We start from the raw sequence: 115,343 nt of genomic DNA on the forward strand, positions 1-115,343 counted from the left end.
CTAGCACCTCATGATGCAGTTCCTAAGATAGAAGGATATACGTATTCTTTAGAAGACGATCTGACTTTATCAGTGGAAGTTGAACGAAATCAAGGAGTAAATGATATTTTTAATCAACTCAGTGATCAAGGGATGAAAGTTTTATCGATGCGGAATAAATCTAATCGTTTAGAAGAGTTATTTTTGAAAATCACCGAAGAAAAAAGATTTTTGGAGGAAACCAATGCGTGATATTTATCTTACTGCTTTAAAAAGTCTTGCTATTAAGGAAACTAACCGTTATCTACGTATTTGGGTACAAACTCTGGTGCCACCAGTTATAACGACATCGTTGTATTTTATCATTTTTGGGAAAATGATTGGTGGCCGAATTGGAGATATGGGTGGGTTCACTTATATGGAATTTATCGTACCCGGATTAATTATGATGTCAGCAATCACAAGCTCATACGCTAATGTATCTTCATCTTTTTTCTCTCAAAAGTTCCAAAAAAATATTGAAGAGCTATTAGTTGCTCCAGTACCAACACATATCATCATTTGGGGATTTGTTATTGGTGGGTTAGGACGAAGTATTCTCGTAGGATCACTTGTAACGATTATTTCCTTATTTTTTGTGCCACTTAATGTTCATTCATGGATTATTGTTATTCTCACGTTATTAATGACTGCAATATTATTTTCATTAGCTGGTTTGATAAACGGTGTTTTTGCTCAATCTTATGACGACGTATCGATCGTACCCACCTTCGTTTTACAGCCGTTAACTTATCTAGGAGGAGTATTTTATGCGATATCGATGTTGCCCCCATTCTGGCAAGGTGTTTCAAAAATAAATCCAATTGTTTATATGATCTCAGCGTTTAGATATGGATTTTTAGGAACAACCGATGTACCAATAGCTATGTCGATTACAATACTTATTTTATTTATTGTTGTTCTTTATTCTATTTGTTACTATTTAGTCGATACAGGTAGAGGGTTAAGAAGTTAATGCTTTTACAATGATATCCCATTTAAAAGCTACAAATTAACATCGAATAGTTGTTTTTTTGAAGATCAGTCACAACTGATAAAAGCAATATCAACATTTAGAGCTTTAATTGTAGCTCTTACGTAGAATTTACTCTTTTTCCTAAAAAATCTACCAGTTAAAAGAAATTGGATTATCGAAGCTCACTAAAACTTAGTTTATTTGAATTGAATTTGTGAAATACTTTTAGGGCTTTTTGTATTTGAATAGTAAAACTAATGTGATGATGAAATATAGTTTTCTCCGCCATTATTTGTTTTTCTCCGCCAAATAAGATAAAATGGCGGAGAAAAGAGGTGAATGGCGGTGAAAGAATTTGATTATCATGAGTTGAAAAAGCTCTCTCTTAGTCATGATTTGCTAAATATGCTGACCAAGATTCATGATTATAAGGGGAAACAAGAACTGTATATTGCCACAAAACCAGAGATTTTAGGCAAACTGACAGACTTGGCTTTGATTCAAAGTACAGAGGCTTCCAACAAAATTGAAGGAATTGCAACAACAGATGGCCGCTTGAAGCAAATCGTAGCGGAAAAAGTAAAACCTCGTAATCGGGATGAAGAAGAAATTGCCGGTTATCGAGATGTGTTGAAACTGATTCATGATAGTTACGAGTATATTCGCGTCGTGCCCAACGATATTTTAACGTTACACAAAAATCTATATAATTACTCGGCTAAAAGTTACAAAGGTAAGTTTAAAAGTGGCGATAATGTTATTACGGAAAAAGATTTAGATGGTAACGAGCGAGTTCGGTTTGTACCAGCGCCTGCATATTTGACACCTGATTTAATTGATGAGCTGTGCTACCAATACAATCAAGCCATTCAGAAGGCTGAGATTGATCCCTTACTGCTGATTCCTTGCTTTGTTTTAGACTTTCTCTCAATTCATCCATTTAGTGATGGAAATGGGCGGATGTCTCGTTTATTGACATTGCTGTTGCTGTACAAGTCGGGCTATTTAGTCGGCAAGTACATCAGTATTGAGATGCTGATTGAAGAATCGAAGCAAACTTACTATGAAGCGTTACAGGCGAGTTCTGTGGGATGGTTGGAAAATGAACAAGACTATACGCCGTTTGTTCGCTATCTTGTGGGAATCATTTTGCGAGCCTATGAAAACTTCTCAGAGCGTTTCGAGATTATTATCAATCAGGAGCTAACACCAGCAGAGCGGGTAGTAGAAGAACTAGAGAAGTCTTTTGAACCTCTAAGCAGAGCTGACATGGAGAACTTGTTGCCGGATATTAGCCAGCGAACGATAGAACGGGCCTTGGCTGGGCTACAAACAGAGAATAAGATTCAAAAAGTCGGGCAAGGCCGTTCGACTAAGTATCAGCTAATAAATGAATTCAAATCGTAATACGATTCACGGGCCATTAATAGAAGCACAAAATCGGTAGTTTAAAATTCAATGAGGCTAATTGAAACTTGCATAACTAAAAATATTAGCTCAATACACTATTTGAAACTCGCTAAAACCAGTGAAAACAAAGTGTGAACTTTTTTAAATTAGTTTACACTTGTCAATAAGTGCTTATTTCCTTGGTATAACAGTGTTTGTACGTAGTTTTTCGATTGTTTTTCGTGTTTTTGTACCCCCCTGTTAGATAGGGGGGGTGAAACAACACTCGCGGGCTAGCGCCCACTCGTGTTCAAGGCGAACTCTTTACGAAGGGGAATTCGCTTGAGGCGAACCCCTCCGCAAAGAGCGCCTAACATTTGGAGGATTTGTTCTTTTATCTTTGACTTTGCAACGTTAAAAAGACCACATGGGTTTACCATGCAGTTTCTTCAATGGAAAGATAAAAAAGAAGTGTAGTAGATACTGATATGCTCTGAATTTGTCGTAACCAAATTGTCTTACGTTCAAAATTGGTTACGAATCGTGGTTACGAGTGCCTAAAATCGACTGAAATCCAGTACAAATCTTGAGGCGAAAAATACTGATAAATCAGCATTTTTGATATTCATTGATTTAAAATAACACAGTTGAACTGCCAACCAGGTCTTAAGAAAGCACGTAAAGCTAGTCAGTTTTCAAAACGTTAATCAACCTTATATATCAGCGTTTCTGGCACTTTCCATTTTTTGGAAGGTGTCTTTTTTACTGTTCTGAGTAGTGTAGTTGAAGATGAATTGATTATCAGTTGGAAAATATCAAATGGTTATAATTCCTTAAATTGCAGTTTTTTCCAGTATCTTTTCTATCAGTTGCGGTGAATCGGCTACACTGGACTAGGCAGAAAAAATAAGGTATCTACAAATAAAAAAACGCTCTGGAGAAATTTTTATATCAGGACGTTAATGAAGGACCAATTCAAAGAAATTTAAGTAAACAGGTGGTCGATTTCTATTTATCCGAAAAACCACAAGCAAAAATCATGTGAGAATATGAATTGATTGCCTCGGCTTTTGATAAATGGGTTAAATAAACAAAAATTACTGGTGAAAAATAGTAAAGCGGACACACCTCTACTATAAAGAAAAAATAACGAACTTGTCTAAAGAAAACATTGATTCAATTATCATTTGAGTTTTGAGAGTCGTATTAGGAGGAAATTGGTGGGGCTTAACTAATTTAATCACGACTTTCGGGGTGTTTTTCAAATTTTGGAGAGCCTTTTTTTATAAAAATTTAGTATGGTTTTTTTGAGGCAGATTTTTGACGAATTCTTAGTTCTTTGTCTTTCAAATAACTAATTCAATAAAATTTACAAGATAAATCGATAATTCTGGATTATAATAAGGTTGTTAATAAAAACAGCTAACTTGTTGAGGTGTAACATGAAAATACCAGAACCAGTTATTTATGAAATAAACTATTCAAAAAAAGAGCTTGATATTTTAGAAACACGAATGAAGAACGAAGACAAACAAAATCAAAAAATTATTTTTAGGTATCCGACGGTATATATTGTCAATGATCAAAAAAGTACATCAGGATATTCAGTTTATGTGGGCGAGACGACGGATATCAAACGACGAACTGCAGAGCATTTGAAAACAGATCCGATATTTCGTGAGGATTGGAAAGAATTAGCAGATTCTGAAAAAGCTAAAATGTTTGTAATTGGACACAATCATTTTAACAAATCACTAACCTTAGATATTGAAAATCGACTAATGCAATACTTATCGAGTGTTGAATCTGTTGTGAGTGTGAACAATCGGCGAACGAATCAACAAAATGAGTATTATACTTCAGAAGAGTTTGAAAGTGTTTTTTCTAAAATCTGGCGTAAACTACAAAAAATGAATAAAGAGTTATTTCCACTTGAGCGCATTATTAAAGATTCTGCCCTTTTCAAGGCCTCTCCTTTTCACAAGCTAACCAGAGAACAGATGAATGCTCGTGAAAAAATAATTCTTAAAATAACAGAAGCGTTAAACAGAAATCAAGAGGAACAGTTGATTATTGTAGAGGGGGAGGCTGGTTCAGGGAAAACAGTGCTGATGAGTAGTCTGTTTTATGAACTACACCAATTATCCTTAGAAAATTCAGAGAATGTCGTACTTCAGAACACGACACAGTATTTGCTTGTGAACCATGGTCAACAATTGAAAGTCTATGAACAAATTGCTTCGAAATTGGGTATTTTATCGAAGCGTCATCCGGATGTAATTTCAAAACCGACAAAATTTATTAATAATCATTCGGAAGACAGGAAGGTAGACGTTGTCATCGTTGACGAAGCACACTTATTATGGACTCAAGGAAAACAATCCTATCGTGGAGAAAATCAGCTAGAAGATTTATTGAAACGAGCAAAAGTTGTAGTTGCCGTACTTGATCGGAATCAAATCCTTTCGCGCGAGCAATATTGGGAAGAACAGGAGATGCTGAAAACTATCCATGATGTCAATTTGAAGGGTAACTATATACACTTAGACAATCAACTACGAATTAACGCTGACAAAAAAACAGTTGATTGGATTAGAAACTTCATTGATAGGGGACTAATTGAAACGATTCCCACTGATTCAAAAAAATACAGTATCCAGATTTTTAGTGATCCTGATGAAATGTATCGCAAAATTCAACAGAAGGCACAAGATGAGACTTCTGGAATTTCACGTCTATTAGCTACGTTTGACTGGGAATATGTCGATAAGCGTCAGTCAGAAGAAGAGTACTGGTATGTAAAAATTGGTAAGTGGAAGTTACCATGGAACTTGCAAATTCATCAATCTAAAGAAGAAAAACGTAAAAATAAGAAACGTGCGTGGGCGGAGCAACCTCAAACAATTCATGAAGTCGGATCAACATTTACGATACAAGGATTTGATCTTAATTATGCGGGTGTCATTATTGGTCCATCAGTAAAATATCGAAATGGTCAGTTATTTTTTGATAAAACAGCAAGTAAGAACAAAAAAGCAACTCAAATGCGTGGATTAAAAAATGGAGATAAACTGGATGTTTCTGAATTCCTACTTAGAAATGAGTTAAATGTGTTATTAACACGTGGCGTCAATGGGCTGTATATCTATGCGGTGGATAAAGAACTACGCGAGGCTCTCCTAAAAGCAAAAAATCAGGAGCAAGGAAAATAAAATTAAAACGGTAAAACCTGCCACATTTAGAGGATGTATCAGTAAAAAGACTTATTTATATTCTCAAGTTGCCCAAAGCATCTGATCGTTTAACTTTTAAATTTGGAAATAACAAAATAGCTGGATCCTTTTTTATCAAGGTTCTCAGCTGTTTTTTATTAACTCAAGTTTCGCACACTAAATTCGGCAAATAAGCCTTGATATATCTAGGCAAGGCTTCTACCCATTTAGTCAGTTGACTTTTGATTAATTGTTCGATTCTAGTTGAAGCTTTGTCAGCTATGTCCGATACGAGTTGCGCCAATTCTGTTAAAGCGACTGCCTAATCTAATTCTTGAAGTTCATCACAAAGTTCCATAAATAAACCGCCAAACGTGCGGATATCCGAGTCGCAACGATTCTGCCAGCTCAGTAGGATAAAGCGGGTAAACGCAATCGTTGTATGACAAATAAGCACATGATAATTGCGACTTTGGCGTTCTTTCGACAGGTTCAATAGTGATTTGGTGGCTTTAAAGAAAACCTCAATATCCCAGCGAGCACCGTATGTCTTAACGATTTTTTGAGCAGACAAAGTCATGTCAGAGGAAATGATGGCGAACCACTTTGAACAAACACGATTTTAACGGCATGACCTGAAGGTAACTCAACACTTATTGATGAAATGACTGCGCCATTTGTATAGTCTTTAGAGGCCTTTTCAAATAAATCAGAGAGCCGATAAAGTCTGTCATTGTATAGAGACTTGGTCTTCTCATTCTTGACCATCCCGATGACATCAATGCCCAACGTTTGTACACAATCAATCATCTTAGGACTGGTAAACCATTTATCCATCAGAACATGTGTGGCATAGATACCGCAATTTAAGGCTCTTTCAATCATTTGAACAGAGACATCTATCATTTTATAGTCAGATTCAGCGAGGCGTTTCCCACCAGAAGGTCGCTTGTCATAATCGAGTTCTTCGTTGGAGACTTTCTTTTTTCCAGAAAGCAAGGCAAAGTCTATCGGAAAGAAGGAGTGTCCGTCAGTAAATCCTATCATATCAACAACTTCAAGAAGACACTTTACACATTTTGATGAAAGAAATTTTTCATCTGCTATAATAAGAAAAAAGAAAAGAGTGAGATCTTTGGACGAACAAGCTGCAAAAAAACTAGTCGGTAAATTCAATCAAGAAGAATTGATTCAACTCATCTGTACTCTAGTCGTACAAAATGAAGAAGCAGAAGAGCAATTGTTATCTTTTTGTCAAAAAGAAAAGCCCAATCAAAACAAGCTACTTATTCTTGAGCAACAACTAAATAATGCCTGGATAAATGCCTATAATATTATCGATGAATTTAATGAATACGGAGGTGGTTCAGAAAACGATGAATATGATGCGTATTTGGAATTAGATCGACTTGCGGAGTTATTACAAGAAACGAATTTTTCTTGGAAGCTAAGGAAAAAAATCTTAGATGAAATCATGGAACAGGTTCATATAGACAACAGCGGTTTCACGGATAATTTGGTGGATGTAGCGGTTGAACTTTGTCAAACAAAAGAAGAAAACTTATATTTAGCGAATTGTCTTGTACAGTACGGAAATTCTTATTATAAAAAAGCAGCTGCGCAACTGTATAAAGAAAATGGGGAAAAAACTAAGTATTTAATTGTTCTCCAAGAAAATTTGGAGTACAGTTCTGATTATGTAGAGCTAGCAACCTTTTATCAACAAGAAGGAAAAGAAAACGAAGCTATCCAACTTGCTTGGAAAGGATTAGATGAATCTTTATATAATTGGACGGATCTATACAAATTCTTATTTTCCTACTATCAAGAAAAAAATGATGAGGCTTCGTTATTAAAATTATATCAGTTTTCCTTGATGAAAAAGAGGAATATAGATGTGATGACCGAACAGATGTATAACTATTACAAGAAAAAAAGAGAGACAGTAAAACAAAAAGAAATGTTAATCAAGCTGATGTTCTGTACAAATGATGTTAAAAAATGGTATGAACGTTGTCAAGAAGAGCTAACGACAGATGAATTAGCACAATATGAACCACAATTTATTGAAGTGATTAAAAAGAAAAACCCTTCTTATTATCTAGATATTTGTATCGAAAGAGGGCAGTTAGCTACGGTTCTTTTAAAATTACAAAATCCAAACAGTTCTTACTACAGTTACAGTACTATTGATGAGGATCATCGGTATAGTAAGCAACTGATAAAGGAATATCCTCAAGAAATTCTTGCACTTTACTGGCAAGAAGTTGATTACTATGCTAAAAAAGGAAAGAGAAAAAACTATTCCTATGTGGTAAATCTTTTAGAAGAAATTCACGAGACAATGAAAAAACTTCATCTAGAAAAACAATGGGAAGTGCAATACCAAAAGTTTGTGGTGGTTCATAAGCGTAAGAGGTTACTGATGGAAATGTTGTAGAAATTTCAGTTGCATAGATACGACATCACTAGAGAATCAGTAGAATCATAAGTTATGAAGCTATTTGAAACGTTCAAAATAGAGATTAAAAAGAAATAGTAGAATGGTTAATCCAGTGATAATTATCTCTGTCCAATCTTTCAGTATTATTAGGATGTGATTGGTTGTTTCAAGAAAGTCGTGTTGGATAAGAAATACTAGAATTCGATTAAATATTATCATTTTTTACACTGAAATTTAGCCGACAGATTATTTACGATTATTTTAATTTTTATCATTGCTGGTCAAATAGATAAACAGGTTCAGCTCTAATATGAATCTTTCGCTTTGCTTCTTCTTTCAAAGCTTAGTATAATAGCGTTGTTTCGGTAAAAAGTGCTGAACTAGGAGGAAGTATACATAATGGCAAGTAATTTTTGGGCGGAATTGCCGAAGCCCTTTTTTATATTGGCACCGATGGAAGATGTGACAGATGTCGTGTTTCGTCATGTTGTGAAAGAAGCGGGAGCACCGGATGTTTTCTTTACGGAGTTTACGAATTCAGATAGTTTTTGTCATCCGGAAGGGATCGAAAGTGTCCGTGGACGGTTAGTTTTCACGGAAGATGAACAGCCGATGGTCGCTCATATTTGGGGCGACAAGCCAGAATTTTTTCGTCAAATGAGTATTGCTTTGGCGGATATGGGATTTAAGGGAATCGATCTGAATATGGGTTGTCCGGTTCCAAATGTTGCCGAACGAGGCAAAGGCAGCGGATTGATTTTGCGTCCTGAAGTGGCGGCGGAATTGATCGCAGCGGCGAAAGCGGGGGGCTTGCCAGTCAGTGTGAAAACACGGGTCGGCTTTACGGAGCTAGCTGAAATGGAGCAGTGGATTGGTCACTTATTGAAACAAGACATCGCCAATCTTTCGATCCATTTGCGAACACGAAAAGAAATGAGTAAAGCAGCGGCTCATTGGGAATTGATTCCTCAAATCATAAAAATGCGCGATGAACTCGCACCACAGACGCTGATCACGATCAACGGCGATATTTTGGATCGCCAGATGGGGCTGGAACTGGCTGAAAAATATGGGGTCGATGGTGTGATGATTGGCCGCGGGATTTTCAAAAATCCGTATGCTTTTGAAAAAAATCCGCAACCGCATACGCCAAAAGATTTGATCGATTTATTACGGTTACAGCTTGATCTGCAAGATAAATATGCGGAGCAAGTTTCGCGTTCTATTGTCGGCTTGCATCGCTTTTTCAAAATCTATGTCAAAGGATTTTCTGGAGCGAATGATTTGCGTGTTCGTCTGATGAATACGAAAACTACCGCAGAAGTCCGCGCAATTTTAGCAGAGTTTGAAAAAAATAATTAAACAACCATTCGTCCTCAAAAGTCAGTCTTTGAGGGCGAATGGTTGTTTTGAAGACAACGATTTGACTGACAAGTATCAATAGGTTTGTCAGTTTATCGATCTCAGTCGTGTTACGGGATAAATCATAATCATTTTTGGTTCATCACTGCGCTAATCCATCAGCTTAGCTTGTTTCAAAATTTTCAAAGGATGAGAGGCTGCTGGACGAGCAAGTTTCGTTGCTTCAGTCAGAACTGTCACGCCCTCTTTACTAATTATTCGTGTAATTCTAAGGGCAGTCCGTCTGGATCGAAGAAAAAGGTCATCTTCTCACCAGTAAAGGCATCCGTTCGCAACGGCTCGCATGCAACGCCGCAACTAGCTAAGTAAGCAACGGTCGCTGCGATATTAGTTGTTTTGAATGCTAGATGACGCAGTCCGGCTGCTTCAGGAAAACTTGGGCGCTGTGGCGGATTTGGTATCGCAAAAATTTCTAGTTCAGCATCATTTAATTGCAAATCCAATTTATAATCGTTTCGTTCAGGGCGATAATTTTCGCGAATGATCGGTAAGCCGAGGATATCCACATAAAAATGTCGCGCTTTTTGATAATCTGACACAATGATAGCGACGTGATGAATCGCGGAAAAATCTGGTTTCGACATAAAAACATCCTTTCGGTTTTATGATAAGTCGGTTAAATGCTGGATCAAATTAGAGGAGGTGACAAGATTTCTGCCACCTCCTTTTTAGTTTGCCTTCAAATAAACGTCTTGTCCTTCTTCTTGCAAATGAGCGACGTGCTGTTCACCCCAACTGCATAAACTGTCTAAAATATCTGAAAGGCTACGCCCATATTCGCTTAATGAATATTCAACTTTCGGCGGTACTTGCTGGTACACTTTCCGGTCGATGATTTTGTCATCTTCTAATTCGCGGAGTTGTTGCGTTAACATTTTTTGGCTGATGCCGGTGATGCCGCGTTTCAAATCACTAGGACGCATGGGTCCATGGCGTAGGTTACAAAGAATGATTGGTTTCCATTTTCCACCGATAACATCCATTGTTGCTTCTACGCCGATCATATATGCACGATTTTCCAAAAAAATTCCTCCTTAAATCCTTGATACGAGTCAAAAGTCACTAAAAGGTACCTATGATACAAAAAAGTGGGTACTTATCAAAAGTTCATCAACAGTATATAGTATCTTCTTGTAGCTTACAAATAATTTTTTTGGAGGAAAAAAATGGAAAAGAAAATCTCACCAAACTTAACTTTACTGGCTCTCGCAATCAATGCCTTTGCGATCGGGTCGACTGAATTTATCAGCGTCGGATTGTTGCCGATGATCGTCAAAAGTTTCGATGTCACACTCGCACAAGCGGGTTTGACCGTCTCTTTATACGCGTTAGGCGTAACAATTGGCGCCCCGTTATTAACTATTTTGACCGGCAAGTGGAACCGGCGCAATTTGATGATCGGGATCATGCTTTTATTTATTGGCGGGAATGTATTAGCTGCGTTTGCCCCAACCTTTATGATTTTATTACTGGGTCGTATTTTAGCAGCATTGGCACATGGAATCTTTATGTCAGTTTCAACAGTTGTCGCTGCTGATGTCGTTGCGCCGTCGCGTCGTGCAAGTGCGATCGCCATCATGTTTACCGGTTTGACTGTCGCAACTGTAACAGGAGTACCATTGGGAACATTTATTGGTCAACAAACAACATGGAATATGTCCTTTATTTTTATCGCAGCAGTTGGTTTACTTGGTTTGATCGCCAGCAGTTTCTTAGTTCCGCGTCAATTACCGATTCCTGGCAAAGTCGATTTGAAAGGTTTTGTTCGAATCTTTACGAATAAACCGTTAGTGATGTCTTTCTTGATCACCTCATTCGGTTACGGCGGGACGTTTGCTGCCTACACATATCTTTCACCGATCTTAGAAAATTTTGGTTTTTCCGCAAATGCAGTCGTGATCATTTTGATTGTTTATGGTGTGATGGTCGCGATTGGCAATACTGTCGGTGGACATTTGGCAAATGAAAAACCACTTGCTTCATTGATCAAGATGTTTGGTCTTTTACTAGCATCCTTGCTGTTCTTGTTTATCACGATCATGCTTGGAAATACACTTCTCGGTTTGCTGGCAGTAATCCTTTTAGGGCTGTTTGCTTTCATGAACGTGCCGGGATTGCAGTTATATGTTGTGCAGTTGGCTGAAAAATATGTACCGCAAGACATTACGTTGGCTTCCGCATTTAATATCGCCGCTTTCAATGTCGGGATTACGTTAGGCTCGACTGTCGGTGCACAAGTCACAGGGAAAATGGGCATTGCTTACACACCGATTTTTGGTGCAGCGATTGTTTTACTAGCGATTCTTTTGATCGTGCAAGTGAAAAGAAGCGAAGCGCCGAGTTCTTTGAATGAAACAGCCGGCTGTGAAGAGTAACAGTCATAAAAAATCGAACCGCAAAAGCTATTAAACTGACTTTTGCGGTTCGGCTTATTTTATTTTAAAATCAGCCGCGAACGGGGGCTTTGCGAAAATGGATCAGACAAGTAATACTGCTAACAATAAAATTAGTAGTACGATCAGCGAGAGCTGCGAGCCGGCAACAGTCGCAGCTCTGTCGAGATTCAGAACCAACTTAAAAAGTTTATGCAGGTACGCACATTGCGGTATTTCTTTCCTCATACGACTATCAAGTAGTAAGGTGAACAGGAAAAGCGGTATTTGATTCGTTTTTTGAGCCATGCGTTTTTGGTTTTTTTTTGCAGGAATGAATTAACAGCGGGTAAAAGGAAACACCAGAAGAATTGGTGCAAATTTTAGATAGCATCCTGCCATTTGATTTTATTTGAGGTCTTCATGAAAATGAGCTTTAATATGAACAGAAGCTCCGATATCTTCCGATTTATCGAGAAATTTCCAGTTTAAATCGGAAGTTTTCCGATTTCGGTTGACGCTTCCTCAATTGTTTGATACATTAATTCCTGCCGGTAAATCGGAATTTTTCCGATTTAATCTATCAAAACGAAAAGAGGACAGAAAATGAAAAAATATTTAGTGGGTTTAGGACTTTTATTGAGCGGGTTTGCATTGACTGCCTGCGGAACTGCTGAAAATGGACAAACAGCCGAAAAGGGACAACTACAGGCGATTGCAACTTTTTATCCAATGTATGAATTTACAAAAGAAGTAATTGGGGATGAGGGCACGGTGGAATTGCTGATTCCTGCTGGAACGGAACCTCACGATTATGAACCAAGCGCAAAAGATGTCGCAAAAATTTCCCAAGCGGATGCCTTCGTGTATAATAGTGAAGAAATGGAAACTTGGGTCGAAAGTATCGAAGATAGTCTGGATGAAGAAAAAACACTGGTCATTGAAGCGGCAGATCAAATCGATTTGTTGGAAATGACAGACGACGGTCATGACCACGACCATGAAGAGGAAGACCATGATCACGATCATGACAAAGATCCCCACGTTTGGACAGACCCGATAATGGCGATCAAAGAAGTGGAGACCATCCGGGATGAACTAAGTGAGAAATTCCCTGATAAAAAAGCGGCCTTTGAAAAAAATGCTGCAGCGTATATTGAGAAATTACAGAAACTAGATCAAGACTTCACGGATGCTTTTGCGAATGCAACGAACAAGACCTTCGTCACTCAGCATGCGGCATTTGGCTATTTAGCCAATCAATACGGCTTGACCCAAGAATCGATTGCAGGAATTTCACCAGATCAGGAACCTTCACCAAGTCGTTTGGCGGAATTAAAACATTTTGTTGAGGATCATGGCGTGAAAGTGATTTATTTTGAAGAAAATGCCAGCAGCAAAGTGGCAGAGACTCTTTCAAAAGAAACTGGTGTGAAATTGGCGGTGCTGAATCCAGTAGAAAGCTTGACGAAACAACAAATGGAAGATGGTAAGACCTATCTTTCCATCATGCAGGAAAACTTAGAGGCATTAAAAGAAAGTATCAACTAAAGGAGGCGCAACATTGCGCTACATCGATGTAAAGGATTTAACATTTTATTATGATGACGAACCGGTGTTAGAAGACATCACTTATTCTGTTGACGATGGTGAGTTTGTCATTTTGACGGGAGAAAACGGGGCAGCTAAATCAACGCTGATCAAGGCGACACTTGGCTTGCTGAAGCCTACTAAAGGGGAGGTCACGTTGGCAAAAACCAATGCGGCGGGGGAAAAAATCAGTATCGGATATATTCCCCAACAAATTGCGTCTTTCAATGTCGGCTTTCCCAGCACCGTGTTGGAATTGGTTCGATCAGGACGCTACCCAAGAGGTCACTGGTTCAAACGTTTGACTGAAAAAGATCATCTTCATGTCAAACGAGCATTGGACGCAGTGGGAATGTGGGAGATGCGTCATAAACGAATCGGCGAATTGTCCGGCGGGCAAAAACAGCGAATCAGTTTGGCACGAATCTTCGCAACCGACCCGGATTTATTTATTCTGGATGAGCCGACAACAGGAATGGACGAACAATCACGGATGGATTTTTATCGGTTGTTGCGCCACAGCGCTCACGTTCATGGCAAATCAATTTTAATGATTACCCATGACCATGAAGACATCAAATCCTATTGTGATCGGCAGATCCGCTTGGTACGAAAGGAGGATTCTCAATGGCGTTGCTTTCATTTGAATTCATGAGAAAAGCCTTCTTGGCAGTCATTTTTATTGCTGGAATTGCACCGATGCTGGGAGTATTTCTGGTGATTCGCCGACAATCCTTGATGGCAGACACCTTGTCCCATGTTTCGTTGGCCGGGGTGGCACTAGGTTTCTTCTTTAACTTGAACCCTAATTTGACCACGCTGATTGTAGTGGTTATTGCGGCGATACTATTAGAATATTTGCAGTCGATGTATCGCAGTTACGCAGAAATCTCCATTGCAATTTTGATGGCGGGGGGCTTAGCACTGGCTTTGGTGCTGATGAATCTCAGCGGTGGCAATTCTGCTACCAGCATCCAGTCCTACTTGTTTGGCTCTATCGTGACTATCACGACACAACAGGTGGTTCTGTTGGGCATTTTGTTTGTAGTCACTGAAATTTTATTCTTCTTGTTTAAACGCCCCATGTACGTGTTGACCTTTGATGAAGACACGGCTCACGTGGACGGTTTACCTATCCACGGGATGTCGATGCTCTTTAATGTGTTGACTGGGGTTGCCATTGCGGTAATGATTCCGATTGCCGGTGCGTTGCTGATTTCAGCAATCATCGTTTTACCTGCAGCAATCAGCATGCGGATCGGAAAAAGTTTCAATGCGGTGATTTTGATCAGTATTGTGATCGGATTGATCGGAATGTTGGGGGGCTTGACCAGCTCTTTTTATCTGGATACACCACCAGGGGCGACCATCACTCTTGTGTTTATCGCATTGTTCTTACTAGTCAATTTATTCAAGCAACTCATCATTGTGGTGCAGCGCAAGCAGCGAATCAATCAATAAAAGTGACAAGAGGCGAAGGTTTTCGCCTCTTTTTTGCGCTTTCACAGATAATTTACGAACTATTTTTTAAAATAAGTGGAAAACACTCGAATTTTTCCTTCTAAAGCCTTATAATAAAGCGACTAAAAATTAAACAAGGAGTGAAGTTTGTGAAAGTACGTCGTAGTGAACGATTGATCGACATGACACATTATTTATTGGATCATCCTCATGAGTTGATTCCATTGACCTTTTTTGCCAAACGCTATGAATCTGCGAAATCTTCCATCAGTGAGGATCTTGCCATTGCAAAAAAAACCTTTAAGAAGCGGGGAACGGGAATTTTAGAAACGATTCCCGGTGCGGCTGGCGGGGTGGTATTTATTCCTGAGATTCCGAAAGAAGAAGCCAAGCGCTATATTGAGGCGTTGGCTGCTCGTTTATCGGAACAAGATCGATTGTTGCCAGGCGGCTATGTTTATTTATCTGATTTATTGGGAGAGCCTGATTTGTTGCGGCAAGTGGGACGAATCATTGCCTCAAAATATCTAGGGCAAAAAATCGATGCGGTGATGACGGTAGCCACAAAGGGCGTACCGATTGCTCAAGCAGTTTCCTATTACTTGAACGTACCTTTTGTGATTGTACGGCGGGACTCCAAAATTACTGAAGGGTCAACAGTTAGTGTTAATTATGTTTCCGGTTCTTCTGAACGAATCGAAAAAATGGAATTGTCCAAACGTAGTCTAAAACGAGGCTCTCGGGTCTTAGTCGTGGATGATTTTATGAAGGGCGGCGGCACAATCAACGGTATGCAAAGCCTGATTGAAGAATTTGAATGTGATTTGGTGGGCGTGACGGTTTTTGCAGAAGCCAAATTCAAAGGAACCCGGGCAATTACGGAATATACCTCTTTGCTTTACGTACAGGATGTAGATACTCAGACAAAAACAATCTCGGTAGTACCGGGAAATTATTTCACCGAATAAAGAAAGCAAAACGAAACGTCCATTACTTAATTGGACGTTTTTTTCTAAATTGGTATGGCTGTTTAATGGCTGATGCAGTTGCAATCAGTTGCGAATTGGGCTACACTTAGACAGTAAAAAAGTGAAGAGATGCCAGTTCCTCTAAGTACAAGTTGAGTAGTGGAATGGTATGCGGCACGACAATTAAATTAAATTTTCTGAAAAGAAAATTTAATTCATAAAAAGGAGTAAGGATGCCAGTTCCTCTAAATACAAGTTGAGTAGTGGAATGGTATACGGCACGACAATCAAATTAAATTTTCTGAAAAGAAGATTTAATTCATAAAAAGGAGTAAGGATGCCAGTTCCTCTAAATACAAGTTGAGTAGTGGAATGGTATGCGGTACGACAATCAAATTAAATTTTCTGAAAAGAAAATTTAATTCATAAAAAGGAGTAAGGAGTGAACAGTGTGACAGCACGTTTTGCAATTATTTTGGCAGCGGGAAAAGGGACCCGTATGAAATCCAAGTTATATAAGGTTTTACATCCAGTCTGTGGTAAACCAATGGTGGAGCATATCATCAATCGGGTGTCAGAAACACAGCCTCAGGAAATCATCACAGTGGTTGGACATGGCGCGGATAAAGTGAAAGAACAACTAGGCACTCGGAGCCAGTATGCTTTGCAGGCAGAACAATTAGGCACTGGACATGCTGTCTTGCAGGTAGAACCTTTTCTAAAAGGCAAGAAGGGCACTACGCTGGTTATCAGCGGAGATACCCCGTTATTGACGACGGAGACCTTGAACAATCTCTTTGAATACCATCAAGGAAAAAACGCCAGTGCGACAATTTTAACGGCAGATGCGGCAGATCCTACCGGGTACGGACGTATTATTCGCGATCACGTCGGTATTGTTGAAAAAATCGTGGAACAAAAAGATGCAAATCCAGAAGAAGCAGCTGTGACGGAGATCAATACCGGTACATATTGTTTCGACAATGAACTATTATTTGATGCCTTGGCACATCTGGATACAGACAATGCCCAAGGAGAATACTATTTGACGGATATTATTGAAATTTTGAAGGCCAATGGCAACACGGTTGCGGCCTATCAAACCAAAAATTTTGAAGAGTCCCTTGGTGTGAACGATCGAGTAGCGTTGTCACAGGCCAATCGTTTGATGCGAGAACGAATCAATCATCAACACATGTTAAACGGTGTATCCTTGATTGATCCGGCAGCTACCTATATTGATGCAGATATCAAAATCGGTGCTGAAACGGTCATTGAACCCGGTGTTTATTTAAAAGGCAATACGGTAATCGGTGAAGGGTGTGTTATCACGGCGCAATCACAAATTGTTGACAGCACAATTGAAGACGATGTAGTCATCAAGTCATCGATCATTGAGGAAAGTCTGGTGAAAAAAGGTGCGGATGTCGGTCCGTTTGCTCACCTGCGTCCAAAAGCGGAAATTCATGAAAAAGCCCATATCGGAAACTTTGTTGAAATCAAGAATGCCCAAATCGGTGAAGGAACCAAGGTGGGTCATTTGACTTACGTTGGGGATGCGACCCTTGGCAAAGAAATCAATGTCGGTTGCGGCGTGGTGTTCGTGAACTATGACGGCAAACAAAAATACCATACGAACGTTGGCGACCACAGCTTTATCGGTTCTAACGCAAACCTAGTCGGACCAGTGGAAGTAGCGCCTCATACATCGATTGCTGCCGGCACGACGGTGACTCAAGATGTTCCTGAATTTGCGATGGCAATCGGTCGGGTTCGTCAAGAAAACAAAGCAGACTATGCCAAAAAATTACCTTTTTTAGCTGAAACATTTATGAATAACGGGAAATAACTTGATTTCTCAGACAAAAATGACTACTATTTACTAGGAAGAGTTGCTAGTAACTAGTAGTTTTCTTATTGTACGAAAAGAAAGTGGAGGTTCTCATGTCAAATCATTATTTTGATCCAAGATTGAAAATTTTTGCATTGAATTCAAATCGTCCTTTGGCAGAAAAAATCGCGGCAGCCGTTGGTGTGGAATTAGGAAAATGTACCGTGAAACAATTCAGCGATGGTGAAATCCAAGTCAATATCGAGGAAAGTATCCGTGGTGCACACGTCTATGTGATCCAATCAACCAGCAGTCCGGTAAACGATAATTTAATGGAATTATTGATCATGATTGATGCCTTAAAACGCGCCAGTGCAAAAACAATCAACGTGGTCATGCCTTATTACGGCTATGCTCGTCAAGACCGCAAGGCACGCTCCCGCGAACCAATTACCGCAAAATTAGTTGCAAATATGTTAGAAAAAGCCGGTGCTACGCGAATGGTCACACTTGACCTGCACGCAGCCCAAATCCAAGGATTTTTTGATATCCCCGTTGATCATTTAATGGGAGCTCCGCTTATTGCTAATTATTTCTTAGAAAAAGGAATCAAAGGCGATGACGTAGTGGTGGTATCTCCAGACCATGGCGGCGTGACCCGCGCCCGTAAATTGGCTGAATTTTTGAAATCACCGATTGCGATCATCGACAAACGCCGACCTAAAGCCAATGTTGCGGAAGTTATGAACATCATTGGGCATGTGGAAGGCAAAATTTGTGTCTTGATTGATGACATGATTGATACAGCTGGCACGATCACTCTTGCTGCCAATGCACTGAAAGAAGCTGGGGCAAAAAGTGTGTATGCTTCTTGTACGCATCCTGTTTTATCAGGTCCAGCCTTGCAGCGAATCCAAGATTCAGCGATCGAACGTTGTGTCGTTACTGACTCAATCTATCTTCCAGAAGACCGTCGAACAGAAAAAATCGACGAAATCAGCGTTGGCGATTTGATGGGAGAAGCAATCAAACGAATTCATGAAAACAAACCAGTAAGTCCACTTTTCGAAACCAAACCTCAATAAGAGATTCTTGATGGATCAAAAACCCTCAGGTGCGTGCCTGGGGGTTTTTTGGTGTTGATTTCTCTGTGTATTCCAAGACCAGGAAGTTTTCTGGTCTTTTTTCGTCTATTCCTATTGAAAAAGTTTTTTCTAAAAAATGATTTTGCTCAAACCGCGTATTTACCAATAGAGAAGGAAAAAAGGAGACGTTTATGGATATTCAGACATTTTCTGATGAATTAATCTGTTTTGGTCGTGAGAAAAGAATGCAGGATTTGGCAATCCATCCATGGGGAGAGGAGGTTCGGATTGTTTTTCGTAAAAATAATCAGTTGTTGTCCTATCAAGAAACGACATATGAAATTGCTCAACAACTTATCAGCCGCTTTAAATATCTGGGAGCAATGGATGTGGGAGAGAAGCGGAAGGTTCAATTAGGCGCAATCACTTATCCTTTACAGGAAACCTTTCAACGACTGCGACTTTCCACTGTAGGAGATTATCGTCAACGGGAAAGTTTGGTGATTCGTTTCTTGTATCCGTTAAAGGAAAGTCAGCATTTTTTTCTGCCCCAACAGCTAACGATGGTTGAGGAACAAACGACACGCAATGGGCTGTATCTTTTTAGCGGTCCCACCGGCAGTGGTAAGACAACCTTGATGTATCATTTGGCTAAAAGGGAACGGGGACAAGTGATTACCATTGAAGATCCGGTGGAAATCGAGGAACCGCAATTTTTACAACTGCAAACCAATGAAAAAATACTGCAGACCTATGATCGGCTGATTCAGCTTTCTTTGCGGCATCGCCCAGATGTTTTGATCATTGGTGAGATTCGGGATAAACAGACGGCACAGGCAGCGATTCGGGCTGCACTGACGGGACACAAAGTTTTTGCGACGGTTCATGCGCGTGGAGTAGCAGAAACAATGGATCGTATGCAGGATTTTATCGGTAAAAATCAAGAGCTGAATCATTGTTTGGCAGGTATCATCTACCAACGATTATTACCGGATCAAAAAGGACAAACCGCGGGATTATTGGCTTATGATTTTAAAAAGTCACCTGAAATCAAAACGGATTGGCAGGAAACGTTAACGAAAATCTATCAAGAGGATCTAATCGATGAAGCAATTTTTCAAAAGGAAGGGTAAAAGCAGTTGGGGTAGGGAGACGAGCCAACGCTTGCTTTTTACTAAAACGTTGGCAGATTTATTGGAAAATGGGTTTACTCTGCAGGAAGCATTAGGCGTAATTGATCGCAGTCAAAGAATCGAACAACACTTGATTAAGAGATTTCAACACTGTTTAGTGACCGGTGCATCGCTGGCAGAAGGATTTCGTCAGCTTGGTTTTTCGCCGCAAGAGATTGCTCAAATTCAATTGGCAGAAGAACATGGCAATATTTGTGGGACATTGCGAACGATCGAAACCCACTTGACCCTTTGGCGGAAACAACAGCAGGCTTTTCGGAAAGTTGCGACCTATCCGTTAATATTGATTGTCTTTGTACTGACAGTCCTTCTCAGTATGCGGCAGTTTTTACTGCCACAGCTTCTTGCAACAGAAATGGTGAAAGCCGATCATCCTGGCATCTTATTTTTGCGGGTCGCCCCTTACAGTTTGGGGTTGCTAGTCCTTTTTTCGACTATCGGTCTACTTTATTTTCAGCGGCAAAATCGACGACGCTCTGCACTAGCAAAGGCTGTCATGTGGAGCCGACTGCCTCTTGTTGGAACGTTGTATCAGTTGTACATGGCAGCTTATTTTTCCTTGGAGTGGGGGAAGTTATTTACCCAAGGTGTAGAGATTCGCGAAATTATTTCTTTAATGAGGCAGACGATTACTGATTCTCTCATGAATGAGTTGGCTGCTGAACTGCATCAAACCTTGCATCATGGCCTATCCCTTTCAGAAAAATTAGCAGAATACCCATTTTTGACACGGGAATTTTCGTTGATTGTTTTTCAAGGAGAAGCTAAGGGCAAGCTGGGAGAGGAATTATTGATTTATAGTGAATTGACTCGAGATTTGCTTTTACAACGGGTGGAACGCCTGCTGCAGTGGATTCAACCAATTATTTTTCTGATCGTTGCGTTACTGATTATCAGCGTATATGGCGCGATGTTTTTACCAATTTACAGTAATATGGGAGGAATTTCAGGATGAAAACATGGCAATGGACATTTAAAAAGCAGAGTAGTTTTAATAAGAAAAAAGGTAGATATTCTGGATTTACGTTGATAGAAATGCTGATTGTATTGCTAATTATTAGCGTGCTGGTATTGTTATTCGTTCCAAATTTGGCAAAACACCAAAAAGTCGCAAATAAAGAAAGTGAGCGGGCAGTCATTCAGGTGGTGGAGACTCAAATGGAGCTGTATCAGATTGAATTCCCGGATAAGTCAAAGCCCACTGTGGAGGAACTGGAAAAAGAGAGGTATATTACCTCAGAGCAGTTAGTAAAATACAACATAGCCAAAGAAAAGCAATATGACTAGACGTGGTTTCACTATTGCAGAAACGTTGCTGGTGTTATTGATTTTTAGTTTTTTTTCACTCTTGCCCGCCTTTGCTTTACAGCGGTGGCAACAGATGATGGCAGTGGATCAATTTTTTTCTCGATTGGAAAAAAGTATTTTAGTCACACAGCAAGTAGCAATTACTGATAAGATCCAGACACAGTTTGCGTTGACTTGGGACAACACGGCGATTTTTTTCCGAACATCGAAACTGCCGGAAAGTCAGTTGCCGCAGCTGACAATTCCTAACGAGATAACCGTGGACATTTTCACTCCAATGGCATTTTCTGCCCGAAAAGGAAATAACAGTGAAATGAGAACTATTACTTTTCGTTGGCCGAAACAACAGCAGACGATTCAATATAAATTTCAATTTGGGAGTGGTCACTATCAAAAAATCGTTAAATAAAGGCTTCATTTTGCTGGAAACACTTTTTTCTCTCCTATTATTGAGCAGTTGTTTGTTTTTCTATCTTTTGGGGGAGATGAAGATGCTGGCGCAAAGCGATCGGTTGTTGGAAAAGGCCCGTACTGCACGAATCATGTATGAGGAAACGAAGGCGTACGCAAACCATGGTGGTTCCACGATTCGTGAAGTTCAATACGAGCATCCCTATCAAGTAGTTATTCAAAAAAATCACCGAATTCAGCAAGTCGAGGTTCGTTCAGCCGCGGATCAGTTGGTGATTTCCTTTGAGTAACCAAAAGAAGCGCCAAATTCATCGCGGTTTTACACTGTTGGAGTGTTTATTTGCGTTGCTAATTCTCAGCGGTTTTTTATTGCTAACAAACGGAACGATTCAGCACCACAAGCAGCTCGCCCCATTGTTGATGCGGCGGAACCGACAGGAGTTTGAAGTTTTTTTAATCCAGCTGGAAAATGAATTACAGGAACGAACCTTTGAAAAAAGTACCGCTACTGAAATAAATTTTAAGACGCATGTTGTTGATACGGTTCCTTCGGTGATTCGTACGACGATCAAAGTACAAAATGAGATGATTATCAAAAATGAAAATGGCGGGTACCATCCGTTGCTGGTAGATGTTAAAAAAGTTTTGTTCCACCAAACAGATACAGGAATTGACATCAAAGTTTGGTTCTTTAATGGAGATATTAATTATGGCAAATGGATTTTTCCAAAAACCTAAAGGCAGTATCATGTTTTCGGCAGTTTTACTGGTTTTTTTATTTAGCATGCTGTTACTGACCGCCCTGGAAAATCATCGCTTGGCGGTTACCTTTGCAATCCGAACGAAAAAATTATATATCGCCAAAACGATTAAAGAAATGTTTTGGTATGAGTATGAACAGCAGGAAAATCCACCGGAAAAAGGTGTAGTGACGTTTAATGTGGGGGCTGTCCGGTATCAGACGACGGCGGGGAATCTGCTGATTTGGATTGATCATGGCGGTGGGACTTTTTATTTTGAGGAATCGCTAAAAAAAGACACAGATAAAACAGTTCTGGAAAATGACTGACACAGCAGACTGAAAAGCCTTTCAATGGTGCTTTTCGGCTGTTGTTTTTTGGCTTGAAAGAAAAAATGCAGGGAGTACTTCTAAAAAATTTCCCGTGAAACCAATTGATAAATCGTGGCGAATCAGCTAGAATTAAACAGGTATAAAAGTTGTTATAACTAAGACAAAGCGAGGTGCGGGATGTTTCCAGAAAAAATCGAAAAAAGTTTTGAGTTGACCCTCGAAGCGATTCAATTATTACAAAATGCATTGGAATCATCTTTTCTTGATGCCTATATCGAGAATGCCGAAAACATGATTGATCATTTTCAAGTGCGTGTAATTGATGGCGTTCCCAATGCAGAGACTGTAAAAAAGGTCGAAGCCATCTATCAACAGCTTCAAGAAATCCCATTAGAAGCCGAAGAAATACGGAAATTGGCCCAACTTTTGCTGCTAAAGGGCGGGAAATTTGAACAACTTCAACCAAACCACCAATTGACTCCCGATGGTATCGGCTTTTTGTTTGTCTATTTGCTGGAACAGCTTTATCCAAAAAAAGGGGATCTGACTGTTTTAGATATAAGTGTCGGCATGGGGAATTTATTGCTGACAGTTTTATTGAATTTGCAAAATGCCGGATACCGGATGAAGGGATACGGCGTGGACATCGATGAGACTCTTTTAGCGGTTGCAGCAGCGACTAGCGATTGGACCCATGGAGAGGTGCAGTTGTTTCATCAAGACGGTTTGCAAGAGCTGTTGATTGATCCAATGGATGCAGTTATCAGTGATCTGCCTGTGGGCTATTATCCCCATGATGAAAAAGCTGAAAAGTTTTTGACGGCAGCAAAGGAAAATCATAGTTTTGCCCATCATCTATTGATGGAACAAGCAATGAATTATGTAAAAGAAAACAGTTTCGGGTTCTTTTTGGTACCCAGCAACTTTTTGGAAACAGAGCAAAGTCAGGCATTGAAGCAGCTTTTTATTGAAAAAGTCTATCTGCAAGCAATTGTTCAACTACCAGATGAATTGTTCAAAAATGAAGTGTCTCGAAAAAGCATTATTATTTTGCAGCAAAAAGGCGAACATGCCAAACAGGCGGAAGTTTTAGTGGCAAAACTTGCCACATTGAAAGATTCGGCAAAAGTAGCGGAATTCTTTAAAGAATTTGAAGCTTGGAAAACGGCAAATCTATAACTTGCAAGATCCTCGTGACAGGTGTCGTAAGGGGTTCAAAATAAATCAATCGGATGAAGGAGAGTACTATGTCTAAAACAATCGCAATCAATGCAGGTAGTTCAAGTTTGAAATGGCAATTGTATCAAATGCCAGAAGAAACCGTTATCGCAAAAGGAATCGTTGAACGAATCGGTTTGAAAGACTCAATCTTTACGATCAAATATGGCGAGGGAGAAAAATTCGAAACGGTCGTTGACATCGATGACCATGAAATCGCAGTTCGAATGTTATTGGATCACTTGATTGAATTACACATTTTAGGTTCCTACGATGAAATTACCGGTGTAGGTCACCGGGTGGTAGCAGGTGGCGAATACTTCAAGGATTCTACGATTATTACGGATGATGTTCTGGAAAAAATCGAGGAATTAGCAGAATTGGCACCATTGCATAATCCAGCAAATGCAATGGGAATTAAAGCCTTCAAACATATTTTACCAAATATTATCAGTGTGGCGGTTTTTGACACGTCTTTCCATACAACGATGCCAAAAGTGAACTACATGTACAGTATTCCAAAAGAATATTATGAAAAATATGCAGCCCGTAAATACGGAGCTCACGGAACTAGCCATCGTTACGTTTCAGAACGGGCAATCCAATTTTTAAATAAACCAGCAGAAGAAACCAAAATCATCACTTGCCATATCGGAAACGGCGCTTCGATCACAGCCGTGAAGGGCGGAAAATCAGTAGATACATCCATGGGCTTTACGCCTCTTGCCGGTGTAACGATGGGCACTCGTTCTGGGGACATTGACGCTTCTCTTCTTCCTTATTTAATGCGTAAAGAAGGCATTGAAGATGTTAATGAAATGATCGACATTTTGAATAAAAAATCAGGAATCTTAGGATTGTCCGGTATTTCCAGTGACATGCGAGACGTTCAAAAAGCGGCTGCCAGCCACAATGAAGATGCCGAACTGACCATCGAATTGTACGCAGACCGTATCCGTAAATATATCGCACAATACATTTCTGTTATGAACGGTGTAGATGCGATTGTCTTTACAGCCGGTGTTGGGGAAAATGCTGCTTACGTTCGTGAAGCTGTCTTGAAACCAATGACATGGTTCGGTATTAAATTAAATCCAACAGTAAATAATTTGATCCACGGCGAAGAAGCAGAAATCACTTCTCCTGATTCACAAGTCAAAGTGTTTGTTATTCCAACTGACGAAGAAGTTATGATTGCCAGAGATGTGCAACGAATTGGTGCAAAGTTGAATTAAGCTAGTACTAAATTATTTTGGAAATAGCCAGAATGTTGACGGCTTTTTTTACCCTTATGTAAGTTTTAGAGCTATGTTGTTTTGAAAACTACCAACATAAAAAACGTATAAAATGACGAGAAATCGTTCGTTTTATACGTTTTTTAACTTCTTTGCCGTGTCTTCTTGTTATTTTTCCTTGCTATGATAGAATTCTAGCAACGGGAGATGAGGAAGTATGATTTTATTAGGATCGTTGGCCAACGGATTGGCAATTATTGGCGGCAGTCTGCTAGGGGCTTTCCTACGCAATATTAGTGAACAAACAAAGGATACCGTCACGAAAGGTATTGGGATCGGCGTTATTGCTTTGGGACTTCAAATGGCGATCAAAACAGATTCCTTCACACTGGTTATCATCAGCTTATGCGTAGGAGCTTTGATTGGTGAAGGGTTAAAAATTGAAGATGGCATGAACCGGCTAGGGCTTTTTTTGCAGAAACATTTTGCAAAATCTAATGGGAATTTTGCGGAAGGATTTGTTACTAGTTCATTGATTTTTGTAGTTGGCTCCATGGGAATCATCGGTGCAATCCAAAGCGGCGTTTCCGGCGACAACCAGACGCTATACACCAAAGCTGTTATGGACGGATTCTTAGCGATTATGCTGACAGCCTCATTAGGAATCGGTGTTCTTTTTTCTAGTTTGCCGGTTTTCATCTATCAAGGAATCATCACACTGTTTGCTAGTGTAGTCGTTAGGTATGTGCCACAAGAATTATTGACTATTTTAGTGGCAGGAATCAGTCAGATCGGTGGACTTCTGATTATTGCGATTGGATTAAATCTTATTAAACTGACCAATATTCGTGTATCTAATTTTTTACCTAGTTTGATTATTTTGGTTTTCTTTTTGATGCTAAGGTATTATTCCTTCTAAACAATGGTAATCTGTTCGCAGGACTGTTTTGTAGCCGCATGATCCCAGTTTCAAGCTTTGTTATTTTGAGGGGTCAATCGAGTGGAAGAGGGGTATAGGGAAATTTTCTGTTATAGAATTAATGAGAAGAATAAAATCATTTTAGAAGAATTCAAGAAGTAATTTGCTAGCTGTTAAAATAAGTTTCTCATTGAAGAGGAACGATTTTGTATTGGGTTCTTGAACTGAAAAAAGTACCTATCCTAACCAAAAACCCCCATACAGATAGCTTATCAAAAGCTGCCTGTATGGGGGTTTACCTATGCGGGAAATGGGAGTCGAACCCACACGAGCTAAGCTCATACGCACCTGAAGCGCACGCGTCTGCCATTCCGCCATTCCCGCAAGTCGCCTCATTCAAGACCACATGTTATAGGATAATCGAAATAGCTGAAATTTGCAAAGATTTTTTGGTGTTTAGTCAATGTTTTTTGTTTTTGCTTTTTTGGTACCAATAGAAAAAAGCAATCAGGCCTAAAACGCCGGTGATCACCGCCGTAAGGGCGTCTTGAGCAATCAGGCTGAAGAAGGAGACACCTAGCAGCAAAACGGCGAAAATGCCGATAAATAGTTCGATTTTCATCATAGCAAGCTCCTTTAAAAGTAAATAAGTTCCGCTTATTTCAATCGGGTGACGGCTTCTTCAACAGTAGCAACGAAGAAAACCTGTGTGCCTTGGTTGCACTCGTAAATAAAGTCCTTCAGTGCTTTGCTGGTATAGGAGCTGAAATCTCCGACGATGGCTAAACGAATAGCGTATTGGGCAAATTTTTGTAAAATTTCACCCGCTAATTTGGTTCGCAGATCAAAAAAGTCCTCCGTAAAGGCTTCTTTTTTTAAGATAATAGCATTCGTATCATGGGCAAAGGAAAGAGAAAAAGCAAGATCTAATGCACCCTGCGAATCTTGAATGATTTTTTCGGGTTCGGCAAAAACTATTTTTTCCTTTTTTTCTTGATAAATGCGGGTATTCATGTAAACTTCCTTTCTAAAACTATTTTCTCGTGGCTTCTTCCAACGCAGGGTCGCGGTCGGCCTGGTAATCAGCAAGGGCGGTTTGGATTACTCGTTGGGGCAAAACGCCAATATTGTGATGGGGACGTCCATCAGGATAACAAACCTTTTTTGCTGTGATTTGAAAGATACCGCCCGTTTTTAACGAAATCCAAGCGGGTTGTCCGGTGGAACCGGCACTGGCTGTTCCGATGAGGGTGGCCCGCTGCTGCGTATCAAAGGCAATCAAAAAATTTTCTGCAGAAGAATAGGTTCCTTCATTTTGTAAAATCATTACCGGCATATCGGCTAATTTTCCACAATATTCTGGGGTAAAGGAGTATTCCTCACTTTTTTCCAAATACTGATGTTGAAAAGTTTGCAGGCACTCTAATTCGGAAGCCTCCCATGTTTCTTTCTGTTGATGAAGAAGTTGGGAGCCGTTTGCGTATTTTTCCAAATCAATGACTTGGCGAAAGGCCCCTTCAACGGGGAACCTTTCAGTAAAGAAGGCTTGGCAAATTTGATCGGCATACCCAGAATTTCCGCCAGGATTGTTTCGTAGATCAAAGATGAGAGCCGTTTGCTTTGAAAGCCAAGGAAGCTGGTCATAAAAACTGCGAACAACTGCTTCTGAAGCAAAATTCTTCAATTGGATATAGGCTTTGTCTGCTAGTTGATAAAAGGCAGCAGATGAATTTTCTGCAATCCATTTGGCCGTTTTCGGGAGAGCATTTCTTTCCACAAATTTTGGGGACTCCGATTCAAAGGGGATTTCGATCGATTCTAAGGCAAAAGTTAACGTATAGTTTTCTTGCAAAATAAAAAAAGCATAATCAGTAAATTCCTGCAAAGCAAAATTAATTTTTTCATGCCAAAAATACGGCAAGACTTTTTCTGCCAAGAAGTCTTCTGGTGTCAGGCCGTTTATCAAACGAATCGGTTGATAAAGAAATTGTTGGTAAGCCGCGGTGGCCTTTGAAATACATAACTGATTCTCAATCCAGCAAAAACTAATGGGGGAAAAGGTCGTTCTTGCTAAGGCTTGTGGCGGATAAACAGTCGTGTGGCCATCATTTAATTGGGCGGTTCCTTTCATCAGGTGTAAATAAAAAGCTCTTTCCGACATTCCCTCAACAATTTGAGGCAAACAGCCTTCAAACCAGTCCTCCCATTGGCGCAAGGTCTCCTTTTGCCAATAGGGAAAAATATTCTTGGCCTCTGAAAAAACAGTCATTGCATCCGCTAGTTGGTCATACATAGACATCATCCAATCGTAGAAAGGTTTTTCTTATTATAGCATGTTGTTTAGGAGGCAACTAAAAAAAATTCAAACAAACTGCTTGACGAATTCGCTACATAGTATTAATATGTACTAGAACCTAGTGATAATAAGTACCTAAGTCAACCAGTGGAAAAAAGTTTTCTTATTTGTAGACTACCTAGTATTACTACGTACGATAACAAGATAAAATAGCAATTGAGAAAGGAAAAGTTATGAAAGGACTAACGGAATTACTTAAAGGGGTTTTAGAAGGAATCGTACTTCAAAAAATTGCCAAGGGCGAGACCTACGGCTATGAGATCACCAATTATTTGGTTGATCTGGGTTTTGAAGATATCGTCGAAGGAACCGTGTATACCGTTTTATTACGGTTGGAGAAAAAAGGCTTGTTGGCAGTTGAAAAACGCAAATCGGAAATGGGACCGCCGCGAAAATTTTATACATTGAATGAAGCTGGACGTCTCTATTTGGCAGAATTTTGGGAGAAGTGGTCATTTTTAGAGGCCCGTTTGCAGGAATTAAAAGGGGAGAATTAATATGAAAAACTGGTATACATCGATGCGTAACGATAAAAAAAGATACAAAGCTTATGTGAAGGCAAGGGCACAGTTGCCTGACGATTATGAAAAAGCGCTGACCGCACTGGATCACTACATGATGAATTTTGTTGGCAACAGTGAATTTATGGGAATTTTTGAAGACTTGCTGCAATTGTTTGCCGATGGCGCTGCTGAAGGACGTTCTATCAACGAGTTGGTCGGCAACGATCCAGTAAAATTTGCGGATGACATCATGGCAGAATATCCGGAGGTGCTATGGTACAGCAAGACGCGAAAAAAATTAAAAGATGAATTTGAAAGGATCGAAAAATAAAATGAATACATTTCAGACAAAACCAGTGATTACTATTGATCACGCAAAAAAACAATTTGGCAACGTCAGTGTCTTAAAAGATATTTCCATGACCATCCAAAAAGGGGAGATTTACACCCTATTAGGAGAAAATGGTGCTGGAAAAACGACACTGATCAAAATGATGACGACACTTTTACAGCCGGATAGCGGCGAGATCACCATTGCCGGACTATCCGTCACCAAACAGCCCAATGAAGTCCGGGAACTAATTAGTTTAAATTCACAAGAAGCGACAGTAGATATGTTTTTTAGCGGCTACGAGAATCTGCGGTTGATTGCCCAGTTACGTGGAGTAAAAAATGAAAAAGCGGAGATTCGACAATTAGCGAAACGACTTGGTTTGGAAGAATTTATTGATCGACGTGTGGCAGATTATTCTGGTGGGATGCGTCGTCGGTTGGATATCGCCATGTCCCTAGTCGGTGATCCGGAAATTCTTTTTCTAGATGAACCGACCACTGGTGTCGATCCTAAAAATCGTTTAGAAATTTGGCGCATCATTCGGGAAATCAGTGACGCCGGCAAAACCATTTTTCTAACGACACAATATTTGGATGAAGCCGATCGTCTGTCAGATCACATTTCTTTTCTGCATAAAGGAGAAATCGTGTTGACCGGCACACCGGCAGAATTAAAGAAAAATACCAATAAAAAAGTTGAAATTACAGTAGAAGCGGCGCAACAAAGCCAAGCAGTATCCTTGTTGACTCAAGCCGGGATTTCTTTTGAAGCTCAAGCCACGGGTGTGACGATTGAAGAAAGCGATCAGTTACAAGTATTGGCACTGTTTGTGGAGCATCAGATAACGATTACTGCTTTGAAAGCCGAAGAAGTCAGTCTGGAAACAATATTCTTAACGATTACAAAGGAGAAAAAATGAAAACTTTAATTCAATTATCTGCTTTAACGAAGCGGATTTTAAAACAAAACCTAACGAATACCGATACTTTGATCACCGTTTTTGGGACACCGATTTTTATGTTGCTGTTTTTTGTCTATGTATTTGGAGGCAGCATCAGTTTAAATGGAACAGAAACCAATACGGTGGATTACTTGAACTACGCCTTGCCAGGATTTATGTTGATTACCATGACCATGGGTTCAGCGTATACTTCTCTGCGGATCAACATGGATAAAACCAGCGGCTTCTTAGATCGCTTGCACACTTTGCCAATCAAACGCTGGATTGTTCTTGGCTCTCATATCGTTGCCTCTGTGATTTTCATGTTGTTGTCTGAACTGACAACCTTTGTTGTGGGAATGATCATGGGCTTTCGTCCAGAATTTTCGGCGGGAAATCTGCTGTTGTTCTTGCTGATTTCCATCTTGTTTGCCTTTGCCATGACAATGATTTCCATTCCCTTTTCGATTTCAGCTAAAAGCTGGGAAAGTGCCGGTAGTTTTTCTTACCTGTTGATTATGCTCCTATTTGTCAGCTCAGCATTTGTACCAACGAGTGGGATGGCAAAACCGATTGCGATTTTTGCCGATCATCAACCAATGACACCGATTGTTGAAACAACTCGCGGCTTGCTGATGGAAAATATCGCCCTGAAAAACGGCGATCTGTTAAGCGCCTTTATCTGGCTGATTGCGTTAGTCGTGGTCTTTGGTATCCTATCTTATCGAAAATACCAAAAAGTCTTTTAAACGAACAAAAAAACAGCGATCCTGCAAATGGGGACCGCTGTTTTGCTTTACTGCAAGTAACTGGCTGTTTTTGTAGTGCTTGTCAAAAATTCTTGAATCGTTCCACTGAATAGTAAATGCCCGCCTTCTTTACCACCAACTGGCCCTAATTCAACCAGATAATCGGCTTGTCGGATCACATCTAAATTGTGTTCAATGAAAATAAATGTATTGCCTTCATCGATTAATTGTTGGATCAGAGTCATAAAATGGTAAACATCGATTTTATGCATTCCGGTTGTTGGTTCATCCATTAGAAATAAATTGTTGTTCTGTTTTTCTTTTGCAATGGTTGCCGCCAGCCGCAGCCGCTGCATCTCACCGCCGGAAAGGGTATCGGTGGATTGTCCAAGTGTCACATAATCAAGATTGGTTTTTGCCAAAAGCTGTAAAGGTTTCGTGTCCAATCCTTGTTTTGCCAGAAAATCCTCGGCCGCAGCCACATCCATCATCAAGACGTCAAAAATTGAACAGTCACCGATTTTTACCGCCAGAATATCTTCCTGATAGCGAGTACCGTGACATTCAGGACAAGTGACTTCAACATTTTGGAAGAAGAGTTGATTGTTTTCAATCGTACCTAAGCCTTGGCAATTTTGGCAGCGACCGTTGCCAGAGTTAAAAGAAAAATCTCCAGCTTTGAAGAGTTTCCCCTTTTTTTGTGCTTCTTTGGCAAAGAGACCGCGAATTTTATCAAAAAGATCCAAATAGGTCGCAATAATCGAACGGCGGTTACGGGTGGGGCGTTTTTGGCTGATGGTGACCAACTGACGAAACGGCGTGTCCCATTGGGTTGTCGCGGTATTTTTTAAGTTGGCTTCAGCGATTTCGCCAAAAACCAAACTGGATTTTCCAGCACCGGAAACACCAGTGACCACGCTCAAACTATTTGTAGGTAACGTTAACGAAAGATTCTTCAAATTATTGCTCGTTGCATTTGTGACCGTCAAGGCGGCCGTGGCAACTGGGCGTTGTCGGCTGTTTTGCTGGTAGCGATTTTGTTGGGCTTTATAGGTCAGCGAATCGGGATTGTTCATCAAGTCTTGGTAAGTACCGGTGAATAGAATCTCTCCGCCTTTTTCGCCGGATTTTGGTCCAATTTCAATGATCCAATCAGCTTGATGGATTACGGCATCATCATGTTCGATGACTACCACCGTGTTGCGGCGGTCACGAATTTTTTTGATCATTTCGATTACACCTTGAGTATCTGCCGTGTGCAGACCAATCGTCGGTTCATCCAATAAATAAATCAATTCTGTCATGGGAGAAGCTAAAACCGCTGCCAGTTTGATTCGTTGTGCTTCTCCACCGGACAAGGTTGTATAGGGACGATCTAAGGACAAATAGGCTAAGCCAACTTGTTGAATGCGCTGGATTTTGGTCAGCATATCCCCAGTGTAATTTTGTACCATTTGCTGTTGTCCTTCAGACATGGCAGCATCAAGTTTATGCAGCCAGTCCATCAATTGAATCAAATCCCAAGTTTCGATGACTGGTAAAGATTGACCCAAAACAGTGGCAGCTCGACTTTCAGGATTCAATTTTCCCCCCTGACAGGCAGGACAAAGCGTTTCTCCGATATAAGGAGCCAATGTGGCAGGTACGCCTTTATTTTCTGAGATTTTTTGCCAGATTTTAGTTTCGACTCCTTCAAAACGACCCTCTTGGACTTTTTTTGGCAAAGCTTTATTTTCCAGCAACTCTTTATTGGTGATTCCTTCTTTTAGCAAGGTCCATTGTTCAGCAGAGAAATCCTTTAAAGGTAGTTTTTTCGGCACCGGTAGTTTTAAAAATGCCAGTAATTTGTAATAGATATCGGCTTGGTAGGCATTGTATCCCGTAGGCCACATGGTAACGGCACCCTCTTCCAAGGATTTCTTTGGATCGTATAGGACGTCTTCTTTAATTGCCAGCGTTTTTCCCAAGCCGTGACAGGTGAGGCAGGCACCAGCTTTTGTGTTGAAGGAAAAGTGGGAACGGGTCAGCTTATCCATTCGATGACCGCAGTTGGGACAATCCATAAAGACTTTAAACTGCCCATCTTTTTTTTCAGTCGTTTCCTTTGCTTCACTGGCAGTGATCAACTGGTGGCAAGCAGGGCATTCACGGGTGTGGAGCTTTTCAAAAATCATTCGCAGGTCGGTAAAAAGATCAGTTTGGGTACCTAGAGTAGAGCGGGGATTTTCGTTACGATCTTCTTGATCAATCAAAATTGCCGGTGACAAATGGTGGATGGCATCGACCTTGGGTTTTTGGATTCCTTGAAAATTCATGGCTTCCAAGTATTGTCGTTGAGCCTCCATGTAGAGGGTGTCTTTGACTAGTGTGGTTTTCCCTGAACCGGAGAGACCGGTAACCACTACGAATTTATTTCTAGGAATATCGACATCAATGTGTTTAAGATTTTTTTCATACGCATTACGAATTTCAATCTTCATTTTCTTCACCTCATTTCTAGTGTACTAGATTGAAGCAATATTCTAGTTTTTTTCTGCTAAATACTATGAAAAAGGGAATATTTTCGCTAAAATCAGACAAAGGTCTTAAAACTATTACTTGAAGGTTGTGAAACGAGTGGACTACACTATGAAGCAGATGACAACACTGATTAAGGTCAGTGATACGACTTTAAAGCGTTATGAAAACTTTGACTTGCTGCCGGAAGTCAAAAAAACGGTAGGGGGGCAACGAAGATACCAAGAAATCCATCGGCAGGCGTTTTTGACGATTCGCAAATTGTTGCAAGGATTTGAAATCACAACGGCCTATGCGTTAATGCGTCTTGCAAAAGCAGGGGCATTTTCCGAAAGCTATTGGCTGATTGCCCATGCCCAAAAGCAGTTGGTGGCCGATGAAGAAGCTCTGCAACGAAATCGGACATTTATTCTTTCTCTCCCGCAAGAACAGTTGCCTCAGCAACGTTTACGTATTGGCGAATTGGCAAAACTGGCTCAGGTGGAGACGTCAGCGATTCGCTACTGGGAGGAACGGGGGCTGATTACCAGCCAACGGGGAGAAAACGGGTATCGGTATTACGAAGAAAAAGAAATCAAAAAAACATTGATTGTCACTTCCTTGCGAAAGACAATCTATGCCATTGAAGAAATCAAAAAATTACTGGCAAATAAAGAACCGGAAACGATTCAGAAATTGAAGCATCACTTTCTGGAAACCAAAGTCAAGATCGATGAGAAACTGGCAAAGCAACTGGAAGGAATCGCCGCTTTTATGGTGTATTGCGAAATGTTGAAGAAAGCGCCGCAAGCAGAGTGAGTGATTGAATGTCAGCGAAGCGGTTGGCAAACTCTCTGGACTTCGATACAATGAAAGAAAAACAAAGATGGGAAAAAAGCCATGATCAAACTATTATTGGTAGACGACAGTGAGCTAATTACCGGCGGCTTGAAAATTTTATTGGGAATTGAAGCAGATTTTGAGATCGTTGCCTGTGTGGATCGCGGCGAAAAAGCGGTGGCGGTGTGTCAGCAACAACCCATCGATATCGTGCTGATGGATGTGCGGATGCCTGGGATGAGCGGGGTAGAAGCGACAAAAAAAATTACTGAAACGACCGCTGCAAAAGTCATTATTTTAACAACCTTTGATGAAGATGAGTACATTGTGGAAGGAATCAAAAACGGAGCTTCCGGTTATTTGCTGAAAAATACCGAACCGGAGCAGTTGACTCAAGCGATTCGCACCGTGATGAAGGGACAGAGTATTTTGTCCCAAGATGTCTTGGCAAAAGCCAAGCAACAATTTCATCCCGAACAAAAAAGTGCCGATTTATCTGAATTGACTCCTCGAGAAATTGAGATTACACGGTTGGTGGCTGCGGGATTAAGCAACAAGCAAATCGCCAATCAACTTTTTTTGACAGAAGGAACGATTAATAACAGCTTGTCTACGATCCTCCACAAATTAGAGTTGGAACATCGAACACAGGTGGCGATTTATTATTTGACCGGCAAAGCAGGGAATGCAGATGAAAACCTTTAAACTTTTTATCAGTGTCTTAACGGTACTGGGTATCGTAGGGATTTTGTTTTTGCAGGTGACCGGTTCTTTGACAGCAGTCATTATTTTATTATTGCTATGGTTGAGTTTTTTATTACTGAGCATCAGTTTTCCCACGTATCAGTGGGTCTTTTTAGGATGCCAATTGGGGATTGCGCTTGTGGCACCTTTTGTCCAGACATGGTTGTTTTACCTGTTGCCGGGCACTGTAGCCAATTTTCTGGTTTTAGGGAAATATCAACCTTTCTCAGCGATGATCGGCAGTATTCTGTTAGTCAGTTATGGCATTTATCTGCCGGATCGCTACATGCAGTTAGGTGGACTGCTATGGACGGTTTTTGTGTTCTTTGTTTATCTGACGGTAGAAAAACTGACCCAAGAAAAACGCGGATTAAGCGATTCTTCCGATATGCTGCGAATCGAACGCAATCGGCTGTCGACTCTTTTTGAACAAAGTGTAATGAACAGCGAAGCTCGGGAAAAAGAAGCGGTTTTGTCTGAACGGCAGCGTCTGGTTCATGAAATCCATGATGAGCTGGGGCATAAATTGTCTGGGGGATTGATCCAAATGGAAGCCGCCAAAGCAGTTTATCATTCCAATCCTCAACAAGCAGAAGAACTGTTGGCGCAAGCTATCGCTACGACTCGAGAGGGAATCAACGATATTCGTAAAACCCTTCATTCCGAAGCGCCGCCAGTTGAAACACTGAATATTAATCGTATTAAAATGGAATTACAGACCTTTATGCAACGCTATCAGATAAAAACTTCTTTTCAATATTTTGGAAAAGTCGATCAGTTGAGCAATTTTCAATGGCAGGTCTTGTTGGGAAATTTAAAGGAAACATTGACCAACACTTTAAAATATGCAGAAGCCTCCGAGGTTTCGGTGAAATTGCATGTGTTTAAAGGTTTTTTGCGGTTTGAAGTCAGCAACAACGGCAAACAGGCAGTGACATATAAAAAAGGCCTGGGAATTTTGGGGATGGAGGAACGAACCGCCATGCTTTCCGGACAACTACTCATCGACAGTTCCCATAATTTTACCGTGACGACAATTTTACCAATCCAACAACATGAGAAATCTCATGTCTAACTGATGAGAAACTACACTAGTGTGGTTTCTCTTTTTTTTGTATGCTTGATATAGATAAGATTTGGAGGGAGAAAACATGGAACGTATCGTAGAAATTAATCAGCTGACGAAAAAATTTGGCTCACAGGTAGCAGTGGATGAAGTGAGTTTTTCTGTAGATAAGGGAACGATTTTGGGATTATTGGGACCAAACGGCGCTGGAAAATCAACTACCATCAATATGATTACTGGATTATTGAAAAAAACAGCAGGTGAAATCAAACTTTTTGGCAAAGAAGCTTCCGAAAAAAATCGAGACTTACGTAAAAAAATCGGGGTAGTACCACAAGAACTGGCGATCTATCATGATTTGAGCGCAGAAGAAAATGTCCGCTATTTTGGCGGGTTGTATGGATTACGGGGACAAAAATTAAAAGATGCTACTGAAAAAGCGTTAAAAGCAGTCGGTTTATGGGAACGGAAGAAAGATAAATCAGCCACGTTTTCCGGCGGGATGCAACGGCGCTTGAATATTGCTATGGCAATCGTTCACGAACCGGAATTTGTCATTATGGATGAACCAACCGTAGGAATCGATACCCAATCACGAAATTATATTCTTGAAACTATTGAAAAAATGCGAGCAGAGGGCAAAACCTTGATTTATACCAGCCACTATATGGAAGAAGTAGAGCGCTTGGCGGATACAATCGTCGTGATCGATCACGGCAAGGTTATCGCTACCGGAACTGAAGCCGAATTAGTCAATCTCGTGACAGACCAAAAAAATATCACGATTACAGTGGCAAATCCCCAAGCAGTGAATTTGGCAGAAATCGAAGAACAGTCCGGTGTGATCCAAACAAGCTTACAGGAACAACAACTGGTGGTCACCGTGTCAGTAGAAAGCAATGCATTGAACCGCTTGTTGATGCAGTTGATTAAACAAGGGGTCGAAGTCGACAGTGTCGATCAGCAACGAATCGATTTAGAAACGGTCTTCTTGAATCTGACCGGACGCAATTTAAGGGATAAGTAGGTGAGAAAATGAATTTACCAATTATTATTCGGACATTTATCCAGCAAATACGGGACAAAGCCACCTATATTTATTTCTTGGTGTTTCCGTTAACGCTGATGCTGATTTTAGGTTCGGTCTTGCAGGGAGCTTTTGATGGCGGCGATATCGAAGATAAAATCGATGAGATTCAGGTCCGTTATGTTGTGGATGATGCAGCGATGGGAACGCAATTTGAAGCTGTTTTGCAGGAAATCGATTCGGACAAACTTATTTTTGAAGAAAGTCCGAATGAAGAAAGTGCTGTTGCAGCGATGAAGAAAAAGCAGGCAAATGCCTACTTTCTCATTAAAAAAGATATTACCGTTCAAATCGAAAGTCTGTCAGACGTACAATTTACTCTCTTAAAAAGTTATTTGGCGGAGATGTTTCAGGTGATGCGCCTGATGGAAGGAGCGCAACAATTTGGTGTAGCACCGCAAGAGCTCTTCAACTTACCACCTGAGTTGGACAAAGCCATTGTGGTCGATCAAAGTCAAATGAAGAAACCGGCAACCTCCTACCAATATTATTCCGTTGCGATGATTGCATTGTTTATTTTGTATATGTCGCAAAACGGGTTGGAGATGTTTGATAAAGGTCGCAGACAAAAAACATTGCAGCGGGAATTAATCAGTCCGGTCAGTCGACAAAAATTGATCAACTCTACTTTTATTGGACATGCTTTGTTGGGCGTGTGTGTGGTTTTCGCATTGATGGTGATCACGCAAGTTCTTTTCGGTGTTCCGTGGCATTTGCAGTGGTTCTTCTCCTTTGCCAATTTGTCTTCCTTAATGCTGTTGTTTCTAGTTTTGGGCGCCTTTTTAGAAACGGTTGGAAAAGGTGTGGGCATGGCATTGGTTCAAGTTATCATTCAAGTGGCAGCCTTTCTCGGGGGCGGATACTTCCCAGTTGGTGAAGAAATGATGCGTTTTTCACCGATGGGTTGGGTCATGGGACCGATTCGTGAAGCCTTATGGACCGAAAATGCGTTGCAGTGGCAAGGTGTCCTTTATTGTTTGATTAGTACATTGGTTTTATATATTGGCATGTCGGTTGTATTAAATCGCAGGGAGGAATTCTAAATGAAGGATATACTATGGATTATTCGGGAACGGTTTATTCTTTGGCGGAACCATCCTATGCAGGTGCTGTTTCTTTTGGGGGTTCCTATCATGAGTATTGCGTTATATTTCTTTATCTACAGCAATACAGGTATCGCCAACTCTTTGACGGTAGGGGTCGTTGATCAGGATCAATCCAAGTACAGTCAGCAATTTGTTGCAACGCTTGGGAAACGGTTATCCGTGAAGGAATTAAAGGATGAGGAAGCCGGTGACAAGTCATTGGCTGCCCAATCTGTGACCGCCAATCTTGTGATTCCCGCAGATTTTTCAGAAAAAATTGGTGAGGGAGAATTGGCAACGTTGAAGTTTCGTACCCTTCAGGAAGGGCAGGCCATTGATTCCATCAAAAATATTGCCCTTACTACCTACAATGAAGTATTAGCCATTGCAAAATTTGCGGCTAACAGTAGTGAAAAAGAAGCCTTTGAATTTGTAAAAGGAGATACGACAATCAAATTTGAACAATTTGAAAAGGATGCGACAAGCAAAGCAATGAGTATCCAGATTCTTGGATTTATGCTCATGATGCTGCTTTATCAATCCGGGGTTTTTGGGGCAAATGCCATTCAAAATGAACGGCGAAATAAAATTTACCATCGCTTCATGACAACACCAGTTTCTAAAGGGGCGTATTTCACGGGCACGGCGATTTTCGCTTTCCTAGCGATGATTTTTGAAGTGGTTTTTACGGTTTTATTGATGACGGTGGCATTTCGTATCGATATCGGGTTACCTGCGATACAGTTGATTGGGGTTCTCGCAGTCTTTGGACTGGTTGCTGTCGCCTGGTCGATTGCAATCGGCGTGAATTCCCCCAGCAGTAATTTTGCTTCCGGTGTCCAAAGTATTCTATTTACCGTTACAAGTATTTTATCCGGGGCATTGATTCCCAGCGAGGTAATGCCGGAGTTTATGGAAAAAGTCGCCCGTATCACACCGCAATATTGGGTGTTAGATGCCATCAAACAACTGCAAAATAACGCTGATTTTTCTCAAATCATTGTTAATCTGCTGGTCCTAGCTGCCTTTGTCCTGCTCTTTTTCAGCATCTCTACGTATGGGTTTATGAAGAGAAAAAATTTAGAGGTGTTTGATTAATAATAAGCCGTGAAATTGTAAAATTTTGCGGCTTATTTTTTCCTAACTTGACTTCTCATGCAAAACAATTTATTGTTTAAAATGTAAACAGTAAACAGAGGAGTTGGAGATGTGGCAAGTATTCGTGATATTGCTAAGATGGCTGGTGTATCAGCTGCCAGTGTCTCAAGAATATTAAACAATGATCAAACCTTCAGTATCAATGAAAATACCCGTCAAAGAGTGATAGAAATTGCCAACCAAGTAAATTACTCAAAAGAAAAAAATTTACGGGGAAGTCGCAATGTAGGAGATGATCTTTCTATTGCTTTGATTACTCGTCACAGTGAAGAAAGTGAATCTGATGATCCGTACTTTCAGCATATTCGCAAAGGAATTGAAAAAGAAGCCGCAAAATGGCGCTTAAAGGTCGTTCGTGTGTTTCGAATGAGAGATAAGCTAAAGGATTGGCAACAATTGAAAAAATATAAAGCGGTGATTTTGATTGGCGAAATGGACACGGATGCACTTGAAGAAGTAAAGAAGTATAACGATCAGATCATTTTAGTCGACAATTACCAAAACCATTCACAATTTGATTGTATTCAAACGGATTTTGCATGGAAAACCCATGAAATTTTGGATACATTATTTGAAAATGGACATCGGAATATAGCTTTTATCGGCGGCGTTGGTAGTAAGGTGGATCGTATAGGGGATGTCAGCTTTTATCAAGAGGAAGTACGGGCAGAACAGTATCGGCAATGGATGAAATTAAAAGACTTAGAACAATACAGTCATAGTTTTCAAAAAAATTGGACACCGGAATGCGGCTTACAGCTCACCGAAGAGATGTTGCAATTAAACCCAAGACCGACGGCGGTTGTTGTGGCAAGCGATCCAATGGCAGTGGGTGTCTATCGCGCAATCAACGATCATGGCTTACGTATTCCTGAAGATATCTCTGTTATCAGTTTTGATGATATTGAGATGGCGCGTTATATGAGTCCAGCGTTGTCGACAGTTCGTATGAATGCACAAGAGATGGGACGTATTGCAGTCAATATGGCGAAAGAACGGATTCTAGGTACACGAACCATGCCAATCACGGTTATCTGTTCCAGCCAACTGATAGCAAGAGAATCAGTTGGTAGAATTAGCAAGGATTGAAAGAAAGTTTACAAAGATTACTAAATCTTTTGTAAACTTTTTTAATTTGTCTCTTGTGTAAACATTAACTAAACAAATATAATGGAATCGTAAACGTTTGCAATACAAAAAAGGAGAATCACACGATGAAATTTATTGACAAATTATCAGAAAAAATGGTTCCGGTTGCACAGATTATCGCAAACAATAAATATTTGCTAAGTTTGCGGGACGGTTTTATGATGGCGTTTCCAGCTACAATGTTTGCTTCGATCATGATCATTATCCAGAATTTACCAACGACATTTGGCTTTGCAAAATATTTGCCGGATGCAGTGAATACCTTCCTAAATGATTTCTTTGGTCCAATAGGTAATGCAACAATGAGTATTTCTGCCGTTTTTATTGTTTATGGGATTGGGTATCAATTGGCAGGACATTATAAGCAATCACAAATTTTTGCGGGTGCTATTTCACTGTCTTCATTCATTTTACTGTTGCCATTTGGTCAAGATGAAAGCATGGGTACATTTATTCCAGTTGCTAAGCTAGGGGCGGAAGGAATGTTTGTTGGTATTCTAACTGCGATTATTGCTACAGAAATTTATTGTAAAATCAGTGCTGCTGGATTAACTATCAAAATGCCGGATTCTGTACCGCCAATGATTTCCGAGTCTTTTGTTGCAATCATTCCCGGTGCTGCACCGTTATTTCTTTTTAACGTCGTTCGTTACTTGTTTACTTTTACAACATGGGGAAATGCAGTTGATTTTGTTTATGAACTTTTACAAAAACCATTGATGGGATTAGGCGGCACGTTACCAGCTGTTCTAATAGCAGTCTTCTTTACGCAATTTTTCTGGTGGTTTGGGATTCATGGGACATTAGTTGTGAATGCAGTCATCGATCCAATCATGAGTGCGCTAGCAATTGAAAATTATGAAGCCTACAAAAACGGGGCAGAACAATTGCCTCATATCATCAATACAACTTTCATGGGTGTATTTGTCAATCAAGGATTACAATTAGGTATTTCAGTTACTATGGCATTTTTCATCGCCCGTTCGATTCGTATGAAAAAACTGATGAAGACAATTATTGCACCAGCTGTTTTCAATGTTTCTGAACCAATGACATTTGGTTTGCCAATCGTATTAAATCCAATTGCCTTTATTCCGTGGATTGTCAGTCCATTAGTAAGTACAGCAATTTCTTACTTTGCAATTGCCATTGGGTTAGTTCCAAGACCAATCGGCGCAACAGTTGTTTGGACGACACCCGTCTTTTTATCTGGCTGGTTAGGTACCGGTTCGATTGCGGGAGCGATTTTACAATTAGTAACAGTAGTTGTAATGACTTTGATCTGGATACCTTTCTTGCTGGTAATGGATCGTGAATATTTGAAAGAGGAAAAAGCTCAAGCACTTGAAAATCAAGCAGAAACAAATTAGATAGTGAGGAATTGAAGATGAGAATTGATACCTTGAGTTTTAAATTCAAAACGAAAGTAACTGCGGCAGAAATGTATCAAGTCCTGTTGGCTGAACAACAAAAATTTTTTCAAAGTAAAGATCCTTCAGTTTCCCAACTGGAGAAAGGATCAGAAATTCAGCATGATATTTTTACAAAAACCGAAAAATTACCTGTTCCAGCAGCGATGCGAATCACTGAGCTAGTACCTGATAAATGTCTTCAACTGGAAACTAGTTATGACAAAGGAACTATTTTGCAGACATATGAATTTTCTCAGGGGAAAGAAAAAGCGGAGGTGCGCTATTCAGAACGCAATGAATTCAACCAACCGAGGTATCAATTCAGTTTTCTTTTTATAAGTATTTTTTACAAAGTCATTTATAATCATGGAATAAAAAAAAGAATGCAATACATTGAACAGCTCTGTCAAGAAAATCACTGACCTTGACCGTTGTTTGATAAGAAACAAAAGGACGAGGTAAAGAGAATGATTACAGTAACAGACAATCGATATTTTCACTTAAAAAATGACAAGATAAGCTACTTGTTTTATGTCATGCCAAATCATCAAATCGGACATCTGTATTTTGGAAAATCCCTCGGTGAACTTTCCGAGACAGACCTTTTCTATCTTTCACAAAAAAAGAACAAGTCAGCCGGAACGGTCAAATTTTCAGAAGAAAATGGACAATTTACTTTAGCCGATCACTTGCAAGAATACCCAGTGTACGGCAGTAGTGATTTTAGGGAAGGCGCAATTGAGATTACCGAAAATACTACGCCGTTGTATGTGGATTTTCGCTATTGTGACTATCAGATAACGGATGAGAAAAAACGAGTATTAGCAAAACCCGCCACCTTTGCTGACAAAGGAAAAGCTGAAACGATCCAATTACGATTGATTGACGAAGAACGACGCCTAGTATTGATGCTTAATTATACGATTTTTGAGAATAGTGGTGTGATTGTTAAAAATCAGGTCATTAAGAATTTGGGAAATGTAGACAGAACAGTTCAACGAATGATGAGCGGTGTTTTAGAATTGCCGACAGACAATTATGAATTCTTGCACCTCGCAGGCGCATGGCTGAAAGAACGACATTTGACCCGACATTCATTGGCACAAGGGACCGTTGCGATTTCTTCTTTGAAGGGGGCTTCCGGGCATCAGCACAATCCTTTTATCGCCTTGCAAGAAAAAAATAGTTCCATCAATCAAGGTGCTGTTTATGGTGCACATCTTATTTACTCCGGGAACTTCCTAGGTCAAGCAGAGGTGGATGAATGGGGAAATACCCGTTTGTTGTTAGGCATTCAACCAAATTATTTTTCTTGGAAATTGGTGCCTGGAGGAGAATTCGAAACACCGGAAGCGATGCTTTCATATTCGAATAATGGGCTAAACGGCTTGGCGCAAGAATCAGCAGCATTTATTGAACAACACGTGATTGATCCGCAGTGGTTAGAAAAACCGCGTCCGATTGTTTTCAATAATTGGGAGGCAACGTATTTTGATTTTACCCATGATAAACTGGTTTCTCTAGCCAAAGCAGGAAAAAAACTTGGGATGGAATGTTTTGTAGTAGATGACGGTTGGTTTGGTAAGCGAGATGATGATCGTAGTTCTCTCGGAGATTGGGTAGTAGATAAACGAAAATTTCCAAAAGGAATCGCGGCTTTTGCTGCTGAAATTCATGAGTTAGATCTACAATTGGGTATTTGGTTTGAACCAGAGATGATTTCTCCCGACAGCCAATTGTATCAAAATCATCCAGAGTGGGTCGTAAGACATCCATTTGAGAGAATTTCGATTGGTCGTGGACAATATGTGTTGGATTTTGCCAATCCGGAAGTTGTCGAAGCGATTTATAAACAAATGAAGGAGATTATTCAGGCTACGAAATTAGACTATATAAAATGGGATATGAATCGCAATATTACAGAAGCCTATTCGATGTATCTTGAACAAAACAAGGTTGATCAAACAGAATTTTTCCATCGCTATATTTTGGGCGTCTATGCATTATACACCAAAATTCTAACTGATTTTCCCGCTATCTTGATTGAAGGATGCGCAGGTGGTGGTGGTAGGTATGATCTGGGGATTCTTTTTTATAGTCCGCAAATTTGGCCAAGCGATGATAGCGATGCAGTCGAACGTTTAGCCATTCAAACGGGAACACTGCTGGCTTATCCATTGTCCTCTTTTAGTAATCATGTTTCTGCTAGTCCGAACCATCAAGTTTTGCGAAATACCTCATTAAAAATGCGTCAAGACGTCGCAATGTTTGGTCCTTTAGGGTATGAACTTGATATCACAAAACTTTCACAAGAAGAAGGACAGGAGATTCGTACCCGGATCGCGTTTTATCGGGAACATCGTGAATTGCTGACTTTTGGCACTTTCTATCAACTAAATACGGGAGATAAAAATGAAGTAGCTTGGGCTGTTTACGATCATAAAAAAGGAAAAGCTATTGTAGGATTTTACCGTATATTGGCAAAACCAAATGCAACAGCAGATGCCTTTTTACCACTACCTTTCTTGAATCCTCACAAAAAGTATCAAGTAAACGGAAAGGTACTTAGCGGTCAAGTATTAAGGGAGATCGGTATTCGAGAACCGTATCAATTTAACGGAGCAAATCATGAACAAGCACAAGTCAAGGGAGACTTTCAATCCTATATTTATCAAATTGAATTAGTAAAGTAGCGGGAGGAAAATAAAATGGTCAGATTTGATCTTGATCATCGTTTATTGCATGGCGGCGACTATAATCCCGATCAATGGCTCGATTATCCGGATATTTTAAAAAAGGACATCGAGCTGATGCAACAGGCGCATGTCAACACGGTTACACTAGGAGTATTTGCTTGGAGTGCCCTAGAGCCAGAAGAAGGTAAATTTTGTTTTGATTGGATGGATGAAATTTTTGATCAGGTTTCTGAATTTGGTGGAAATATTATTTTGGCAACTCCGAGTGGCGGACGTCCCCAATGGTTAAGTCAGGCGTATCCAGAAGTGAATCGTACCGATGCATTGGGACAAAAGCATACTCATGGGTTTCGACACAATCATTGCTATTCTTCGCCTATTTATCGGAAAAAAGTTCAACGAATTAACCGAAAATTAGCAGAACGCTATGGTTCTCATCCTGCGCTTTCTATGTGGCACGTATCCAATGAATACTCTGGAGAATGTTTCTGTCCCTATTGTCAGGAAAGCTGGCGTAAGTGGTTGCAGAAAAAATATGGCTCTCTTGAAGCAATCAATCAGGCATGGTTGATGTCCTTTTGGGGAAGCACGTATTCAGATTGGGCACAAGTTTTACCACCTTCTCCTTTGGGGGAACATAAAGTTCATGGAATGGATTTAGATTGGAAACGATTTGTTACGGATAGGACGATTGATTTCTATCAAGCAGAAATTGAACCACTACGGGAGATAACACCAAATATACCGGTAACAACGAACTTTATGGCAGAAGGGTATGACACACGTGACTTCATTCCACTAGAAGGATTGGATTATGGAAAGTTTTCTAAGTACGTAGATATCGTCAGTTGGGATAGTTATCCTGATTGGCACAATAATTATGAGTCACTAGAAAAAACGGCAATGAAATCAGCTTATGTTCATGATCAATACTGGTCGTTGAAACAACAACCATTTTTAGTGATGGAATCAACACCGAGTGAAGTTAATTCACACCCATTCAACAAATCAAAACGACCAGGCATGCACATTTTGAGCGCCATGCAGCAAATTGCCCATGGGTCAGACAGTACTTTGTATTTTCAATGGCGACAATCACGTGGAAATTCAGAAAATTTCATGGTGGAGTTGTTGGGCATGATGGTTCTGCAAAAAATAGAGTTTTTCAAGAGGTTTCCGAATATGGAAAACGATTGGAAAAACTGAGTGAAGTCAAAGGTACAACAAAAAAATCGAAAGTGGCAATCCTTTTTGACTGGGAGAGCAATTGGGCGTTGAAACGTGGTGGCGGCTTTGGTCGACCTACACGCCGTTACCCCCAAACACTGCAAGAACACTATTCTATTTTTTGGGAAAAAGATATCTCTGTTGATATTCTTTCCGTCACGCAAGATTTTTCTAAGTATGATTTAGTGATTGCTCCAATGTTGTATTTGATGACTGGTGAAACGATGACAAAATTGCAGGAGTATGTTGCTGCAGGAGGAACTTTGATAGCAAGTTATTTTACAGGAATGGTCAATGAAACAGATCTTGTTTATTTGGGTGGACTACCAAAAAAACTCCAAGCGTTATTTGGAATTGATGTTTTAGAATTAGACACTTTATACGAAAATGAGCATAATATGTTGGATTATCAGGGGAAAATGTATCAAACAAAGGATTATTCAGCTATTTTAGCCATTAAAGAGGCTCAGGTTTTGGGACGGTATCATGAAGAATTTTATGAAGGAACCCCAGCAGTTGTTACGCACGCTTTTGGGAAGGGCGATACGTATTATTTGGCGGCTCGAACGAATACCGATTTTCTTAGAGCTTTTTATGAGGACCTGATTGAGAAACTACAATTGAAAAATACGTTGATCAAACGAATGTCACCTGTGGTATCCGTACAAAGCCGCTACAGTAAAACAGCCAGCTATCACTTTTTTATGAACTTCTCGACAGAAATTCAATCGATTGAGATTACACGTTCACTGATTGATGCAGAAAAGCAAACAGAGTTACCAAGAGAATTACTTCTTGCTCCTTATGAAGTGATTATTGGGAAGGAATCTTTATAGAAAACAACGAACCCTAAGAGTCAGACCAAAAATCTAACTCTTAGGGTTCGTTTTAATTTCGGCTCTTTTTTACATCCGCGTGTCCTGAATGACTTCGCGGATTTCGTTGATGGTTTCTTTAGCGGCGCTTTTCATTTTGATTCCATAAATCAAAAAGAGTGTGTCGATAATACTCAGTTGAGAGACGACAGAAGAAATTGCTTCGGGACGGTAGAAGGTTTCTTCCGAGATTGAAATCAAGGCAACATCACTGGCTTGGGCAACGGGAGAGCCGGCATAGCTGGTGATGCCGATAATCGGTACACCATTTTTTTTCAAAACAGCCATCAACTCCATAGTATCCTTGTTGCGTCCGGTGTGGGAAATGACTAATGCACAATCTTCTTTGGTCATTTTGGCGGCTTGCATTAATTGAATATGAAAATCTTCGTGATGGAAGCAATGAATCGGCATCCGCAAAAATTTATGGTAGGCATTTAGCGCAACGACAGCAGAACCCCCCATCCCAAAAAAGCCGCAGGTGGTTGATTGTAACAAAATTGCCATAGTTTTTTGTAAATCTTTTTCAGTTAACATCGCCTGAGTGGCTTCAATGGAATGAATATTGGTTTGGCAGGTTTTTTCAGCAATTGTCAGATAAGAATCCTCTGCAGTCAGGGATAAAAAGAAATCATTTTTTTCTTCTCCGGCTTGATTCAGAGTCAGCTTCAACTCTTGAAAATTCTGGTAGCCGACTTTTTTTGCGAAACGTGAAATCGTAGCCGTAGATAAGGCAGTTGCTTCCGCTAATTCTTGAATGGAGTAGCGGCTGGATTCTTTAGAATTTTCTAAAAGGTAATCAGCTAATCGCTGATCTCCTTTGCTGAGATCATCATAGTAACTTTTAATACGGCTTCGAAATGCGGTGCCCATTCGCTTTCCTCCTCTTATTTTCCACTGAATTTTCAAGTCTGATTCTTTCTTTTGTTACCAAAAAGTGACTGGAACAGGTATAGAAGGACTTTTATTAAGCCTATCATACCACGAGTTACAACAAAATAAAACGTATATGTAAAAAATATACATAATTACACTTGTATTTTGTAAATAAATTACATATACTGAGAGTGAATAAAAAAAGGGAAGGAGACTAGTTATGAAAATAGGGATGATCGGTTTAGGAAAAATGGGGTTGCATTTGACCCAGAATATGTTGCACAATCAAGTAGAGGTAGTGGCTTACGATGTTACTGCAAAGGCTGTTGAGGAAGCGGAACAATTAGGCGCAGAACCAGCAAAAGATTTGCAAACGCTGGTAGCAAAACTGCCAGCACCTAGAATCATTTGGGTGATGATCCCAGCTGGTGCTCCAACACAAGAAACCGTAAGAAAATTGGGGGATCTTTTGCAACCGGGAGATATTTTGATCGATGGCGGAAATTCTTTTTATGAGGATTCCATCAAAAGAGGAGAAGAATTGGCAGCAAAACAAATCCATTTCTTCGATGTTGGTTCCTCCGGCGGGATGGCGGGCGCTTTGAAGGACGGCAATTTCATGATTGGTGGACCAGCAGAGATTTTTCCTGTAATTGAACCCTTATTTAAAAAAATTGCCGCTGAAAAAGGCTATTTGTATACTGGACCTTCCGGTAGTGGTCATTACCTGAAAATGGTTCATAATGGAATTGAATATGGTATGATGCAGGCAATCGGGGAAGGGTTTGATTTATTGCAACACAGCCCCTACAATTATAACAACGAAAAAGTAGCTGAAATGTGGAACCATGGATCAGTTATTCGCAGCTGGTTGATGGAACTTGCCGCGAATGCCTTCCAAAAAGATGGTCAGCTGGATGAGATCAAAGGAATCATGTATTCTTCCGGCGAAGGCAAATGGACCGTCGAAGAAGCCTTGAAGCGAGAAGTAGCAATGCCGGTCATTGCAACCTCATTGATGATGCGTTACCGTTCATTGGAAGAAGATACTTTTACCGGAAAAGTCGTTGCCGCTTTAAGAAATGAATTCGGCGGGCATGCCGTTTCAAAAAAAGAGTAACGATAGAAAAACAGAAAGCAGGGATTTGGTGATTAAGGGAATCATATTTGATTTGGACGGCTTGCTTGTCGATACAGAAAAGACTTATCGGGAGGGATGGTTGTGGACCTTTAAGCAGTATGATCTGCCAATCTCAGAAACCGAAGTTGATTCTTGGAGCGGTCGTAGCTGGTTGCAGACGGCAGCATATATTGCGTCCATCGTCGGCAAAGAAAAGGTACCTGAGATCCGCAGGAAACGAGAAGAATTTATTTACCGTCAGTTGGCAAGCGGCACCTTAAAGGCAAAACCCTTTGCAGCAGAAACCCTTGCTTTTTGTAAACAAAAAAATTTAGCAGTAGGGTTGGCTACGTCAACTGTTAAAAAACGTGCGGTGGATTTGCTGACCCACTTTGATTTGCTGAACTATTTTGATGAAATGACCTTTGGCGATGAAGTGATGGAGCATAAACCAGCACCAACCGTGTATCTGACAGCTCTGGCAAAAAGTCAATTACACCCCACGGAAGCCCTTGCAGTGGAGGATTCCATCATCGGTGCAACAGCTGCGACTAGAGCCGGTTTAGGCGTTTTGCTGGTACCTGACAGTAGCTTTGCACCACCTTCACAGGAGAAAAAAGCCTCATTGAATCTTGTCGCGGAGGGTCCAACGCTAAAAATCGTTGAAAATTATCTGACAGAGTAAAGAAAGAGATGAGTACAATGAACAGCATGGAAAAAATTAATCAGTTCCGCGAAGAACGGGACTGGCGGCAATTTCACAATGAAAAAGATTTGGCCCTTTCTATCTCCTTGGAAGCAGCAGAATTACTGGAATTGTTTCAATGGAAAACCTCAGAAGAAGCCAAAGAAAATCCAGAGCGTTTAAAAGAGGAATTGGCAGATGTGCTGATTTATTCGTACATGATGGCGGACAATCTCAACTTTGATATCGATGAAATCATTGAAGAAAAATTGCAAAAGAACGCACAGAAATATCCGGTGGAAAAAAGTCGGGGAAAAAAGTCCTAACATGATAGGACTAAATAAAGAAAAAAATCTAAACGATGCAGAAAAGCACAACATGCTTTCTGCAATGTTCGGATTTTTTTATGATTCGTATTAAAAATCAGATCTGAGCTAAGGCATCATGGATTGGAGTATCTCCACTGCGCATCATGATTACTTTTTTGCTGGTATTTGGATGGTCGATGATTGCCGCAAGCGTTTTGGCTACATCAGGAATCGGATTCGTCGATACAGAACCTTCACCAATATGGATTTTTCCTGTTCCTTTTTCAGTGGTCAGACCTGTAGGCTGTAAAATAGTGTAATCCAAAGAAGTGTTGGTGATTAGGTAATTGTCGGCAAAAAATTTGGCAATGTTATAATCCATCAACTGCTTTAAGCCTTCACGATACCATTCTTCCGGTTGTAGGGAAAAAATCGAGCTGAGCATGATATAGCGAGACACACCGTTTTTTTCAGCGGCTTGCATGGTTTTGACTGCGCCAAAAGCATCTGTTTGCAATAAATCATTTCCCCGAGAGCCGGCAACAAAATAAATGACGTCTACAGACCCGATGATTTCGGCAATTTTTTCTACAGATTCATGCAAATCCAAGTGGACAGCAGTGACTTCCTGAGAAACGATTTTTTCTGGATGACGAGCACCAGCAATCACCTCATGGCCTTGTTCTTTCAGCGCAGTAATCAAGTCGGCTGCTACCCGACCAGAACCACCTACTACAAAAATTTTCATGGAATTCCCTCCAGTTTTTGATTTGAAACTACTTCTACTGTACAGCAAAGAAGGAAATTTGTGTCATTTGGCGGTTTAAAAATGAAGAATCAATATTCTGTTAAAAAACAAGCCTCCTACACCAACAAAATAGTGGTGCATGAGGCTTGTTTGCGGAGCATTCCCGGTTTTTAGCGCCAGCCTAAATCAGGTGCAACTTCTTTTACAAGAGTTTCCAGCAAATGAATGTTGTATTCTACTCCCAAGGTGTTTGGAATAGTAATCAGAACGGTATCTGCTTCTTTGATTGCTTCATCTTCTGCCAATTCTTTAACCAGTTTGTCAGGTTCTCCGGCAAAGGTTTTGCCAAAGATTGTTGGGTTTCGATGATAAGCCAGATAACCCACTTGATCTTGTTGAGGTTGTCCATCTTGACCGAATAAGCGACGATCCAAATCTGTTGTAATTGGCTGAATGGAGCGGGTCACAAGGGTTCTTGGTTCAAAGTCATGTCCTGCTTGTTTCCATGCTTCTTTATATGCCCGCAGTTGCTTGGCTTGTTGAATATGGAACGGTTCGTTGGATTCATAGTTTACTAACGTGGAAGATTGTAAATTCATTCCCTGTTGTGCGGCCCAAACAGCAGTTTGTTGCGAACCAGCACCCCACCAAATTCGTTGACGCAAGCCTTCTGAATAAGGTTCGATACGTAATTTTCCAGATCCTTGTGGGAACATTGGCTGTGGATTGGGTTCTGCAAATGGTTTTCCTTCAATCAATTTCAAAAATTCAAGGGTTCGTTCACGAGTGATTTCTTTGATTTCTTCTTCACTGTAGTCATAGCCAAAATATTTCCAACCGTCCAGAACTTGCTCTGGTGAACCACGACCTACCCCTAATTGGACTCTTCCTTGTGTAATAATATCCGTCAATCCAGCATTTTCCGCCATGTAGGCAGGATTTTCATAACGCATATCGATAAGTCCTGTTCCAATTTCGATTTTGCTGGTTTTTGCACCGATTGCTGAAAGCAGCGGAAAAGGAGAACCGATTTGCGGAGCGAAATGATGGACCCGGTAATACGCACCGTCGATTCCGATTTTTTCTGCTTCAACCGCTAATTCAATCGATTGCAAATAGGCATCTTGCGCCGTTTTAACAAGTGATCCTTGGTTCATCCAATGACCAAAACTTAAAAATCCGATTTTTTTCAAACTAATTGACCTCCTTTGATCTCTATCTAAAATAGATGGTTTTTTATTTTTAACTTGTCAGGATTTTACCATGATTTTTTCAAAAAGACGAATAATTGTTCTCGGGGGGAGTATGGAGTAGATTTGCAGCCCTTTTGGTAGGAAACTATCTTATTATATTAGGGTTTTATTCCCACTCCAATATTACGGGTATACCAGAAATGCTGTTGAATCAGCGATTCTAGCACTTTTTTAATTCTTAGCGGGAAACAAGATTAATTTAGTAGGCAACTAATAATGTTGGGGATTTACAATAGCACACTTTATTAAAATCAGGAGCAAGTAAATTGACAAAATAAATTTTTCTGGTATTTTTAGAATGAACGTTCTAGAAAATAAAACACAGTATTTTCGTAAGGAAAGGAGCTTTGATTTTGGGAAGAAGTAAGGAATTTGAAGAAGAAGTCGTTTTGGAGAAAGCCATGCATGTCTTTTGGCAACAAGGCTATAATAATACATCCATGCAAGAGCTTGTCGATGCAATGGGAATTCATAGACGAAGTATTTACGATACTTTTGGGGACAAACACAACTTATTCCTCTTAACCTTGGATCTATACGAAACCACACTTGAAAAAGCAATCATGGAAAATCTATCTGAAAAAATGACTATACATGAACAATTAAAAATAATTTTTTCGATTTTAATTAATGAAAAAAGTCATGCAGGATGCTTCCTTGTGAATTCTGCTACTGAATTAGCGAACGTGGATCCTCTGATAGAGGAGAAAATTCAAAAATATTTTGACCACGAAGAACATCAACTGTTCAATATACTTTTATTCGCCCAAGAAAAGAATGAACTATCTGCCGCTACGGATATCGAAACACTGGCTAGCTATCTTCATAATGCTTCAGTTGGTATTCGTGTTTTATCAAAAACAACAAGAAACATCAAAAAATTAAATTGGATTATTGAGCAAACATTATCCTTTGTACAATAAAGGGGCAGACAATCATGAAATACACGGTTATTACGGGTGCAAGTTCAGGAGTTGGCTATGGAATAGCATTAGACTTTATAGAAAAAAGGAAGAATTTAATTTTAGTCGCTCGTCGGGAAAATCGATTAGGTGAAGATTTTAGAAAAGAATACCACGGTATCCAGAAACGCTTTATGTAAATCCAGGGGAAGATATATCGACTATCCAACAATCGATTAAAAATTTGGAAACCGTCAATGCAGAATCATGGGTGGTTTCTTTAAAAGGAGAGAAATGAACAATGAAAGCAGCGCAAATAAAACGTTATTCAAAAGAGATAAATGTGGAAGTTACAGATATTCCCACACCGAAAATTTCGAAAAATGAGGTGCTTGTGAAAGTCAAAGTGGCAGCCGTTAATCCCTTAGAAATTTTGAATATCACAGGGAGTGTGAAACTCATCCAGGACTATGAAAAACCTTTTACTCTTGGAAATGAATTGACGGGAATTATCGAAGAAGTCGGCAGTGAGGTAACGAATTTTAAGAAAGGTGACGAGGTTTATACCAGATTGCCGATTGATAAGATAGGTGCTTTTGCTGAGTATGTGGCCGTGGATCAAGGCGCAATTGGGTACTTACCTAAAAATCTGGATTTTGTGACAGGTGCCGGTGTTCCGTTGACCGGGCTAACCGCTTACCAAGCCCTAACAGAAATTTTACAAGCTAAGCCTGGACAATCTGTCTTTATTCCTGGTGGATCAGGCAGTTTTGGTCAAATTGCTGTGCCAATTGCAAAACATCTTGGCTTGCGTGTAATTGTCTCTGGAAATGCCGGTGCCAAGGAGCGGATTATCCAAGCGGGAGCCGATCAATACTTAGATTATCGTAAAGAAAATTATTGGGAAGTTTTAAATAAGGTTGATTTTGTCATTGATACGTTGGGAGCAAAAGAAATTGATCGAGAACTTTCCATCATCAAACCGGGTGGTAAGTTACTTAGCCTAATTGCCGGTCCTAATAAGCAATTTGCTATTAAGCAAAATTTACCAAAATGGAAACAAGGGTTGTTTGCTGTTGCTGGGGCTAAAATAGATAAAAAAGCTAAACAGCATGATGTGACCTATCACTTTATTTTTGTCCAAGCAAACGGACAACAACTACAAAAAATTACCGAAATTGTCGAAAAGGAGAACATTGTTCCAGTAATTGATCCTCATGAATTTACTCTAGATGAAGTCAATGAAGCGCTTCTACTGGTAAGAGATGGGCATCCCAATGGTAAGGTAGTGATTAAATTTGACTAAAAAAGAAAGTGAAAAAAATGATGCTCTGGAACAGGATTATTTGACAATCCCCAATCTTTTTTTGGAAACAAATAAGCATGCATTTGCTTATCGAGAAATGGGGGAGAGAGTAGGTATTCCGCTGATAATGCTCCACCATTTATCCGCAACTTTGGATAATTGGGATTATCGAGTATTAAACCAATTAGCCAAAAATCACTGGGTCATTGTTTTTGATAATGTTGGAGTAGGACTGTCCACTGGCAACGTGCCCAGAACCATTGCTGAAATGGCGGATGATGCCTTGGAATTTATCCATGCTCTAGATGTCAATCAAATCGATCTTCTTGGCCTTTCTATGGGGGGGATGATTGCTCAAGAGCTAGTGGTAAAAGAACCTCAACTTGTTCGGAAATTGGTTTTAGTGGGGACTGGTCCGAGAGGTGGACAAGGTATATCTGATGTAATAAGGATAGCGAATAAAGACCTTGTACGTTCGATTTTTACTAGGAAAGACATAAAAAATTATTTGTTTTTTACTTCAACAGCAAATGGGAAACAAAAAGCCCAAGAATACTTGAGTCGAATCCATGAAAGAATCGCTGTAAAAGATAAAAATATCCGACTTTCTAGTTACAATAATCAGTTGAAAGCAATCAACCGCTGGGCATGGTTCATTGTTTCAATATCCAGATGAATTTACGCAATTAGTAACGTTCTTTTTAAAATAAAATAATGCGAAGAATCAAGATGCAGCTACTTTAAAACAAATGAAAAGTTATTCTTAGACATAGTGAATTTTTAGAGAAGCTGACCTTGGAAATATTAATACTATACAAGTTAACGTAGATACTTCTAGCGGGAAGGGCATTCTATCGGTGGCTGGGAAAAATCCTCTTTTATTCTCATTAATCAATATTTGATTGGTTGGGGGAATATTTTTTTGTAAAGAATAATTATTTCTGTGGCGGAAACTGGTCATTCTTTTTGCTAATTTTTCTATAGAGAATCCCGTCAAATTAAGCCTAAATCAAAAGAGCTTGGGACATAAGTCCTAATGAAAAATCCAGATACCAGTCAAATTGATTGGCATCTGGATTATTTTTTTGTATTAAAATAAGAACACCTTTGCTAAAATAAAAGTGACTAAACAAATAAAAAAGCGAGGTGTTCTTATGTTTAAAAATTATACCACAAATCAAGTCGTTCTTCCTCTGGATTTTAGTTTTCAGTTAGAAAAAAATGATATTGCGTTCGCTATTGATGAGTTAATTGAAAGTATTCCCGAACAGCGTTTCATTCCCTTTCATCATCAAATGGGACCTTCTTCCTATCATCCAAAAATGATGATGAAGATGATTTTATGTGCCTACACATAATCCGTGTTTTCTGGTCGAAAGATTGAAGCATTGACGAAAGACAGTATCCGCATGATGTGGCTTACGCAAAGTTATCAACCTAGTTATCGAACAATTAATCGGTTCCGTGTGAATCCTTTGGTGAACACACTCCTTCGGGAGTGCTTCGTTCAGTTCCGTAGCCAATTGGTCAAGGAACAATTGATCGATGAAGAAGCCATTTTTATCGATGGAACAAAGATTGAAGCAAATGCCAATAAATACACCTTTGTTTGGAGAAAATCGATTGATAACTTTGATAAAAAGCTTACTGAAAAATCAGCTTTTCTTTATGATGAATTGGTAAAAAACACGATTATTCCTGAAATTGAACGCGAGTCCACAAATGAATTATCTCCAACTGAATTAAGTCAGATTGAAGAACACCTCACTCATGTTGTTGATAAATTTACAGAAAAAATCACACAAGAAGAAGATGGAACGACTCGAAAATCGTTACGTTCGAAACGGAAAATCCCGAAAAAAATCAGAAAACTATTTCACGACTTCAAAGAAAGAAAACTTGCCTATCAAAGACATAGACAGATTCTAGGAAAACGAAATAGCTACTCTAGAACCGACCTAGACGCGACGTTTATGCGCATGAAAGATGATCCTATGAAAAATGGTCAGCTAAAAGCTGGCTACAACCTTCAAATTGCCACAAACAATCAGTATATTTTAGGCTATGATCTTTTCTCAAATCCAACGGATACACGAACACTGCGTCCTTTTTTAACTACTTTAAAAGAGTGTTTCTTTGAGCTACCAACCTATATTGTCGCAGATGCTGGTTATGGAGGAGAAGAAAACTATCAAGCTATTTTAGAAGACCATGAACGGATACCGCTCATTACCTATGCCATGTATCATAAAGAACAAAAGAAAAAATTCAAACAAAACCCGTTTCTTCCCGCAAACTGGTCGTATCAAGAATTAGATGATACATTTCTTTGCCCTAATGGACGGAAAATGAGGTTTCGCAATTATTCTATTCGTACAGATAAATATGGATTTAAACGATATTTAAAACGGTATGAATGTGAAGATTGTTCGAATTGTCCTCTTCGAAGCCAGTGTACAAAAGCGAAGAGTGACAAGAATCGTGAGATTCAAAAGAACATGAACTGGGAATACTTTAAAGCAACGATTCAACAGCTACTTTCAGAAGAAGAAACCGGTAAAATCTATCGTCAACGAAAAATTGACGTTGAACCAGCTTTCGGACATTTGAAGGCTTGTTTAGGTTTTACTCGGTTCTCTGTTCGAGGAAAACAGCAGACACACAATGAGATTGGGTTTGCGCTAATGGCGATCAATTTAAGGAAATATTGGTTGAACATGCCTGCAACCAAGGAAGATTCTTCCAATAATTTAAAAAACAGACGACCGAAAATTCTTTTTACGATTTTCGGTCGTCTATTTTATGATTCTTGGGACTTATGTCCTAAGCTCTAGCCTACTTATTTATTGTGCGGTTTTTTCGTTGCGGTCGGCTTTGGGCTTGGAGCCCATCCGCCCTCAACGAAACCACCCAACAAACAAGCAGGAATATTCGTTGCGTGAATCTTTTGAATGATTGCTAGGAGTATCTGTTTGTTGCTTTGTCAGTAAAACTGCTGAGTCTGCCGTTGCGGATAACCCATAGCTGACAAACTGACCATTTGCACGTCCCCAAGGTTTGATCACAAGATTGTTAAAAGTAACTGTCGCGATCCCATTTTTCTCAAGTTCATCCACTGTTACAACTGGTTCAGCGCTTCCAATTTTTACGCTCATCTTTTCAAAGCGAAGTTTGGGTAAGGCGCACTCGTAGCTCCATCCTAAAATTTCTCCATTCTTTTGCCACCGTGAGACATTAACGATTTGGTATTCCTTTTCTAGTTTTTCTTTTGGTAAGGTTAAATCACTGATTTTGATTGGCATAATGTTCTCTCCTTTCTGATATACGTTTTGGTATACGTTTGGTTTAAAAAAATGTAGCGGTACCTCTACATTTGTATCATATACGGTTTTAAATACGGTGTCAATAGTTTTTGTAAAAAATATATACGAAATGATATACGTGTGATATGCTGTATATGAAATCATATAGGAGGGATCAGAAATGTTTGGATTATTGCAACCAAATAAAGAAAAAGTTGGAAGACGATTAAAACAAATCAAAGACGAAATGAATATCTCTTTTACAGAGTTTGGCAGCCGGCTTGGATTAAAGAAGCCGACGATTAGTTCGTATGTTCAAGGATATAACTTGGCACCGATTGATGTGATTGAAAAAGTGGTTAAGATCAGCGGAAGGTCTGTTGGTTGGTTTTACTTTGGGGAGATAGAGGAATATATCGCGGATTATCTAACTCTCACGGGACAAGGCGAGTTAGTTAAGGAATATCCGGATGTGGTAAAGCAGATCAAAGAAGAATTCTTTACTGGTGATTTTAAAAATCCTGATTGGGAAAATGAAGTCGGTTATCCAATGGAAGAATTCATCGATGATTGTTTCGCGGATTTTTCTCCAAGTATTTTAGATAGGTATATTGGCAAAATCGTTACGCAGCAGATCGATAAATCGGAGAAGTTGAAAAACTTTTCAGATAAGGAAAAGGGTGAAGCACTGGCATTTGTCTATCAAGAAGTGATGGACTATGTTGAAATGAGTGGTGAGGTTAAGTATGGTGAAGAGGAGAAGGTTATCGGATTAGTCGAAGATTCGATCAGTAATCTGGCGAAAAGAGGAAAAATCGAATTCTCAGAAGAATATTTGGTAGGAAGGTTAGTGAATATTCTTGATGATGATGTCGAGACAGCAAAAATCATTTCGACTTTATCATTGAATCTGACAGGAAAAGCTTTTTCGCCGCTTTTTGGTGGGAAAGAGTTGATTGAGATTTTTCAGGCAATGCGTCCGGCTTTGATGAAGTTGTGTTCTGAGAAGTCTAGTGATGAGTTGTATAATTGGTTTGAGAGATAATTCTATTGGGAGGGCAAATAAAAATGAAGGACAGTTATAGCAATTTTCTGGATGAGATTAATGGAAAGAATATTAGTTTTTTGATAGGGTCTGGAGCATCCGCTGGTATAGTTCCTACTCTATGGATAGAGTCTTTTTCAAAGTCGTTTGAAGAATTACTGACCTCAGCAGAGTATGACGACGATCAAAAAAAAGTTCTTTATTATATATGGTTTAATCTTTGGATCAGAAAGACACAAATTTTAGAATTTGAAGATGAACCCAAAGAAGTTTTCGAAAATTATGAGAAGTTTATTTCGAACCTAATTACTATATCCAACCATGAAGGATTTGATAAACCAAAGAGGATAAATATTTTTACGACAAATTATGATTCCTTATTTGAACTCTCTTTTGACAAACTAGCTTCACAAAATAGACTCACATTTTTTAATGATGGTAGTCGAGGTTTCTTAAAAAAATATGTTTCTTCAGAAAATTTTTACATTACTACTTCACATTGTGGTATTAGCGATGGGTTTCAAAGAAGTATTCCAACTATTAATTTAATTAAATTGCATGGATCGGTAACCTGGAAAAAAAACAATGAAAAAATTGAGATGAGCTTAGAAAACGAAGTTTTTGAGAAACTTGTTGAAGATGCCAAATCAATCAATGAAATGATTTTGGAAATGAAAGAGGATGATGATCCAGTTTTGGGGCCTTCTGATTTAAATAAAGTAATTGATTTTTTTGATAATGAAAATATTGGACATTCCATTTTTGATACTGACCTTACAGAAGATACATTAAGGGAACATATTGATCAAATTTACTCTATTGCAGAAGATGAATTAAACGAATTTAAAACAAGTTATGATTCATTACCTATAGTAAGTCCAACAAAGCAAAAATTTTCCGAAACGGTATTTGAGCAGCATTATTATCAAATGTTAAGAATGTTGAGTTTTGAACTGGAAAAGAAAAATAGTATTTTAATTGTATTTGGTTTTTCTTTTGCAGACGAACATATCTTGGAAATTGTCAGAAGATCTATGGTGAATCCATTTTTAAAGATATACGTTATTGCATACAACAAAAAATCCAAAGATATGATAGAAAATGCTTTAGGTAAAGGAACTCAAATTGAATTTATACCAAAGTTTAATGAAGAAGCTGATGGTAGTATCGTGAATGGAAACTTTAGTTTTTTGAATAGTTTATTGGGTGGTGTGAAATGAATGAGCGATTTAACTAATAGTTCTTCTTTAAGTTTTGTAGTTGGTACAGTCCGTGAAATTAATGGCACTGCTGTCTTGATTAGACTTTTTGAAAATACGAGTCAATTAGTTCATTTTTTTAAAGGAGAAAAATACTCAGGAATAATAATTGGTTCATATGTGGGAATTAATCGTGGACAATATACTATTGTTGGAAAAGTGGAGAAGGAATATGCATATGATCAAATGAAAGATTCTACAGTACAGGAGTTCAAGAAAGATAGATTTGTAAGAGAGATTGAAGTAAAAATAATCGGTAGCTTCAAAGGAAATGAGTATAAATCAGGTATGGTTGCCTTCCCACAGATATTTAACGATGTAATTCTATTATCTGAGAGTCAAAAAGGAGAAATCATCGGTGGTGGTGAAAGCAGTCGCGATCCAAATGATGTTGAGATTCCGCCAGTAAATATTGGTAAAGTTTGGCCTGATGGAATCAAATTCAATTTGAGATGGTATAAACTTTTTAATAGTCATATCGCTATTTTTGGAAACACGGGAAGTGGAAAGTCAAACACTTTAGCCAAGCTATATCATGAATTATTTAAATTGAGCTTTAGAGATCAATTGGTGAAGTTTGGTGAGTCAAAATTTGTATTATTAGATTTTAATGGTGAGTATGTAGGTAAGGAAACAATAACAGAGAGTAAAAAAGTATATAATTTGACTACTAACAGGAAGAATAATATTGAAACTGAAGAAAGTAATCATTTAAATATTCCAGAAGAAAGATTTTGGGATAAAGATATGCTTTCTGTTCTTTTTGGAGCAACAGAACAAACCCAACAGCCTTTTTTAAGCAGAGTTCTGAGTTATTATTTTGAAGAAGAAGGAGCTTTTAAAGAAAGCTTACCTCGATACATTGCTGAAGCTTTTTCTAATGTTTATATTGTACCAAATAATAATAGCTTGGATCTCTTCAAACAAGTTTTAAAATTATTAGGGTTAAAATATGAGGAAGTCTCAGATTGGATTGACAATACATTATATAACAACACAAATGAGAATTTCTATTCCAAAAATTATTTAGAAGGTTGGACCCATAGCGGTCATTATTATTGGAATCCAGATGAAGACTTATTACGTGAAGAGAAAAGGAAAGTTTTATCAAAACTAGATGGACGAACTTTTGACATTGAAAATCCAATGAAAAATTTGCAAATGGCTTCTTATTTAAAAATGATATATGAATTAAGGCAACATACGGTTCAATACGATCATATTGCACCTTTGCTTCATAGAATCGAATCTCGTGTAAATGATTTTTCAAAGGTATTTAAAATAGTACCTGGTGATAAAGAGATTTTTAGTGATACTGTAAATGTTGTATCATTCAAAAATGTCAATCAGGATATGAAAATGTTGATACCAATGGTTATTGCAAAAGTCACATACGAGATGAATAGAGAACAAAATAGCAATCGTGATAGAATCTTTAACCTAATTATTGATGAAGCACATAATATTCTTTCCGATTCATCTAGTAGAGAATCAGAAAAATGGAAAGATTACAGGCTTGAAGTATTTGAAGAAATAATCAAAGAAGGTAGAAAATTTGGATATTTCCTGACTGTTTCTAGTCAAAGGCCTGCTGATATTTCTGCAACAATTGTATCTCAAGTTCATAATTATTTTATCCATCGATTGGTTAACGATAATGATTTGCGACTTTTAGATCGAACGATGTCTTCGTTAGATAGTGTTTCAAAGGAAAGCATTCCCAATTTGGCACCAGGGCAAGTAATCTTAACAGGAGTGCTATTCGATCTTCCGATAATCTTACAAGTCGACCAATTGAACAAGGAGGAGGCACCAAATAGTGAAAATACACCTTTGTTGGATATTTGGAAATTGAAAAAGAATAAGTAAAAATTACGTGAGGTTATCTCTGAGGTTACTTTATAGTATGGAGGATGACATTAATGACAAAGAGTATACGTGAAATATATATGGATAATTTTCTTAAAAATGGTGCTACAGTTACTGATATTAAAATTTTTTTAAAACGTACTTACGATATTGAACTAAAAAAGTATAAAATAAATGCTCAGCCTCACACACGTTGGAAATTTAATCTTGAAAAAGAAATAAAGGATATAAAAAATATTGTATATATTAACTGCTATGAAATTAAGGGTTGTAAAAGTAAGCCATTTATTTGTGGAGTCACTAAAACCGGAAGCTATGGTACGACGGATTTCAATTTTGATAGAAACGCCAACAATAAAATACAAAATTACTTAATTACAGGAAGATCCTTTTTGAATGATAATGATTTTGATTATGATAAATCTGTAATTTATATGTTTGGATGTCAAGATAAGCAGGAAGCATATCTATTAGAGCGTGAAATACAGCATAAGTTTCATTTGTTTGGAAGCTAAAATATCAAATTTGGAATTCTGTTTGTAACATTTTTAGGTTCTTGAATAGTATTTTATTAAACGACCAAACCCTGCCAAAAAAATCTTGGCAGGGTTTTTGGCAGGAAACTATTTGATTTTTAGTGTTTTTTGTCCGTTTTACATTCCAAGAAACGCTGTAAAATAGGCTTTCTCACTTCAATTTATAGTGGTTCTTTATTCCCACTCCACCGTAGCAGGTGGTTTACTCGTAATATCATACACGATACGATTTACGTGAGCGACTTCGTTTACGATGCGGACGCTGATTTTTTGTAAGACATCCCACGGAATGCGGGCAAAGTCAGCAGTCATGCCATCGATGGAAGTGACTGCGCGGATGCCGACCGTGTAGTCATAGGTACGACCATCCCCCATAACACCAACCGAGCGGATACCAGGCAGAACAGTGAAGTATTGCCAAATATCACGGTCAAGACCGGCATTAGCAATTTCTTCTCGTAAAATCAAATCAGAATCACGGACGATTTCTAATTTTTCTTCGGTCAGTTCACCAAGTACGCGAATACCTAAACCAGGTCCTGGGAAAGGCTGGCGCCAAACGATGGCATCAGGCATGCCAAGTTGGGTACCTAATTCTCGAACTTCATCCTTGAACAAGGTGTTCAAAGGTTCGATTAGTTCAAATTGCATGTCTTCAGGCAGTCCTCCCACATTATGATGGGATTTGATGGTTTGAGCAGTTTCGGTTCCAGACTCGATCACGTCGGTGTAAAGAGTACCTTGTGCTAAGAAAGAGACACCTTCTTGTCCAGCTAGCTTGGTTGCTTCATCGTCAAATACATAAACGAATTCATTCCCAATAATTTTCCGCTTTTGTTCAGGATCGGAAATGCCTTTTAGTTTATTAAGGAAACGATCTTTGGCATCCACTTTAATGATATTCAAACCAAATTTTCCGCCAAGGCTTTCCATTACTTGATCGGCTTCGTTTTTCCGCAACAGACCATGATCAACAAAGATACACGTCAGTTGATCGCCGATTGCTTTTTGCAACAAGACGCCGACTACGCTGGAATCTACTCCGCCGGAAAGACCAAGCAAGACTTTTTTTGTGCCGACTTGTTCTCGGATTTTTGCAATTTGCATGTCGATAAAATTGTCCATGCTCCAGTCGCCTTTGCATTGGCACACGTCAATGGCAAAGTGTTTCAACAAAGCATTGCCGTATTCTGAATGACGAACTTCGGCATGAAACTGGATACCGTACATTTTTCGTTCATGGTTTTGGATAGAAGCGATTGGGCAGTCCTTGCTGGTGGCAACCACGTCAAACCCTTCTGGAGCTTGAGTAACTAAATCACCATGGCTCATCCAAACCGTTTGTTTTTTTGGTGTAGAGGCGAATAATTCTGCATTTTCAGAAAGAACTTCAAGCTCTGCTTTGCCGTATTCCCGGTTTTTTGCCGGTTCAACTTTTCCCCCTAGTTTATAGGTGATCAGTTGCATTCCGTAACAGATACCTAATACTGGAATACCTAAATTGAAGATTTCTTCATCGATACCAAATGCGTCTTGATCGTAGACACTATTTGGTCCACCAGAAAGAATGATTCCTTTCGGGTTCATGGCTTTGACTTCTTCGGCGGTGATTCGGTGGCTTAATAATTCTGAGAAAACCCCAAATTCACGAATGCGGCGAGTGATCAGCTGGTTGTACTGGCTACCATAGTCAAGTACGATAATTTTTTCAACGTTTGGCAAATTGTCAACGTTTGTCACAATGATTACCTCTATTCCTTATTAGATTTATTGAATGAAAGATGACTCTTTCTCAACAGCTTAGTATTTACGAAGATAGATCTCATCGATCAAATGCTTCGTGGTTTTATGCAAAATTATATCGGCTCTGCTGCGAGTAGGCAAGATATACTCCTTTAAATTCTTCAAATTCACATTTTTCCACACTTGATCTGCCATTTGCAACGCAACTTGGCGATCTCCAGTGGCAAATTGATAATAATAATTCTCCGGATCTTGAAAAGCAGTATCCAATAGCTGTTCAAACCGTTCCAAATACCAATGCTCAATCAGTTTTGGTTCGGCATCAACAAAAATTGAAAAATCAAAAAAATCGCTGATATAAATTTGTTGATTTGCCGGTAATTGTAATGTATTAATCCCTTCAACAATTAAAATGTCCGGTTGTTCGATGGTTTCATATTCGCCTTCAATAATATCATACACACTATGAGAATAAATCGGAATATCGATCTTTGGTTTACCGGACTTGACTTCATTTAAAAATTGGATCAGATGTTCCATGTCATAGCTTTCGGGAAATCCTTTGCGATCCATGATGCCCCGTTCTTCTAAAACATGATTTGGATACAAAAAACCGTCTGTTGTAATTAGTTGTACATTGCGGCGGGGAAATAAGCGATCCAATAATGTTTGGACTAAACGGGCAGTGGTTGATTTTCCTACAGCGACAGAACCGGCGATGCCAATAATGAAGGGTGGCATTTTGACGTAGCGATGCAGGAATAAGCCTTTGCTTAAAGTCAGTGATTCAAACTCTTTCATATATAAGTGAATCAAATGGCACAGCGGGATGTAAACATCTTCTACATCCTGCATGGAAATGCGGTCGTTCAAACTTTTGATGCTATCTAACTCGGCTTGTGTCAGCGGCATGTTGCCATTAGTATAAAATCCTTGCCACTGTTCGCGGGGGATCCGGTAAAAATTCATTTTATCATCCATTAAATGGTGCTCCTTCGTTCGTCTAAGGAAAGGATTTTTCAAAGCCCTTCCGATTCTCACTACCCATACTCGCGAATATTTTAACACAAAAAGTCCTTCAACATGACTTGGAACAGGAAATTAATGCAGGGAAATTGTCTTCGTGCTAAGATAAAAGCAAAAGAAAGGAAGGCAGTAAATGAAAAAAATCGTAATTTACGGTGACAGCATTGCCGCCGGATTGTTTGAAGGGAAAGAATCGACTCTTTTAGATACATCGATTGCAAAGACCCTCAATAATATGGGCGTTTCTGATTTTCAAGTCGTCAATCTTGGGAAACGTGGTGCCTCCACTGCGTCTGCTTTGGCAGAACTTTCGCTGGCTGTGCAAGAAGAACCGGATAGTATCGTCGTAAACGTGGGAATCAATGATGCCATTAATCTGCGGGACAATCAAACACAGTATGAACAAAATTTACAAAAAATCCTCACCGCTTTTCCAGCAGAAAAAGTTATTTTTGTTGGTCCCAGCTTTGTGGATAGTCGTAAGAAAACACAGGCAGATCCAGAAATTTTGCAAACGTATATCGCAACGGCTAAAAAAGTGGCTTCAAATACCGCCGTGGATTTCATCGATATATATCACCACATGACGGTTTATCCGGCACCAACAGAATATTTGCAAGAAGACGGGTTGCATCCGTCAAAATTTGGGTATGAATTACTAGGGGCGTTGATCGCTCGTAATATAAAAAATAAATGGGTAGGATAAAAAAATGAGCAATCACTACTATACGGAGCGTCCGGACACGGCGCACAATTTTGATCAATGGGAATTTGAATTGAAAGGCAAGCTGTTTCACTTTGTTACCGACAGCGGTGTTTTTTCAAAAAAAACGGTGGATTATGGGTCACGGGTGCTGATTGATGCGATGACAGCAGAAGAGTTGCCAGATGGGACATTGTTGGATGTGGGCTGTGGGTACGGACCGATTGGTTTGGCTTTGGCGGCTGCTTTTCAGCGTCCGGTAGAAATGGTGGATATCAATGAACGGGCAGTCCATTTAGCCCAAGAAAATGCCAAGCGCAATGGCATCGATTCCGTGGATATTCATTCATCAAATATTTATGAAACACTGCATCAAACAGATTACGCAGCCATTGTCAGCAACCCACCAATTCGTGCCGGCAAGCAAGTCGTCCACGAGATTTTACAAGGAGCGTATGACCTGTTGAAGCCAGCAGGAACTTTGACAATCGTGATCCAGAAAAAACAAGGGGCACCCAGCGCCAAAGCAAAAATGACCGAAGTTTTTGGAAATGCGGCCATCATCCATAAAGATAAGGGCTATTACATCATCCAAAGCGTAAAAGAGTAGCTCAATGAAAAGACAGAAAAGACACTTTGGGGGACTGTTGACATAATTTTGTTCTCAACGCCAACAGTCCCGTAGCTTTTCAAAAGCAACTATTTTTTTTGAAGGAAGTTTGGTACACTGAATGCGTGAAGAAAAGGGGTGAATCAATGAAATTAACAATCAAACAGATTGCCGAAATGGCAGGCGTTTCCGTAACAACGGTCTCACAGATTTTAAATAATAAAGGCACGCGATTTAGTGATGATACCCGGCGACGCGTTTGGGAAATCGTTAATAAGTATCAGTACAAGCCGGATTTTTTTGCGTCTAATTTGATTAATCGTCATTCAAAAACGATTGGAATGATCGTACCGGATGTAACGGATTTTTTCTTTTCCAAAATTGTTGAAGGGGTCGAGCGCTACGTCAATCCGTTGGGGTACATGATTGTTCTTTGCAATTCTCAGCACGATCAGGAAAAAGAAATCAGTTATCTCGAAGAATTGAGTCACCGTTCAGTGGATGGTATTTTACTGGCAACCCCAAATAAATTAGCGGAAGGCTATGAGTTGGGCAGTCCGTTTTATCATAAAATGCCGATGATTTTGATCGATCGGGGAATCAATCAGCGGGAAAGTGGGCGATTGATTGTCAAAGATTATGAAGGCTCCTATCAAGCTGTTTCGTATCTCATAAAAAGCGGCCATCGCCATATTGGAATGTTGAAGGAAAGCACCGGGTATTACCAATTAGAAGAGCGCTACAACGGTTATCGCCACGCCTTGAAAGATCATGGCATTCCTTACAAAGGGAAATATATCGTTGCCGACAGTTTGACTGTAAACGGCGGATACCAAGCCGCTAAAGAATTATTGAAACAAAAAGAGATTACGGCGATTTTTTGCGGAAATGACGCGATGGCGATTGGGTGTTATCAAGCGATTTACGAATTGGGAAAAAAAGTTCCCGAAGATATTTCCGTTGTGGGGTTTGACGGTCTCAGCCTTTCCGAGTATGTGATTCCGCCATTAACGACTGTTTTTCAACCGAGTTTTGACATTGGTTTTCACGCAGCAAAATTTTTAGTAGATGCCATTGAGTTTCCAGAAAAACGGGTACCCAATAAAGTGTTCGATACTAAATTAATTATTCGTGAGAGCGTAGCGGTGTTGACAACCGAATAAGAATCCTGTATAGTCCTTTTGTAAGCGTTTTAACAAAAAGAATATATTAGGTAAACTAGTTTACTAAAGTGGTTTACCGGATAAAATATTGTTGTATACTAGAGAAGAAGAGTAGGGGGCAAAAAAATGCGAATGGTGGATTTGATCGAAAAGAAACGTGACGGTCAAGTGTTATCTAAAGAAGAAATTGATTTTATCGTTACTGAATATACGGCGGGGACGATTCCTGATTATCAAATGAGCGCGTTATTAATGGCGATTTTCTATCAAGATATGACGGATGAGGAAATCACAAACTTGACGTTGGCAATGGCCTATTCCGGGGAAGTCATCGATCTTTCTTCAATCGAAGGAATTAAAGTCGACAAACATTCAACGGGTGGCGTAGGCGATACCACAACCTTGATTTTAGCACCGTTAGTGGCAAGTGTCGGCGTGCCGGTCGCGAAAATGTCAGGACGAGGATTGGGATTTACCGGTGGTACGTTGGATAAATTAGAATCGATCCCAGGATTTAAAATAGAAATTTCAGAAGAACGCTTTATTCAAATCGTGAACGAAAGCAAGGTAGCAGTCATTGGACAGTCCGGTGATTTGGCCCCTGCGGATAAAAAACTCTACGCCTTGCGAGATGTTACAGCAACCGTTAATTCGATTCCGCTGATTGCCAGCTCGATTATGAGCAAAAAAATTGCGGCTGGAGCCGATGCCATCGTGCTAGATGTGACTACCGGTGACGGCGCCTTCATGAAAAACATTGAAGATGCCCGACGATTGGCGCATACCATGGTTCGAATCGGAAAACTTGCGGAGCGGCAAACCATGGCGGTGGTTTCTGACATGTCTCAACCATTAGGCGAAGCAATCGGAAATAGTTTGGAAATTGTGGAAGCAATCGAAACGTTGCAAGGCAAAGGTCCGGCTGATTTGGTGGAAATGTGTTACGCATTAGGCAGTCAAATGGTGGTTTTAGCGAAAAAAGCGGCAAATCTGGAAGAAGCACGGAAGATGTTGGAAGAAGCATTGACCTCTGGGCAAGCCCTTGAAAAATTCAAAGAAATGGTTCGCAACCAAGGCGGAGATACACGGGTAATCGATCATCCAGAAGAACTTTTGACAGCAAGCTATGAAATAGAATTGCCTGCCTTAAAAGACGGAGTAGTTACCAAACTGGTTGCCAATGAAATTGGGATTGCGGCGATGATGCTTGGTGCTGGTCGTCAGACCAAAGAAGACAGCATTGATCACGCAGTTGGATTAAAGCTTCATAAGAAGATTGGCGATGCTGTCAAAAAGGGCGAATCACTGCTGACGATTTACAGCAATCGGGAAACAATCAGCGAAGTAGAAAAATTACTGTATGAAAATATCGAAATTGGTGAAAATGGGGATGAACCACCATTGATCCATGATATAATAACAGAATAGGAGTGGAAAAAATGGAATTAAACAGAATGATCGACCACACAATTTTAAAACCAGAATCAACAGAAGAAGACGTATTGCGAATTATCGAGGAAGCAAAAAAATATCATTTTTACTCTGTATGTATTAATCCAACTTGGGTAAAATTAGCCGCTGAAAAATTAGCCGGCGAACCAATTGCGGTATGTACGGTAATCGGATTTCCTTTAGGGGCAAACACTTCTGAAGTGAAAGCCTATGAAGCCACCGACGCTATCAATAACGGTGCAGATGAAGTAGATATGGTTATCAACATCGGTGCTTTAAAATCAAAACAATACAAAAAAGTACAAAGCGATATCGAAGCAGTCGTTCAAGCGGCAAAAGATCGTGCATTGGTCAAAGTCATCATTGAAACAGCATTGTTAGATAACGAAGAAATCGTAAAAGCTTGTGAATTAGCCAAAGCGGCTGGTGCCGATTTTGTTAAAACATCGACTGGTTTTTCTACGGGGGGAGCAGTTGCAGCCGATGTTCGCTTGATGCGTCAAACGGTTGGTCCAGAAATGGGTGTGAAAGCCTCTGGCGGAATCCACAGTGAAGCAGAAGCAATGGCAATGGTAGAAGCTGGAGCAACCCGTTTAGGTGTGAGTGCCAGTGTGGCAATCGTTACTGGATCAACGGGTACTGGCTATTAAACAAATGTATTGAAGGAGAAAATGATGGAAGCAAAGAAAGAATGGATTGAGATTGCAACCGATGCACTGGACAAAGCGTATGTTCCTTATTCCCATTTTCCAGTGGGGGCCTGTCTAGTAACCAAAGAGGGAAAAACCTATCAGGGAATCAACATCGAAAATGCTTCGTTTGGCTTGACAAATTGCGCAGAACGGACCGCTTTTTTCAAAGCCGTTTCTGAAGGCGAAAAGGAATTCAGCCATTTGGTTGTTGCGGGGCATACCCCACATCCTATTTCTCCTTGCGGTGCTTGCCGCCAAGTGATGGCAGAATTTTGTGACCCGGAGATGCCGGTAACTTTAGTCGGCGATGATGGTGCGACAAAAGAAACGACTGTGAGAGGGTTACTACCTTACGCATTTACAGACAAAGATTTATAACCTAGGTTCATTCAGTCATCATGGCTGTTGAAAAATAAAAAACTATTTTAGGGGGCTTTACAGAAATGAAAAAAGCAAAATTATTTGGTCTTGGGACAATCGCTTTAGCAAGTGCATTAGTTCTAGGCGCATGCGGCGGCGGTAACGGCGGATCAACAGATTCAACAGGCGGCGGCGACACAGAAGGCAAATCAGATGCTGAACACAGTGTAGCCATCGTTACCGATATCGGTGGTGTTGATGACCGTTCCTTTAACCAATCTGCTTGGGAAGGTTTGCAAGCATGGGGGAAAGATCATGATATCGCTCGCGGTACTGGCGGATATGACTATATCCAATCAAATGATGCATCAGAATACACAACAAACATTGACTCTGCTGTATCAAATGGTTTCCATACCATCTTTGGTATTGGTTATTTGCTAGCAGATTCAATCGCAACAGCAGCTGATGCTAACCCAGATACAAACTTCGGGATCATCGACTCAGAAATTCCTGACAAAGACAATGTTGTATCTGCAACATTTAAAGACAATGAAGCCTCTTACCTAGCAGGTGTTGCGGCAGCTGAAACGACAAAAACGGACAAAGTTGGTTTTATCGGTGGTGAAGAAGGGGTCGTTATCGACCGTTTTGAAGCTGGATTCGTTTTAGGTGTTGAAGACACTGCGAAAAAATTAGGCAAAGAAATTGAAGTAAGCGTTGAATACGCTGCATCATTTGGTGATCCTGCTAAAGGGAAAGCGTTAGCCGCAGCAATGTTCCAAGGTGGCGCGGACGTGATTTTCCATGCTTCAGGCGGTACAGGTGCGGGTGTCTTCCAAGAAGCAAAAGCTATCAACCAAAAACTAAATGAAGGCGACGAAAAGAAAGTTTGGGTTATCGGTGTAGATAGCGACCAAGATGCTGAAGGAAAATACAAAACAGCAGATGGCAAAGACGATAACTTCACTTTATGTTCTACTCTTAAAGGAGTAGGGGCAGCTGTACAAGATATCTCAACGCGTGCGTTGGAAGATAAATTCCCTGGTGGGGAACATCTTATTTACGGTTTGAAAGACGGCGGTGTTGATTTAACAGAAGGCTACCTTTCAGATGATGCAAAATCAGCCATTGAAACGGCAAAACAAGAAATTATCGATGGAAAAGTTGAAGTTCCAGAAAAACCTTAAGAATCAACGTGTATCTATGGTCTTGCTTGTAAAAGCAAGATCATAGTTCTCATGAAAATCGTTCTTTATGAAAGAACGAGCGGAACGCTTTTTCATAAGGAAACTATTTTCCTTGAGAACGAACCAAAAATTAGACGTTTGACCGTTGTGAATAGAGAAAAAAGTAAGGATGTGAAAAATTTGGCTCAAGAAGAGAACTATGTCATCGAAATGCAACACATTACCAAAGCGTTCGGGACATTCAAGGCCAATGATGATGTCAACCTAAAGGTAAGACCTGGTGAGATTCACGCACTGCTGGGAGAAAATGGTGCCGGAAAATCGACCTTGATGAATGTCTTGTCAGGCTTATTGGAGCCAACTTCCGGTGACATTTTTATGGATGGCAAAAAAGTTGCCATCACAAGTCCGACGGCTGCCAATAAACTGGGAATCGGGATGGTCCACCAGCATTTCATGTTAGTGGATGCGTTTACGGTCACTGAAAACATTATTTTAGGAAGTGAACCAAGTCATCTAGGCTTTATCGACCGTAAAAAAGCACGGGAAGAAATCAAACGGGTTTCTGAAAAGTACAAGCTTTCCGTTGATCCGGATGCGTACATTCGGGATATCTCCGTGGGGATGCAGCAACGGGTAGAAATTTTGAAAACTTTATACCGTGGTGCTAATGTTTTGATCTTTGACGAACCAACTGCAGTATTGACGCCGCAAGAAATCGAAGAATTAATCGATATCATGCAGGGACTGGTCAAAGAAGGCAAATCGATTATTTTAATTACTCATAAATTAGATGAAATCAAAAAAGTTGCTGATCGCTGTACGGTTATCCGTCGCGGAAAAGGCATCGGTACTGTTGATGTGAAAGATGTGACTTCTCAACAATTGGCGGATATGATGGTCGGTCGGGCAGTTTCCTTTAAAACACCGAAAAAAGAAGCCAATCCGCAAGAAGTTGTGTTGGCAATTGATCAGTTGGTTGTAAAGGAAAGCCGTGGTTTGGAAGCGGTGAAGAACCTGAGTTTGGAAGTTCGTGCTGGTGAGGTATTAGGAATTGCCGGAATTGATGGAAACGGTCAGTCAGAACTGGTTCAGGCATTGACAGGACTGCGAAAAGTTGAAAGTGGCACGATCAAGCTCAATGGAGACGACATCACCAATAAAAAACCAAGACAAATCACGGAAAGCGGCGTCGGTCACGTACCGGAAGATCGTCACAAGTACGGTTTAGTTTTAGAAATGACTTTGTCAGAAAATATGGCGATGCAAACCTATTATCGTGAACCAATCAGCAAACATGGTGTGCTGGATTATGGTGAAATGAATGAAAAGGCACGTGACTTGATTGCCGAATTTGATGTTCGGACAACCAACGAATTAGTCCCAGCCAAAGCGCTATCTGGCGGAAATCAGCAAAAAGCTATCATCGCTCGAGAAGTTGATCGTGATCCTGATTTGCTGGTCGTTGCCAATCCTACTCGAGGGCTGGATGTGGGAGCAATCGAGTTTATCCATAAACGGTTGATTGAACAACGGGATAAATTTAAAGCCGTTCTACTAATCAGTTTTGAATTGGAAGAAATTTTAAATGTTTCTGACCGCATTGCAGTTATTCATGCCGGAGAAATCGTCGGAGTTGTTGATCCGAAAGAAACCACCGAAAATGAATTGGGCTTATTGATGGCAGGATATTCCTTAGAAGAAGCTCGTGCAGAATTAGAAAAAGCGGAAGCGGGTGAGCCAGTTGAATAAACGTTCAGAACAAATTAGAAATATTCTTGTCCCGGTCATCGCTGTTTTAATGGGCTTTTTGATTGGTGGAATCATTATGGCGGCATTTGGTTACAGTCCGATTGCCGGGTATCAACGAATGATTGAAACCGTCTTTTTAAATCCTCAGACGAAAGCATTAAATCCTAAAAATATCGGTGAAATTTTTGTTACAGCTGGACCGCTGATTTTTACCGCATTAGGCTTTTCTGTCGCTAACTCAGCCGGTTTTTTCAATATCGGGCTTTCTGGGCAAGCGTTGTGCGGTTGGGTAGCAAGTATTTGGGTCGCACTAGCGATGCCGGATGCACCAAAAGCTGTTGTATTGCCTTTAGCGATTATTGCCGGCGCTGTTTCTGGAGCGATTGCAGCAGCAATTCCTGGGATTTTACGGGCGGTATTTGGAACCAGTGAAGTCATCGTAACAATTATGATGAACTACATTTTGTTATATACCAGTACTCATATTGTAAATAATGTGATGAACGAAAATCTGATGAGCAATAAAGGTGTTACCAAAATGATCGGTGCCAACGGATCATTGCGGGCATCTTGGTTAAGTCAATTGAGTAATGGCTCACGACTAAATATGGGTATTTTCTTAGCACTTATTTTTCTCGTTCTTGTTTGGTTCTTGATGAAGAAAACAACATTGGGATATGAAATCCGCTCAGTAGGGCTGAACCCATTTGCCTCTGAATATGCCGGTATGAGCAGCAAACGAACGATCATCGTTTCGATGGTTATTTCAGGAATGTTGGCGGGTCTTGGCGGTGTTGTTCAAGGATTAGGAACTTTCCAAAACTTCTTTGTTCAAGGAACCTCTTTGAGTATCGGATTTGATGGAATGGCGGTTTCCTTGTTGGGAAGCGGCAGCTCAATCGGAATCTTGTTATCTGCATTGTTGTTCAGTGTCTTGAAACTTGGTGGACAAGGAATGCAATTTGCCGGTATTCCGTCTGAATTGGTGGACGTGGATATCGCCATCATTATTTTCTTTGTAGGAATCAGTTTTGTGATTCGTTTTGCTTTGGCAAAAATTTTCGGTACGAAAAAAGAAGTTGCCGTTGTAAAAGAAGTAGAAGCAAAACCTAGCGACCAAGATAAAGAAGGGGGAGCTATCTAATGGATATTAATTTAATTGCCTCGATTGTGACCCAAACGTTGGTTTACGCTGCACCATTGATTTTAACGGCTTTGGGGGGAGTTTTCTCAGAACGAAGCGGGATCGTCAATGTTGGTTTGGAAGGAATCATGGTTATGGGAGCTTTTGCCGCGATTGTTTTCAACATCGAAATGGCGGATCAATTAGGCTCGTGGACACCATGGGTTGGTGTGTTGGTCGGCGGTGTTGTGGGAATGATTTTTTCAATCCTACACGCAGCAGCTACAATCAATTTCCGGGCAGATCATATTATCAGTGGGACCGTAATGAACTTGATGGCGCCAGCCTTAGCAATTTTCTTAGTCAAGGCGATTTATGGCAAAGGTCAAACGGATAATATCACGGAAATTTTTGGCTACTATAGTTTCCCTATTTTGAAGGACATCCCAATCATCGGTCGTATTTTCTTCACGGATACTTTATTGCCAGCTTATGTAGCAATTTTGATTTCAGTGATTGCTTGGTTCATTATTTTTAAAACAAAATTTGGTTTGCGTTTGCGTTCTGTGGGAGAACATCCTCAAGCAGCAGATACGTTGGGAATCAATGTTTATGCAATGCGTTACGCCGGCGTTTTGATTTCTGGTTTTCTAGGAGGAATGGGGGGCGCATTATTTGCCCAATCAATCTCTGGTCGTTTTGCGGTAACTACGATTGCCGGACAAGGATTTATCTCAATGGCTGCAATGATCTTCGGTAAATGGAATCCATTAGGTGCAATGGGTGCAGCCCTCTTCTTCGGATTTGCGCAAAACATCAGTATCGCCGGTTCAAAACTGCCGCTGATTTCCTCAATCCCAGATGTTTATTTACAAGCAGCACCATATGTATTAACGATTTTAGTGTTGGTCATCTTCCTAGGCAAAGCCTCCGGACCAAAAGCCAACGGAAAAAATTATATCAAATCCAAATAAGCAATTCGTATTCAAGGGTGGGACTAAGGGACAATGTTTCTTCGTCCTGCCCTTTTGCTGTGAATCACTGCAATTGGCTTGCAGAGCAAGACAGAGTAGAGGATTGCAAGTGCAACTTTAAAGAAGAAGCTAGTTGCACTGTATGCGGAGCGAACAGTACTAGGCGAATGAAAAGAGCGTAGTTACCTTCATTCGAATCACTGCGATTGGCTTGCAGAGCAAGGCAGAGTAGATGATTGCAAGTGCAACTTTAAAGAAGAAACTAGTTGCACTGTATGCGAAGCGAACAGTACTAGGCGAATGAAAAGAGCGTAGTCACCTTCGTTCGAATCACTGCGATTGGCTTGCAGAGCAAGGCAGAGTAGAGGATTGCAAGTGCAACTTTAAAGAAGAAGCTAGTTGTACTGTATGCGGAGCGAACAAGTACGAGGTAGATGGTCAAACAAGTCAATTTCGTCAATCTTTAGTAAGATAGACGTATAACAAATAAAGAAAGTAGGGAATAGAATGTTTAAACGTGTACATTTGATTGTAATGGATTCAGTCGGAATCGGTGAAGCACCAGATGCGGAAAAATTCGGTGATGTTGGGGCAGATACTTTAGGACACATTGCGGAAAAGGCCGGCTTAACGATCCCTCATTTAGAAAATCTAGGTTTAGGAACGATTCGTCCTTTAGAAGGTGTTGCAGCAGTCGACACCCATAAAGGGTATGCAACAAAATTAGAAGAAATTTCTGTCGGAAAAGACACGATGACGGGACACTGGGAAATTATGGGCTTGAACATCAAGAAACCATTCCGTGTCTTTCCAAATGGATTTCCCGATGATTTATTAAAACAAATCGAAGACTTCTCTGGACGTAAAGTAGTTTGCAACAAACCTTACTCTGGTACAGAAGTGATTAATGATTACGGCGAACATCAAATGAAAACTGGAGATCTGATTGTTTATACGTCAGCCGATCCTGTTTTGCAAATTGCTGCCCACGAAGAAATCATTCCTTTAGAAGAGCTTTATCGAATTTGCCAATACGTGCGTGATATTACGAAAGATGAACCTTACATGATTGGTCGTATTATTGCACGTCCATACGTAGGTGAACCAGGAAACTTTACTCGCACCAGCAATCGCCACGATTATGCCTTGGATCCTTTTGGTAAAACCGTCTTGGATTCTTTAAAAGAAAACGGAAATGATGTGATTGCTGTTGGAAAAATCAATGACATCTTTAATGGACAAGGAATGACCCAAGCAATCCGCACGAAGAGCAATATGGATGGTGTAGATCAATTGCTGAAGGTGATGAAGCAAGAATTTACTGGTTTGAGTTTTACCAACCTTGTTGATTTTGATGCATTGTATGGTCATCGTCGGGATGTTGTCGGTTATGCCCACGCAATTGAAGATTTTGATTTGCGTCTGCCAGAATTGCTTGATGCCATGGCAGAAGATGATTTGTTGATGATTACTGCCGATCACGGCAATGACCCAACCTTCCCAGGAACGGATCATACCCGCGAATATGTACCTTTGTTGGTTTACAGTAAAAAAATGACAGAACAAGGAGCATTACCTCAAGGGTTTTACTCAGATATTTCAGCAACTATCGCTGAAAACTTTGGCGTATCAGCCACAGAAAACGGCAACAGCTTCCTGAAATTTTTGAAATAAACTATAGTTAGCTAAGAAAAAAATATCAGTTTCACTTTTACCAAGCAGTTTAGCGAAATGATATACGGCGTGAAAATCAAACTCATTTTTCTATCAGAAAAATGAATACTTTAAAATGAACAAGGAGTGGCGCAATGTCTGAACAGATTAAACAAACAATTGAATTTATCCGAGAAGCGGGAGTCAAAGAAGTAGACTTTGGCTTGATTTTAGGCTCGGGTTTAGGTGAATTAGCTGATGAAATCACCGATCCAATCAAAATTCCTTACCAAGAAATCCCACATTTTCCTGTCTCAACAGTCGTGGGACATGCCGGACAATTGGTTTATGGTGAACTAGCAGGGAAAAAAGTTTTAGCTATGCAAGGACGTTTCCATTATTATGAAGGTCACTCGATGCAAACAGTTACTTATCCGGTTCGCGTGATGGCAGCGCTGGGCGCACACTCATTGGTAGTAACCAATGCCAGTGGCGGTGTAAATGAAACCTTCACACCGGGAGATTTGATGCTGATTACCGATCAAATTAATTTCACCGGAAATAATCCGTTGATCGGCAGTAATGACGAAAAAATCGGCCCTCGTTTTCCTGATATGAGTCAAGCATATACGCTGACTTACCGGGAAACAGCAAAAAAAGTTGCTGAAAAACGCCAACTACATCTTCGCGAAGGTGTGTATATGGGCTTTTCTGGACCAACTTATGAAACTCCGGCAGAGGTTCGTTTTGCCCGAATCGCAGGAGCAGATGCGGTTGGGATGTCTACTGTTCCAGAAGTTATTGTTGCGGTCCACAGTGGACTAAAAGTTCTTGGGATTTCTTGCATTACCAATTTAGCTGCCGGTATGCAGGCAAGTTTGAATCATGAAGAAGTTGTGGAAACAACCACTCGTGTGAAGGCAGAATTCAAAGCGTTGATCAAAGAAACTTTGGCGGCATTGTAGAAGGGAGATTTTTATGAGCGTTCATATTGAAGCAAAAGCAGGCGAGATTGCCGATAAAATATTATTACCAGGGGATCCATTGCGGGCGAAATATATTGCTGAAACATTTTTGGAAGATCCGATTTGTTACAACAATGTCCGGGGGATGTTGGGATATACCGGTGTTTATAAAGGAGAGCGCATCTCGGTTCAAGGAACAGGGATGGGTATGCCTTCAGCAAGTATCTACGCGCAAGAGCTGATCACTTCTTATGGGGTGAAAAAATTGATTCGTGTCGGTACTTGCGGTGCAATTTCAAAAGATGTCCACGTTCGGGATTTGGTCATTGGACAAGCAGCAGCAACGAGTTCTTCCATGGTTGCCAAAAACTTTTCTAGTTTCCATTACCCCCCTATTGCTGATTTTAATTTGCTGTTAAAAGCATACGAAATCGCAAAAGAAAAAGGCTATACGACACATGTAGGAAATCTTTTGTCTGAAGATACGTTCTACAAAGATGATATGACGGAAACCTTGCAACTGGCAGAATTGGGTGTCATGGGAGTGGAAATGGAAGCTGCAGCTTTGTATTACCTAGGATCAAAATTCCATGTACAAACGTTGGCAATTTGCACCGTCAGTGATCATATTGTGACTGGTGAAGCAACATCTGCGGAAGAACGTCAAACCACCTTTAATGAAATGATCGAAGTTGGATTGGAAACAGCAATTGGGTAACAACGAAAGGAACATACGAGAAAAAGTCGGAATCCTGATTCCGGCTTTTTTTGTAAGCACGATTTTTGCCGGAGACCTTACAGAGCACGTATACTTAAAATAGATAACGCTTTCCTTGATGTCAAGAAAACGGAGGTGTAAACCATGGCGATGATTCAGACGCAACAGCTGACAAAAATGTATGGGAAACAGCGGGGGATTTTAGATATCACCTTATCCGTGGAGAAAGGCGAGATTTTTGGTTTTATTGGTCCCAATGGTGCAGGAAAATCTACAACGATCCGGTTGCTGTTGGCGATGCTTTTTCCTACCAGTGGTACGGCAATGATTGACGGTAAAGATTGTTTTACACAAAGTCGTGAGGTAAAACAGTTGATAGGGTACACACCGGCAACGGTCAATTATTATAAACAGATGACGGCGGAAGAATTATTGCGGTATTCGGCAAAATTTTATCGGAAAGACTGCGCCAATAAAATGATGGTATTGGCTGAAAGGCTGAATTTGGATCTAACAAGAAAAATCAAAACCTTATCTAGCGGCAACAAGAAAAAAGTCGGAATTATTCAAGCATTGCAGCATGAACCAAATGTTTTGATTTTTGATGAACCCACCAGTGGGCTGGATCCTTTTATCCAAAATCAATTTTTTGATTTGTTGGCAGAGGAGAAGAAAAAAGGGGTAACGATCCTGTTTTCCTCACATGTGATGAGCGAAGTGGAACGGATTTGTGATCGAGTGGCGATTATTCAAAATGGTCAGTTGTTGAAAGTCGAGAGGATGGAACAATTGACAAGGAGTCGATTTAAACGAATTTACGTGAGGTACCAGGAATTACCGGATTTTTCTGATTTGAAAAAAAGTGACTTCCAACAAACAAAAAATTCAGCGACTTTTTTATATGAAGGAGAACTACCGTTTCTTTTAGCAACAATCAATCAACCCGGACTGCTTGATTTAAAGATTACGGAGCCGTCTCTTGAAGAAGTTGTCATGCAGTATTATGAAGGGCGGGAGAAAAAATGACACTTTTTGTTCAGGAATTGAAACAAAATTATTTTTCAACGCTGATTTGGCTGGTTTTGCTGATTGTTTGTAACATCTTGCTGTTGACCAGTTTTCAGGCAACGGCGGAGCTGGCGCAATCAACAGAGGCATTTTTGGCGCAGTACCCGCAAGAGTTTATCCAAGCACTGCATTTAGATGTATTGGAGATGACAGATGTGCTGCATTTTTATGCCAGTCGGGCTCAATTACTGACTGCTATTTTAGGGAGTGCTTTTGCAGGAATCTTGGGAGCTACCATGCTTACGAAAGAGGAAAGTGAGCAGACAAGCGAATTTTTGTTGGCTAAACCTATCAGTAGAGGAAATATCCTGATGGGAAAATTTGCCAGTGTCGTTGTGTTAGTCACGCTATTCAACGGGATATTTGCACTCAGTAATTTTATATTACTACGTCTATTTCAGCTTACGGATTTTAGAATGGACAGCTTTCTTTGGCTGACACTGGGCACTTGGTTGCTACACCTTTTCTTTGCTTGTATCGGTTTTTTTATCTCTGGGTTTACGATTTCAATCAAAACGAGTCTTTCCCTTGTTCTAGGGAGCATTCTGGTTTTATATGTCATTAGCCTGATTCCAGCGTTACAAGAAAAGTTGGCGTTTTTCCGCTTTTTGACACCCTTCCGCTATTTTAATACCAAGGATTTGGTGGTCGAAAGAAAAATCCAAGGGGTGTATTTGCTGCTATTTCTTATGGGGTGTACACTATTTCTGGGAATTACGTGGTATCATTATCGCCATAAAGACATCAACAGCTAAAAAAAACATTCATCGCTGTGGGAGGCAAGACAAAAGTCTTACATCCCGCCAGCAGACGAATGTTTTTTAGTTACTTCTTATAAGTAATATTTTTTGATAACGGTCAGATCATCATTCAATTCATAAACAAGTGGTTTGCCTGTTGGAATTTCAAGATCCATGATATCTTCATCAGAAATGCCTTCGATATGTTTTGCTAAAGCACGTAAAGAGTTACCGTGAGCAGCAACTAAGACAGTTTTGTCGTCTTTCAAAGCAGGAGCGATTTGGTCTTGCCAGAATGGTAAGGCACGTTCCAAAGTTACTTTCAAGTTTTCCCCACCAGGTACATCGCGAGGGTCCAACATTGCGTAACGACGATCTTGAGCTGCAGAACCTTCATCTTTTGCATCCATCAATGGAGGCAAAACATCATAAGAACGACGCCAGATATGAACTTGTTCGTCACCGTATTTTTCAGCGGTTTCTTTTTTGTTCAAGCCTTGCAATTTTCCATAATGACGTTCGTTTAAGCGCCATGATTTGATTTGAGGTACCCATAATTGATCAGAATATTCTAAAAGCAAGTTACATGTTTTGATGGCACGAGTTAAAACAGAAGTAAACGCAACATCGAATTCGATGCCGGCTTCTTTGATTTTACGTCCGCCTTCGATGGCTTCTTCGACACCTTCTGGAGCCAAGTCAACATCAGCCCAGCCAGTAAATTGGTTCAATTTGTTCCATTCACTTAATCCATGACGAGAAAAAACTAATTTTGGCATGAAAAAACTCTCCTTTATCTCTCTAGTTTCTGAAATTTTCAATTTCTTGTTTATTGTACAATGTTTTCGGGGAGATTTCCATTGAAAACAGAAAAAAAGCGGATTTCTCACAGGATAGTGAGAGAAATCCGCTGCTTATTTAGTCGACGATTTTCAAAACTTCTTCGTCCGGTAAATTGATGTACTTGTAGCAAGTACCGACAGAAACGCCGCATTTTGCAGAAATGTATTGAATCGTTTCTTTCTTTTCATAATAAAGCCGGCGAATTTTTCTAACGGTTTTTGGATCAATCTTTGGTCGTCCGCCGATTTTTCCTTTTTTACGGGCATTATCCAAACCGACAAGGGTCCGTTCTTTGATTAACGCACATTCCATGTTGGCTAAACCGTCCATCAATCGGAAATAGATCATTCCCATCGGTTCGCGGGTATCGATACCTTCATTGATACTTACCAAGTGGATGCCGCGTTCTTGAAACTGCCGGGTCAAGTCAGTTAATTGCCGGGTGGAACGTCCAAGACGATGCAAATCTGAAACCACCAAAGTATCCCCAGTAGTTAATTGGGAGATAACCGTATCTAAATCACAGTGGAGATCATCGGTTTCATTTTTTTCAAAGGTATCCAGAAAAATTTCGTCACAGCCGTAATTTGATAAAATATCGGTTTGTGTATCTGTTACAGCATCATTGATTGTTGTTCTTACGTAGCCAATAAGTTTCATTATCTGTCCCCTCTTACCTTTTTTCAATTAAGAAGAATGTAGCATAATTTCAGCCAAAAAGGTACCCTTTTAGCGCAAAAAAATCTATTTTTTTTGTTTATTATGACTAAAATAACCAGTTTATCTTTTTTCTAAAAAAGAAATCATGGACGGTAAAGGAGTTTCGGCCCATCTTCGTTCCCAACAATAACCGTGTCCACCATATCCAAAAATAGTCCGTGTTCCACGACGCCTACCATTTTTTCCAATTCTGCGGCCAAAGCATGGGGAGCACTGATTTTTTCTAGATGCAGATCAATGATGTAATTATTGCTGTCAGTGCGCAAGTATTCACTATCTGAATTCATTCGCATGACCGGATGGTAGCCTTTTTCTTCAAAAATCCGCATGATTTGTTGGCTGCCGTAAGGAATTACTTCTACGGGTAGGGGAAAAGCCCCTAAATCAGTAACCATTTTTGAACGATCCACGATCCAAATCACTTTGCTAGAATAGGTAGCAACGATTTTTTCAAACAATAAAGCTGCACCTCCGCCTTTGATTCCTTGAAAATCCTGACTGATTTCATCAGCACCGTCGATCGTCAAATCGACATGGGAAACCTCGTCGATAGTTTTTAAGGGAATTCCCAATTTCTGTGCGTGGATCTTGGTTGCGTTGGAGGTAGTCACTCCGGTGATGGATAAGCCTTCTTCTTTTACCAAACGCCCAACTTCTTCTACCATATAATATGCTGTGGAGCCGGTGCCCAATCCGACGATCATGCCGTCTTCAATCTGTCGTGCCGCTTCGATCCCTACCATTTTTTTCAAATTCATCGTTTTCCCGCCTTTTTTCAGAGTCGCTTCTATTCTAATGGTAATCATCAAAAAAAAACAGTGGCTAAATGCAGAAAACCAGAAAAAAGTTTGCCAAAAGAAAACCAGAAAAATAAGGAAAGTCAGTTGACACCTTGATTTAATCATGATATTCTATCAAAGGTGCTTTGTATACAGGTTCCGATTTTGGGACGTGCTGACTGTGAGAAAAGTACAACTGATAATAGATGCAGCGATTGCATTATTTTTTATCGCAAAAAAAGGACCACCTGGATGTGTGGGACTAGACTAGCGAATCAAGGAAGGAGGAAAACTAGGGATGCCTACAATTAACCAATTAGTACGTAAACCTCGTAAATCCAAGGTTGAAAAATCAAATTCACCTGCATTGAACAAAGGATATAACAGCTTCAAGAAGACTCAAACAAACGTGAACTCACCTCAAAAACGTGGGGTAGCTACACGTGTGGGTACTATGACGCCTAAAAAACCGAACTCCGCTTTACGTAAATATGCGCGTGTTCGTTTGTCTAACTTGATTGAAGTAACAGCTTATATCCCAGGTATTGGCCACAACTTGCAAGAACATAGTGTTGTCTTGTTACGTGGTGGACGTGTGAAAGACTTACCAGGGGTACGTTATCATATCGTTCGTGGTGCATTAGATACTGCCGGCGTGAATGATCGTAAACAATCTCGTTCAAAATATGGTACGAAGAGACCTAAAGCTTAATTCGCTTCAAAAAATTATTCAAATGAAACTATTTTATAGAAGAAATATTTCGGAAGGAGGAGTTACGGATGCCTCGTAAAGGTCCTGTTGCAAAACGTGATGTTTTACCAGATCCTATTTATAACTCAAAATTAGTAACTCGCTTAATCAACCGCGTAATGGTTGACGGAAAACGTGGGATTGCTTCAAACATTATCTATAATGCATTTGGCATTATCAAAGAATCTACAGGTAACGATCCATTGGAAGTTTTCGAACAAGCAATGAAAAACGTTATGCCTGTTTTAGAAGTTAAAGCTCGTCGTGTTGGGGGTTCAAACTATCAAGTTCCCGTTGAAGTTCGCCCTGAACGTCGTACGACTTTAGGTCTTCGTTGGGTGGTTAACTACGCACGTCTGCGTGGCGAACACACAATGGAAGAACGTCTTGCAAAAGAAATCATGGATGCTGCCAATAACACTGGTGCTTCTGTGAAAAAACGCGAAGATACACACAAAATGGCAGAAGCCAACCGTGCATTTGCTCATTATCGCTGGTAAGATCCTCTCTGCGTGGGACATTTTTGTCAGCAGAAGGCAAGCAATACTCTAGGTACCTTATAAAAAGAGAGGAGACAAAAGGAGCATGACCAGAGAATTTTCTCTTCATAACACTCGTAATATCGGTATCATGGCCCACATCGATGCTGGTAAAACGACTGCAACAGAACGTATCTTGTACTATACTGGTAAAATCCATAAAATTGGTGAAACTCATGAAGGAGCTTCACAAATGGACTGGATGGAACAAGAACAAGAACGTGGAATCACGATCACATCCGCTGCGACTACGGCACAATGGAAAGGTCATCGAATCAACATCATCGATACCCCAGGACACGTAGACTTCACAGTTGAAGTAGAACGTTCATTACGCGTACTTGATGGTGCGGTTACCGTTCTTGATGCACAATCTGGTGTTGAACCTCAAACAGAAACTGTTTGGCGTCAAGCAACAACTTACGGCGTTCCTCGTATCGTATTTGCCAATAAAATGGACAAAATCGGTGCAGATTTCTTATATTCTGTATCAACGTTACATGACCGTCTACAAGCCAATGCGCATCCAATCCAAATTCCGATCGGTGCAGAAGACGACTTCACAGGAATCATTGATTTAGTGAAGATGAAAGCTGAAATGTACACCAACGATCTTGGTACAGAAATCGAAGAAACTGAGATTCCTGAAGAATACCGTGAATTGGCTGAAGAATGGCGTGAAAAATTAGTTGAAGCAGTTGCTGAAACTGATGAAGAATTAACAATGAAATATTTGGAAGGTGAAGAAATCACCGAAGCCGAACTTAAAGAAGGTATCCGTCGTGCGACGACTGCCGTAGAATTCTACCCAGTTCTTTGTGGTTCAGCCTTCAAAAATAAAGGGGTTCAATTATTATTGGATGCCGTTATTGATTACTTGCCATCTCCATTAGATATCCCTGCAATCAAAGGGATCAATCCTAAAACTGACGAAGAAGTTGAACGTCCAGCCGACGACAGCGCACCTTTCTCAGCTTTAGCATTTAAAGTAATGACAGACCCATTCGTTGGTCGTTTGACATTCTTCCGTGTGTACTCTGGTGTTCTAGAATCCGGTTCTTACATCCGTAACGCAACGAAAGACAAACGCGAACGTGTTGGTCGTATCCTGCAAATGCATGCTAACTCTCGTTCTGAAATCTCTGAAGTATATGCTGGAGATATCGCAGCGGCAGTTGGTTTGAAAGATACAACAACTGGGGACACCCTTTGTGATGAAAAGGATCAAGTTATCCTTGAATCAATGGAATTCCCAGAACCAGTTATCCAAGTTGCTATTGAACCAAAATCAAAAGCTGACCAAGATAAAATGGGTATCGCTTTGCAAAAACTTTCTGAAGAAGATCCAACTTTCCGTGCCGAAACAAACCCTGAAACTGGCGAAACAATCATTGCCGGAATGGGTGAACTTCACTTGGATATCATCGTTGACCGTATGCGTCGCGAATTCAAAGTTGAAGCGAACGTTGGTGCACCACAAGTTTCTTACCGTGAAACATTCCGTTCTTCAACGGATGCAGAAGGTAAGTTCGTACGCCAATCTGGTGGTAAAGGTCAATACGGTCACGTATGGATCGAATTTACGCCAAATGAAGAAGGCGCTGGATTTGAATTTGAAAATGCCATCGTCGGTGGGGTCGTTCCTCGTGAATACATCCCTGCTGTTGAAGCTGGTTTGAAAGATTCTATGGAAAACGGTGTTCTTGCCGGTTATCCTATGGTTGATATCAAAGCAAAACTTCATGATGGTTCTTACCATGATGTCGATTCAAGTGAAACAGCTTTCCGTGTTGCTGCTTCGATGGCGTTGAGAGCCGCTGCGAAAAAAGCAAACCCTGTGATCCTTGAACCAATCATGTCTGTAGAAATCGTTGCCCCTGAAGATTACTTAGGTGATGTAATGGGACACGTAACCGCACGTCGTGGCCGAGTTGAAGGTATGGAAGCTCGCGGTAATACGCAAGTTGTCCGTGCGATGGTTCCTCTGGCTGAAATGTTTGGTTATGCAACGACACTGCGTTCTGCAACACAAGGTCGTGGCGTATTTACAATGACTTTCGACCACTACGAAGATGTACCGAAATCTGTTCAAGAAGAAATCATTAAGAAAAACGGCGGAAAAGCTGAATAGTTTGAAAGCTTAGATTTTCTTAAAAGAACTGTATTTTTTGAAAAGTTTCGTGTACAATAATTAACGAATGATAAGGGCGAGCAATCGGCAACGGTTGCTTACCTATCAGAAAAAAACAAAAATGTATTTATTAGGAGGAACATTTTAAAATGGCAAAAGAAAAATTTGACCGTTCTAAACCCCATGTAAACATCGGAACTATCGGACACGTTGACCATGGTAAAACTACTCTTACAGCTGCTATCACAACTGTACTATCTAAAAAAGGTTTGGCTCAAGCTTCAGCTTACGATCAAATCGATGGCGCTCCAGAAGAACGCGAACGCGGAATCACTATTTCAACAGCTCACGTTGAATATGAAACAGAAAACCGTCACTATGCTCACGTTGACTGCCCAGGACACGCGGACTACGTTAAGAACATGATCACTGGTGCTGCTCAAATGGACGGAGCTATCTTAGTAGTTTCTGCTGCTGATGGCCCTATGCCTCAAACACGTGAACACATCCTATTGTCACGTAACGTTGGCGTTCCTTACATTGTTGTTTTCTTAAACAAAATGGATATGGTTGACGACGAAGAATTATTAGAATTAGTTGAAATGGAAGTTCGCGACCTATTGACTGAATATGGTTTCCCAGGAGATGACACTCCAGTTATCGCTGGTTCAGCATTGAAAGCTTTAGAAGGCGACCCTTCATACGAAGAAAAAATCTTAGAATTGATGGCTGCAGTTGACGAATATATCCCAACTCCAGAACGCGATCATGACAAACCATTCATGATGCCAATCGAAGATGTATTCTCAATCACTGGTCGTGGTACCGTTGCTACAGGTCGTGTTGAACGTGGACAAGTTCGCGTTGGGGACGAAGTAGAAATCGTTGGTATCGCTGAAGAAACAGCAAAAACAACTGTTACTGGTGTTGAAATGTTCCGTAAATTGTTAGACTACGCAGAAGCTGGGGATAACATCGGCGCATTGCTACGTGGGGTTGCTCGTGAAGACATCCAACGTGGACAAGTATTGTCTAAACCAGGAACAATCACTCCACATACAAAATTTACAGCGGAAGTTTATGTTTTAACTAAAGAAGAAGGCGGACGTCATACTCCTTTCTTCACTAACTACCGCCCACAATTCTACTTCCGTACAACAGACGTAACTGGTGTTGTTGATCTGCCAGAAGGAACTGAAATGGTTATGCCTGGCGATAACGTAACAATGGAAGTTGAATTAATCCACCCAATCGCTATCGAAGACGGAACTCGTTTCTCAATTCGTGAAGGCGGACGTACTGTTGGTTCAGGCGTTGTATCTTCAATCTTAAGCTAATCTCAGATTATATTAAGAAAATTAAAAAGCAAAATCCCTTGCGGATTTTGCTTTTTTTTTTCATTTCTTCTTTTTCCATTCTTGAGAAATTTTTTGCAGGCGGGCAGTAAAAATCTTTAGTTGGGCTTCGTTCATTCGGGTATAATTGATCCGCATCGATAGGCTGTCGTCGCTAAAAAGAAAAGACGGCGCCACCAGCAGTTTTTCGTCAAGAAATTTTTGCCAAGAAGAACGGGTGAGGTTCTTGTGCTTCCAGGTTAGCCAATAATACAAGCCGCCGTGGATCGGCTGATAGCGCCAGTCCTCGGAAAGTTGTTGCATACTGTGATAAAAAAGCTGACTACGGTGCTGCAATTCTTTCAGCAGGAACTGGTGTTGTTGCTGATAATCCGGTGCACGCAAAGCGGTGTTTGCCAATAATTGTGAAAAAATAGTGGTATCGGCATCGATGCGCTGTTTGGCATCTGCTAAGTTTGCAATAAGCGGAGCTGGTGCTGACAGCCAGCCAATTTTGATGGAAGCACCAAAAATTTTGGATAAGGAACCAAGGTAAATGACTTGTTGGGGAGCAAGTTTTTTTAATTTTGGCAACTGTTCATCAAAAGCCAATTCACTGAAAACATCATCTTCGACAATCGGCAGCGAATACTTTTGGCAAAGTGCCAAAACCTCTTGTCGTCGCTTTAAGGACATACTGCCACCAGTGGGGTTCTGAAAACTGGGATTTAAATAAAGCAACTTTATTTTTTTTGCCAAAATTTGTTTTTCCAAAACTTCTGGACGAATGCCCTCACTATCACAAGGAATCCCTTCTACGCGAATTCCTAAAAATTGAAAAAGCGGCAAAGAAAACAAAAAAGAGGGTTCCTCTGTTGCGATACGATCGCCTGCTTGCAGTAAGGTCTGCAATAACAGCATGATTCCTTGTGTCGAGCCGGAGGTAATCAAAAGTTCCTGTCCTTTCAAGTCAAGGGAAAAATTTTCCTGCAGATTTTTTTTAATGTATTCTTTTAGTGGAGGATAGCCGGTGGTGGTGAGAATGGCTTCCTCGCCAATCACTTGCTCCCAAGTAATTGCAGGAAATTGAAAATCCGGAATCAATTCCGTTGGTAAATCTCCGGTGAAAACATCCAACACATCCGGAGTATTTTTTAGCAAATTAAGTCCTTCAATAAAAGGATCAGGTTTAATGGAATGCGTCAATAATTTGCGCCATTGCTGGATTGGCTGTTGACGACTTCCCCAACGCCCTGCTGCGACTTCAGTTCCACTTCCTTGACGACGAGTGATCCAGCCTAAGCTGACCAGTTCTTCTAATGCGTGATTGACTGTTGAACGATTGACCTGATACAGTTCTGCTAATTTGCGTTCCGGCGGCAGTTTATCACCGGCAGTCAAAGTACCGTTTTGGATATACTCGATAATTTGATTGATGATCTGCTGAAATAAGGGCAATTTTTCTTTTTTGTCTAAAAGCCACATAGAATCCTTCCTTTCAAAAATTAATTGGTTGGTTTGAAAATAAACCAATTGGTCGTTTTCGTCAAGAAAAAGTTTCGCTATACTACTCTAAAGAAGAAAAATCCGAAATTTTATGGGGATTTTGAATTTAAGGAGTGTTGTGCAATGAAAAAAGTATTAACGATTGCTGGGTCTGACTCAACAGGTGGCGCTGGTCTGCAAGCTGATTTAAAAACGTTTGAAGAATATGGGGTCTTCGGTTTTTCAAGTATTACTTCCGTCGTGACGATGGACCCGGAAGCTGGCTGGTCCCATGAAGTGACAGAACTGCCGGCGGACTTGCTAAAAAAACAACTGATATCTGTTTTTGCTGGTGGAGCAGTCGATGCTTTGAAAACCGGAATGATGGGAAATGAAGAAAACATTCAAACTGCCAGTGAATTTATCCAGCCTTATGAAGTTGCAAATATCGTGATTGATCCGGTAATTGCCTGCAAAGGAACCGCTGAAATTTTACAGCCTGAAAGTGTGGAGGCGATTAAAAAATATCTTTTGCCTCAAGCGTTGGTAACGACGCCAAATTTAGTGGAAGCCGGAATCTTGTCAGAAATGGGAGATTTGACCTCGGTGGAAGAGATGAAACAAGCGGCGAAAAAAATCCATCAATTGGGAGCGAAAAATGTCGTAGTCAAAGGCGGACATCGTTTAGGGACGGAAAAATCCATCGATGTGCTGTTTGATGGACTTCATTTTCACGTATTGGAAAATGAATTGTACGCCACTGATTTTAATCATGGAGCTGGTTGCACATTTGCAGCGGCAATCACAGCTGGGTTAGCCAAAGGATTCTCTGTTGAAAAAGCAGTCACGACTGCCAAAGCCTTCGTTGCCAAAGGAATTCAAGAAGGTGTGCGGGTAAATCCTTATGTTGGTCACGTTTGGCACGGAGCATACAATCACGCAGAAAAAAGAATGGAGGCGTAAAAATGGATCGACGAATTCAAAGTATCGTCCTTATTGCTTTATTTACTGCCTTGACGGTGGTTGCCACCACCATCAAGATTCCGATGCCGGGAGCCTTTGTCCATTTAGGGAATGCTGTTTTGCTTTTAGCTGTTTTGCTGCTGGGGTATTTCCGCGGTGCGTTGGCGGGTGGACTTGGTTTTGCAATTTTTGATGTGTTGAATGGCTATGTGACCGAGGCCCCTTATTTTATTTTAGAAAGTTTTATCGTTGGCGGTGTGGCCTACGGATTGATTCTGTTGTTTAAAAAGCGTCCGACAAAAATTTGGCAGATTGTTGTCATCGCATTTGGCACGGGAATCGCTAAAATTATCATGACTCAAATCAAAAATACCGTGATGCTGCTGATTGTCGGTAGTGATTTTACCAGTGCCTTTGCGGCGGCGTTGACGAAATTGCCGGCAACGCTGATCAATACGGCTACCACGATTGTTATCGTGACACTGCTGTATTTTCCACTGAAGCAAGCAATGGATCGAACATTCAAACATTCCTTTGTCTAGGAAGAAAAAATCTCGAGAAAAATTTCTTGAGATTTTTTTTCGTCCTTTTTGAAAACCCTCCCAAAATAAAAGTAGAAAAACCTTGGAATTTCAATAAAAAATGCTTGCTATCAAGTTTCATCTATACTATAATCATAAAGGTGCTGTTTACATTCAAGTGTAAATCACACTGGTAGAAAAGAAAAATTCTGCCGGCTACGAAACGAGAGGTTGCGACACGCACGGACGCTTTGCCATGGACGAGCGTGACGGAAAATTTTCGTGGAGCTATGTCTACTTTTCAAAATAGGCGAAGGAGGGAAAAAAATGGCAAAACAAAAAATTCGTATCCGTTTAAAAGCGTATGAACACCGTATTTTAGACCAATCCGCGGATAAAATCGTAGAAACTGCAAAAAGAACTGGAGCTAGCGTGTCTGGTCCAATTCCATTACCAACAGAACGCAGTCTTTACACTGTGATCCGTGCGACACATAAATACAAAGATTCACGCGAACAATTCGAAATGCGGACACACAAACGTCTAATCGACATTGTGAACCCAACACCAAAAACAGTTGATGCTTTAATGAAGCTTGACTTGCCGTCCGGTGTGAATATCGAAATCAAACTATAAAACTAAATTAAGATGGAGGTGTAATCATGACCAAAGGAATCTTAGGGAAAAAAGTGGGAATGACACAAATCTTCACTGAATCTGGGGAATTGATTCCAGTAACTGTTGTTGAAGCTACGCCAAACGTAGTTCTACAATTGAAAACAATGGAAAACGACGGCTATGAAGCTGTTCAAGTCGGTTACCAAGATATGCGTGAAGTTTTATCGAACAAACCTGCGAAAGGTCATGTTGCAAAAGCAAACACGGCTCCTAAGCGCTTCATTCGCGAATTCAAAGATGTTGAGCTTGAGGGGTTAGAAGTAGGATCAGAAATTAAAGTAGATGTTTTCCAAGCTGGAGACGTCGTTGATGTTACCGGAACTACAAAAGGTAAAGGATTCCAAGGCGTTATCAAACGTTACGGACAAAGCCGCGGACCAATGGCTCACGGATCTCGTTACCATCGTCGTCCTGGATCAATGGGTCCAGTTGCACCTAACCGTGTATTCAAAAACAAACATCTTGCTGGCCGTATGGGTGGCGATCGCGTAACGATCCAAAACTTGGAAATCGCTCGTGTTGATGCTGAACGTAATGTTATCTTGATCAAAGGTAACGTGCCTGGCGCGAAAAAATCATTGATTACAATCAAATCAGCTGTAAAAGCTAAATAATGAGATAGGTAGAAAGGAGGAACTAAGGAATGCCGAATGTAGCATTATTTAAACAAGATGGAAGCCAAAATGGCGAATTGACATTAAATGAAGAAATCTTCGGAATCGAACCAAATGAAAGTGTTGTGTATGATGCAATTTTGATGCAACGCGCTTCATTAAGACAAGGAACGCACGCTGTGAAAAATCGTAGCGCTGTTCGTGGCGGTGGACGTAAACCATGGCGCCAAAAAGGAACAGGTCGTGCCCGTCAAGGTTCAATCCGTTCACCACAATGGCGTGGAGGTGGTATCGTCTTCGGACCAACACCACGTTCATACAGCTACAAACTTCCTAAAAAAGTTCGTCGCTTAGCAATGAAATCTGTATTGTCAGAAAAAGTTGCTTCAAACAACTTGGTTGCTGTTGATGCATTAAGCTTTGACGCACCAAAAACAAAAGAATTCAAACAAGTTCTTGCAAACTTGTCTATTGACTCTAAAGTATTGGTAGTTCTAGAAAACGAAAATGATTTTGCAGCATTATCTGCTCGTAATCTTCCAAACGTTTCTGTTACGACTGCTACGAACATGAGTGTTTTAGATCTTGTTTCTAGCGAGAAAGTGTTAGCAACTCAAACTGCTCTTACTCAAATTGAGGAGGTGCTTGCATAATGAACTTACTAGACGTAATCAAACGCCCAGTGATCACTGAAAAGTCAATGCTTGCCATGGATGACAAGAAATACACTTTTGAAGTAGACACAAAAGCAAATAAAACTTTAGTAAAACAAGCTGTCGAAGCAGCCTTTGATGTGAAGGTTTCTAACGTGAATATCATCAACGTGCGTCCTAAATTCAAACGCATGGGCAAATATACAGGTTATACCAAAAAACGTCGCAAAGCTGTTGTGACATTAACTGAAGATTCAAAAGAAATCCAAATTTTTGATGCGGAATAAGCATTGAATTCTACTATTAAATAGGAGGGAAACAGACGTGGCGATTAAAAAGTACAAACCTACCTCAAATGGTCGTCGTAACATGACAAGCTCTGACTTTGCTGAAATCACTACAGCAACTCCAGAGAAAACTTTGTTAGAACCATTGAAAAACAACGCCGGTCGTAACAACAACGGTCGTATCACTGTACGTCATCAAGGTGGCGGACACAAGCGTCAATACCGCGTGATCGACTTCAAACGTAACAAAGACAATGTTGTTGCAACTGTTAAAACGATTGAATACGATCCAAACCGTTCTGCTAACATCGCGTTAGTTCATTATGAAGACGGGGTTAAAGCATATATCTTAGCACCTAAAGGATTAGAAGTTGGCATGACTGTCGTTTCTGGTTCAGATGCGGATATCAAAGTCGGAAATGCACTACCACTAGAAAACATTCCAGTTGGTACTGTTATCCACAACATCGAAATGAAACCTGGCAAAGGCGGACAATTAATCCGTTCAGCTGGTACCAGCGCACAAGTGCTTGGTAAAGAAGGTAAATACGTATTGATCCGCTTGAATTCAGGCGAAGTTCGGATGATCTTGGCAACATGCCGTGCAACAATCGGTGCTGTTGGAAATGAACAACACGAATTGATCAATATCGGTAAAGCTGGCCGTTCTCGTTGGATGCGTAAACGCCCAACAGTTCGTGGTAGCGTAATGAACCCTAACGATCACCCACACGGTGGTGGTGAAGGTAAAGCACCAATCGGACGTAAAGCTCCAGTATCACCTTGGGGTCAACCTGCTCTTGGTTACAAAACACGTAACAAGAAAGCAAAATCAGACAAGCTTATCGTTCGTCGTAAGACTAAATAATTTCTCTGACCATGTATCGCATATTTTGAGAGGAGGTTCACCATGGGTCGTAGTTTAAAGAAGGGACCTTTCGTCGATGAGCATTTGATGAAAAAGGTCGAAGCACAAGAAGGCGTTGAAAAGAAAAAAGTTATCAAAACTTGGTCTCGCCGTTCAACAGTCTTTCCTAATTTTATTGGATTTACTATCGCAGTTTATGATGGTCGTAAACATGTACCAGTTTACATCCAAGAAGACATGGTAGGACATAAATTAGGTGAATTTGCACCAACAAGAACTTATCGTGGCCACGCTGCCGACGATAAGAAAACAAAACGCTAATTTGAGGGGAGGATAACCAAATGGCAGAACAAATCACATCAGCTAAAGCAGTTGCGAAAACAGTTCGTACTTCTCCTCGCAAATCACGTCTTGTAATTGACTTAATTAGAGGGAAAAGCGTTGCTGAAGCAATTGCTATCTTGAAGTTCACACCAAACAAATCTGCTGGAATCATCGAAAAAGTTTTGATGTCCGCAGTAGCGAATGCAGAAAACAATTATGATTTAGATGTTGAAAATTTAGTTGTTTCTGAAGCTTATGTTAACGAAGGACCAACAATGAAACGTTTCCGTCCACGTGCAAAAGGTTCAGCTTCTCCTATCAACAAACGGACAAGTCATATTACTGTAGTCGTATCAGAAAAATAAGGAGGGACAATCAGTGGGGCAAAAAGTACATCCAATTGGAATGCGTGTAGGCATCATCCGTGACTGGGATGCAAAATGGTATGCTGAAAAAGATTATGCCGACTTTCTACACGAAGATTTAAGAATCCGTAAATTTATCGCGAAGAAACTTGCTGATGCCGCTGTGTCAACAGTTGAAATCGAACGTGCAGCAAATCGCGTAAATGTTTCAATCCATACAGCTAAACCAGGTATGGTTATCGGTAAAGGCGGATCTGAAGTCGAAAACCTAAGAAAAGAATTAAATAAATTGACTGGCAAACGTATCCACATCAACATCGTGGAAATCAAAAAACCAGATCTAGATGCTAAATTAGTAGGCGAAGGAATTGCACGCCAATTAGAAGGCCGTGTTGCTTTCCGTCGGGCTCAAAAACAAGCAATCCAACGCACGATGCGTTCAGGCGCTAAAGGAATCAAAACACAAGTTTCAGGCCGTTTGAATGGCGCAGATATCGCTCGTTCAGAAGGTTACTCAGAAGGAACAGTTCCACTTCATACTTTGCGTGCAGATATTGATTACGCTTGGGAAGAAGCAGATACAACATACGGAAAACTAGGAGTTAAAGTGTGGATCTATCGTGGAGAAATTCTTCCAACTAAAAAGAACACTGAGAAAGGAGGGAAATAAACATGTTAGTACCAAAACGTGTAAAACACCGTCGTGAATTCCGCGGTAAAATGCGCGGAGAAGCCAAAGGCGGAAAAGAAGTAGCTTTCGGTGAATACGGCTTACAAGCAGTTGAATCACACTGGATTACAAACCGTCAAATCGAAGCATCCCGTGTTGCTATGACTCGTTACATGAAACGTGGTGGGAAAGTATGGATTAAAATTTTCCCTCATAAATCATATACAAGTAAAGCCATCGGCGTACGTATGGGTAAAGGTAAAGGGGCTCCTGAAGGTTGGGTTTCACCAGTTAAACGTGGAAAAATCATGTTTGAAATTGCGGGTGTACCTGAAGAAGTTGCTCGTGAAGCATTACGTCTTGCTTCTCACAAATTACCAATGAAAACTAAGATCGTAAAACGTGAGGAAATGGGTGGTGAATCGAATGAAGGTTAAAGAAATCAGAGAATTAACCACTGCCGAAATGCTTGATCAAGAAAAACAATTAAAAGAAGAATTGTTTAATCTTAGATTCCAATTAGCAACAGGTCAATTAGAAAACACTGCACGTATCAAAGAAGTACGTAAATCGATTGCACGCATCAAAACTGTATTGCGTGAACAAGCTAAGTAAAAGTGGAAGGAGGCCATTAGCGTATGACTGAAGAAAGAAATCAACGCAAAGTTTACCAAGGTCGCGTGGTATCTGACAAAATGGATAAAACCATTACAGTTGCTGTCGAAACAAAGAAAAACCACCCTATCTACGGGAAACGTCTGAACTATTCGAAGAAATACAAAGTCCACGATGAAAACAATGAAGCAAAAATTGGCGATATCGTGAAAATTATGGAAACTCGTCCATTATCAGCTACTAAACGTTTCCGTCTAGTAGAAGTCATTGAAAAAGCAGTGATTATTTAATCACACGAGATTTTCCTAGGTAGATTGAATTGCAAAATCTGAAAGGAGGATACACATCGTGATCCAAACAGAAAGTCGATTAAAAGTTGCTGACAACTCAGGCGCTCGTGAAATCTTGACGATCAAAGTTCTTGGCGGTTCAGGCCGTAAGACAGCGAATATCGGAGACGTGATTGTTGCTTCGGTTAAACAAGCAACGCCAGGTGGGGTTGTCAAAAAAGGTGACGTTGTAAAAGCCGTTATCGTTCGTACAAAATCAGGAGCTCGTCGTACTGACGGTTCTTATATTAAATTTGATGAAAATGCTGCGGTTATTATCCGTGACGATAAGAGCCCACGTGGAACTCGGATCTTTGGACCTGTTGCCCGCGAATTACGCGAAAACAATTTCATGAAGATCGTTTCCCTAGCACCAGAAGTATTATAACCAGTCGTTCATTATCAAAGGAGGTGCGAAACAATAATGTTTGTTAAAAAAGGCGATAAAGTAAAAGTTATCACTGGCAAAGACAAGAACAAAGAAGGCGTTGTATTATCAGCGTTTCCTAAGCAAGATAAAGTTGTTGTCGAAGGTGTGAACATCGTTAAAAAACACCAAAAACCTTCTCAAGCTGCTCCTCAAGGCGGAATCGTTGAAATGGAAGCACCAATTCATGTTTCTAATGTAATGGTGATTGATCCTTCAAACGGCGAAGCTACTAAGGTTGGCTACAAAGAAGTTGACGGTAAAAAAGTCCGCGTTTCTAAGAAAACCGGCGAAGTGTTAGACAAATAATCAAATTAAGGAAGGAGGGGCTTACTGAATGAACCGCCTTAAAGAAAAATATACTAAAGAAGTTGTTCCGTCATTAATGGAAAAATTCAGCTACAGTTCTGTCATGCAAGCACCAAAAGTTGAAAAAATCGTTATCAACATGGGTGTGGGTGATGCCGTTTCAAATGCAAAGAACTTAGATAAAGCTGTTGAAGAATTAACCTTGATCTCCGGTCAAAAACCATTGATCACTAAAGCTAAAAAATCAATCGCCGGCTTCCGCTTGCGTGAAGGAATGCCGATTGGTGCAAAAGTTACTCTTCGTGGAGAAAGAATGTTTGAATTCTTAGATAAATTGGTATCAGTTTCTCTACCACGTGTACGTGACTTCCATGGTGTAAGTAAAAAAGCGTTCGATGGACGTGGAAACTACACATTAGGTATCAAAGAACAATTAATCTTCCCAGAAGTTGATTATGATTTGGTAGATAAAGTCCGTGGGATGGATATCGTTATTGTAACAACTGCAAACACAGATGAAGAATCTCGTGAATTGTTGGCACAATTAGGCATGCCATTCCAAAAATAAAAAAAGGAGGCGAACTACGTGGCTAAAAAATCAATGATTGCTAAAAACAAACGTCCTGCAAAATTCTCATCACAAGAATACACACGTTGCGAACGTTGCGGCCGTCCACATTCAGTTTATCGTAAATTCAAACTTTGCCGTATTTGCTTCCGCGAACTTGCCTATAAAGGTCAAATTCCCGGCGTGAAGAAAGCTAGCTGGTAAACAAGTAAACTCGCATAAAGGAGGTAAATCATCTAATGGTCATGACAGATCCAATCGCAGATTTTCTAACTCGCATTCGTAATGCCAACATGGTAAAACACGAAGCATTAGAAGTACCTGCTTCAAAAATCAAACGCGACATTGCTGAAATCCTTAAAAAAGAAGGATTTGTCCGCGATGTTGAATATATCGAAGATGACAAACAAGGCGTGATCCGCGTATTCCTTAAATACGGAAAAAATGGTGAACGTGTTATCACTAACTTGAAACGTATTTCTAAACCAGGTTTACGTGCTTACGTTAAAGCTGACGAAGTGCCTAAAGTATTGAATGGTTTAGGTATCGCAATCATCTCAACTTCTGACGGTGTTATCACTGACAAAGAAGCACGAGCAAAAAATGTCGGCGGCGAAGTTGTCGCTTATGTATGGTAATTTTAAATAATACACAAGGAGGTGTCTTCAAGTGAGTCGTATCGGTAATAAAATCGTCGTTCTTCCTGCTGGCGTTGAAGTCAAGCAAGATGGCAATGTCATTACAGTTAAAGGACCTAACGGGGAATTAACTCGTACATTTTCTGCAGATATCAAAATGAATATCGAAGGAAATGAAGTAACTTTCACTCGTCCAAATGACAGCAAAGAAATGAAAACAATCCACGGAACGACCCGTGCAAACTTCAACAACATGGTTGTCGGAGTCAGCGAAGGATTCCAAAAAGGATTAGAACTTATCGGGGTTGGGTACCGTGCGCAATTGCAAGGCAAAAAACTTGTCTTGAGCGTAGGTTATTCTCACCAAGTTGAGATCGAAGCTCCAGAAGGCGTAACGATCGAAGTTCCATCAAATACACAAGTAATGATTAAAGGGGCAAACAAAGAAAACGTTGGCGAATTAGCTGCTAACATTCGTGCCGTTCGTCCTCCAGAACCTTATAAAGGCAAAGGTATCCGCTATGTTGGCGAATATGTACGTCGTAAAGAAGGTAAAACTGGTAAATAATCGTAGGCAACTACGATTTGCGGCTTAGGCCAGCTTAAATAAAGAGGTGACAATTGTGATTACAAAACCAGATAAAAACAAAACACGTCAAAAGAGACATCGTCGTGTCCGTAACAAAATCTCTGGTACTGCTGAGTGCCCACGCTTGAACGTTTTCCGTTCTAACAAAAACATCTACGCGCAAGTCATTGATGACGTAGCGGGTGTGACGCTAGCAAGTGCCTCTGCCTTGGATAAAGAAATTTCAGGTGGAACAAAAACAGAACAAGCACAAGCTGTCGGTAAATTAATCGCAGAACGTGCAGCAGCAAAAGGTGTTAAAGTAGTAGTCTTTGACCGTGGTGGATACCTTTACCATGGCCGTGTAGAAGCTTTAGCTGAAGCAGCTCGCGAAAATGGACTAGAATTTTAGGAAAAGGAGGAACACCATTCATGGTTTATATTGATCCAAAACACTTGGAATTAGAAGACCGCGTGGTTGCGATCAACCGTGTCACTAAGGTTGTTAAAGGTGGACGTCGTCTGCGCTTCGCAGCTTTAGTCGTTGTAGGAGACAAAAACGGACACGTTGGTTTCGGTACTGGGAAAGCCCAAGAAGTTCCAGAAGCAATCCGTAAAGCAATCGAAGACGCTAAAAAACATTTAGTTGAAGTGCCAATGGTTGGTTCAACAATCCCTCACGAAGTCATCGGTGTATTCGGTGGTGGACGTATCCTGATGAAACCTGCTGTAGAAGGTTCTGGGGTAGCTGCTGGTGGACCAGTTCGTGCCGTCTTAGAATTAGCTGGAGTAGCTGATATCACATCTAAATCATTAGGTTCAAACACACCAATCAACGTTGTTCGCGCAACTGTTGAAGGATTGAAACAATTGAAACGTGCAGAAGAAGTTGCAGAACTTCGCGGCAAATCAGTTGAAGAATTAATCGGATAAGGAGGACAAAAATAATGGCTGAATTAAAAATTACTTTAAAGCGCAGTATTATCGGACGTCCTCAAAACCAACGGGACACAGTTAAAGCGTTGGGTCTGAAAAAAATGAATAGCAGCGTAGTGAAACCTGCCAATGAAGCAATCAAAGGTATGGTCAACACTGTTTCTCATTTAGTGGACGTTGAAGAAATCTAAGAAACAACAAAAAGTTACTCTGATTAAGGAGGTGCCAAACCTATGAAACTTCATGAATTAAAACCTGCAGAAGGTTCTCGTCAAGTACGGAACCGTGTTGGACGCGGGACATCATCTGGCAACGGTAAAACATCTGGACGCGGTCAAAAAGGACAAAAAGCACGTTCAGGCGGTGGTGTTCGTTTAGGATTTGAAGGGGGTCAAACTCCATTATTCCGTCGTTTACCAAAACGCGGCTTTACAAATGTGAACCGTAAAGACTATGCAGTCGTTAATCTAGATGCTTTGAATCGCTTTGAAGATGGAGCTGAAGTAACACCAGTTGCTTTAGTTGAAGCTGGAATCGTTAAAAACGAAAAAGCTGGAATCAAAGTCTTAGCCAATGGAGAATTAACTAAGAAGTTAACTGTGAAAGCAGCTAAATTCTCTAAAGCAGCCGAAGAAGCAATCGTTGCTGCTGGTGGATCAATCGAGGTGATTTAATGTTTAAATTACTGAAGGATTCTTTCAAAGTAAAAGACATTCGATCAAGAATTTTTTTCACCGTATTTGCTCTGTTCGTGTTTCGTCTGGGTGCGCAGATCACTGTGCCGGGCGTAAATGCGAGCCGTTTGCTGAGTTTGGCTGATTTGCCATTCTTAGGTATGTTGAACATGGTCAGCGGAAGCGCCATGCAAAATTTCTCTGTCTTTGCAATGGGAGTTTCACCATACATCACTGCTTCGATCATTGTCCAATTGTTACAAATGGACATTGTACCAAAATTTGTTGAATGGTCAAAACAAGGAGAAGTCGGTCGTAAGAAGTTAAATCAAGCGACCCGCGTATTAACGCTGATTCTTGCTTTTGTTCAATCAATCGGGATTACCGCAGGATTTAATGCGTGGACGCAATTAGGTTTTGTTGAAAATCCTAGCATCAATACATTTTTCGTTATTGGTTTGGTTTTGACTGCCGGTACCATGTTTGTTACCTGGTTGGGAGAACAAATCACTGAAAAAGGTATTGGTAATGGCGTATCGATGATCATCTTCGCAGGGATCATTTCCGGTTTGCCAAACGGCGTAAAAGAAATAGTAGAAGATTACTTTATCAATATTGAATCATCTGAAATCTGGAAGTCGGCGATTTTTATCCTCGTCTTGCTGATTGCGATCTTGGTCGTTGTGACATTGGTAACCTTTGTGCAACAAGCAGAACGTAAAATTCCGATTCAATATACTAAACGAGTGGCAGGGGCGCCAACAAGCAGTTATCTACCGTTAAAAGTAAATGCTGCCGGAGTGATCCCAGTTATCTTTGCTAGTTCCTTTATTGCAACTCCTAATGCGATTTTACAAGCATTGGGCGGTTCGTACCGTGGAGTTGGCTGGTATGATACATTGATGCAGATCTTTGATTACAGCACTATTCCTGGTGCAGCAATCTATACTGTATTAATCGTTGCCTTTACATTTTTCTACGCGTTTGTTCAGGTCAATCCTGAAAAATTAGCGGAAAACTTGCAAAAACAAGGAAGTTACATTCCAAGTGTCCGTCCTGGTAAAGGAACGGAAGAATACGTCTCACATCTATTGATGCGTTTAAGTGCTGTTGGTGCACTGTTCTTAGGACTAGTTGCACTGCTTCCAATCGTTGCGCAAATGGTTTGGAACTTGCCGCAATCAATCGGATTAGGCGGAACGAGTTTATTGATCGTTATCGGTGTTGCTCTTGAAACAGCGAAACAGCTAGAAGGACTAATGCTGAAACGGAAATATACTGGTTTTATCAATTAGAGTGAAGAAGGTGTGTTGAGGCTCTCCTCAACACCATTCTACAACTTTACAGGAGGAGTAAGTATGAACCTCGTTTTAATGGGATTACCCGGAGCTGGAAAAGGAACGCAAGCAGAACAAATCGTCGCTGCTTACCAAATTCCGCATATTTCAACAGGTGATATGTTTCGTGCCGCAATGGCAAACAAAACAACTCTTGGCCTGGAAGCAAAATCATACATGGACAATGGAGAACTAGTTCCTGACGAAGTAACGAACGGCATCGTCAAAGAACGCTTGGCTGAACCGGATACCGACAAAGGCTTTCTATTAGATGGCTTTCCTCGGACTTTGGAACAAGCCAAAGCGCTGGACCAAATGCTTAATGAACTTGGAAAGAAATTGGATCACGTTGTTGAAATCCATGTCCCTGAAGAAATACTCGTTGAACGTTTAGCTGGTCGCTTTATCTGCCGCAATTGCGGTGCAACGTATCATAAAATCTTCAACCCAACTACAGTTGAAGGAACTTGTGATCGCTGTGGCGGACACGAATTTTACCAACGAGAAGATGATAAGCCTGAGACGGTCAAAAATCGTCTAGCTGTCAATGTAAAAGGTAGTGAACCAATTTTAGCTTACTATAAAGAAAAAGGTTTGCTGCAGTCTATTGATGGTAATCGTGAGATCGATGCTGTATTTTCAGATGTTAAGAAAATCATCGAGTAACGAAATGATTGCCCGTAACCGACTTGCAGCGCTGAAACTTTCTCTTGCTAAGTATGACAAATTATGATAAAATGTGTCAGTCCGACTTTTAGGCTTTCACCTAGAAGCATTTTTTGAGAAACTTAGGTGGGAACAGACAGTTTCCGCCGTTTTATCGTGTGAAAATCACAAGTACAAGGAGGTACTGTGCGTGGCAAAAGAAGATATGATTGAAGTCGAAGGTACAGTCGTCGAAACTTTGCCGAATGCAATGTTTAAAGTCGAACTAGAAAACGGACACCAAGTTCTTGCTACCGTATCAGGTAAAATTCGTATGCATTACATCCGTATCTTACCTGGCGATAAAGTAACCGTTGAGTTATCTCCCTATGATTTAACTCGTGGCCGTATCACGTATCGCTTTAAATAATTGTACTCCGTAAAACCACAGGAGGTATTATCATGAAAGTAAGACCATCAGTAAAACCAATGTGCGAACATTGTAAAGTAATTCGTCGTAAAGGGCGCGTTATGGTGATTTGCCCAGCAAATCCAAAACACAAACAACGTCAAGGATAATCGGAGGTGTAACAAAATATGGCTCGTATTGCAGGAGTAGATATTCCTCGTGATAAACGAGTAGTCGTTTCACTTACTTATATCTATGGTATTGGTAACACGACTGCTCAAAAGATTTTAGCAAACGCTGGCGTTTCTGAAGAAGTTCGCGTTCGTGATTTAACGAATGAACAAACAGACGCGATCCGTGCGGAAGTAGATAGATTAAAAGTTGAAGGTGACCTTCGTCGTGAAGTCAACCTGAACATCAAACGTTTGATGGAAATCGGTTCTTACCGTGGCATCCGTCATCGTCGTGGCTTGCCTGTTCGCGGACAAAACACAAAGAACAATGCACGTACTCGTAAAGGCCCGTCTAAAACAGTGGCAGGCAAGAAAAAATAATTCCTAAGTGAAGGAGGTTAAAACTTCATGGCAGCAAAAAAAGTGAGTCGTAAACGCCGTGTGAAAAAGAATATTGAAGCGGGTATCGCGCATATCCATTCAACATTCAACAATACAATCGTAATGATCACTGATACTCATGGGAATGCTTTATCATGGTCATCAGCTGGTGCATTAGGTTTCAAAGGAAGCAAAAAATCAACACCTTTTGCCGCTCAAATGGCAGCAGAAACTGCAACAAAAGTAGCAATGGAACACGGATTGAGAACTGTTGAAGTAACAGTTAAAGGACCTGGTTCCGGACGTGAAGCAGCAATTCGTTCCTTACAAGCAACAGGTTTAGAAGTGACTGCAATTCGTGACGTGACTCCAGTTCCTCATAATGGATGCCGCCCTCCAAAACGCCGTCGTGTTTAATGAGTGCTGCTCATTTTGAGTTTTACAATTACGTCATTGAACAAGACACTTTTCGTTTTGAAAGGGGTAAAAGATAAGAATGATTGAATTCGAAAAACCAAGAATCGTAAAAATTGATGAAGAAAAAGATTATGGCAAGTTCATCGTCGAACCTCTTGAAAGAGGCTACGGGACTACTTTAGGGAATTCCCTACGTCGTATTTTGTTATCTTCTTTACCTGGTGCAGCGATCACTAGTATTCAAATCGATGGTGTGTTACACGAATTCTCAACCATTAAAGGTGTGCGAGAAGATGTTGCTCAAATTATCTTGAATATTAAAGGTCTTGCATTAAAGATGTACACGCAAGAAGAAAAAACCCTTGAAATCGATATTACCGGTCCAGCCAATGTAACAGCTGGCGACATTATTGTTGACAGCGATGTAGAAATCTTGAATAAAGATATGTACATCTGCAATGTTTCTGAAGGTGCGACATTCCATGCTCGTTTAACTGTAAAACCTGGCCGTGGATATGTTCAAGCGGATGAAAACAAAAAAGAAGACATGCCGATCGGTGTTCTTCCAGTTGATTCAATCTATACGCCTGTTCGCCGTGTTAACTACCAAGTAGAAAACACTCGTGTCGGTCGTCGAGATGATTTCGATAAACTAACAATGGAAATTTGGACAGATGGTTCCATTTTGCCATTGGAAGCAATGAGTTTAGCTGCGAAAATCATGACTGAACATTTGGATATTTTTGTGAATCTGACGGATGAAGCGAAAAACGCGGAAATCATGATTGAAAAAGAAGAAACACAAAAAGAAAAAATGTTGGAAATGACAATCGAAGAATTAGACTTATCTGTTCGTTCATACAACTGTCTAAAACGTGCAGGTATCAATACTGTACAAGAATTGACAAACAAATCTGAACCAGAAATGATCAAAGTACGTAACTTGGGCCGTAAATCACTTGAAGAAGTGAAGGCAAAATTACATGATCTTGGTTTGGGCTTACGCAAAGACGATTAAGATTGTTTACGAAGGATGCTAGTTTGCCCTTTTCAAAGGATAAACTGTATACGGAGTGAAAACGAAGGAGGGAAACCCACGTGAGTTACCGTAAATTAGGACGTACATCTAGCCAACGTAAAGCGATGTTGCGTGATTTAACAACTGATTTAATCATTAACGAGCGTATCGTGACGACTGAAGCACGTGCGAAAGAAGTTCGTTCAACTACTGAAAAAATGATCACTTTAGGAAAACGCGGAGATCTACATGCACGTCGTCAAGCTGCAGCTTTCGTTCGTAACGAAGTAGCAAGTGTTCGTGAAGAAAACGAAGAAGTTGTCGTTGAATCAGCTTTACAAAAGTTGTTCAGTGATATCGCACCTCGTTATGCAGATCGCCAAGGTGGCTACACTCGTATCTTGAAAACAGAACCAAGACGCGGAGATGCTGCACCAATGGTTATCCTAGAACTTGTTTAAAATCACACTTTTCATCACTTTATAGATGTTCTTTTAAGAGTGTTATGATGTTGGAGGGCAACTTCCGAGTCTAGCTCAGCGCTGCATCCCGATTCTTTCGGGGTGCAAGCACTCATCATAAAGTGCTTTTTTTTTACCCTCGATCAACTGTCTTGACAGTTGATGGCGCGTAAAAGAAAAACAAAGGATAAGAATGATTGAAATCTCTAAGTTTTTTTGATAGATTTAGTAAGAATGAAAACAGAGATAGGGAGCAAACATGAAGCCAATTATTGAATTAAACAATATCAAGTTCAGCTATGATCCAGATGAACCGCAACCGGCTTTAAATGACATTTCTTTTTCGATTGAGAAAGGGGAATGGGTGGCGATCGTTGGTCATAATGGTTCGGGGAAATCCACCTTGGCTAAGACCATCAATGGATTGATTTTACCTCAAGAAGGAACCGTTTCTGTCGGTGAGCTGGCATTAAATGAAGAAAACGTTTGGAATATCCGCAAAATGGTGGGCATGGTCTTTCAGAATCCTGACAATCAGTTTGTCGGATCAACAGTGGAAGATGATGTTGCCTTTGGTATGGAGAATCAGGGCGTCCCCCGGGAAGATATGCTGGTTCGGGTACAAGAGGCATTAGAACAGGTAAGAATGTCGGAATTCAAGAAACGGGAACCTGCCCGTCTTTCTGGTGGACAAAAACAACGGGTAGCAATTGCCGGTATCGTTGCATTGCGTCCGGATATCATTATTTTGGATGAGGCCACCAGCATGCTGGACCCGGAAGGCCGGGAAGAAGTATTGGCTACTATCAAAAAAATCAAGGAACAAAATAATTTGACTGTTTTATCCATCACTCACGATATTGATGAAGCTGCCAATGCCAATCGTGTCTTGGTTATGCGTCAGGGACAATTAGTGGATGAAGGAACACCGGAGAAGATTTTTTCTGCGGGACCGAAATTGATCGAACTGGGCTTGGATTTGCCTTTTCCTGAAAAATTAAAGGCGGCATTGAAAGCACGGGGCATTACGGTGCCAACCGAGTACTTGACTGAAGAAAGGATGGTGGACTGGTTATGGACATCCGTTTTGAAAAAGTAGATTTTACTTATCAGCCCCACACACCTTTTGAACAGCGGGCATTGTTTGCGATTGATTTAGCTATCAAAGAAGGAACCTATACGGCGATTGTTGGCCATACCGGCAGTGGCAAGTCTACCTTACTGCAACATTTGAATGCTTTGTTAAAGCCCACAGGTGGAACAGTGACGATTGGTGAACGCACCATTACACCGGAAACCGATAATAAAAATTTGAAACCCATTCGAAAAAAAGTCGGGATTGTTTTTCAATTTCCTGAAGCACAGTTGTTTGAAGAAACAGTGGCTAAAGACATTGCCTTTGGACCAAAGAATTTTGGTGTACCGGAAGAAAAAGCGATGGCTTTAGCGAAGGAATATTTGAATTTGGTGGGATTAGATGACCAGTATTTGAATCGTTCCCCTTTTGATCTATCTGGGGGACAAATGCGACGGGTGGCGATTGCCGGTGTTTTGGCAATGGAACCGGAAGTTCTCGTTTTAGACGAACCAACAGCCGGCTTGGACCCTAAAGGCCGCAAGGATATGATGGAAATGTTTGATCGTCTTCATCGAGACAAAAAAATGACCATTATTTTGGTAACTCATCTAATGGATGATGTCGCTGAATATGCAGATTTCATGTACATTCTGGAAAAAGGCCACCTGGTTAAAAGCGGAACACCGCAAGCGGTCTTTCAAGAAGTCGAGTGGGCAAATGAGAAAAAAATCGGTGTGCCAACTGCAACATCCTTTGCTTTAGAGTTAGCGAAAAAGGGCTTTTCCTTTGAGCAGTTGCCAATAACCGCTGATGAATTGGCAAATCAAATCGTGGCGCAAGGAGGAATTGCCCATGATGAATAAATTGATTTTTGGTCGTTATATTCCTGGGGACTCCATTATTCACAATCTGGATCCGCGGGTAAAATTACTTGCCAGTTTCTATTTTATTGGTATTATCTTTTTAGCAAATAATTGGCAAAGCTATTTGTTTTTAGGTATCTTTACTTTGGGCAGTATTCTTTTGTCTGGGGTTTCGCTGAAGTTCTTTATCCGTGGCGTCAAGCCGCTGATTTGGCTGATTTTATTTACCGTTGCATTGCAGGTCCTGTTTACTACCGGTGGGGCGGTTTATTGGCAATGGGGAATTTTTAATATCACGGAGTTTGGCGTGATGAATGGGATTTTCATTTTTTGCCGTTTTATTTTGATTATTTTCATGTCTACCTTACTGACACTGACCACTGCTCCTTTAGAATTATCCGATGCAATCGAATATATTTTGCGACCGTTAAAAGCGGTTCGATTTCCGGTTCATGAAGTTTCCTTGATGCTGTCAATTGCGTTGCGTTTCGTTCCTACGTTAATGGATGAGACGGAAAAAATCATGAACGCACAACGAGCTCGCGGGGTCGATTTTGGGGAAGGCAGTTTGATCCAAAAAATGAAGGCAGTGGTTCCTTTGCTGATTCCGCTGTTTGTCAGCAGTTTTAATCGGGCGGAGGATCTGGCTACCGCCATGGAAGCTCGCGGCTATACTGGCGGCGAAGGACGGACCAAATACCGCAAGCTGGCTTGGCATACCCGTGATACATGGGTCGTAGTGATTTTTGCGGCAGTTACAGCAATCTTGATTTTTTTAAAGAGCTGATTTTGTGAGGCAGAAACAAGCAGCGATGCAGCGTTTCTGCTTCTTTTTGTTTTAGTAAAAAAAGGAAATGGGGAATTTCAGTGGTGCGTTACAAAGCAATCATTGCTTACGATGGAACAAATTTTAATGGCTTTCAACGACAGGAAACTGGGCGGACAGTCCAAGGAGAATTAGAAAAAACAATACAAAAAATGGCGAATGGGCAATTTATCGAAGTTCATGGTTCAGGAAGAACGGATGCAAGAGTCCATGCAGTGGGACAGGTCATCCATTTTGATTATCCCCAAGAACGTCCGTTAGAAAGAATGCGTTTTGCCTTGGATACCCAATCGCCGGAGGATATTGCGGTCAAATCGGTGGAAATCGTGGATGACACGTTTCACGCCCGCTATCTTGTACAGGAAAAAACCTATCAATTTCGATTGAATATTGGCAAACCTCGTAGTCCATTTTTGCGGCACTATGCCAGCTACTATCCTTATCCTTTAGATTTAGAAAAAATAAGGCGGGCATTGACAGATTTTTTGGGTACTCACGATTTTACATCGTTTTGCGCCAGCGGCAGTTCAGTGGAGGACAAGGTGCGAACGATTTATGAAGCGACGGTGGAACAGGTAGCAGATGATGAGTTGGTGTTTACTTTTCGTGGAAACGGGTTTTTGTATAAAATGATTCGGATCATGATGGGTACGTTGCTGAAAATCGGCAATGGTCGGATGCCGGCCGACAGTATTCCAGCAATTATTGAAGCGAAAAACCGTGATTTGGCAGGACCCACTGCTCATCCAGAAGGGCTCTACTTAATGAAAGTTAGCTATGAAACAAAAGCCTAAAAAATACCGAACAAGTCAGAGGGCTTGTTCGGTATTTTTTTATCTTTTTTGTTTGCGGTAGAAATAATCAAATAGGAAGAAGAGAAGAAGACAGCTGAAGAAGAGCAGTACCCCCGGTAAAAATCCTTGTGGCAAATAGGACAAGCGAATGGTGTGTTTGCCTTTTGGAAGCGTCAAACTGACAAAAGCATCTTGAAAGGCGGAGACAGGGACTTTTTTGCCGTCTACGGTTGCCTGCCAGCCCTTTTCGTATGGAATCGTCGTAACGAGCAGTTGTTCTTCTTTCGTCGTTACCTGCCCCTCTGCGGAGCGTTTGCCGACATTTAGATTCACACCTTGTTCCTTGATCTGATCCATAGCGGATTGATAGGCTTTGGTGTTCAAAGTGACCACTTGTGGATTTTGGAAGCCGACTTTTTGCGTGCCATAGAAGCTGGCGGTAAATTCAATTTCAGTTGCTTGTTCGTAATACCCAAGGTCGTAATATTGCCCCGTAATGTTGATTTGAGACTTTCGTTGTTCTCCGTTGACAGTAATCGTGGCTGTCGAGCTTTCCAATTGTGCAAAATCTTGCGGATACAAACTAAGGTATGCCTGAGAATGAGCGGGAACGGCGACTTTCCATGTTACTTCCTTGGCGAGATTGCCTTTTTCTTCGGTAAAAATCGTGTACATTCCGTCATAGGTGACCGTTGTGTTATCCGTTTCTGAAATCGTCAGCGGCCAAAATTGAAAATAAGTCTGTTGCAGATCAGCTAAACCGTTGATTAGATTGGTTTGACTGGTCAAATTGTCATTTGACGGTTGAGGAACCTTTGCGGCGTCCGGATTCGCTAGAAAAGCCAGAGGCAGTGCATTTTCGTTTTCGTACAATTGATAATCCTTCGAGCGGGCGGTTTCTGTAAAGCCGTATTTATTAATCGGTGTTTTGCTGAGATTGTATTTGATTCCTAAAAAACTGTCCATCAACAACGTATTGTTGGGGTAGCGGATGTTTAGATTGGTTCCCCGTGAACGAAAGCCCAACTGATCCAAGTAGCTGGAAGAATGGCGGTTGCGGATGGAAGAAAACATGCTGACACCGCTGTACCCATAATTAAAGCTGTCATTGGAAGAAACCGGATCAAGATTTTCCACTCGAGAAAAATCCGCAGATTTGGTTTTTTGAACCAATTCATCGATGGCAGGATAAGGTTCGGTATACAAACTGCGGGAGGCATAATTCCAATCGTTCAAAATTCCCCGCACCATGCCATTGGTGTTCACGATGGCTTCAAAACTTACTACAAGCAGAATTAACACTACGAATAAATGCTTAGGATAGCTTCGTAGTCGGTACAAACCAAAGGCCAATAAGTAGAGCAATAGGAAAAAAATGCTGACGGCAAAGGAAGAAAATTTGATATATTCATAACTACCAGCAGGACGAATTCCAAAGGCCAAGCAAAACAACGCCATTTGAATCAGAATGACTCCCAGTAGTTTGCCGTTGGATTTTTGATCCACTCGTTCCCACCCGTAACCTGCCAACATGATAACCAGAAAAGAAAACAGGTAGGCATAGCGGAATAAAAACATATTTGGAGCGTGCATACCGTGCCAAAATAAATTCAGAGGTACCAGATAAAAACTAGCAGTCAATAGGGCAAAAAAGCCGGCATACAGCAGTTTTTGTTTCAAGGGTGCTTTAGAGACAAAGTAAAAAAGACAAAGGACCAACGGCAGCAAACCCACATAAATAAAGGGAATCGAACCGTATTTGGTGGTGTCGTAAACGCCCACGAGATTTTTTAGGACAAGATCGAGAAAATCAGTTGCTTCGGTTTTTAGGGTGGTGATTTTACTTAATTCTTCCCCGTTTGCCCGCAGATCTAAAATTGCTGGCAAAATGATAATCATGGAGGCGCCGCCTGACAGCAAAGCCGTTAGCCCATAAGGAACAATCACTTTTTTTGTTTGTCGCCAATTGTCCAATAAGCGGACCAAAAAATACAGTGCCGAAAAAATAGCAATCATAAAACCCATATAAAAGCTGGAGAGAAACAATAGCAGATAGCTGAAAAACAGCAGCTTCGGTTTGTGCTGTTGGATTAAGCGGTCGATACCCATGATAATAAGAGGTAAATACACGAAAGCATCCAGCCACATAATGATTTCAGAATGAGCGGTGATAAAAGACATCAGGGCATAAGAAACGGCAAGAGTCACGTGCTGCCATTTTTCGATGTGAAAAGTTTGTCGAGCATAAAACCAAAAAGCCAGTCCGGCACTGCCGATTTTCAGTAGGGTCAAAAAATATAGGGCATCTGGCATCAATTGATTGGGAAACAGCAGGACAAGGGGCGTGAAAAGGCCGCCTAGGTAATAAGAAACCAAAGAAAGGTAATTCAATCCTAAAGAAGCATTCCACGTGTAAAGGAAGCTTTGTTTCCCCAGTAATGCATTGCGAAAGCTCGCATGGAAATTGGAAAATTGGGAAAAGGCATCACTGGCTAAAATACTGCGGCTGCTGCCGGGGAAAATTCCAATCGTCAAATAGATGAAGGCCATAATACCCAGTGGGATAAAAAAGCTAGCCAGCATATATCGGGCGTGTTGTTTGCAAAATTGTTTGATTGTCAAAAACATAAGTCCACCAAATTTCTTTCATAATGATTTTTATTTTACCATAGTTCCAAAAACAATGAAAAAAGAAGAAGGAAGTCTTTGATTAAAAAATAACCGAAGTTTTTAATGTTTTATTTCACATCGTTATTTTTAGTTTTTAATTTATTTGGTAAAATATAAACAATATCAGATAAATTGTCGTTATGGTATTGACACCTTGTTATCAATAATGTAGTTTTTTATTAGATGTAAAAGAACATATTTCCTCGCTTTTGTTGAAGCGGCACATAGAAAATTTAAGAAAAAAACAAGGCGATCCTTTTCAAAGAGGCCGCCTTGTTTTGATTTTTGAGAAAACAAAAAACCGCTCGATGAACGAACGGTTTGAGTAGTTGTGTGATTAAACGCGCTCAACTTTTCCTGATTTCAAAGCACGAGCTGACACCCAAACTTTTTTAGGTTTTCCGTCAATAAGAACACGTACTTTTTGTAAATTAGGTTTTACGGTACGCTTTGTTGAGTTCATTGCGTGAGAGCGGTTGTTTCCACTTGTTGTTTTACGACCTGTAAAGTAGCAAACCTTTGCCATGTGACTATTTCCTCCTTTGCCTTGATCTTGGAGCGCTTATTTGGCTCATACTAAACGAATTTACCATAAACGCAGTAATTTTGCAAGCTTATTTTCTGTGAAACATTGACTTTTTCCTGCAAACCATGTAAATTATACAACGTTGTGAAAGGGTGCGCCTGTTTTTGTTTCTGTAGATCCTTCTTTTATTTAAGGGTCAGCTATGATAAACTATTGTAGTAGAAAATAGGCAAAATTGCCTGTTAAGGAGGCTTATCATGGCTGTAAAAATTAAAACGGCATCAGGAACTATCGAAATTACAAATGAAGTGATCGCAACTGTCGTCGGCGGTGCAGCAACCGATGTATTTGGTATCGTAGGGATGGCAAGCAAAAATCAAATCAAAGATAACATCAATGAGATTTTAAGAAAAGAAAATTATTCACGGGGCGTCGTTGTACGTCAAGAAGAAAACGGCATTGCGGTGGATGTTTACACAATCGTAAGCTATGGGACAAAAATTTCGGAAGTTTCGCGAAATGTCCAAGAAAAAGTCAAATATAATCTTGAAACAATGCTGGGCGTTGCCGCCAATTCAGTAAATGTGTTTGTTCAAGGTGTACGTGTACTGCCTGATTAGGCAGCGATGCTGTGTAACTACAGCGATTCGAAGGAGGATTATCAGTGAAAGTAACGAATATCAGCGCGAGTCAATTTCAAGAAATGGTCCAGGCTGGTGCCAATCGTCTGCAAGCAAATGCGGAGTATGTCAACTCGTTGAATGTATTCCCGGTTCCTGATGGGGACACTGGAACGAATATGAATTTATCGATGACCAGCGGTGCCAAAGCGGTCGCAGATTCCGCTTCTGAAAAAGTCGGCGATTTAGCGACGGTTTTATCTAAAGGACTATTGATGGGGGCGCGAGGAAATTCCGGTGTTATCCTGTCGCAATTGTTTCGCGGATTTTCAAAACAAATCCCTGACGTCACGACATTAAACCCACAAGAATTAGCGCAAGCCTTTAGTCATGGCGTAGAAACTGCCTATAAAGCTGTCATGAAGCCGGTTGAGGGAACGATTTTAACGGTTGCCCGAGTGGCGGCGGAATACGGTGAACGCAAAGCCAGCGAAAGTGATGATTGTATCGAAGTGATGACGGCGGTTTTACGCGGAGGCAAACGCGCCTTGGCAAAAACGCCGGATTTATTGCCGGTCTTAAAAGAAGTCGGCGTAGTAGACAGCGGCGGTCAAGGACTGATTTATATTTATGAAGGCTTTTTGGCTGCTTTGACAGGAGAGTATCAAGCAGATGAAACATTTGAACCTTCCCCAGCTGCCATGGATGAAATGGTAAATGCCGAGCATCACCGCAGCGTCCAAGGACAATTAGCAACAGAAGACATCAAATTCGGTTATTGTACCGAAATCATGGTAAATATCGGTGAAGGACCAACTGTCGACAGTACTTTTGATTATGAAACTTTCCGTAATTATCTAAATGAAATCGGCGATTCTTTGCTTGTCGTCAACGATGATGAAATCATCAAAGTCCACGTGCATACAGAGCATCCCGGCGAAGTGATGAATTACGGGCAAAAATTTGGTTCATTAGTCAAAGTCAAAGTCGATAATATGCGTTTACAACACGAAACGATTTTGGAACATGACGAACAGGTTCAAGAATTTGCAGAAGCACCTCGGGTTCCTTATGGAATCATCGCAATCGCAGCCGGTGAAGGCGTGAGCGAATTGTTCAAGAGCCTGGGCGCTAATTATATTATCAGCGGCGGTCAAACGATGAACCCAAGTACGGAAGATATTTTAACTGCGATTAATAAAGTCAATGCAGAACAGGTTATCATTTTACCGAATAATAAAAATATCTTTATGGCAGCAGATCAGGCGGCAGAAGTCGCAGAGGTCCCTGTTGCGGTAATTCCAAGTCGGACGATTCCACAAGGGATGACGGCAATGCTGTCCTTTAATGACCAAGCAACACTGGAAGAAAACAAAACTACGATGAGCGATGCCTTGGCAAATGTTGTCAGTGGCTCCGTTACCCATGCGATTCGTAACACCGCCATCGATGGAGTGACGATCACAGAAGGAGACTTTTTGGGAATGATCGACGGTAAGATCGTCGTTTCTGATCCAGATCAGTCAACGACTGCTTTGACCACTTTGAATCAAATGATTTCAGATGAAACCGAAATCGTTACGATTATTTTTGGTGATGATGCTACACAAGACGATGCCGAAAAATTAGGCGCCGCATTACAAGAAGCACATGAAGAATTGGAAGTTGAGATCCATCCGGGAAATCAACCTGTATATCCTTATCTTTTTGCCGCAGAATAAGACGGATCAGCAGTTTTTTACATGATTCTGACAGGATGAGCCATAACTTCACTTATAAGTTATGGACCATCCTGTTTTTTTGCAAAGAGAGAAATCATCGGGAAGGAGGAGTTGGATGGTAACGACCGCAGTTCAGTTTTTAAAGGGAGTCGGAGAAAAAAGAGCACAGGATTTGGCGGAACTGGGAATTTTGACCGTCGAGGATTTAATGAGCTATTACCCGTTTCGGTATGAAGACATTCAAGAACGGGACTTGCAGGAGATTCAAGATCAGGAAAAGGTGACCATCAAAGGTGTTGTCGTTTCTCCGCCAGTACTCAACCGTTTCGGCTATAAAAAATCCCGCCTGCAGTTTCGGATGATGCAGGATCATGGCGTGTTCAATGTTTCTTTTTTCAATCAGCCGTATTTGAAGGACAAAGCGATTATGGGAGAAGAGCTGGCTGTTTATGGCAAATGGGATGCCAAACGCCAAGCGTTGACAGGAATGAAAATTCTTGGCAGTCAAAGTCAGGGAGATTTTGCGCCGATTTATCACGTGAATAAGAAAATCAAACAACGAACTTTGATCGAATTGATTCGTCAGGCTTTTACACAATTTGGTGAGGAAATCGAAGAAAACCTACCTTTGTCTTTGCGGGAAAAATATCGCTTGATCGATCGAAAACAGGCGATGTTTGCGATGCATTTTCCGGAAAATCCTGAAGAAAACCATCAGGCTAAACGACGAGTGATCTTTGAGGAATTCTTTTTATTTCAATTGAAGGTTCAAGGGTTGAAACAAAAGGAAAAAGCAGAGGTCAATGGAATCGCCATTCAATACGACGTGCAACGATTAAAGCAATTTACCCAGAAACTGCCTTTTGAATTGACCAATGCCCAAAAACGAGTCACCAATGAAATTTGCAGTGACTTGCGCAGTCCAAGACACATGCAGCGCTTGTTGCAAGGGGATGTCGGCAGCGGCAAAACCGTGGTCGCCGCCATTGCTCTTTACGCGACGGTAACGGCTGGATTTCAAGGTGCATTGATGGTGCCAACTGAAATTTTGGCGCAGCAGCATATGGAAAGTTTGAATCAACTTTTTGATCCGCTAGAAATTCGTACAGCCTTGCTGACAGGTTCCACTAAAGCAAAGGAGCGGCGGGTGATTTTGGAACAATTGGCAAATGGGGAGATTGATATTATTGTTGGGACCCACGCGTTGATCCAAGAAGGGGTCAATTTTGCCTACCTCGGTTTAGTCATCACGGACGAACAGCACCGTTTTGGCGTTAACCAACGGCGGGTTTTGCGGGAAAAAGGGCTGCATCCTGATGTGTTGTTTATGACAGCGACGCCGATTCCCCGAACGTTGGCAATCACAGCATATGGAGAAATGGACGTTTCGATCATCGATGAATTGCCGGCAGGGCGAGTTCCCATCGAGACTCGCTGGATTCGTCCGCCGCAATTGGATTCGGTTTTAGAATGGAGTTTTCGCGAATTGCAGCAGGGGCATCAAATGTATGTGATCTGTCCGCTGATTGAAGAATCTGAATCCTTGGACGTCAAAAATGCTGTGGAAATCTATGAACGCTTGCAGGCGTATTTTGCCCCGGACTATCAGGTGGATTTGCTTCATGGAAAAATGAAAAACCAAGAAAAAGAAACCATCATGGAAACCTTCAAAAACAACGACACGCAGATTTTGGTTTCTACAACCGTGATTGAGGTCGGTGTCAATGTACCGAATGCGACCGTCATGCTGATTATGGATGCGGATCGCTTTGGTTTGGCCCAACTGCACCAATTACGGGGCCGGGTGGGACGTGGGGCGCAGGCTTCTTATTGC

125 protein-coding genes, 1 tRNA gene and 2 pseudogenes (2 of these 128 cut by a window edge) are annotated in these 115,343 nt (G+C 40.5%); 107 read left to right on the forward strand and 21 right to left on the reverse strand.

Annotated features, from left to right (window positions below):
* From BAU16_RS08695 to BAU16_RS08710, 4 genes are all read left to right on the forward strand, one after another.
* On the forward strand, positions 1-231 hold the 3' end of the coding sequence (locus tag BAU16_RS08695; protein WP_016173364.1) for an ABC transporter ATP-binding protein. Its footprint begins 705 nt before the window's first position; only the last 231 of its 936 coding nucleotides appear in the window; its start codon lies beyond the left edge, outside the window; the stop codon is at positions 229-231.
* On the forward strand, positions 224-994 hold the full coding sequence (locus BAU16_RS08700; RefSeq protein ID WP_016173365.1) for an ABC transporter permease: 771 nt from the start codon (positions 224-226) through the stop codon (positions 992-994). Before BAU16_RS08695 ends, BAU16_RS08700 begins: the two co-directional genes overlap by 8 nt.
* 339 nt (positions 995-1,333) lie before the next feature.
* A complete protein-coding gene (locus BAU16_RS08705) occupies positions 1,334-2,401 on the forward strand; it encodes a Fic family protein (RefSeq protein ID WP_172843735.1) in 1,068 nt (355 codons plus the stop codon).
* A 1,424-nt stretch (positions 2,402-3,825) separates the two neighbouring features.
* Complete coding sequence (locus BAU16_RS08710; protein ID WP_161526953.1) at positions 3,826-5,595, forward strand: DUF2075 domain-containing protein; 1,770 nt, start codon at positions 3,826-3,828, stop codon at positions 5,593-5,595.
* A 322-nt stretch (positions 5,596-5,917) separates the two neighbouring features.
* On the opposite strand, the gene BAU16_RS08715 is transcribed toward BAU16_RS08710, so the two are convergent.
* Both BAU16_RS08715 and BAU16_RS08720 read right to left on the reverse strand, forming a co-directional pair.
* The gene (locus BAU16_RS08715; protein ID WP_161526954.1) at positions 5,918-6,169 is read right to left on the reverse strand and encodes a hypothetical protein; all 252 of its coding nucleotides are present in this window, start codon (positions 6,167-6,169) and stop codon (positions 5,918-5,920) included.
* A gap of 2 nt (positions 6,170-6,171) precedes the next feature.
* Positions 6,172-6,642, reverse strand: coding sequence for a hypothetical protein (locus BAU16_RS08720; protein WP_161526955.1), 471 nt, complete (start codon positions 6,640-6,642; stop codon positions 6,172-6,174).
* An 88-nt stretch (positions 6,643-6,730) separates the two neighbouring features.
* On the opposite strand from BAU16_RS08720, the gene BAU16_RS08725 reads away from it, so the two are divergent.
* Together BAU16_RS08725 and BAU16_RS08730 are read left to right on the forward strand one after the other, a co-directional pair.
* Positions 6,731-8,035 (forward strand): hypothetical protein, encoded by a 1,305-nt coding sequence (locus BAU16_RS08725; protein ID WP_161526956.1) that lies wholly within the window; start codon positions 6,731-6,733, stop codon positions 8,033-8,035.
* A gap of 402 nt (positions 8,036-8,437) precedes the next feature.
* A complete protein-coding gene (locus BAU16_RS08730) occupies positions 8,438-9,400 on the forward strand; it encodes a tRNA dihydrouridine synthase (RefSeq protein WP_161526957.1) in 963 nt (320 codons plus the stop codon).
* A gap of 254 nt (positions 9,401-9,654) precedes the next feature.
* Here the strand turns inward: BAU16_RS08730 and gloA2 are convergent, their stop codons facing one another.
* The gene (gene gloA2 / locus BAU16_RS08735; RefSeq protein WP_161526958.1) at positions 9,655-10,044 is read right to left on the reverse strand and encodes an SMU1112c/YaeR family gloxylase I-like metalloprotein; all 390 of its coding nucleotides are present in this window, start codon (positions 10,042-10,044) and stop codon (positions 9,655-9,657) included.
* Between the two features lie 84 nt (positions 10,045-10,128).
* Complete coding sequence (locus tag BAU16_RS08740; protein WP_137618914.1) at positions 10,129-10,482, reverse strand: winged helix-turn-helix transcriptional regulator; 354 nt, start codon at positions 10,480-10,482, stop codon at positions 10,129-10,131.
* Positions 10,483-10,626: 144 nt separating this feature from the next.
* On the opposite strand from BAU16_RS08740, the gene BAU16_RS08745 reads away from it, so the two are divergent.
* From BAU16_RS08745 to BAU16_RS08825, 17 genes are all read left to right on the forward strand, one after another.
* Positions 10,627-11,835, forward strand: a complete 1,209-nt coding sequence (locus BAU16_RS08745; RefSeq protein ID WP_161526959.1) for an MFS transporter — start codon at positions 10,627-10,629, stop codon at positions 11,833-11,835.
* A 603-nt stretch (positions 11,836-12,438) separates the two neighbouring features.
* A complete protein-coding gene (locus tag BAU16_RS08750) occupies positions 12,439-13,383 on the forward strand; it encodes a metal ABC transporter substrate-binding protein (RefSeq protein WP_048603214.1) in 945 nt (314 codons plus the stop codon).
* Positions 13,384-13,396: 13 nt separating this feature from the next.
* Positions 13,397-14,077, forward strand: coding sequence for a metal ABC transporter ATP-binding protein (locus BAU16_RS08755; RefSeq protein WP_048603392.1), 681 nt, complete (start codon positions 13,397-13,399; stop codon positions 14,075-14,077).
* The gene (locus BAU16_RS08760; protein WP_161526960.1) at positions 14,050-14,883 is read left to right on the forward strand and encodes a metal ABC transporter permease; all 834 of its coding nucleotides are present in this window, start codon (positions 14,050-14,052) and stop codon (positions 14,881-14,883) included. The genes BAU16_RS08755 and BAU16_RS08760 overlap by 28 nt, the downstream gene beginning before the upstream one ends.
* A 149-nt stretch (positions 14,884-15,032) precedes the next feature.
* Positions 15,033-15,851 carry a pur operon repressor gene (gene purR / locus BAU16_RS08765; protein ID WP_048603216.1) on the forward strand — a complete coding sequence of 273 codons (819 nt, stop codon included), beginning with the start codon at positions 15,033-15,035 and terminating at the stop codon, positions 15,849-15,851.
* Positions 15,852-16,302: 451 nt separating this feature from the next.
* Positions 16,303-17,700: a bifunctional UDP-N-acetylglucosamine diphosphorylase/glucosamine-1-phosphate N-acetyltransferase GlmU gene (glmU, locus tag BAU16_RS08770; protein WP_048603217.1), complete on the forward strand. Its 1,398-nt coding sequence runs from the start codon at positions 16,303-16,305 to the stop codon at positions 17,698-17,700.
* Between the two features lie 95 nt (positions 17,701-17,795).
* Positions 17,796-18,767, forward strand: coding sequence for a ribose-phosphate diphosphokinase (locus BAU16_RS08775; RefSeq protein ID WP_048603218.1), 972 nt, complete (start codon positions 17,796-17,798; stop codon positions 18,765-18,767).
* A 191-nt stretch (positions 18,768-18,958) separates the two neighbouring features.
* On the forward strand, positions 18,959-19,900 hold the full coding sequence (comGA, locus tag BAU16_RS08780; RefSeq protein WP_161526961.1) for a competence type IV pilus ATPase ComGA: 942 nt from the start codon (positions 18,959-18,961) through the stop codon (positions 19,898-19,900).
* Complete coding sequence (gene comGB / locus BAU16_RS08785; protein ID WP_161526962.1) at positions 19,872-20,915, forward strand: competence type IV pilus assembly protein ComGB; 1,044 nt, start codon at positions 19,872-19,874, stop codon at positions 20,913-20,915. Before comGA ends, comGB begins: the two co-directional genes overlap by 29 nt.
* Positions 20,912-21,247 carry a competence type IV pilus major pilin ComGC gene (gene comGC / locus BAU16_RS08790; protein WP_161526963.1) on the forward strand — a complete coding sequence of 112 codons (336 nt, stop codon included), beginning with the start codon at positions 20,912-20,914 and terminating at the stop codon, positions 21,245-21,247. The genes comGB and comGC overlap by 4 nt, the downstream gene beginning before the upstream one ends.
* Entirely contained in the window at positions 21,240-21,677 is a 438-nt protein-coding gene (gene comGD / locus BAU16_RS08795; RefSeq protein WP_048603220.1) for a competence type IV pilus minor pilin ComGD, read from the forward strand. The genes comGC and comGD overlap by 8 nt, the downstream gene beginning before the upstream one ends.
* A gap of 82 nt (positions 21,678-21,759) precedes the next feature.
* Positions 21,760-21,969: a hypothetical protein gene (locus BAU16_RS08800; protein WP_161526964.1), complete on the forward strand. Its 210-nt coding sequence runs from the start codon at positions 21,760-21,762 to the stop codon at positions 21,967-21,969.
* Complete coding sequence (comGF, locus tag BAU16_RS08805; RefSeq protein WP_137604941.1) at positions 21,962-22,417, forward strand: competence type IV pilus minor pilin ComGF; 456 nt, start codon at positions 21,962-21,964, stop codon at positions 22,415-22,417. The genes BAU16_RS08800 and comGF overlap by 8 nt, the downstream gene beginning before the upstream one ends.
* Positions 22,389-22,748 (forward strand): competence type IV pilus minor pilin ComGG, encoded by a 360-nt coding sequence (comGG, locus tag BAU16_RS08810; RefSeq protein WP_137604940.1) that lies wholly within the window; start codon positions 22,389-22,391, stop codon positions 22,746-22,748. Before comGF ends, comGG begins: the two co-directional genes overlap by 29 nt.
* 180 nt (positions 22,749-22,928) lie before the next feature.
* Entirely contained in the window at positions 22,929-23,930 is a 1,002-nt protein-coding gene (locus tag BAU16_RS08815; protein WP_161526965.1) for a class I SAM-dependent methyltransferase, read from the forward strand.
* 68 nt (positions 23,931-23,998) lie between these two features.
* Positions 23,999-25,204, forward strand: coding sequence for an acetate/propionate family kinase (locus tag BAU16_RS08820; protein ID WP_161526966.1), 1,206 nt, complete (start codon positions 23,999-24,001; stop codon positions 25,202-25,204).
* Between the two features lie 217 nt (positions 25,205-25,421).
* Positions 25,422-26,123, forward strand: a complete 702-nt coding sequence (locus tag BAU16_RS08825) for a DUF554 domain-containing protein (RefSeq protein WP_161526967.1) — start codon at positions 25,422-25,424, stop codon at positions 26,121-26,123.
* Between the two features lie 302 nt (positions 26,124-26,425).
* Here the strand turns inward: BAU16_RS08825 and BAU16_RS08830 are convergent.
* The 4 genes from BAU16_RS08830 to BAU16_RS08845 form a co-directional block, all read right to left on the reverse strand.
* Positions 26,426-26,507 (reverse strand) — tRNA-Leu (locus tag BAU16_RS08830).
* A gap of 76 nt (positions 26,508-26,583) precedes the next feature.
* Positions 26,584-26,745 carry a hypothetical protein gene (locus tag BAU16_RS08835; protein ID WP_161526968.1) on the reverse strand — a complete coding sequence of 54 codons (162 nt, stop codon included), beginning with the start codon at positions 26,743-26,745 and terminating at the stop codon, positions 26,584-26,586.
* A gap of 35 nt (positions 26,746-26,780) precedes the next feature.
* Positions 26,781-27,137 (reverse strand): DUF4180 domain-containing protein, encoded by a 357-nt coding sequence (locus BAU16_RS08840; RefSeq protein ID WP_161526969.1) that lies wholly within the window; start codon positions 27,135-27,137, stop codon positions 26,781-26,783.
* A 19-nt stretch (positions 27,138-27,156) separates the two neighbouring features.
* Positions 27,157-28,416: a S41 family peptidase gene (locus BAU16_RS08845; RefSeq protein ID WP_161526970.1), complete on the reverse strand. Its 1,260-nt coding sequence runs from the start codon at positions 28,414-28,416 to the stop codon at positions 27,157-27,159.
* A 236-nt stretch (positions 28,417-28,652) separates the two neighbouring features.
* On the opposite strand from BAU16_RS08845, the gene BAU16_RS08850 reads away from it, so the two are divergent.
* Genes BAU16_RS08850 through BAU16_RS08865 form a run of 4 tightly spaced genes read left to right on the forward strand, consistent with a single transcriptional unit; the run spans position 28,653 to position 31,005 of the window.
* Complete coding sequence (locus BAU16_RS08850; protein ID WP_048603230.1) at positions 28,653-28,976, forward strand: PadR family transcriptional regulator; 324 nt, start codon at positions 28,653-28,655, stop codon at positions 28,974-28,976.
* Between the two features lies 1 nt (position 28,977).
* The gene (locus BAU16_RS08855) at positions 28,978-29,313 is read left to right on the forward strand and encodes a DUF1048 domain-containing protein (RefSeq protein ID WP_161526971.1); all 336 of its coding nucleotides are present in this window, start codon (positions 28,978-28,980) and stop codon (positions 29,311-29,313) included.
* Between the two features lies 1 nt (position 29,314).
* Positions 29,315-30,235, forward strand: coding sequence for an ABC transporter ATP-binding protein (locus BAU16_RS08860; RefSeq protein WP_048603395.1), 921 nt, complete (start codon positions 29,315-29,317; stop codon positions 30,233-30,235).
* A complete protein-coding gene (locus BAU16_RS08865; RefSeq protein WP_048603232.1) occupies positions 30,232-31,005 on the forward strand; it encodes an ABC transporter permease in 774 nt (257 codons plus the stop codon). The genes BAU16_RS08860 and BAU16_RS08865 overlap by 4 nt, the downstream gene beginning before the upstream one ends.
* 47 nt (positions 31,006-31,052) lie before the next feature.
* Here the strand turns inward: BAU16_RS08865 and BAU16_RS08870 are convergent, their stop codons facing one another.
* Positions 31,053-33,485 carry an ATP-binding cassette domain-containing protein gene (locus tag BAU16_RS08870; protein WP_161526972.1) on the reverse strand — a complete coding sequence of 811 codons (2,433 nt, stop codon included), beginning with the start codon at positions 33,483-33,485 and terminating at the stop codon, positions 31,053-31,055.
* Between the two features lie 148 nt (positions 33,486-33,633).
* On the opposite strand from BAU16_RS08870, the gene BAU16_RS08875 reads away from it, so the two are divergent.
* The 11 genes and pseudogenes from BAU16_RS08875 to BAU16_RS08925 all read left to right on the forward strand — a co-directional run bounded on the left by BAU16_RS08875 (position 33,634) and on the right by BAU16_RS08925 (position 46,801).
* On the forward strand, positions 33,634-34,320 hold the full coding sequence (locus BAU16_RS08875) for a MerR family transcriptional regulator (protein WP_161526973.1): 687 nt from the start codon (positions 33,634-33,636) through the stop codon (positions 34,318-34,320).
* An 81-nt stretch (positions 34,321-34,401) separates the two neighbouring features.
* Positions 34,402-35,046 carry a response regulator gene (locus tag BAU16_RS08880; protein WP_048603235.1) on the forward strand — a complete coding sequence of 215 codons (645 nt, stop codon included), beginning with the start codon at positions 34,402-34,404 and terminating at the stop codon, positions 35,044-35,046.
* Positions 35,033-36,160 (forward strand): sensor histidine kinase, encoded by a 1,128-nt coding sequence (locus BAU16_RS08885; protein ID WP_161526974.1) that lies wholly within the window; start codon positions 35,033-35,035, stop codon positions 36,158-36,160. The genes BAU16_RS08880 and BAU16_RS08885 overlap by 14 nt, the downstream gene beginning before the upstream one ends.
* A 76-nt stretch (positions 36,161-36,236) precedes the next feature.
* Positions 36,237-37,178, forward strand: a complete 942-nt coding sequence (locus tag BAU16_RS08890) for an ABC transporter ATP-binding protein (protein ID WP_161526975.1) — start codon at positions 36,237-36,239, stop codon at positions 37,176-37,178.
* 8 nt (positions 37,179-37,186) lie between these two features.
* Entirely contained in the window at positions 37,187-38,281 is a 1,095-nt protein-coding gene (locus BAU16_RS08895) for an ABC transporter permease (RefSeq protein WP_048603238.1), read from the forward strand.
* Positions 38,282-39,421, forward strand: a complete 1,140-nt coding sequence (locus BAU16_RS08900; RefSeq protein WP_137604933.1) for an ABC transporter permease — start codon at positions 38,282-38,284, stop codon at positions 39,419-39,421.
* Between the two features lie 111 nt (positions 39,422-39,532).
* Entirely contained in the window at positions 39,533-40,570 is a 1,038-nt protein-coding gene (locus tag BAU16_RS08905) for a LacI family DNA-binding transcriptional regulator (RefSeq protein WP_048603240.1), read from the forward strand.
* A gap of 125 nt (positions 40,571-40,695) precedes the next feature.
* On the forward strand, positions 40,696-42,000 hold the full coding sequence (locus tag BAU16_RS08910; RefSeq protein ID WP_048603257.1) for a PTS sugar transporter subunit IIC: 1,305 nt from the start codon (positions 40,696-40,698) through the stop codon (positions 41,998-42,000).
* A gap of 17 nt (positions 42,001-42,017) precedes the next feature.
* On the forward strand, positions 42,018-42,464 hold the full coding sequence (locus BAU16_RS08915) for a DUF3284 domain-containing protein (RefSeq protein ID WP_048603258.1): 447 nt from the start codon (positions 42,018-42,020) through the stop codon (positions 42,462-42,464).
* Positions 42,465-42,509: 45 nt separating this feature from the next.
* On the forward strand, positions 42,510-44,735 hold the full coding sequence (locus BAU16_RS08920) for an alpha-galactosidase (RefSeq protein WP_048603259.1): 2,226 nt from the start codon (positions 42,510-42,512) through the stop codon (positions 44,733-44,735).
* Between the two features lie 15 nt (positions 44,736-44,750).
* Positions 44,751-46,801, forward strand: a pseudogene (locus tag BAU16_RS08925) (beta-galactosidase).
* Positions 46,802-46,870: 69 nt separating this feature from the next.
* Here BAU16_RS08925 and BAU16_RS08930 read toward each other — a convergent pair.
* On the reverse strand, positions 46,871-47,713 hold the full coding sequence (locus tag BAU16_RS08930; RefSeq protein ID WP_161526976.1) for a MurR/RpiR family transcriptional regulator: 843 nt from the start codon (positions 47,711-47,713) through the stop codon (positions 46,871-46,873).
* A gap of 223 nt (positions 47,714-47,936) precedes the next feature.
* Between BAU16_RS08930 and gnd the strand changes: the two genes are divergently transcribed.
* The 3 genes from gnd to BAU16_RS08945 are packed head-to-tail and all read left to right on the forward strand — an operon-like array spanning position 47,937 to position 49,847.
* Complete coding sequence (gene gnd, locus BAU16_RS08935) at positions 47,937-48,836, forward strand: phosphogluconate dehydrogenase (NAD(+)-dependent, decarboxylating) (protein WP_161526977.1); 900 nt, start codon at positions 47,937-47,939, stop codon at positions 48,834-48,836.
* A gap of 31 nt (positions 48,837-48,867) precedes the next feature.
* Positions 48,868-49,521 (forward strand): HAD family hydrolase, encoded by a 654-nt coding sequence (locus tag BAU16_RS08940; protein WP_082147230.1) that lies wholly within the window; start codon positions 48,868-48,870, stop codon positions 49,519-49,521.
* 17 nt (positions 49,522-49,538) lie between these two features.
* Positions 49,539-49,847: a nucleotide pyrophosphohydrolase gene (locus BAU16_RS08945; RefSeq protein WP_048603264.1), complete on the forward strand. Its 309-nt coding sequence runs from the start codon at positions 49,539-49,541 to the stop codon at positions 49,845-49,847.
* Between the two features lie 97 nt (positions 49,848-49,944).
* Here BAU16_RS08945 and BAU16_RS08950 read toward each other — a convergent pair whose 3' ends face one another.
* Positions 49,945-50,577 carry an SDR family oxidoreductase gene (locus BAU16_RS08950; protein ID WP_161526978.1) on the reverse strand — a complete coding sequence of 211 codons (633 nt, stop codon included), beginning with the start codon at positions 50,575-50,577 and terminating at the stop codon, positions 49,945-49,947.
* Positions 50,578-50,747: 170 nt separating this feature from the next.
* The gene (locus BAU16_RS08955) at positions 50,748-51,770 is read right to left on the reverse strand and encodes an LLM class flavin-dependent oxidoreductase (RefSeq protein ID WP_137604928.1); all 1,023 of its coding nucleotides are present in this window, start codon (positions 51,768-51,770) and stop codon (positions 50,748-50,750) included.
* Positions 51,771-52,183: 413 nt separating this feature from the next.
* On the opposite strand from BAU16_RS08955, the gene BAU16_RS08960 reads away from it, so the two are divergent.
* The 5 genes and pseudogenes from BAU16_RS08960 (at position 52,184) to BAU16_RS08980 (ending at position 56,872) form a co-directional block, all read left to right on the forward strand.
* Positions 52,184-52,753 (forward strand): TetR/AcrR family transcriptional regulator, encoded by a 570-nt coding sequence (locus tag BAU16_RS08960; protein ID WP_161526979.1) that lies wholly within the window; start codon positions 52,184-52,186, stop codon positions 52,751-52,753.
* A 14-nt stretch (positions 52,754-52,767) separates the two neighbouring features.
* Positions 52,768-52,932, forward strand: a complete 165-nt coding sequence (locus BAU16_RS08965; protein WP_202621259.1) for a hypothetical protein — start codon at positions 52,768-52,770, stop codon at positions 52,930-52,932.
* A gap of 101 nt (positions 52,933-53,033) precedes the next feature.
* Positions 53,034-54,038 carry an NADP-dependent oxidoreductase gene (locus tag BAU16_RS08970; protein WP_161526980.1) on the forward strand — a complete coding sequence of 335 codons (1,005 nt, stop codon included), beginning with the start codon at positions 53,034-53,036 and terminating at the stop codon, positions 54,036-54,038.
* A complete protein-coding gene (locus BAU16_RS08975; protein WP_237579232.1) occupies positions 54,031-54,714 on the forward strand; it encodes an alpha/beta fold hydrolase in 684 nt (227 codons plus the stop codon). The genes BAU16_RS08970 and BAU16_RS08975 overlap by 8 nt, the downstream gene beginning before the upstream one ends.
* A gap of 478 nt (positions 54,715-55,192) precedes the next feature.
* Positions 55,193-56,872 (forward strand): annotated as a pseudogene (locus BAU16_RS08980) (IS1182 family transposase).
* A gap of 63 nt (positions 56,873-56,935) precedes the next feature.
* On the opposite strand, the gene BAU16_RS08985 reads toward BAU16_RS08980, so the two are convergent.
* Entirely contained in the window at positions 56,936-57,340 is a 405-nt protein-coding gene (locus tag BAU16_RS08985; RefSeq protein ID WP_161526981.1) for a hypothetical protein, read from the reverse strand.
* A gap of 181 nt (positions 57,341-57,521) precedes the next feature.
* On the opposite strand from BAU16_RS08985, the gene BAU16_RS08990 reads away from it, so the two are divergent.
* Genes BAU16_RS08990 through BAU16_RS09005 form a run of 4 tightly spaced genes read left to right on the forward strand, consistent with a single transcriptional unit; the run spans position 57,522 to position 62,028 of the window.
* On the forward strand, positions 57,522-58,385 hold the full coding sequence (locus BAU16_RS08990; protein WP_161526982.1) for a helix-turn-helix domain-containing protein: 864 nt from the start codon (positions 57,522-57,524) through the stop codon (positions 58,383-58,385).
* Between the two features lie 23 nt (positions 58,386-58,408).
* A complete protein-coding gene (locus BAU16_RS08995) occupies positions 58,409-59,605 on the forward strand; it encodes a hypothetical protein (RefSeq protein ID WP_161526983.1) in 1,197 nt (398 codons plus the stop codon).
* Complete coding sequence (locus BAU16_RS09000) at positions 59,606-61,513, forward strand: ATP-binding protein (RefSeq protein ID WP_161526984.1); 1,908 nt, start codon at positions 59,606-59,608, stop codon at positions 61,511-61,513.
* A gap of 53 nt (positions 61,514-61,566) precedes the next feature.
* The gene (locus BAU16_RS09005) at positions 61,567-62,028 is read left to right on the forward strand and encodes a hypothetical protein (protein ID WP_161526985.1); all 462 of its coding nucleotides are present in this window, start codon (positions 61,567-61,569) and stop codon (positions 62,026-62,028) included.
* Between the two features lie 195 nt (positions 62,029-62,223).
* Here the strand turns inward: BAU16_RS09005 and guaA are convergent, their stop codons facing one another.
* Together guaA and coaA are read right to left on the reverse strand one after the other, a co-directional pair.
* On the reverse strand, positions 62,224-63,789 hold the full coding sequence (gene guaA, locus BAU16_RS09010; protein WP_048603285.1) for a glutamine-hydrolyzing GMP synthase: 1,566 nt from the start codon (positions 63,787-63,789) through the stop codon (positions 62,224-62,226).
* Positions 63,790-63,849: 60 nt separating this feature from the next.
* The gene (gene coaA, locus BAU16_RS09015; RefSeq protein WP_048603286.1) at positions 63,850-64,773 is read right to left on the reverse strand and encodes a type I pantothenate kinase; all 924 of its coding nucleotides are present in this window, start codon (positions 64,771-64,773) and stop codon (positions 63,850-63,852) included.
* A 178-nt stretch (positions 64,774-64,951) separates the two neighbouring features.
* Here coaA and BAU16_RS09020 point away from each other — a divergent pair, with 178 nt between their 5' ends.
* From BAU16_RS09020 to BAU16_RS09090, 15 genes are all read left to right on the forward strand, one after another.
* Positions 64,952-65,524: an SGNH/GDSL hydrolase family protein gene (locus BAU16_RS09020; protein WP_161526986.1), complete on the forward strand. Its 573-nt coding sequence runs from the start codon at positions 64,952-64,954 to the stop codon at positions 65,522-65,524.
* A 4-nt stretch (positions 65,525-65,528) separates the two neighbouring features.
* Entirely contained in the window at positions 65,529-66,131 is a 603-nt protein-coding gene (locus BAU16_RS09025) for a class I SAM-dependent methyltransferase (protein ID WP_137604920.1), read from the forward strand.
* Between the two features lie 146 nt (positions 66,132-66,277).
* The gene (locus BAU16_RS09030) at positions 66,278-67,294 is read left to right on the forward strand and encodes a LacI family DNA-binding transcriptional regulator (protein ID WP_137604919.1); all 1,017 of its coding nucleotides are present in this window, start codon (positions 66,278-66,280) and stop codon (positions 67,292-67,294) included.
* Positions 67,295-67,420: 126 nt separating this feature from the next.
* Positions 67,421-68,722, forward strand: coding sequence for a pyrimidine-nucleoside phosphorylase (locus BAU16_RS09035; protein ID WP_161526987.1), 1,302 nt, complete (start codon positions 67,421-67,423; stop codon positions 68,720-68,722).
* A gap of 11 nt (positions 68,723-68,733) precedes the next feature.
* Positions 68,734-69,396: a deoxyribose-phosphate aldolase gene (gene deoC, locus BAU16_RS09040; protein WP_048603291.1), complete on the forward strand. Its 663-nt coding sequence runs from the start codon at positions 68,734-68,736 to the stop codon at positions 69,394-69,396.
* A 21-nt stretch (positions 69,397-69,417) separates the two neighbouring features.
* Positions 69,418-69,816: a cytidine deaminase gene (locus BAU16_RS09045; protein WP_082147224.1), complete on the forward strand. Its 399-nt coding sequence runs from the start codon at positions 69,418-69,420 to the stop codon at positions 69,814-69,816.
* Between the two features lie 65 nt (positions 69,817-69,881).
* Positions 69,882-70,988 (forward strand): BMP family lipoprotein, encoded by a 1,107-nt coding sequence (locus tag BAU16_RS09050; protein ID WP_048603293.1) that lies wholly within the window; start codon positions 69,882-69,884, stop codon positions 70,986-70,988.
* Between the two features lie 210 nt (positions 70,989-71,198).
* Entirely contained in the window at positions 71,199-72,740 is a 1,542-nt protein-coding gene (locus BAU16_RS09055) for an ABC transporter ATP-binding protein (protein WP_137604973.1), read from the forward strand.
* On the forward strand, positions 72,733-73,884 hold the full coding sequence (locus BAU16_RS09060; RefSeq protein ID WP_171000778.1) for an ABC transporter permease: 1,152 nt from the start codon (positions 72,733-72,735) through the stop codon (positions 73,882-73,884). The genes BAU16_RS09055 and BAU16_RS09060 overlap by 8 nt, the downstream gene beginning before the upstream one ends.
* A complete protein-coding gene (locus tag BAU16_RS09065; RefSeq protein ID WP_048603295.1) occupies positions 73,884-74,837 on the forward strand; it encodes an ABC transporter permease in 954 nt (317 codons plus the stop codon). The genes BAU16_RS09060 and BAU16_RS09065 overlap by 1 nt, the downstream gene beginning before the upstream one ends.
* Before the next feature lie 507 nt (positions 74,838-75,344).
* The gene (deoB, locus tag BAU16_RS09070) at positions 75,345-76,511 is read left to right on the forward strand and encodes a phosphopentomutase (RefSeq protein ID WP_161526988.1); all 1,167 of its coding nucleotides are present in this window, start codon (positions 75,345-75,347) and stop codon (positions 76,509-76,511) included.
* 134 nt (positions 76,512-76,645) lie between these two features.
* Positions 76,646-77,455, forward strand: coding sequence for a purine-nucleoside phosphorylase (locus BAU16_RS09075; RefSeq protein WP_137604915.1), 810 nt, complete (start codon positions 76,646-76,648; stop codon positions 77,453-77,455).
* Positions 77,456-77,468: 13 nt separating this feature from the next.
* On the forward strand, positions 77,469-78,173 hold the full coding sequence (deoD, locus tag BAU16_RS09080; RefSeq protein WP_161526989.1) for a purine-nucleoside phosphorylase: 705 nt from the start codon (positions 77,469-77,471) through the stop codon (positions 78,171-78,173).
* A gap of 144 nt (positions 78,174-78,317) precedes the next feature.
* Positions 78,318-79,199: an ABC transporter ATP-binding protein gene (locus tag BAU16_RS09085; RefSeq protein WP_161526990.1), complete on the forward strand. Its 882-nt coding sequence runs from the start codon at positions 78,318-78,320 to the stop codon at positions 79,197-79,199.
* On the forward strand, positions 79,196-79,996 hold the full coding sequence (locus BAU16_RS09090; protein ID WP_161526991.1) for an ABC transporter permease subunit: 801 nt from the start codon (positions 79,196-79,198) through the stop codon (positions 79,994-79,996). Before BAU16_RS09085 ends, BAU16_RS09090 begins: the two co-directional genes overlap by 4 nt.
* A 77-nt stretch (positions 79,997-80,073) precedes the next feature.
* On the opposite strand, the gene gpmA is transcribed toward BAU16_RS09090, so the two are convergent.
* The 3 genes from gpmA to rpiA all read right to left on the reverse strand — a co-directional run bounded on the left by gpmA (position 80,074) and on the right by rpiA (position 82,302).
* Positions 80,074-80,760 carry a 2,3-diphosphoglycerate-dependent phosphoglycerate mutase gene (gene gpmA, locus BAU16_RS09095; protein ID WP_161526992.1) on the reverse strand — a complete coding sequence of 229 codons (687 nt, stop codon included), beginning with the start codon at positions 80,758-80,760 and terminating at the stop codon, positions 80,074-80,076.
* Between the two features lie 139 nt (positions 80,761-80,899).
* On the reverse strand, positions 80,900-81,484 hold the full coding sequence (locus BAU16_RS09100) for a recombinase family protein (RefSeq protein WP_048603302.1): 585 nt from the start codon (positions 81,482-81,484) through the stop codon (positions 80,900-80,902).
* Positions 81,485-81,627: 143 nt separating this feature from the next.
* Positions 81,628-82,302 carry a ribose-5-phosphate isomerase RpiA gene (rpiA, locus tag BAU16_RS09105; protein ID WP_048603303.1) on the reverse strand — a complete coding sequence of 225 codons (675 nt, stop codon included), beginning with the start codon at positions 82,300-82,302 and terminating at the stop codon, positions 81,628-81,630.
* A gap of 319 nt (positions 82,303-82,621) precedes the next feature.
* On the opposite strand from rpiA, the gene rpsL reads away from it, so the two are divergent.
* From rpsL to tuf, 4 genes are all read left to right on the forward strand, one after another.
* Entirely contained in the window at positions 82,622-83,035 is a 414-nt protein-coding gene (rpsL, locus tag BAU16_RS09110; protein ID WP_010734475.1) for a 30S ribosomal protein S12, read from the forward strand.
* Positions 83,036-83,103: 68 nt separating this feature from the next.
* The gene (gene rpsG / locus BAU16_RS09115) at positions 83,104-83,574 is read left to right on the forward strand and encodes a 30S ribosomal protein S7 (protein WP_048603304.1); all 471 of its coding nucleotides are present in this window, start codon (positions 83,104-83,106) and stop codon (positions 83,572-83,574) included.
* 85 nt (positions 83,575-83,659) lie between these two features.
* On the forward strand, positions 83,660-85,744 hold the full coding sequence (gene fusA, locus BAU16_RS09120; RefSeq protein WP_048603305.1) for an elongation factor G: 2,085 nt from the start codon (positions 83,660-83,662) through the stop codon (positions 85,742-85,744).
* Between the two features lie 149 nt (positions 85,745-85,893).
* Positions 85,894-87,081: an elongation factor Tu gene (tuf, locus tag BAU16_RS09125; RefSeq protein WP_048603306.1), complete on the forward strand. Its 1,188-nt coding sequence runs from the start codon at positions 85,894-85,896 to the stop codon at positions 87,079-87,081.
* 60 nt (positions 87,082-87,141) lie between these two features.
* On the opposite strand, the gene BAU16_RS09130 is transcribed toward tuf, so the two are convergent.
* A complete protein-coding gene (locus BAU16_RS09130; protein WP_137604910.1) occupies positions 87,142-88,563 on the reverse strand; it encodes an aminotransferase-like domain-containing protein in 1,422 nt (473 codons plus the stop codon).
* A 144-nt stretch (positions 88,564-88,707) separates the two neighbouring features.
* Here BAU16_RS09130 and thiD point away from each other — a divergent pair, with 144 nt between their 5' ends.
* The 35 genes from thiD to truA all read left to right on the forward strand — a co-directional run bounded on the left by thiD (position 88,708) and on the right by truA (position 107,972).
* Positions 88,708-89,526, forward strand: coding sequence for a bifunctional hydroxymethylpyrimidine kinase/phosphomethylpyrimidine kinase (gene thiD, locus BAU16_RS09135; protein ID WP_161526993.1), 819 nt, complete (start codon positions 88,708-88,710; stop codon positions 89,524-89,526).
* 2 nt (positions 89,527-89,528) lie between these two features.
* Positions 89,529-90,068, forward strand: coding sequence for an ECF transporter S component (locus tag BAU16_RS09140; protein ID WP_048603309.1), 540 nt, complete (start codon positions 89,529-89,531; stop codon positions 90,066-90,068).
* A gap of 306 nt (positions 90,069-90,374) precedes the next feature.
* A complete protein-coding gene (gene rpsJ, locus BAU16_RS09145; RefSeq protein WP_005880808.1) occupies positions 90,375-90,683 on the forward strand; it encodes a 30S ribosomal protein S10 in 309 nt (102 codons plus the stop codon).
* A 26-nt stretch (positions 90,684-90,709) separates the two neighbouring features.
* Positions 90,710-91,339 carry a 50S ribosomal protein L3 gene (rplC, locus tag BAU16_RS09150; protein ID WP_048603310.1) on the forward strand — a complete coding sequence of 210 codons (630 nt, stop codon included), beginning with the start codon at positions 90,710-90,712 and terminating at the stop codon, positions 91,337-91,339.
* 29 nt (positions 91,340-91,368) lie between these two features.
* Positions 91,369-91,992 (forward strand): 50S ribosomal protein L4, encoded by a 624-nt coding sequence (gene rplD / locus BAU16_RS09155; protein WP_048603311.1) that lies wholly within the window; start codon positions 91,369-91,371, stop codon positions 91,990-91,992.
* Positions 91,992-92,279: a 50S ribosomal protein L23 gene (locus BAU16_RS09160; RefSeq protein WP_048603312.1), complete on the forward strand. Its 288-nt coding sequence runs from the start codon at positions 91,992-91,994 to the stop codon at positions 92,277-92,279. Before rplD ends, BAU16_RS09160 begins: the two co-directional genes overlap by 1 nt.
* Positions 92,280-92,316: 37 nt before the next feature.
* Positions 92,317-93,147, forward strand: a complete 831-nt coding sequence (rplB, locus tag BAU16_RS09165; RefSeq protein ID WP_048603313.1) for a 50S ribosomal protein L2 — start codon at positions 92,317-92,319, stop codon at positions 93,145-93,147.
* A 42-nt stretch (positions 93,148-93,189) separates the two neighbouring features.
* Complete coding sequence (rpsS, locus tag BAU16_RS09170) at positions 93,190-93,468, forward strand: 30S ribosomal protein S19 (protein WP_048603314.1); 279 nt, start codon at positions 93,190-93,192, stop codon at positions 93,466-93,468.
* A 20-nt stretch (positions 93,469-93,488) separates the two neighbouring features.
* Positions 93,489-93,836 (forward strand): 50S ribosomal protein L22, encoded by a 348-nt coding sequence (rplV, locus tag BAU16_RS09175; RefSeq protein WP_048603315.1) that lies wholly within the window; start codon positions 93,489-93,491, stop codon positions 93,834-93,836.
* A gap of 13 nt (positions 93,837-93,849) precedes the next feature.
* Positions 93,850-94,506 carry a 30S ribosomal protein S3 gene (rpsC, locus tag BAU16_RS09180; protein ID WP_048603316.1) on the forward strand — a complete coding sequence of 219 codons (657 nt, stop codon included), beginning with the start codon at positions 93,850-93,852 and terminating at the stop codon, positions 94,504-94,506.
* A gap of 2 nt (positions 94,507-94,508) precedes the next feature.
* Entirely contained in the window at positions 94,509-94,943 is a 435-nt protein-coding gene (gene rplP / locus BAU16_RS09185; protein WP_048603317.1) for a 50S ribosomal protein L16, read from the forward strand.
* A complete protein-coding gene (rpmC, locus tag BAU16_RS09190) occupies positions 94,933-95,121 on the forward strand; it encodes a 50S ribosomal protein L29 (protein WP_002288664.1) in 189 nt (62 codons plus the stop codon). The genes rplP and rpmC overlap by 11 nt, the downstream gene beginning before the upstream one ends.
* A gap of 23 nt (positions 95,122-95,144) precedes the next feature.
* On the forward strand, positions 95,145-95,411 hold the full coding sequence (gene rpsQ / locus BAU16_RS09195; protein WP_048603318.1) for a 30S ribosomal protein S17: 267 nt from the start codon (positions 95,145-95,147) through the stop codon (positions 95,409-95,411).
* A gap of 58 nt (positions 95,412-95,469) precedes the next feature.
* Complete coding sequence (rplN, locus tag BAU16_RS09200; protein WP_048603319.1) at positions 95,470-95,838, forward strand: 50S ribosomal protein L14; 369 nt, start codon at positions 95,470-95,472, stop codon at positions 95,836-95,838.
* A 36-nt stretch (positions 95,839-95,874) separates the two neighbouring features.
* Positions 95,875-96,186: a 50S ribosomal protein L24 gene (rplX, locus tag BAU16_RS09205; RefSeq protein WP_048603320.1), complete on the forward strand. Its 312-nt coding sequence runs from the start codon at positions 95,875-95,877 to the stop codon at positions 96,184-96,186.
* A 28-nt stretch (positions 96,187-96,214) separates the two neighbouring features.
* On the forward strand, positions 96,215-96,754 hold the full coding sequence (rplE, locus tag BAU16_RS09210; RefSeq protein WP_048603321.1) for a 50S ribosomal protein L5: 540 nt from the start codon (positions 96,215-96,217) through the stop codon (positions 96,752-96,754).
* An 18-nt stretch (positions 96,755-96,772) separates the two neighbouring features.
* A complete protein-coding gene (locus BAU16_RS09215; RefSeq protein WP_010754753.1) occupies positions 96,773-96,958 on the forward strand; it encodes a type Z 30S ribosomal protein S14 in 186 nt (61 codons plus the stop codon).
* Positions 96,959-96,993: 35 nt separating this feature from the next.
* Positions 96,994-97,392 carry a 30S ribosomal protein S8 gene (rpsH, locus tag BAU16_RS09220; RefSeq protein WP_137604908.1) on the forward strand — a complete coding sequence of 133 codons (399 nt, stop codon included), beginning with the start codon at positions 96,994-96,996 and terminating at the stop codon, positions 97,390-97,392.
* A 31-nt stretch (positions 97,393-97,423) separates the two neighbouring features.
* Positions 97,424-97,960, forward strand: a complete 537-nt coding sequence (gene rplF, locus BAU16_RS09225) for a 50S ribosomal protein L6 (RefSeq protein WP_048603323.1) — start codon at positions 97,424-97,426, stop codon at positions 97,958-97,960.
* A 55-nt stretch (positions 97,961-98,015) separates the two neighbouring features.
* Positions 98,016-98,372 carry a 50S ribosomal protein L18 gene (rplR, locus tag BAU16_RS09230; protein ID WP_082147226.1) on the forward strand — a complete coding sequence of 119 codons (357 nt, stop codon included), beginning with the start codon at positions 98,016-98,018 and terminating at the stop codon, positions 98,370-98,372.
* 20 nt (positions 98,373-98,392) lie between these two features.
* Entirely contained in the window at positions 98,393-98,893 is a 501-nt protein-coding gene (rpsE, locus tag BAU16_RS09235; protein ID WP_048603325.1) for a 30S ribosomal protein S5, read from the forward strand.
* Positions 98,894-98,907: 14 nt separating this feature from the next.
* Positions 98,908-99,087: a 50S ribosomal protein L30 gene (rpmD, locus tag BAU16_RS09240; RefSeq protein WP_048603326.1), complete on the forward strand. Its 180-nt coding sequence runs from the start codon at positions 98,908-98,910 to the stop codon at positions 99,085-99,087.
* A gap of 42 nt (positions 99,088-99,129) precedes the next feature.
* Positions 99,130-99,570: a 50S ribosomal protein L15 gene (gene rplO, locus BAU16_RS09245; RefSeq protein WP_048603327.1), complete on the forward strand. Its 441-nt coding sequence runs from the start codon at positions 99,130-99,132 to the stop codon at positions 99,568-99,570.
* A complete protein-coding gene (gene secY, locus BAU16_RS09250; RefSeq protein ID WP_048603328.1) occupies positions 99,570-100,865 on the forward strand; it encodes a preprotein translocase subunit SecY in 1,296 nt (431 codons plus the stop codon). The genes rplO and secY overlap by 1 nt, the downstream gene beginning before the upstream one ends.
* 63 nt (positions 100,866-100,928) lie before the next feature.
* A complete protein-coding gene (locus BAU16_RS09255; protein WP_048603329.1) occupies positions 100,929-101,573 on the forward strand; it encodes an adenylate kinase in 645 nt (214 codons plus the stop codon).
* Positions 101,574-101,763: 190 nt separating this feature from the next.
* Positions 101,764-101,982 carry a translation initiation factor IF-1 gene (infA, locus tag BAU16_RS09260; RefSeq protein ID WP_002356224.1) on the forward strand — a complete coding sequence of 73 codons (219 nt, stop codon included), beginning with the start codon at positions 101,764-101,766 and terminating at the stop codon, positions 101,980-101,982.
* Between the two features lie 32 nt (positions 101,983-102,014).
* Positions 102,015-102,131, forward strand: a complete 117-nt coding sequence (gene rpmJ, locus BAU16_RS09265; RefSeq protein WP_002288710.1) for a 50S ribosomal protein L36 — start codon at positions 102,015-102,017, stop codon at positions 102,129-102,131.
* 18 nt (positions 102,132-102,149) lie between these two features.
* Positions 102,150-102,515 (forward strand): 30S ribosomal protein S13, encoded by a 366-nt coding sequence (rpsM, locus tag BAU16_RS09270; RefSeq protein WP_048603330.1) that lies wholly within the window; start codon positions 102,150-102,152, stop codon positions 102,513-102,515.
* Positions 102,516-102,542: 27 nt separating this feature from the next.
* Positions 102,543-102,932 (forward strand): 30S ribosomal protein S11, encoded by a 390-nt coding sequence (gene rpsK, locus BAU16_RS09275; RefSeq protein WP_048603331.1) that lies wholly within the window; start codon positions 102,543-102,545, stop codon positions 102,930-102,932.
* A gap of 79 nt (positions 102,933-103,011) precedes the next feature.
* On the forward strand, positions 103,012-103,950 hold the full coding sequence (locus tag BAU16_RS09280) for a DNA-directed RNA polymerase subunit alpha (protein ID WP_048603332.1): 939 nt from the start codon (positions 103,012-103,014) through the stop codon (positions 103,948-103,950).
* A gap of 80 nt (positions 103,951-104,030) precedes the next feature.
* Positions 104,031-104,411 (forward strand): 50S ribosomal protein L17, encoded by a 381-nt coding sequence (gene rplQ, locus BAU16_RS09285; RefSeq protein WP_048603333.1) that lies wholly within the window; start codon positions 104,031-104,033, stop codon positions 104,409-104,411.
* A 259-nt stretch (positions 104,412-104,670) separates the two neighbouring features.
* Positions 104,671-105,510, forward strand: coding sequence for an energy-coupling factor ABC transporter ATP-binding protein (locus BAU16_RS09290; protein WP_161526994.1), 840 nt, complete (start codon positions 104,671-104,673; stop codon positions 105,508-105,510).
* Positions 105,486-106,352 (forward strand): energy-coupling factor ABC transporter ATP-binding protein, encoded by an 867-nt coding sequence (locus tag BAU16_RS09295; protein WP_161526995.1) that lies wholly within the window; start codon positions 105,486-105,488, stop codon positions 106,350-106,352. Before BAU16_RS09290 ends, BAU16_RS09295 begins: the two co-directional genes overlap by 25 nt.
* Positions 106,342-107,139, forward strand: coding sequence for an energy-coupling factor transporter transmembrane component T family protein (locus tag BAU16_RS09300; RefSeq protein WP_048603336.1), 798 nt, complete (start codon positions 106,342-106,344; stop codon positions 107,137-107,139). The genes BAU16_RS09295 and BAU16_RS09300 overlap by 11 nt, the downstream gene beginning before the upstream one ends.
* A gap of 80 nt (positions 107,140-107,219) precedes the next feature.
* Complete coding sequence (gene truA / locus BAU16_RS09305) at positions 107,220-107,972, forward strand: tRNA pseudouridine(38-40) synthase TruA (RefSeq protein WP_048603337.1); 753 nt, start codon at positions 107,220-107,222, stop codon at positions 107,970-107,972.
* A 39-nt stretch (positions 107,973-108,011) separates the two neighbouring features.
* Here truA and BAU16_RS09310 read toward each other — a convergent pair whose 3' ends face one another.
* Positions 108,012-110,600 carry a YfhO family protein gene (locus BAU16_RS09310; protein ID WP_161526996.1) on the reverse strand — a complete coding sequence of 863 codons (2,589 nt, stop codon included), beginning with the start codon at positions 110,598-110,600 and terminating at the stop codon, positions 108,012-108,014.
* A 379-nt stretch (positions 110,601-110,979) separates the two neighbouring features.
* Positions 110,980-111,168, reverse strand: coding sequence for a 50S ribosomal protein L28 (rpmB, locus tag BAU16_RS09315; protein ID WP_048603339.1), 189 nt, complete (start codon positions 111,166-111,168; stop codon positions 110,980-110,982).
* Between the two features lie 257 nt (positions 111,169-111,425).
* On the opposite strand from rpmB, the gene BAU16_RS09320 reads away from it, so the two are divergent.
* From BAU16_RS09320 to recG, 3 genes are all read left to right on the forward strand, one after another.
* Positions 111,426-111,788, forward strand: coding sequence for an Asp23/Gls24 family envelope stress response protein (locus tag BAU16_RS09320; protein WP_048603340.1), 363 nt, complete (start codon positions 111,426-111,428; stop codon positions 111,786-111,788).
* A gap of 44 nt (positions 111,789-111,832) precedes the next feature.
* Complete coding sequence (locus BAU16_RS09325; protein ID WP_048603341.1) at positions 111,833-113,509, forward strand: DAK2 domain-containing protein; 1,677 nt, start codon at positions 111,833-111,835, stop codon at positions 113,507-113,509.
* A 115-nt stretch (positions 113,510-113,624) separates the two neighbouring features.
* A protein-coding gene (gene recG, locus BAU16_RS09330; protein ID WP_161526997.1) for an ATP-dependent DNA helicase RecG crosses the window boundary here: on the forward strand, positions 113,625-115,343 show its 5' portion. Its footprint extends 312 nt past the window's final position; the window shows 1,719 of its 2,031 coding nt (coding positions 1-1,719); its start codon is at positions 113,625-113,627; its stop codon lies off the right edge, out of view.

The sequence above is a fragment of the Enterococcus sp. JM9B genome, assembly GCF_009933265.1.
Lineage (GTDB): Bacteria > Bacillota > Bacilli > Lactobacillales > Enterococcaceae > Enterococcus_C > Enterococcus_C songbeiensis.

Excerpts from the sequence above, each read along its gene's own strand:
- BAU16_RS08900 (WP_137604933.1), top strand. The coding sequence starts at position 38,282 with ATGAAGGATATACTATGGATTATTCGGGAACGGTTTATTCTTTGGCGG.
- BAU16_RS08760 (WP_161526960.1), top strand. The coding sequence starts at position 14,050 with ATGGCGTTGCTTTCATTTGAATTCATGAGAAAAGCCTTCTTGGCAGTC.
- rpsL (WP_010734475.1), top strand. The coding sequence starts at position 82,622 with ATGCCTACAATTAACCAATTAGTACGTAAACCTCGTAAATCCAAGGTT.
- BAU16_RS08855 (WP_161526971.1), top strand. The coding sequence starts at position 28,978 with ATGAAAAACTGGTATACATCGATGCGTAACGATAAAAAAAGATACAAA.
- rplD (WP_048603311.1), top strand. The coding sequence starts at position 91,369 with ATGCCGAATGTAGCATTATTTAAACAAGATGGAAGCCAAAATGGCGAA.
- rpiA (WP_048603303.1), bottom strand. The coding sequence starts at position 82,302 with ATGAATTTGAAAAAAATGGTAGGGATCGAAGCGGCACGACAGATTGAA.
- BAU16_RS08860 (WP_048603395.1), top strand. The coding sequence starts at position 29,315 with ATGAATACATTTCAGACAAAACCAGTGATTACTATTGATCACGCAAAA.
- rplO (WP_048603327.1), top strand. The coding sequence starts at position 99,130 with ATGAAACTTCATGAATTAAAACCTGCAGAAGGTTCTCGTCAAGTACGG.
- comGD (WP_048603220.1), top strand. The coding sequence starts at position 21,240 with ATGACTAGACGTGGTTTCACTATTGCAGAAACGTTGCTGGTGTTATTG.
- BAU16_RS09310 (WP_161526996.1), bottom strand. The coding sequence starts at position 110,600 with ATGTTTTTGACAATCAAACAATTTTGCAAACAACACGCCCGATATATG.
- rpsQ (WP_048603318.1), top strand. The coding sequence starts at position 95,145 with ATGACTGAAGAAAGAAATCAACGCAAAGTTTACCAAGGTCGCGTGGTA.
- coaA (WP_048603286.1), bottom strand. The coding sequence starts at position 64,773 with ATGGATGATAAAATGAATTTTTACCGGATCCCCCGCGAACAGTGGCAA.
- BAU16_RS09320 (WP_048603340.1), top strand. The coding sequence starts at position 111,426 with ATGGCTGTAAAAATTAAAACGGCATCAGGAACTATCGAAATTACAAAT.
- fusA (WP_048603305.1), top strand. The coding sequence starts at position 83,660 with ATGACCAGAGAATTTTCTCTTCATAACACTCGTAATATCGGTATCATG.
- BAU16_RS08965 (WP_202621259.1), top strand. The coding sequence starts at position 52,768 with ATGAAATACACGGTTATTACGGGTGCAAGTTCAGGAGTTGGCTATGGA.
- BAU16_RS08890 (WP_161526975.1), top strand. The coding sequence starts at position 36,237 with ATGGAACGTATCGTAGAAATTAATCAGCTGACGAAAAAATTTGGCTCA.
- BAU16_RS08745 (WP_161526959.1), top strand. The coding sequence starts at position 10,627 with ATGGAAAAGAAAATCTCACCAAACTTAACTTTACTGGCTCTCGCAATC.
- BAU16_RS09065 (WP_048603295.1), top strand. The coding sequence starts at position 73,884 with ATGGATATTAATTTAATTGCCTCGATTGTGACCCAAACGTTGGTTTAC.
- BAU16_RS09140 (WP_048603309.1), top strand. The coding sequence starts at position 89,529 with ATGGATCGACGAATTCAAAGTATCGTCCTTATTGCTTTATTTACTGCC.
- BAU16_RS08775 (WP_048603218.1), top strand. The coding sequence starts at position 17,796 with ATGTCAAATCATTATTTTGATCCAAGATTGAAAATTTTTGCATTGAAT.
- BAU16_RS08730 (WP_161526957.1), top strand. The coding sequence starts at position 8,438 with ATGGCAAGTAATTTTTGGGCGGAATTGCCGAAGCCCTTTTTTATATTG.
- BAU16_RS08930 (WP_161526976.1), bottom strand. The coding sequence starts at position 47,713 with ATGGGCACCGCATTTCGAAGCCGTATTAAAAGTTACTATGATGATCTC.
- rpsK (WP_048603331.1), top strand. The coding sequence starts at position 102,543 with ATGGCAGCAAAAAAAGTGAGTCGTAAACGCCGTGTGAAAAAGAATATT.
- BAU16_RS08845 (WP_161526970.1), bottom strand. The coding sequence starts at position 28,416 with ATGTATGACCAACTAGCGGATGCAATGACTGTTTTTTCAGAGGCCAAG.
- BAU16_RS09055 (WP_137604973.1), top strand. The coding sequence starts at position 71,199 with ATGCAACACATTACCAAAGCGTTCGGGACATTCAAGGCCAATGATGAT.
- BAU16_RS09100 (WP_048603302.1), bottom strand. The coding sequence starts at position 81,484 with ATGAAACTTATTGGCTACGTAAGAACAACAATCAATGATGCTGTAACA.
- gnd (WP_161526977.1), top strand. The coding sequence starts at position 47,937 with ATGAAAATAGGGATGATCGGTTTAGGAAAAATGGGGTTGCATTTGACC.
- rplE (WP_048603321.1), top strand. The coding sequence starts at position 96,215 with ATGAACCGCCTTAAAGAAAAATATACTAAAGAAGTTGTTCCGTCATTA.
- BAU16_RS09130 (WP_137604910.1), bottom strand. The coding sequence starts at position 88,563 with ATGTGGCTTTTAGACAAAAAAGAAAAATTGCCCTTATTTCAGCAGATC.
- BAU16_RS08850 (WP_048603230.1), top strand. The coding sequence starts at position 28,653 with ATGAAAGGACTAACGGAATTACTTAAAGGGGTTTTAGAAGGAATCGTA.
- BAU16_RS08895 (WP_048603238.1), top strand. The coding sequence starts at position 37,187 with ATGAATTTACCAATTATTATTCGGACATTTATCCAGCAAATACGGGAC.
- rpmB (WP_048603339.1), bottom strand. The coding sequence starts at position 111,168 with ATGGCAAAGGTTTGCTACTTTACAGGTCGTAAAACAACAAGTGGAAAC.
- BAU16_RS09025 (WP_137604920.1), top strand. The coding sequence starts at position 65,529 with ATGAGCAATCACTACTATACGGAGCGTCCGGACACGGCGCACAATTTT.
- rpsG (WP_048603304.1), top strand. The coding sequence starts at position 83,104 with ATGCCTCGTAAAGGTCCTGTTGCAAAACGTGATGTTTTACCAGATCCT.
- rpsM (WP_048603330.1), top strand. The coding sequence starts at position 102,150 with ATGGCTCGTATTGCAGGAGTAGATATTCCTCGTGATAAACGAGTAGTC.
- BAU16_RS08840 (WP_161526969.1), bottom strand. The coding sequence starts at position 27,137 with ATGAATACCCGCATTTATCAAGAAAAAAAGGAAAAAATAGTTTTTGCC.
- BAU16_RS09280 (WP_048603332.1), top strand. The coding sequence starts at position 103,012 with ATGATTGAATTCGAAAAACCAAGAATCGTAAAAATTGATGAAGAAAAA.
- comGC (WP_161526963.1), top strand. The coding sequence starts at position 20,912 with ATGAAAACATGGCAATGGACATTTAAAAAGCAGAGTAGTTTTAATAAG.
- tuf (WP_048603306.1), top strand. The coding sequence starts at position 85,894 with ATGGCAAAAGAAAAATTTGACCGTTCTAAACCCCATGTAAACATCGGA.
- BAU16_RS08710 (WP_161526953.1), top strand. The coding sequence starts at position 3,826 with ATGAAAATACCAGAACCAGTTATTTATGAAATAAACTATTCAAAAAAA.
- rpmJ (WP_002288710.1), top strand. The coding sequence starts at position 102,015 with ATGAAAGTAAGACCATCAGTAAAACCAATGTGCGAACATTGTAAAGTA.
- BAU16_RS08870 (WP_161526972.1), bottom strand. The coding sequence starts at position 33,485 with ATGAAGATTGAAATTCGTAATGCGTATGAAAAAAATCTTAAACACATT.
- BAU16_RS09085 (WP_161526990.1), top strand. The coding sequence starts at position 78,318 with ATGGCGATGATTCAGACGCAACAGCTGACAAAAATGTATGGGAAACAG.
- rpsS (WP_048603314.1), top strand. The coding sequence starts at position 93,190 with ATGGGTCGTAGTTTAAAGAAGGGACCTTTCGTCGATGAGCATTTGATG.
- BAU16_RS08720 (WP_161526955.1), bottom strand. The coding sequence starts at position 6,642 with ATGATAGGATTTACTGACGGACACTCCTTCTTTCCGATAGACTTTGCC.
- deoC (WP_048603291.1), top strand. The coding sequence starts at position 68,734 with ATGGAATTAAACAGAATGATCGACCACACAATTTTAAAACCAGAATCA.
- BAU16_RS09045 (WP_082147224.1), top strand. The coding sequence starts at position 69,418 with ATGATGGAAGCAAAGAAAGAATGGATTGAGATTGCAACCGATGCACTG.
- BAU16_RS09020 (WP_161526986.1), top strand. The coding sequence starts at position 64,952 with ATGAAAAAAATCGTAATTTACGGTGACAGCATTGCCGCCGGATTGTTT.
- BAU16_RS09255 (WP_048603329.1), top strand. The coding sequence starts at position 100,929 with ATGAACCTCGTTTTAATGGGATTACCCGGAGCTGGAAAAGGAACGCAA.
- BAU16_RS08985 (WP_161526981.1), bottom strand. The coding sequence starts at position 57,340 with ATGCCAATCAAAATCAGTGATTTAACCTTACCAAAAGAAAAACTAGAA.
- BAU16_RS08915 (WP_048603258.1), top strand. The coding sequence starts at position 42,018 with ATGAGAATTGATACCTTGAGTTTTAAATTCAAAACGAAAGTAACTGCG.
- BAU16_RS09290 (WP_161526994.1), top strand. The coding sequence starts at position 104,671 with ATGAAGCCAATTATTGAATTAAACAATATCAAGTTCAGCTATGATCCA.
- BAU16_RS08945 (WP_048603264.1), top strand. The coding sequence starts at position 49,539 with ATGAACAGCATGGAAAAAATTAATCAGTTCCGCGAAGAACGGGACTGG.
- BAU16_RS08835 (WP_161526968.1), bottom strand. The coding sequence starts at position 26,745 with ATGAAAATCGAACTATTTATCGGCATTTTCGCCGTTTTGCTGCTAGGT.
- BAU16_RS08800 (WP_161526964.1), top strand. The coding sequence starts at position 21,760 with ATGCTGGCGCAAAGCGATCGGTTGTTGGAAAAGGCCCGTACTGCACGA.
- BAU16_RS08750 (WP_048603214.1), top strand. The coding sequence starts at position 12,439 with ATGAAAAAATATTTAGTGGGTTTAGGACTTTTATTGAGCGGGTTTGCA.
- rplP (WP_048603317.1), top strand. The coding sequence starts at position 94,509 with ATGTTAGTACCAAAACGTGTAAAACACCGTCGTGAATTCCGCGGTAAA.
- BAU16_RS09035 (WP_161526987.1), top strand. The coding sequence starts at position 67,421 with ATGCGAATGGTGGATTTGATCGAAAAGAAACGTGACGGTCAAGTGTTA.
- BAU16_RS09030 (WP_137604919.1), top strand. The coding sequence starts at position 66,278 with ATGAAATTAACAATCAAACAGATTGCCGAAATGGCAGGCGTTTCCGTA.
- BAU16_RS08920 (WP_048603259.1), top strand. The coding sequence starts at position 42,510 with ATGATTACAGTAACAGACAATCGATATTTTCACTTAAAAAATGACAAG.
- deoB (WP_161526988.1), top strand. The coding sequence starts at position 75,345 with ATGTTTAAACGTGTACATTTGATTGTAATGGATTCAGTCGGAATCGGT.
- BAU16_RS09090 (WP_161526991.1), top strand. The coding sequence starts at position 79,196 with ATGACACTTTTTGTTCAGGAATTGAAACAAAATTATTTTTCAACGCTG.
- gpmA (WP_161526992.1), bottom strand. The coding sequence starts at position 80,760 with ATGCCAAAATTAGTTTTTTCTCGTCATGGATTAAGTGAATGGAACAAA.
- BAU16_RS08815 (WP_161526965.1), top strand. The coding sequence starts at position 22,929 with ATGTTTCCAGAAAAAATCGAAAAAAGTTTTGAGTTGACCCTCGAAGCG.
- rpsE (WP_048603325.1), top strand. The coding sequence starts at position 98,393 with ATGGTTTATATTGATCCAAAACACTTGGAATTAGAAGACCGCGTGGTT.
- gloA2 (WP_161526958.1), bottom strand. The coding sequence starts at position 10,044 with ATGTCGAAACCAGATTTTTCCGCGATTCATCACGTCGCTATCATTGTG.
- BAU16_RS09075 (WP_137604915.1), top strand. The coding sequence starts at position 76,646 with ATGTCTGAACAGATTAAACAAACAATTGAATTTATCCGAGAAGCGGGA.
- BAU16_RS08970 (WP_161526980.1), top strand. The coding sequence starts at position 53,034 with ATGAAAGCAGCGCAAATAAAACGTTATTCAAAAGAGATAAATGTGGAA.
- BAU16_RS08910 (WP_048603257.1), top strand. The coding sequence starts at position 40,696 with ATGAAATTTATTGACAAATTATCAGAAAAAATGGTTCCGGTTGCACAG.
- BAU16_RS09005 (WP_161526985.1), top strand. The coding sequence starts at position 61,567 with ATGACAAAGAGTATACGTGAAATATATATGGATAATTTTCTTAAAAAT.
- BAU16_RS08875 (WP_161526973.1), top strand. The coding sequence starts at position 33,634 with ATGAAGCAGATGACAACACTGATTAAGGTCAGTGATACGACTTTAAAG.
- BAU16_RS08995 (WP_161526983.1), top strand. The coding sequence starts at position 58,409 with ATGAAGGACAGTTATAGCAATTTTCTGGATGAGATTAATGGAAAGAAT.
- rpsJ (WP_005880808.1), top strand. The coding sequence starts at position 90,375 with ATGGCAAAACAAAAAATTCGTATCCGTTTAAAAGCGTATGAACACCGT.
- BAU16_RS08825 (WP_161526967.1), top strand. The coding sequence starts at position 25,422 with ATGATTTTATTAGGATCGTTGGCCAACGGATTGGCAATTATTGGCGGC.
- rpmD (WP_048603326.1), top strand. The coding sequence starts at position 98,908 with ATGGCTGAATTAAAAATTACTTTAAAGCGCAGTATTATCGGACGTCCT.
- BAU16_RS08990 (WP_161526982.1), top strand. The coding sequence starts at position 57,522 with ATGTTTGGATTATTGCAACCAAATAAAGAAAAAGTTGGAAGACGATTA.
- BAU16_RS09300 (WP_048603336.1), top strand. The coding sequence starts at position 106,342 with ATGATGAATAAATTGATTTTTGGTCGTTATATTCCTGGGGACTCCATT.
- rpmC (WP_002288664.1), top strand. The coding sequence starts at position 94,933 with ATGAAGGTTAAAGAAATCAGAGAATTAACCACTGCCGAAATGCTTGAT.
- thiD (WP_161526993.1), top strand. The coding sequence starts at position 88,708 with ATGAAAAAAGTATTAACGATTGCTGGGTCTGACTCAACAGGTGGCGCT.
- BAU16_RS08885 (WP_161526974.1), top strand. The coding sequence starts at position 35,033 with ATGAAAACCTTTAAACTTTTTATCAGTGTCTTAACGGTACTGGGTATC.
- BAU16_RS08705 (WP_172843735.1), top strand. The coding sequence starts at position 1,334 with ATGGCGGTGAAAGAATTTGATTATCATGAGTTGAAAAAGCTCTCTCTT.
- comGG (WP_137604940.1), top strand. The coding sequence starts at position 22,389 with ATGGCAAATGGATTTTTCCAAAAACCTAAAGGCAGTATCATGTTTTCG.
- rplX (WP_048603320.1), top strand. The coding sequence starts at position 95,875 with ATGTTTGTTAAAAAAGGCGATAAAGTAAAAGTTATCACTGGCAAAGAC.
- comGB (WP_161526962.1), top strand. The coding sequence starts at position 19,872 with ATGAAGCAATTTTTCAAAAGGAAGGGTAAAAGCAGTTGGGGTAGGGAG.
- BAU16_RS08700 (WP_016173365.1), top strand. The coding sequence starts at position 224 with ATGCGTGATATTTATCTTACTGCTTTAAAAAGTCTTGCTATTAAGGAA.
- BAU16_RS09000 (WP_161526984.1), top strand. The coding sequence starts at position 59,606 with ATGAGCGATTTAACTAATAGTTCTTCTTTAAGTTTTGTAGTTGGTACA.
- rplV (WP_048603315.1), top strand. The coding sequence starts at position 93,489 with ATGGCAGAACAAATCACATCAGCTAAAGCAGTTGCGAAAACAGTTCGT.
- deoD (WP_161526989.1), top strand. The coding sequence starts at position 77,469 with ATGAGCGTTCATATTGAAGCAAAAGCAGGCGAGATTGCCGATAAAATA.
- BAU16_RS08880 (WP_048603235.1), top strand. The coding sequence starts at position 34,402 with ATGATCAAACTATTATTGGTAGACGACAGTGAGCTAATTACCGGCGGC.
- BAU16_RS08820 (WP_161526966.1), top strand. The coding sequence starts at position 23,999 with ATGTCTAAAACAATCGCAATCAATGCAGGTAGTTCAAGTTTGAAATGG.
- BAU16_RS08950 (WP_161526978.1), bottom strand. The coding sequence starts at position 50,577 with ATGAAAATTTTTGTAGTAGGTGGTTCTGGTCGGGTAGCAGCCGACTTG.
- secY (WP_048603328.1), top strand. The coding sequence starts at position 99,570 with ATGTTTAAATTACTGAAGGATTCTTTCAAAGTAAAAGACATTCGATCA.
- rpsH (WP_137604908.1), top strand. The coding sequence starts at position 96,994 with ATGGTCATGACAGATCCAATCGCAGATTTTCTAACTCGCATTCGTAAT.
- BAU16_RS09050 (WP_048603293.1), top strand. The coding sequence starts at position 69,882 with ATGAAAAAAGCAAAATTATTTGGTCTTGGGACAATCGCTTTAGCAAGT.
- rplC (WP_048603310.1), top strand. The coding sequence starts at position 90,710 with ATGACCAAAGGAATCTTAGGGAAAAAAGTGGGAATGACACAAATCTTC.
- BAU16_RS09160 (WP_048603312.1), top strand. The coding sequence starts at position 91,992 with ATGAACTTACTAGACGTAATCAAACGCCCAGTGATCACTGAAAAGTCA.
- BAU16_RS09295 (WP_161526995.1), top strand. The coding sequence starts at position 105,486 with ATGGACATCCGTTTTGAAAAAGTAGATTTTACTTATCAGCCCCACACA.
- BAU16_RS08865 (WP_048603232.1), top strand. The coding sequence starts at position 30,232 with ATGAAAACTTTAATTCAATTATCTGCTTTAACGAAGCGGATTTTAAAA.
- comGA (WP_161526961.1), top strand. The coding sequence starts at position 18,959 with ATGGATATTCAGACATTTTCTGATGAATTAATCTGTTTTGGTCGTGAG.